Below are 111814 nucleotides of genomic sequence, written 5' to 3'. Positions count from 1 at the left end.
CGGTCGTCTTCGCGTAGGGCGCGCGACGGAGGCCCCGCCCGCCCTCCGGGCGGACGGCGCCCCTTCCGGCACGCGCCCCGGCGCGGACCGGTCCGTCACAGCCGGCTCAGCGACACCGCCGCTCCCAGGACGTCGCGGATCGCCTCGCGGTCGCCGTCCTGGCCGACCGCCGCCTCCTCGGGGGAGACGCGTCCCGCCACGAGCCGGCAGAACTCGACGCCGTCCATCGCGACCTGCGCCACCGCCAGCTCCGGGTCGCCGAGCGCGGCCGGGGAGTCGAGGGCGATGTACCAGTGGCCGCCGCCCGCGCCCTCGATCTCCAGGTGGAGGGAACGGCCGGGGGAGCCCGCCGTGACCAGGCTCCGGGCGGGCGAGGCGAGACCGGTGCGGCGGCGGTCGGCCAGGGCCGCCGGAAGCTGCCGCGCCGCCAGGTCGACCATCCCGTGCAGGTGGGCGCCGCAGGGCGGGTCGTACGGGTACGCCACCGCGTGCGCGATGTCGTCCGCGTGCAGCCAGCACGCGAAGGCCCGCTCCAGGAGCGAGTCCCGCAGCGGCAGCGCGAAGTCCTTGTAGGTGACCGTCAGGTCGGCCACCTCGCGCCCGGCGAACGAGGCCGCGCGGATCAGGGCGTGGCTCTGGTCCCGCCAGGGCTCGCGCAGCGCACGGCCCGGCGGCCGCTCCAGAGCCGACCAGAACGCCTCCGTCCGCTCGGTCGGCGACAGTTCGGGCGTGCCGGCGCCCAGCGGGTCGTCGAGTCCGAGGGCGGTGGACACCAGGCCGTCCACCGCGAGGAGGTGGCCGATCACCCCGGCGACGGTGGACTTCCGCCGGGCCGGCCGGTCCTCCTCGTACCACGCGAGCCGCACCGGCGCGTGCCACTCGGAGTCGCCGATGTCCCGCAGCAGCGCGTCGAGCCGGGCGGTCTCCGCGTCGTACGGCGTGACCCAGCCGGGGATCGGGACGCGGGCGGGGCGGCGCCCCAGGCAGCTCTCCAGGACCCGCGAGCGCAGCAGCGGGTCCAGGTCCAGGTCGCGGTCCTCGTGGAGCAGGGCCACGGCGTCGCGGAGCCGCAGCGCCTCGTCGGCGCACGGGGCGCAGTCGGTGAGGTGGTCCTCGACGGCCCTGGTCTCCCCGGCGGAGCACGCCGAGAGCGCCCAGGCCCCGAGCAGGGACTTGAGCACTCCGTGGGTGAGGACCGGCGCCTCCGGCACTTCCCGGCCCGTCGCCGTCTCCCTCTCCGTCGTCGCCCCCGTTGTCTTCGGCTTCGTCTTCGGCTTCGGCTTGGTCTTCGGCTTCGTCTTCGTCATCAGGTCCGTCGCCGGGGCCGCGGGGCCGGCCGCCGGCCGGTGCGGTGTCCGGGGGACGCGCGCGGCGCCCTCCGCCCCGCTCACGGCATCCGTCCGCAGTCGGGCGGGGAGGTCCCTCCGAACGGCCGGGTGTGCGCCGTGGAGAGGAGCTGGAGGCCGAGCCTGAGGCGCCGGCGGGCCTCGTCCTCGGTGACCCCGAGGTCGGCGGCGGTCTGCCGGTAGTCCCGCCGCCGGAAGTAGGCGAGTTCGAGCGCCTCCCGCAGCGGCGTGGGCATCGACGTCACGATGTAGTCGGCGCGGGCCGCCACCGACACCCGCCGCACCTTCCGCTCCAGCTCCTCGGCGGTGCCGGCCCCGGTCTCGGCGTACGCCGTCGCCTCCGTCCGCCGCAGCCGGTGCACGGCCCGCCGCTGGGTCAGCCCGGCCACCCACGAGCGCATGCTCCCCTGCCGGGGGTCGTAGGCGTCGGGGTGCTCCCAGATGTGGCAGAAGACCTCGCGGGTGACCAGGTCGGCCGCGTCGTCGTCGTCGAGGACCCGGTGGGCGAGGCTGTGCACCAGCGAGGCGAACCGGTCGTACAGCTCCCCGAGGGCGGCGGCCTCGCCGCACGCCAGCCGCTGCTGCATCCTGCGGTCCCAGCGCGGTGGTGTGTCCTTCGCCATGCGCTCCTCCGCCCCCTGCCGGCCTCCCGGTTCCCTTCCAAAGTAATGCGCCGTGCAGAGAACGCACTCCTGTTTGCCGCAAGTGCGCCCTTGACGCGGGCGTGGATGGTAAGGAAGGCGGCGCCCGTCGCGGGACGTCCTCCGTCCCGGGTCCGGCGCGCGGAGCCCCGGACGCGTCCCGTCGGACGGTGACGGAGCGTCGATGCCGTCCGGTTTCCTCCGACCCGGCCGTCACGGCCCGGAGTCGGACACCTGCTCCGGTACGCTCCGTGGGATGCGAGCGCGCGCCGAACCGGATCGTCCCGGCGCCGCCCCCGGGGCGGCTTCGGAACCGGGGCCGTGCGCCGTTCGCGCCCCCCGGGAGCGCCCCGTGCGCTCCTGTTCGACTCCCCGCGGAGTGCGTCGCACAGTATGGACCACGCGTACTCCTTCGCGCTGGAATATGCCCGAAGCGGTTGTTGCGGTGACTGTACGTCAACCATGCTGTGCCGTAAGGGAATCACGTTCCGTAAGGACGTCGATGGCTGTGAGGCGCGAGGCGATGTGTCCGCCGGTTCGGATGGTGTGAACGGTGCAGGTGCTTCAGGTTCAGTTGCAGGTCGGGCCCGACCCGGCGGAGGTGGGGCGGGCCCGGAGGTGGGCCAGGTCGCGGCTCGCCGGTTCGGGCGTGAAGGAGGACGAGCCGCTGGCGGAGGCGCTGGTGCTGATCATCTCGGAGCTCGTGACCAACGCCGTGGTGCACACGGGCTGTCCGGCCGTGCTGCGGATGCTGTTCGCGGCGGAGGGCCGGGTGCGGGTCGAGGTGGCCGACGCGAGCGACCGTCCGCCGCGGCCCCGCCGCGCGGAGGGCGACGACACCAACGGGCGCGGTCTCGAATTGGTGGACGGCCTCGCGGACCGGTGGGGCTGGCAGGCCGAGGGCACCGGCAAGAGCATCTGGTGCGAGGTGGACCGGGCCCCGGTCCCGCCCGTGCCCGTGGTGACGCCGGCGGCCTCGGTGGCGCCCGGCCGGGTGCCCTGTTGACGGTTCATGACGTTTTGCCCACCCTGGGGTGAGTGATCCGTGGCGAGGGGAGTCGAGGGCCGCGCGCCCTCGGCGAGTACGGATCGCGTCCGGGCGGCGGCGGCCGTGCCGTGCTCGGGGCGCGCACGAGCGCGCCGCCGCCCGGACGCCCACCCTTCCGGGGCGGCCCCGGGTCCGCGTCCGCGTCCGGGGCGCGGAACGACCCCACCGGGCCCGACCGTTCACGCGGATCGTCCCGTCTCCGCGCCCGTGGCGCGGAACGTGCGCCGGTAGGACGACGGGGGCACCCCGATCGCGCTCATCAGGTGCGTCCGCAGTGACTGCGCCGTGCCGAAGCCCGCGTCCCGCGCGACCCGTTCGACCGGCAGGTCGGTGGACTCCAGGAGGTGTCGGGCCCGTTCGATCCGCTGCCGGGTGAGCCACTGTCCGGGGCTGATGCCCGCCTCCTCGCGGAAGCGGCGGGTGAACGTCCGTACGCTCATCGCCTCGCGCCCGGCCAGGTCCCGCAGCCGGATCGGCTCGTGGAGATGGGCGAGCGCCCACGCCCTGGCCGCCGTCGTGCCGTGCGTCCCGGCCTCCGGCAGGGGCCGCGCGATGTACTGGGCCTGGCCACCGTCCCGGTGCGGCGGCACGACGGTCCTGCGGGCCACGTCGTTGGCGACGGCCGCTCCGTGGTCGCGGCGCACGATGTGCAGGCACAGGTCGATCCCGGCGGCCACGCCCGCCGAGGTGAGGATGTCGCCGTCGTCGACGAAGAGCACGTTCGCGTCCACCCGCACCTTCGGGAAGAGGCGCTGGAAGTGCTCGGCGGAGGCCCAGTGGGTGGTGGCCGGGCGCCCGTCGAGGAAACCCGCGGCGGCGAGCACGTACCCGCCGGTGCAGATGGAGACGAGCCGGGTGCCGGGCCGGATGTGCGCCAGGACGGTGGCCAGTTCGGGCGGCAGCCTGCCCTCCTCGTGGACCGGCCCCAACTCGTACGAGGCGGGGACGACGACCGTGTCGGCGGTGGCGAGGGCCTCCGGACCGTGCTCCACGTGGAGGGAGAAGTCGGCATCGGTACGGACCGGGCCGGCGGTCGGGGCGCAGGTCACGACCTCGTACAGGGGCCGCCCGTCCGGGGCCAGGGCGCGGCCGAAGATCCGGTGGGGAATGCCCAGTTCGAAGGGGAGGAGGCCGGGCAGGGCGAGGACGGCGACGCGGTGCGGCGACGGCTGCGGCACGGGTGGTGCTCCCTCCGGAAGCGATGGTGGTGCGGGCGGAAAGTGAGGGTGGGGCCGGATGAAGAGCGGTGGCGGTGCGAGCGGAAACCGACGGTGGTCCGGACGAAAAGCAGTGGTGGTCCAGACCTGTTGCTGGTAGCTGTTCTTGTTCGTGACGGACCTTACGCGCAAGCGCGCGATCCCCGAACGGACTCCCGCACCGGCCGGGCCCCCGCCCCTCTGGAACCGCGACTTCCGGCTCTTCTCCGTCGCCCGGGGCGTCGCCGTCTTCGGCGAGGGCATGGTTCCGGTCGCCTATGCCGCCGGGCTCCTCGGCGCCGGACACCCCGGCTCCGCCGTCGGCTACGCGCTGGGCGCCTGGACGGCCGCGTTCGCGCTCTTCGTGCTCTTCGGCGGCGTCCTCGCCGACCGGTTCACCGCCCGGCGCATGATGATCCTCGCGGACCTGCTGCGGCTGCCCGGCGCCGCCGTCCTCGCCGTCTCCTTCGCGCTCGGAAGTCCACCCCTGTGGGTGGTGTACGCCCTCTCCGTCGTCAGTGGCGTCGGCGCCGCCCTCTTCCAGCCGGGCGTCGCCTCCACGATCCCGCGCATCGCCCCCGACGTGCAGCGCGCCAACGCCGTCCTGCGGGTCGTCGAGGCCCTGACGGTCATGGCCGGTCCGGCCGTCGCGGGCCTGCTCGTCGCCTTCCGGGGCGCGGGCGCCGCCTTCGCCGTCAACGGTGCGACCTTCGCCGTCAGCGCCCTCTGCCTCGCCCTGACACGGATCGCGCCCCTCCCCTCCGACTCGGTCCGGCGCGCCTCCCTCGGCACCGAACTGGTCGGCGGGTGGCGCGAGTTCCGGTCCCGAAGCTGGCTGTGGGGCGTCATCTCCATCTGGACGGTGTACGGGCTGACCGTCGCCGGGCCCATGGTGCCGCTCACCGCGAGCCTGGTCACCGGGGAGCACGGCTCGGCCGCGTACGGCGTGCTGATGGCCGTCAACGGCGCCGGGAGCGCGGCCGGCGGCCTGCTCGCGCTGCGGCTGCGCCCGCGACGGCCGCTGGCGTCGGGCGCGGTCGCCCTGCTCGGCCTGCCGGTGAACCTGGTCCTCCTCGGCCTGGGCGCGCCCGTGGCGCTGCTCGGCGCGGGCCAGTTCGCCGGCGGGGCCGCCTTCGCCTTCTGGCTGGTGATGTGGTCCACCGCCGTCCAGACGCACGTCCCGCAGGAGGCGCTGAACCGCATGCACGCCTACGACGTGGCCGGATCGCTCCTGATGATGGGCGTCGGCCGCGCCCTGTCCGGGCCGGTCGCGGCGGCCCTCGGCACCGAGCACGTCCTGCTCGCCGGGGCGGGCGTCGCGGTCCTCGTGGTGGCGGCCCTCCTCGCCGTCCGCCCGATCAGGACGCTGCCGCGGGTGTGACGCGCGGGGGGAGCGGTCGCCCGCCCGTCCGGTGCGTCCCCGCCCGCTCGGCGCGCCTCCATCCGCCCGACGCGCTCGTCCGGCGTACCCCCGGCACCCCCGTGGCCCGATTCCTTGCAAACCTGTCGTCCGGGCCAGTGGTGGCGGCCGGCGGCGGCCCGGGATGCTCGACCGCATGGCCCAGACAACCCAGACCCCCACCCGCACGCCCGGCGACGGACCGGTCCGCACCCCTCGTGTCCACCGCGCCTGGTCCGTCGCGGCGGTCACCTTCGTCACGATCACCGGAGCCGCGGCCTTCGCCTCCCTGCCGGGCCTGCTGATCGAGCCGCTGCACGGCGAATTCGACTGGTCGCGCGGCACGATCGGCCTCGCGGTCTCGGTGAACCTCGCCCTCTACGGGCTGACGGCCCCGTTCGCCGCCGCCCTCATGGACCGCTTCGGCATCCGCCGGGTCGTCGCGGCGGCCCTGGCGGTCATCGCCGCCGGTTCGCTCCTCACGGTCGGCATGACCGCCCCCTGGCAGCTCGTCCTCTACTGGGGCGTCCTCGTCGGCCTCGGCAGCGGCTCCATGGCCCTCGCCTTCGCCGCGACCGTCACCCACCGCTGGTTCACCGCCCGCCGGGGCCTGGTGACCGGCATCCTCACCGCCGCCGGGGCGTCGGGCCAGCTCGTCTTCCTGCCGCTGCTCTCCTGGCTGGTCGAGCACCACGGCTGGCGGCCCGCCGCCGTGACCACGGGGCTCGCCGCGCTCGCCGTCGTCCCGCTCGTCCTGCTGCTGCTCCGCGACCACCCGGCGGACGTCGGCCTCGCCCCGTACGGCGGGGAGTACGCGGACAAGCCCGCCCCCGTCACGGGCGCCGCCCGCCGGACCGTCGCCGTCCTCCTCAAGGCGGCCCGCACCGGCCCCTTCTGGCTCCTCGCCGGGTCCTTCGCGATCTGCGGCGCCTCCACGAACGGCCTCGTCAAGACGCACTTCGTGCCCGCCGCCCACGACCACGGCATGCCGGTGACGGCGGCGGCCGGACTGCTCGCCGTCATCGGCGTCTTCGACGTCGCCGGCACGGTCGCCTCCGGCTGGTTCACCGACCGCTTCCCCGCCCGCAGGCTGCTCGCGGTCTACTACGCGCTGCGCGGAATCTCGCTCTTCTTCCTGCCGGTCCTGCTCGCGCCGTCCGTGCACCCGCCGATGCTGTTCTTCATCGTCTTCTACGGCCTGGACTGGGTGGCCACCGTCCCGCCCACGATCGCCCTGTGCCGCGAGCACTTCGGCGCGGATTCCGCGATCGTCTTCGGCTGGGTCCTCGCCTCCCACCAGGTCGGCGCGGCCGTCGTCGCCTTCACGGCCGGCCTGGCCCGCGACGCCTTCGGCACCTACGACGTCGTCTGGTACGCGTCGGGCGCCCTGTGCGCGGTGGCGGCCCTGATGGCCCTGGTCATCGGCGGGTCCCGGACGGAGACGGCGCTCCCGGCGGGAGCGTGATGTCCCCAGGCCGTGGCGGCGCTGCTCACCCGCCCGGCGCGGCAGGGCTGGTGCGGCTCGCTCCTGGTGTGGGGCGCGCTCGCCGTCGTGGGCGTCTTCACGGCGGGCGGGGTCTTCCTCCACGTCACGGGGTGACGGCCGGGTCCGTACGCCGGGGGCTCCCCGTCATTCCGGGAGTTACGGGAGGGCTCGGCCCGGGTCCCCCTCCAGCCAGGACGGGTCCGCGAGGAGGGTCTGCAGTTCGTCGACGAGCCGGGCCGTGTGGAACCCGTCGGCGGCGGCGTGGTGCACCTGTACCGCCAGGGGGAGCAGGGTCCGGCCGTCCCGCTCGGTGTAGCGGCCGAGCGTGAAGATCGGTGCGAGGTGGTCCCAGCCGTTGCCGCCGATGTTGAGGTTGAACCCGGTGAAGGACGCCCAGGGCAGGCTCGACACGTCGAACGCGTTGGCCGGCGGCGCTCCTCGGGGGAAGAAGTCGGTGGCGCGGGCGTGCTCCGCGAGCAGGGGGGCGGCCACGTCGTGGAACGCGCCGAAGTCGGGGTCGTGGTCGGCCCACACGCACGCGAACGTCTCGCGTTCCGGGTTGAACACCGTGAAGGCGGGGTGGACGACGGGCCAGACGGCCGGTTCGCCCGACGCGGTGAGGCACATCCTGAACTCGTCGTGACGGTTGACGACCGTGGAGAGCGCCCAGACCTGCGCGACGTAGGACTTGCGCCGCGAGCGCCGCAGGGCCGCGGCGAACGCGGTCACGTCCAGCTCCACCGTCATCGAGTACGTGCACGGAACGAGCCGGCGGTAGTGCTCGAAGTGCTGTCGGCGCGGCCACGTGTCGAGGTCGATCGGGAGGGGAACGTCCATCCGGTCATCGTGTCAGCCGCCGGGCGGGAACCCAACCGGATTGCCGGGCCCGCCCCTTCGGACGGCAGTCCGCTCCGGACGGCAACCCGCCCCTTCGGACGGCGGCCCCCTCCGACCGGCGGCCCCCTCCGACCGGCGGTCACGGCACCGGGGGCCGGGGCGGGCGCCGCCGCGCGAGGCTTCAGGCGCGCCCGGCCCTCGCCGCCCGGCGCGCGATCGCCCGCGCGATCCTCTCCGCGTCGATCGCCAGCTCCCGGAGCATGCCGCTGATCGGGTTGGTGAACCCGGTGAAGTACAGGTCCGGCGCCTCGCGCGGGCAGCGGGCGCCGTGGACCACCGGCCGTCCCCGGTCGTCGAGCACGCCCAGGTGGCCGACGAGCGGTTCCAGGGCGCGGCGGTAGCCGGTCGCCGCGATCACCGCGTCCGGGGTGATCCGGGTGCCGTCCGCGAGGAGGACGTCGTCGCCCTCGAAGCCCTCGACGGCCGCGACGATCTCGACCTTCCCGGCCCGCACGGCGTCGACCAGACCCACGTCCTGCACCGGTATCGCCCCCTGCCGCTGGCGGGTGGCGAGACCGCTGTCCGGCCGGGGCAGCCCGTACGCCGTGAGGTCGGGCGCGGCGGCGCGGGCCATCACCGCCCCCAGCCGGTCCACCACGGCCACCGGCAGCCGCCGCACCAGGATGCCGGTGCGCTGGGCGGGCCAGCCGAGCGTCGTGCGGCGCACGATGTGCGGGACCGTCCGCACCGCGAGCCGCACCCGCGCCGCGCCGCCCCCGGCGAGGTCGGCGGCGATCTCGGCGCCCGTGTTCCCGGCGCCCACGACCAGGACGTCCTTCCCCTCGTACGGCCCCGGGTTCCGGTACGCGCGCGCGTGGCTCAGCTCGCCCCCGTACGTCTCCCGTCCGGGCCACTCCGGGAGGTACGGGGTGTGGTTGTACCCGGTGGCCACCACGACCGCGCTCCCGGTGAGCCGGCGCCCGCCGGTCGCGTGCAGGACCCAGTCCTTCCCGGACCGCTCGACGCGGAAGACCTCGACGCCCGTCACGACCTCCAGCTCGTGCTTCTCGGCGTACGTCTCCAGGTAGCGGACGACGTCGGCGCGGGCGACCCAGCGGCCGAACGAGCGGGGCACCTTCAGGCCGGGGAGCCCGGAGAGCCGCCGGGTGGTGTGCAGGCGCAGCCGGTCGTAGTGGGTGCGCCAGGAGGCGCCGACGGCGTCGGACCTCTCCAGGACGACGGCCCGCACGCCCCGTCCGCGCAGGGCGGCGGCGACCGCGAGGCCGCCGGGCCCGCCGCCGACGACGTACACCGGGGGGACGGGCGGGGCGGGGGGTTCGTGCGGGGTGGTGACCATGTAGGCCGAGCGTAATGACGTGTACACGTGGTGGGTCTCGGCCGGGAGGGGGTTCGGTTGCGAATCGGTCACGCGCCCGTCCCCTCCCGGGTGTTCAGAGCGCGCCGATGTTCCGCCAGAGCTGGCTGCTGCTGCCCGCGTTGCAGGTGGTGCCCATGACGAACGGCGCGGCCGTCAGGCACTCACCGGTGTTCACGTTCTTGAGGGTCCGCCCGGAGGAAGTCGTGGCGCCGATCTTCCACGACTGGAGGCTGGAGCCGTTGCAGGCGGCGGCGGTCGCGCCAGGGGTCCCGTTCGGCTGGAGGCAGTGGCCGGTCTTCTTGTTGACCAACCGGAAGGTGCCGTTGGCGCCGGGCGAGTAGGTCCAGGCGTACGAGATGGTGCCGCTGTTGGGCGCGGAACCACACGTGTAGGTGTTGGCGGAGATGGCGTACCCCGGGTTGGCCTCGGCCAGGCACTTCCCGTTGGAGGCGTTCTCCAGGGAGTACGTCCCCGAAGGCGCCGAACCGCCGCCGCCGGTCGCCGGGGGCGGTGCGGGCTTCTGGGTCGTCGGCTGCGGGGCGGGGCGGGTCGTCGTCCCGCCGCCGGAGGGCACGGTCGGGTTCGATCCCCCGCCGCCTCCGCCCCCCGCGCCGGAGCCGGAGCCGGAACCGGAGCCGGAGCCCGATCCGCCGGGCAGGGAGCCGGTGCCGGTGTCGGTGCCGCCGCCTCCCCCCGCGCCGCCGCCTCCGCCGCCCCCGGCGGGCGGGGGCACGGGCGGGAGCGGGGCGCCGGGGGAGGCGCCCGGCGGAGTCGAGGACGCCCCCGTGGACGGCGACTGCGACGCCGTGGGCGTCCCCGTGGAGGGCGTACCCGTCCCCGGCGAGGCCGTCCCGGGCACGGCGGCGGGCTGCGAGGCGACGACGGACGGCGACGCGGAGGTCTCCGGGGCCGCGCCGAGCCGCCCGATCTCGTACGGGCCGAGGGCCACGGTCAGGGTGGTGCCGGTCGCCACGACGACGGGCACGGCGAACGCGGCGATCCGGTTGCGCCGCTTCCGCCGCTCACCGGGCACGTTCCCGGCGGCGCCCACCGCGCCGGGGGAGAGGGTCACGGGCGCGTGCGGGCCCTGCGGAGTGAGCGAGGCCGTCGGCACGTCGGGGACGCCCGTGACGGCCGGGTCGGTCCGCTCCAGCTCCGCGAGCTGTTCGGCCGTGGGAGCGCCGGAGGCGAACTCCGCGCGCTCACCGATGCGTTCGGTGACGGCGGCGGGCCACGCGGCCCCTTCCGCCCCCTTCGCGGCGAGGGCGGTCAGCTCGTCGGCGGTCGGCCGGTCCGCCGGGTTCTTCGCGAGACATCTCCGTACGAGCTCCGCGAGCGCGGGGTCGTCCTGCGCGAGGCGTCCGACGTCGGGCTCGGAGTGCACGACCCGGTACAGCAGGCCGGGACCGGAGCCGTCGCCGAACGGCGGCCGACCGTTCGCCGCGTACAGCAGGAGGCTGCCGAGCCCGAACACGTCCGCCGCCCCCGTCAGCTCCCGGTCCGCGACGGCCTGTTCGGGGGCCATGTAGGCGGGCGTGCCGATGACCATGCCGGTCCTGGTCAGCCGGCTCTGGTCGGCGGCGCGGGCCACGCCGAAGTCGATGAGGGACAGGCCGTCCCCGGTCAGCATCACGTTGGACGGCTTGAGGTCCCGGTGCACCATGTCGGCGCCGTGCACCACCGCCAGCCCGGCCGCCGCGTCCCGCAGGAGCCGCCACAGGACCGCGCCGGTCAGCGGACCGCCGTTGAGCCGGATCGCCTCGTTGAGGGTGATCCCCGGGATGAACTCGGTGGCGAACCACGGCGGCTTCGACGTGCGGTCGCTCGCCAGGAGCTTGGTGTTGGCCCCGGCGGGCAGCCGGGCCAGGTTGTCCAGCTCGTGCCCGAAGTGGCTCAGGAAGTCCGCGTCCTCCGCGAGGATCGGCAGCACCCGCTTCACGGCGGCGAACTTCCCCGGCACGGCGCCGAGGTAGACCCGCCCCATGCCGCCGGACCCGAGCACGCCGAGCAGCCGGAACGCGCCGATCCGTCGCGGGTCCTCCGGCTCCAGCGGCGTCGCCCCGCTGCCGCTCAGACCGTCCGGGCTGGAATTGTTGTTCGACTCCCCCTGCATGGGCGTCAGCCTAACCGAGCTGTCGACCACCAGGGAGCCGCCAACTGTGTTTCGCTGCAACGCAGTTGAAGGAGCGATGAAAGAACGATGAAGTCCCTGGTGGGGGGCCGCCGGGACGGGGCCCGGCCCATCGGGCGGGCCCTAACCGGACCGGACCGGAAGCCCGCGCAACAAGGTGTCGAGGAACACCTCGAACGGCGGTTCTTCGGGCGCGTTCCCGGCCGCGCCCAGCCACCGGACCACCCCGAATCCGAACACCTGCCAGCTCAGCTCGGCGTCCCCCTCCTCCGCACCGGCCGCCCGGAACGCCGCGACGACCCGCTCCCGCAGCCGTGCGAACGACTCCGGGTGGTGACGGTGGGGGCGGGCGACGTGAGCGGCGTACCCGGGCACGGCCAGGAACTCGTCCCGCATCGCACACGCGAGCCGCGCGAGCCACTCCCGCCAGTCGCCGGCCCCCGGCTCGTCCCCGGGCAGTACCCGCTCGACCATGACCTCGCTGACCAGGTCCAGCACGCCGTCCCGGTCGGGCACCCACCGGTACAGCGACGAGTGCGACACCCCGAGACGGGACGCCAGCTCCCGCATGGTGAGCGTGTCCACGTCCCCTCGCAGCGCGGCCTCGACGATCAGCTCGCGACTGAGGCGCGCGGGCCGCCCGGGCCGGTTTCCGGTCGTGTTCCTCGGGTTCGTGGTCATCGGGGCAAGGCTATGCCGGACTTATTAGTGACCAGCGGTCACTAATACCTCTACACTCGCGCCCATGGACACAGGAGAGACGCGCGGGACCGGAGTGCACGAGATCGACGCGACCGGTCTGCCCATGCCCGAAGCCCAGGACCTGGTCCTGCGCGAACTGCGCGCCCTCACCGAACGGGCCGCCCCCTTCGCCGCCGTCCTCCTGATGCCCGCGCCGGAAGGACGCCCCGCCGGCGGCCCCGCCACCGACCGCGTCCGCGCGCTCAGGGAACTCCGCCCCGGCCTGACGGCCCACTGCCGGGGCCTCGCCTTCGTGGCACCGGCCGACATTCCGCGGGAACGGGCCAGGGCCGTCCACAGCGGCGAAGGACTCTGGGGCTGTCCGACGACGGCCACCCAGGACGCGGAGGCGGCACGCGCCTGGGCGCGGAGCCGGTGACCCGGACACCGGGCCTCCGGGCGCGTGGATCGCGGCCGGTTCAGGCGCCGAGCGCCGCCACGACGTGCGGGGCCGCCTCCGCCAGGGTCGGGAAGTGCCGGTGGGCGTCCGGGTGCGGGTCCGGGACGTTGACCGTCCAGACCGTCATTCCCGCGTCGAGCCCCGCCCGCACCCCCGAGGGCGCGTCCTCGATCACCAGGCACTCCGCCGGGTCCGCGCCCAGCCTCTCGGCGGCGGTGAGGTACGGGACGGGCGACGGCTTGCCCTCCGCCACCGAGGCCGCGTCCACGATCAGCCCCGGGAGCGGGAGCCCGGTCCGCCCGAACCGCCCCCGCACCCGGTGCTCGTAGTTCGACGTCACCAGGGCCCACCGGTCCGCCGGGAGCGCGGTCAGCAGCCCGGCGGCCCCGTCGAAGGCCGCGTACGTCCCCGTGCGCACGTCCTCGTCCTCCAGCGCGTGCAGGAGCGCGAGGCACGCGGCCGGGTCCTCGGCCGGCACGACCGCCGCGAACGTCTCCACGGGACGGGTGCGCAGCGCCACGGCGTACACCTCGTCCCCGTCGAGCCCGTACCGCGCGGCCCACGCGTGCCAGACGCGACGCTGGTTGGCGACGGCGTCCATGAGGGTGCCGTCGACGTCGAAGAGGACGAATTTCTTCCTGGTCACACGGTGGAGGCCACGTCCACGAACGCCGCCCAGGCGGCCGGGGCCACCGCGAGCTGGGGCCCGTGCGGGACCTTGGAGTCACGGACGTGGACGGTGGTGGGGTGGGCGGCTACCTCGACGCAGTTGCCCCCTTCGGGGCCGCTGTAGCTGGACTTGTGCCAGTCGTAGGCGACCTCGATGCAGTTTCCACCCTCGGAGCTGCTGTAGCTGCTTTTGAACCAGGCCAGTTCCGTGGTGCTCATCGTTCTCCCAGCAGTTTCTCGATCCAGTCCAGGGACTCGCGAGGTGTGAGTGCCTGCGCCCGGATGATCCCATAGCGCTCGGTATACGCGCGCACCTCTTCCGGGTCGGTGATCAGCCGGGAGTGCCCGTAGATCTCGGTGTACGCGACCTCCCGCCGCCCCTTCGCAGTGATCAGGGTGAAGGCGCCATCCAGGTAAGGGTGTTCGTCCTTGTCCTGCGGCATGATCTGGAGCTCGATCGTGCGCCGCCGGGCCACTTCGAGGATGCGCAACAGTTGCTCGCGGTGCACCTTCGGGCCGCCGAACGGACGGAGGAGGACGGCTGCCTCCAGGACGAAGCTGATCGTCGGCGCGGGCCACTGGTCGAGCAGCACCTGCCGTGAGATCCGGTCCGCCACCCGCTTCTCGATGGTCGCCTCGTCCAGCATGGGACGGCGGTGCTCGAACAGCGAGCGCGCGTACGCGGGCGTCTGGAGGACGCCCGGCACCGCCTGCACCTCGTAGTAGTGCAGCGCGACCGCCCTCGCCTCCTCGTGGGCGAAGTCCCGGAACCAGTCCGGATGCCGCACCCGTGCCCGCGCCAGCGCCTCCCGCACGTCGTCCGCCGCCGCCGCGAGGACCCCGCCCGCGTTCACCACCGGGTCCACCCGTACCAGGAAGTCCGGCTGCGGAGTCCGTACGCCCCGTTCGACCGACGAGACCAGGTCCTCGCTGCAGTGCACCAGCTCCGCCAGGTCCGCCTGGCTCAGGCCCGCGTTGCGCCGCAGGACCTTCAGGATCTTCCCCAGCGCCCGGAAGAGGTGCGCCGTACCGTCCACTTCGGAGGGCCGTTCCGGCCTCTCCTCCTCGTTCCCCGACATCCGTACCGCCTTCTTGGCGTGCCCGTACCGTTACGCAGCGTCGTCACGTCGCTGCTGGTCAGCGTAGGGTCGGGGCTCCACTCTCGGGGCATGAAGTCAGAAACCACCACCCCCACCGGTGAGTTCGTCCTCCGTCTGTCGGCCACCCGCCGGGGCGCGCGCCTGGCGCGTCTGCTGGGGGTGAACCAGCTCCACGACTGGGGCGTGACCGGCTCCGGGGCCGAGGCCGCCGAGCTGGTCCTCGCCGAACTCGCGAGCAACGCCGTCCGCCACGGCCGGGTGGCCGGGCGGGACTTCGAGGTGCGGATGCGGCCCGGCGGGGACCACGTGCGGATCGAGGTGTCCGACGCGCGCGGCGAGCACGGACCGTCACCGGTGCGGACGCCCGACGAGGGCGGCTACGGGCTGCTGCTCGTCGCCGCCCTCGCGAGCACGTGGGGCGTGAAGGAGCGGGAGGTCGGCAAGACGGTCTGGGCGACCGTCCCGCTGGCGTCCCGCCCCGTCAGGCGAAGCGGTCGAAGGTGAGCGGGGGGTTGTCGCGGAGGACCGAGATTCCCACGCGCGGCCGGAAGGGGGACTGCCAGGAACCCGTTCCCCGGTACAGGTACGCGGTGTCGTCGGGGCCGGTGGCGTACAGGTCGGCGCGGCCGTCGCCGTTCACGTCGCCGACGCCGATCAGCTCGCCGTAGCCGTTCCAGCCGCTGCCGAGCCGCATGCGCGGCGCGAAGGTCCCGTCGCCCTTGCCCAGGTACAGCCAGAGGACACCGGCGGTGTCACGGGCGACGAGGTCCCCGGCCGGGGCGCCCGCCACGTCGCCGACGGCGGTGATCTGGTTGTAGGCGCCCCAGCCTCCGCCGAGCTTCACGCGCGGGGCGAAGGGAGCGGTGTCCTTGCCGGTGCCCCGGTGGAGCCAGAGGGCGCCCGCCCTGTCGACGCCGAGGAGGTCGGAGCGGCCGTCCCCGGTGAGGTCGCTCCCGGCGGTGAGCGTGTGGTACGTGTTCCAGCCGCCGCCGATCCGGGTGCGGCCCGTGAGCGTGCCGTCGCCCCGGCCCTTGTACAGCCACAGGTCGCCGGCCCGGTCCCGGGCCACGAGGTCGCTCACGGCCGAGCCGCCGAGGTTGCCCGCCGACTCGATCCGGTCGTAGACCTGCCAGCCGCCGCCCAGGAGCGATCCCCGGAGCCGGTAGGTATCGTCGAACCACTGCGACGGGAACACCTCGTGCAGCCGCAGCCGGCCCGAGGAGTCGCGCGAGACGACGTCGGGCGAACCGTTGCCGTCGTAGTCGTGGAGCGCGGGCCCGCGGGTGAGCGTGAACGAACCGGAGGCGCGCAGGTTCGGCCCGATGCCGTTGCGCGGCGCGGCGTCGATCGCCCAGGTGTACGCCCCGCTCGGAGCGCCGGACGCCATGTCCGGATCGCCCTTCCACGCGACGTCGCCCTTCCAGTCGAAGTCGATCCGCGAGGCGCCGGGGTCCATCGGGTACAGGGTCTTCTTCTTCGTCGCGCCGGTCTTCGTGTGGCGCAGGGTGACCGTCAGCGCGACGTTGCTCCGGGACAGGGTCCACGACAGCGGGATGTGGCCGTCCGAGGCGCGGGGAGAGACCGTGGCGGGCACGGAGTGGCCGAGGAGGGTCACCTTCGTCGGTTCGCCGGTGCTCGCGACGAACACGGCGACCGGCGCCCCGTCCGCGCCCGGGGCGATCCGGTACAGGCCCTCGCCCTTCGTGACCGTCCCGCCGCGCACCAGCAGCGCCCCGTCCGGAGCGGGGGCGGAGGAGAGCTGGTGGTCCAGGAGCGTGCGGGTGGCGGTCGTCCGCAGGGAGCGGGCGGTCAGCGCGTACAGCGGGTCCGGGGAGTAGGCGCTGATCCCCTGGCGCTGCCCGTACGTCACCCAGTCGCCGACCAGACCCACCGCGACGTCGGAGGAGGTGCCGACCGGGAAGTACTGCGTACGGCCGCCGCCGCGCTCGGCCACGTGGACCGCCGGGCCGCCCCCGGGGCCGGTCCCCACCCAGGCCACGTGGGTGGCGGAGAGGGCGAGCGGAACGTCCTGGTCCGCGGCGGCGGCGATCTGCCGCTTCTCCGTGACGGACGCGGTGGCCAGGTCGATCAGGGCCCAGTTCCACACCGTCCTGCCGCCGCTGAGGGTCTGGAACCTGAGCAGGGCGTGGGAGGCCGTGCCGGCGACGGTGAACGCCTTGCCCGTGACGGCCGGGAGGCCCGTCACCGGACGCGTGACCGGGACGCCGCCGGACCGGTCGCGCAGGGAGATCTCCCCGCCGGTGCGGAGCAGGACGGTGGAGCCGGCGGCTCCCGCGAAGCTCGTGCCCGGGGTGAGGGGGACGGAGAGCGTCGTCTCTCCCGTGACCGTGTCCACGAGATCGACGTTGCGCGGGCCGTAGAGGGCGACCGCGTCGGAGGCGTACGACGGGAAGGACGCCAGCTCGGAGGGGAAGGCGGTCGTCGACCCGTCGGAGAACCGCGTCCAGACCTGGTCGATGCCCCGCCCGCTGCCGGTCCAGGACAGGAAGCCGGTCGTGCCGGCGCCGGTGACCGTTCCGCCGCTCGGGAAGGGCACGACCGCCGTCGTGCCGGCCGCTCCGGTGACGGCGGGGGGCGGGGCGGGCGCCGGTGCGGCCGTCGCCGGGGTGGCCGCACCGGCGCCGAGGGTGACCGCCAGGACGGTGGCGACCGCGGCGGAGACGCGGTGCCGGGTGGTGCGTACGGAGTGCAAGGGTCCCCCCGGGAAGGCTCGTGTGCCGCGCGAGATCCCGTGCGGCACATGAACAGACCTTCGACGGGGGCGGGTGGTTGTACGCGCTGCGGCGACGGGCCGCCGGACCTCCCCGGCGCCGCCGCCTACGCCCGCTCCACCACGCCCCGCACGTACGCCGCCTGTCCCGCGTGCTGGAGGCCGTCCGCGATCACCGAGACCAGCCGGACGCCGAGGGTGACCGGCGGGTCCCAGGCCGTGTCCACCACCCGGTCCAGGTCCGCGTCCCCCACCGCGCCGACCAGTCCGGCGGTCCGGTCGCGCACGGCGTCGTGGTAGCCGAGCAGCAGCTCGGCCGGGGCGCGGACCCGCCCCACCTCGGCGCTCGTCTGGCCGTACCCGGTCGCCCCGTCGGGGAACGGGAGGCCGAAGCGGTCCGCCCAGCCGCCGGCGGTCCACACCTGTTCCGTACCGAAGGCGTCCGCGAGGTGGTCGTCCTGGACGCGGGTGAGGTGCCAGACGAGCCAGGCGATCGGATTGGCGTCCGGATCGATCCGGACGGCCAGCTCGTCCTCCGTGAGGCCCTCCACGGCCCCGTGGACGGCCTCGCTCACCCGGCCGAACGCGTCGGCCAGCAGATCGGCGGTCTTCATGGGTCTCCTTCCGGTGCCGCTTCCGCGACGGGGTCGGTGATCAGGAACGCCCCTCCCGCCAGCGTTCCACCTCCGCCTCCACGTCGAACGGCCCGAGGTGCAGCGGGGGGCCGGCCGGCGGGCGGAGCAGGGCCTCGGCGATCTTCGTGTTGATCTCGCCGAGGAGACGGCGGACCTGGCTCTCCGAGACGGCGGCGGCCACCGCCGCCTCCGCGTCCTCGGCCTCCTTGCGCAGGGCGAGGGAGGGCGGCAGCACGGACGCGCCCTCGCGGTGCATCTTGCCCTTGATCCACCACAGCTCGTCGTACGGGGCCGAGTCGTCCGGAAGGGGCTTCCCGAAGCCGGGCAGGCTCCGGAACTCGCCCCGTTCCGCGGCCTCGCGGATCTGCTTGTCCACGAACGACTCGAAGCCCACTCCGGGCGGCTTGCGTTCGGTCATGTGTCCAGACTACGTATCCGGCCCGTCCGGGGTGTGGCCGTCGCGGTCTACTGCGCCGCGCGGTCTTCCGGCACCCTGGGGTCCGCCCGACGCGCGCCACCCCCCGCCCCTCGTCACCGCCTCGCACCGGAGGACGCATGCGTGCACGGATCACCCCCCTCGGCACCCTCCTCGCGCTCGTCGCGGGCCTGCTCACCGCGCTCGTGACCACGACCCCCGCCCAGGCCGCGCCGCTCTTCAAGGCGCCCTTCGCCTGTGGCCAGAAATGGACCTACAGCCACCACTCGGCCGAGGTCCGCCAGGCGCTCGACTTCGTCCGTTCGGACGGCGGCGCCACCGCCGGGGCCCCGGTCCTCGCCTCGGCGTCCGGCACCGCCTACCGCTACTCCCAGCCGTCCGGCGCCGGGAACTACATCGTGATCGACCACGGCGGCGGCTGGAAGACGTACTACTTCCACCTCAACGCCTACTCGGTCGCCCACGGCGCCGCCGTCTCCCAGGGCCGGCAGATCGGCACCACCGGCTCCACCGGCAACAGCTCCGGCGCCCACATCCACTACGAACAGCTCTACAACGGCGTCGGCCAGAACATCGTGATCAACGGCGTCTCCCTCGCGCCCTACCCCGGGTCCTACGGCTCCAAGCACCTGACCAGCGACAACGGCTGCTCGGGCGGGAGCGGGAAGTACTGGGTCGACACCTTCGCCAACGCCACCGGCTACGCCCAGGCCAACACGAACGACGCCCAGGGCGTGCTGAACGCCGGCACGAACTACGTCTACTGCAAGGTCTGGGGCCAGGAGGTCCGCGACGCCTCCGGCAACTACAACCACTGGTGGCTGCGGACCGACCTCGACACCGTGTACGCCGGGAAGAACGGCCGGGGCGCGTACGTCTCCGCGTACTACCTGTCCCGCTGGGGCAACGACGAGGCCCGCGACAACAACGGAACCGTCGTCCCCACCTGCTGACCACCCTGCCGGGGCCGGTCGGCGGCCCCCGGAAAGGGCAGGAGCCCCGCTCGTGCCGCGAGGCACGGAGCGGGGCTCCTTGGGTACTGCTCTAGTCGTTGGTGATCGACCACCCGGGCACTTAGGCCGGGGTGACGTTCTCCGCCTGCGGGCCCTTCGGGCCCTGCGTGACGTCGAAGGTCACGGTCTGGTTCTCCTCGAGCGAACGGAAGCCGTTCGCGTTGATCGCGGAGTAGTGGACGAAGACATCCGGGCCGCCGCCGTCCTGGGCGATGAAGCCGAAGCCCTTTTCAGCGTTGAACCACTTGACGGTTCCGGTAGCCATAAGCCCTCCTTGGGCCAAAGGGTTGCCCTGCTCCAGAACCTGCAAAGAAGTCTGAAAACTACAAAAGCCTGCGGGTCACATGCTCCGCAGGCTCTGTACTGCAAGGGAAACCAAACTGCAACTTGCGACGAGCCTAGCACGCGGACCACGCGAGAGGGTAGAGGTGAAGATCACTTCACCCACGTGTTTGAACCTCCTCCGGCCGCTGACGCGCGTGCCCCGGCGGCGCCCGCCGCGCGGGGCGGGTCTAGCCTCGCGATGTGGACAAAACAACCGGAGACCACCAGCGCAGCAGGCCCCGCGTGGGGCACATCCAGTTCCTGAACTGCCTCCCCCTCTACTGGGGCCTGGCCAGGACGGGGACGCTCCTGGACCTGGAGCTCACCAAGGACACCCCCGAGAAGCTCAGCGAACAGCTCGTCCGGGGCGACCTCGACATCGGCCCCATCACCCTCGTCGAGTACCTCCGCAACGCGGACGGCCTGGTCGCCCTCCCGGACATCGCCGTCGGCTGCGACGGCCCGGTCATGTCCTGCGTGATCGTGTCGCAGCGGCCCCTCGAACAGCTCGACGGCGCGCGCGTGGCCCTCGGCTCCACCTCCCGCACCTCCGTGCGCCTCGCCCAGCTCCTCCTCGCCGAGCGGTACGGGGTGGAGCCCGACTACTACACCTGCCCGCCGGACCTCGGCCTGATGATGCGGGAGGCCGAGGCCGCCGTCCTCATCGGCGACGCGGCCCTGCGGGCCTCGCTGCACGACGCGCCCCGGCTCGGCCTCCAGGTCCACGACCTGGGCCTCCTGTGGAAGGAGTGGACGGGCCTCCCGTTCGTCTTCGCCGTGTGGGCGGCGCGCGAGGACTACCTGGCGCGCGAACCGGAGACCGTCCACGAGGTCCACCAGGCGTTCCTGGCCTCGCGCGACCTCTCCCTCGAAGAGGTCACCAAGGTCGCCGAGCAGGCGGCCCGCTGGGAGGACTTCGACGCGGCGCTCCTGGAGAAGTACTTCCGCACCCTCGACTTCCGCTTCGGCCCCGACCAGCTCGCGGGCGTCCGCGAGTTCGCCCGCCGGACCGGCCCCACGACCGGCTTCCCGGCGGACGTCACCGTCGAACTGCTGCCGCCCGCCGCACGCCCGGCTCCCTGACCGGGTCGGCCACGGGCCCCTGGAGCCGCCGGCTGACCCACTCCAGGGACCCGGCGCCCAGGCCCGCCAGGTAGCTCCGGGCGTTGTGTCCGCCGCCCGGGATGACCTGGAGGCGGCTCTTCACCGGCCCCCCGGTGTGCGCCCGGACGAACCGGCGCACCGACGGGCCGATCACGGACTCCCGCGAACCGAGCTGGAACGCCAGGTACACGTCGTTCCCCGGCGTGTCCGGGCGGCGGGCCAGGGCCGCGGCGAGCCGCCCGGGGTCGTTCGCCCGCCGCTCGGCCTCGTGCCCCCGCCACAGCGGCGAGTCCGGTACGACATCGGGCCCGGAGGCGATGGCGGCCTTGAACCGGTCCGGGTGCTGGAGGACGGACTTCAGCCCGACGAAGCCCCCGGACGAGAACCCCATGAACGCCCAGCCGTCCCGCGAGGCGAACGTCCGGAAGTTCGCGCGGACGAAATCCGGTATGTCCTCGGTGAGCCAGGTGCCCATTCTCGGGCGGCCCGGAATGTCACTGCCGTCGTAGTAGTGGCGGGCGTCCGGGTTGAGGACGGGCATCGCCACGATGAACGGCAGGCTCTTCCCCTCGCGGGACCACCGGGAGATGGCCGACTGGAGCCCCATGGCCGGGGAGCGCCAGTAGTTCACCGGATACCCATGCCCGCCCGGCAGGGCCACGAGGACCGGGAAGCCGCTGCGGGCGTACCTCGGTTCGAAGTACTGCGGCGGTGCCCACACCCACACCTTGCCCGTGAACCCCGACTTCCGGCCGATGAGCGTGGTGACGCCGATCCTGGTGCCGTCGTCCACCGTCCCCGCGACCGCGAACAGCGCCCTCGGCCCGGTCGGATAGACCGTCACGGGCCGCCCGGGCACCCTCGCGGCGGTCGCCGGGCCGGACGCGGGCCCGCCGAAGAAGAGGGACGCCTCCCCGTCGGTCTCGCGGCCGCCGGCGAGGGCGAGCACCACGGCGAGCAGGAGGACGAGCACGGCGGCGACGGGGCGGGACCTCCGGGGCGGACGTGTCACGGCGCGACTCCGGTTCCTTCGGGACGGCGGGAGAGAGGGGGAGACGGGGGAGACGGGGGCGGTGGGGGCGGTGGGACGGGGGGCGGTGCGGAGGAAGGGAATGGTGAGGGCGATAGGGACGGTAGGGGCAGGAAGGCCCCGACGGGGGCGAATCGGCCCGTTCCGAGCCGAAAGAGGGGGTCGTGTCCGGCGCGACCACCCGTCCGCCGCACCGCCGCCCGGCCGCCCGTACCTCCCCGCCCCACCCTGCGGAAGCCGCCGGAACCCCTGGCGTACGCTGGTTCGGTCCGTCAAATCCTCCGAAAGGGACGCGTCCGGTGACCGAGAAGGCCGAACTCCAGTCCGTTCTCGACCGCGCAGCCGAAGGCGGCCGGATCACCCCCGAGGAGGCGCTCGACCTCTACCGCTCGGCGCCCCTGCACGCCCTCGGCGCCGCCGCCGACGCCGTGCGCCGCCGCCGGTACGCGGGGACCGAGCACATCGCGACGTACATCATCGAGCGGAACATCAACTACACGAACGTCTGCGTGACGGCGTGCAGGTTCTGCGCCTTCTACGCCGCGCCGAAGGACACGAAGAAGGGCTGGACCCGGGACCTCGACGACATCCTGCGCCGCTGCGCGGAGACCGTGGAGCTGGGCGGCACCCAGATCATGTTCCAGGGCGGCCACCACCCGGACTACGGCGTCGAGTACTACGAGGAGCACTTCGCCGCCATCAAGGCCGCGTTCCCGCAGCTCGTCATCCACTCCCTCGGCGCCTCCGAGATCGAGCACATGGCCCGCATCTCCGGCGTCCCCGTGGAGGAGGCGATCAGCCGCATCCACGCCGCCGGCCTCGACTCCTTCGCCGGCGCCGGCGCCGAGCTGCTGCCCGAGCGCCCCCGCAAGGCCATCGCCCCGCTCAAGGAGTCCGGCGAGCGCTGGCTGGAGATCATGGAGATCGCCCACGGCCTCGGCGTGGAGTCCACCTCCACCATGCTCATGGGCACCGGCGAGACCAACGCCGAGCGGATCGAGCACCTGCGGATGATCCGCGACACGCAGGACCGGACGGGCGGCTTCCGGGCCTTCATCCCGTACACGTACCAGCCCGAGAACAACCACCTCAAAGGCCGTACGCAGGCCACGCTCTTCGAGTACCTGCGGATGATCGCGATCGCCCGGATCTTCCTCGACAACGTCGCCCACATCCAGGGCTCCTGGCTGACCACCGGCAAGGAGGTCGGCCAGCTCTCCCTGCACTACGGCGCCGACGACCTCGGCTCGATCATGCTGGAGGAGAACGTCGTCTCCTCCGCCGGGGCGAAGCACCGCTCCAACCGCCTGGAGATCATCGACCTGATCCGCAAGGCGGGCCGCGTCCCGGCGCAGCGCTCCACCACGTACGAGCACCTCGTCGTCCACGACGACCCGGCGAACGACCCGGTCGACGAGCGCGTCGCCTCCCACATCTCGTCCGTCGCGATCGAGGGCGGCACGGCCCACCCGGAGCTGAAGCTCCTCGACGCCCGCTGACGCGCGTGCTGACGATCCACGTCGCCGAGGCGTCGCCCGAGACCGCCGTGCTGGTCGACGGCGGTCTGATCGCCGCCGTCGGCCCGTACGAGGACCTGGTCGCCGTACGCCCCGACGCACGGGTGCGGGAGTGGCCCGGCATCCTCACCCCCGGGCTCCTCAACCCCTTCGCGCCCGAACTCCTGGAGGGCGTGTACCACCCGGATCCCCGGGAGGCCGAGGGGTTCGGCACCGAACCGATCCCGGGGGAGCGGGCGCAGCGGATCTTCCGGGCCGACCCCTCCCGGCGCGGCGCCTCCGCCCGCCGGGGCGTGCAGCGGCTCCTCGCCCACGGGACGGTCGCCGTCGCGGGCGAACTGCGGAGCCGGGCCGCCGCGGACGCCGTGCGCCGGGCCGGACTCGCCGTCGGCCGCCGCCCGGAGCGGCTTCCCGGCCCCCCGTCCTTCTCCCCGCAGCCGCTGGTGCTGCTGCCCGCCCCGGTGCCGGGCGGCCCCGCCCGCTTCGCCGTCTTCGACGTCCCCGACCGGGCGGCCCTGGTCCGCCTCGGCGCCTCGACCTGCGTCGCCACCGTCCTCGGCGGCCGGCTGGTCCACCGGTCCCACTGAACGCGTCCCGGCGGACCGTCCGGGCGCGCCCCGCCGGCCGGTCCCATGCCTGTCCCGCCGACCGGTCCCGTGCGTGCCCTGCCGGCCGGTCCCGTGCGTGCCCTGCCGGTCGGGGCGGGAGGCGCCCTGAGACAATGGGGCCGCCCGCCCGTCTCCGATTCTGCGAGGCCGAACGCCCGTGACCCGCGCCACCCTGGACAAGCAGCCGCACGAAGTCGCCACCATGTTCGACGGCGTGGCGGCCAACTACGACCTCACCAACGACGTGCTCTCCCTCGGCCAGGACCGGCGCTGGCGCAAGGAGGTCGCCAAGGCGGTCGACGCCCGCCCGGCGCAGAAGGTCCTCGACCTCGCCGCGGGCACGGCCACCTCCTCGCAGCCCTTCGCCCGCGCGGGGGCGTACGTCGTGCCCTGCGACTTCTCGCTCGGGATGCTGCGGGTCGGCAAGCAGCGCCACCCGTGGATGCCGTTCACGGCGGGCGACGGCACGCGACTGCCCTTCCGCGACGACGTGTTCGACGCCGTCACCATCTCCTTCGGGCTGCGCAACATCCAGGACACCGAGCAGGCGCTCCGCGAGCTGTACCGGGTGACGAAGCCGGGCGGCCGGGTCGTCATCTGCGAGTTCTCGCACCCCACCTGGGCGCCGTTCCGCACGGTGTACGAGGAGTACCTGATGCGCGCGCTGCCGCCGGTGGCCCGCGCGGTCTCCTCCAACCCCGACGCGTACGTGTACCTCGCCGAGTCCATCCGGTCCTGGCCGGACCAGCCCACCCTGGCGGGCATGCTCGCCGGGGCGGGCTGGTCGAAGGTGGCCTACCGGAACCTGACGGGCGGCATCGTCGCCCTGCACCGCGGCTTCAAGGCCGCCTGACGACCCGGACCCCTTACCGCGCGTACAGCCCGTAGCCGCCCACGCCCGTGTACACCGCGTCCGCGACGCTCCGGTGCACGAGCGTGCCGTTCACGCGGTCCGTCGGCGGGGTGTGGAGCTCTCCGCCCGTCTGCAGGGTGGTGGAGCCGCCGCCGTCCAGGTTCAGCGCGTCGATGATGCCGAGCTCGGGGGAGGCGAGCAGGGCGGCGAAGCTCCGCAGGTAGTCGCCGTCCTCGTTGGCCCGCCCGGTGAGGGTGACGAGCACCGGGCGGCCCCGCACGTTGGTGCCGAGGGCGGTGCGCGAATCGGTGCAGATCAGGGTGGTGCCGTCGGCCCCCTTCTCGGTACCGCTGCACGAGTCGGGCAGTTCGGCCGGGACCTCCCCGGAGCGCAGCAGCGGGTGGAAGGAGCTCACGACGTCGACCGAGTCGTCCAGCGGGATGTCCCGGTCCATGGTGACGTCGTGGAGCTTCTGCCCGATCGTCACCGTGTCGTCGCGGACGAGCCGCTCACGGAGCCACCGGGCGCCGTCGCCGACGCCCTGGAGGACGTGCCCGCCCGCGGGCACGGACGTCCCGCCGCGGCCCTCGTGGGCGTCCGTCACCACGCCGTGCGCGTCGACGACGACCTCGAAGCCGGGGTCGGCGGTGGCGGCGACGGCCGGGTCCGTGCCGGGCTTCGGGACGGGAACTCCGTAGTCGTCGGTGAAGACGACGATCTCGTCGGGGTCGGTGAAGACCGGGGGACTCGCGCCGACCTGGACGTCCTCGGCGTCGCGCGCGCAGTGTGGGGCGCGGCCCGGGGTCCGGTTGACGTCGTCGATCCGGACGCTCTCGCCGGAGGACGCGGTCAGCTTCAGGTCGGCGCGGAGCTTGGTGATGTACGGGAGGCCGTACTGGATCACCGCGCCGGAGCTGCCCTTGCCGCCGCTCCAGCAGCCGGAGCTGTGCAGGACGCCGTCGGTGGCGGAGACACCGGTGTGTGCGACGGTCTTCCTGGCGCCCGCTCCGGCGGGTTCGAGCTGGAACAGGCCGCCGTTGACGCCCGCGTGGGGGTGGCGGGTGGGGACGGGGGTGACCTGGGCGAGCTGCTCGGGGAGCGTCTCGGCGGTGGAGTCGTTCGTGCCGACGGTGGCCTCCAGGGTGAGCGCCCCGGCGGTGGGGTCGATCTCGACGATCTGGAGGACGCGGGCCTCGGCGCGGTTGTCGGGGGTGGTCTCGGTCCAGGTGGTGCGGGTGACGCCGGGGGCGACCGGGACGGGGGTCCCCTGGGTCCAGCGGGCGGTGAGCGGGCTCGGGGCCGGTTCGCCGGCGCCGGAGGCGGTGGACACGGGGGAGGTGAGGACGAGGGCGGCGCCGAGCGCGACGGCGGCGGCGGCCCGGCGGCGGCGGTCGGCGGTCATGCGCAGGCCGCCGTTCCGTCGACGAGCTCGTGCGAGCGGAAGGTACCGGCGAACGGCGCCGGGACGGTGGTGCTGTCGCCGCGCAGGACGACGTACGCGCCGAACCTCTTCTGGCTCGCGGGGTCGGGCCAGCTCCCGGTGTACGTCGGTTCGGGGTAGAAGCAGACGTGCTTCCGCGTGCGGTTCCAGACGGACCGGGGCGCGGCCTCGGGGCCGTAGCTGCTGCCGTAGTTCCGGGTGGCGGGGTCGGTCGCGGGGAGGTGGACGGTCATCGGGCCTCGGCCGTTCTGCTCGGTGAAGGTGCAGACCCGGTTGTCGGGGCAGCGCTCGTAGCCGGTGAAGCAGAGCGCGCGGGACGGGACCAGCTTGTGGGCGCGGACGGCACCGGCCGCGTACGCGTCCTTGTTGCCGGGCTTGACGGTCTCCAGGCGGCCGCCGTACCGGGGGCCGCCGTAGACGCAGGCCCACAGGGCGGTGTTGTTCTTCGCCGAGAGGGTCCTGCCGTCCCAGGCCGCGTCGTAGCTCTCGGCGGCCTGCCGGTCGGTGAAGTCCTTCCGCTCGCCGGTCCCGCCGGCCCCGGAGTAGAGGCAGAGGGTGGCGGGCGGGCAGTCGTCGAAGGGGGCGGGGTCGGCGTTCGCGGGCAGCACGAGGAACACCGAGCAGAGGAGGGCGAGGGCGGCCGTGATCAGCGCGCCCCGCCGTGGGTCGATACGGAGGTCGGTCACGGATGATCATCGTGCCATCACCCTGGGCACGGGGGAACGGGTGTTCGCCCCCGAAAGACGTCGGAAGGCGTCGGCGGGCGACCCTCCGGTCCCGGCGCGACCGGCCCCCATAGACTGCGACACGTCCTCATCGCCCCACCACCGGGAGACCCGCCGTGACCGAGCAGCCCCTCTCCGAGCACAGCGCCGATGTGATCGTCGTCGGGGCGGGCCCGGCCGGTTCCACCACGGCGTACTACCTGGCCAAGGCCGGACTCGACGTCCTCCTCCTGGAGAAGACCGCCTTCCCGCGCGAGAAGGTCTGCGGCGACGGCCTCACCCCCCGCGCCACCAAGCAGCTCGTCGCCATGGGCATCGACATCTCCGAAGAGGCCGGCTGGCTGCGGAACCGGGGCCTGCGGATCATCGGCGGCGGCGTCCGCCTGGAGCTGGACTGGCCGGACCTCGCCTCGTACCCGGACTACGGACTGGTCCGCAAGCGCGACGACTTCGACGAGCAGCTCGCCCGCCAGGCGCAGAAGGCCGGGGCCCGGCTGTACGAGCGCTGCAACGTCGGCGCCCCGATCCTCGACGACCGCACGGGCCGGATCACCGGCGTCCACGCCAAGCTGGGCGAGGAGAAGCGCGAGGTCACCTTCCACGCCCCGCTGGTCGTCGCCGCCGACGGCAACTCCACCCGCATCTCCCTCGGCATGGGCCTGCACCGGCGCGAGGACCGGCCGATGGGCGTCGCCGTCCGCACGTACTTCACGTCCCCCCGGCACGACGACGACTACCTGGAGTCCTGGCTGGAGCTGTGGGACCGGCGCGGCCCGCAGGACCGCCTCCTGCCCGGCTACGGCTGGATCTTCCCCATGGGCGACGGCACGTCCAACGTGGGCCTCGGCATCCTCAACTCCTCGAAGGCGTTCCGCGAGCTGGACTGGCGCGAGGTCCTCAAGGCGTGGTGCGCCTCCATGCCGGAGGACTGGGGCTACACCCCCGAGAACATGACGCAGCCGATCCGGGGCGCCGCCCTGCCGATGGCCTTCAACCGGCAGCCCCACTACACCAAGGGGCTGCTGCTCGTCGGTGACGCGGGCGGCCTGGTCAACCCGTTCAACGGCGAGGGCATCGCGTACGCCATGGAGTCGGGCCGGATCGCGGCGGACGTCATCGTCCAGGCCCACGCCCGCGCGACCCCGGCCCAGCGCGAACTGGCCCTGCGGAACTACCCGCAGGTCCTCAAGGACACCTACGGCGGCTACTACACGCTGGGCCGCGCCTTCGTGAAGCTCATCGGCAACCCGAAGGTCATGAAGATCGCGACCCAGCGCGGCCTCACCCACCCGCTCCTGATGAAGTTCACCCTGAAGATGCTGGCCAACCTCACCGACCCGACGGGCGGCGACGCGATGGACCGCATCATCAACGGACTGTCGAAGGTGGCGCCCCGCGCCTGACCCGGGCCCGGCACGCCGGAGGGCCGTCACTCCCCCGAGGAGTGACGGCCCTTCGCCGTGGAACGGGAACGCTCAGAGGATGCGCACGGCGCCCGACGGCGGGTCCCAGTCGAGCGAGCGCTCGACCACGCCGGTGGACGAGTTCTGCGCGCCGACGTACTTGCCGCCGCCCACGTAGATGGCGACGTGGTACGAGCCGCTGCGGCTTCCCCAGTACAGGATGTCGCCCGGCTGGAGGTTGCCCAGGGAGACGGAGGTGCCCATGCTCGACTGCTCGTACGAGATGCGCGGCAGGTCGATGTCGGCCTGGCGGTAGGCGGCCTGGACGAGGCCGGAGCAGTCCCACGAGTTGGGGCCCGTGCCGCCGGTGACGTAGGAGTCGCCGACCTGCGCGCGGGCGAAGGCCACGATCGCGGCGGCGGAGCCGCTGGGGGCCTGGGAGCGCTCCTCGCCGGTGGAGGCGCCGGAGCCGCCGTCGGAGGACGAGCCGCCGGAGGACGACGAGCCGCCGTCGTCGGACGCGGTCGTGGCGACGGTGGCGAGCTGGGTGCGCGCACGGCTGCGGGAGGCGCGCTCGGCGGCCTCCTCGGCGGCCCTGCGCTCCTGCTCGGCCTTGAGGCGGGCCTTCTCGGCGCGCTCGGCCGCGGCCTTGCGGTCCGCCTCGGCCTTGGCCTTCGTGGCCTCCTTGGAGGCGTTCAGGACGGCCGCGTTCTCCAGGCTCCGGAGGTTCTGGTCGAGCGCTTCCTGCTGGGACGCCTCGGCGGAGGCGGCGACCGCGCTCGCGAGGCCGGTGCCGGTGCCGAGCGAGCCCAGGGTGGGCATCTCGATGGTCTCGGTCACCGGATCGGCACTCGCCGGCCCGGCGGCACCGGCCACCGCGATGGTGCCGAGGACGCCACCGGCGACTCCGGCCCGGAGCGCGAGCTTCGAGGCGCTGCGGCGGGGCTTCCGGTGGCTGGGTATGTGAGCGGAGTGGGACATGGGAACAACCGCTATCAGGGCATCAGGGTTCCCTTCAAGAAACGTGGATTGCGCCACAGTTACGTTCGGAACCTGTGAATCCGCTTCCCGAGCAGCCTTATTGACGCCGTAACGGGCAAATCGGGCGCCGGTCATCCGGGGCTTGATCAAGGGTTTTCAATGAAAAGCCCGAATTGCCCGACGCCTACCACCTCTTGACGCCGTTGGCCAAGCCCTCTTCTTTCGGGGCGTCAGGCCGGTGACGCACGTCACACCGGAGTTCGTGAAAACGCGCACGCGTCCACCTCCGTCCGCGCGACCCCCCGACCGGGCGACGGGCGCCCCCTTTATCACCCCCGGACGATCTTTCGCCAATTTGCCTGTACGTGCCATCGCTTGATAGTGCGAAACCCCCTCCGATCAGCGATTTCCGGTGCGGTTGTCACATCTGGTGATCGCCTGGGCGCTTCGCGCGACAAGATCACCCCTCATCCGGCTTCATGATCGTTCGTCAGGTGGTGGAGATCACAAACTCACTGCCGTACCCCGTGTCGCAGATCACAGAGGGGCAGGCATAAGATGCGGGGCAGCCGGGCTTGTGAACTGCCTCACATGGGGGTGATCTTTCACGGTCCGGTGGTGCGGTCCAACGGTCAAGGACGACTGGAAGGAGCGAGGAGCGTGAATGCGTACGCGCCCGTCCTCGTGCTCGGCGCCCTGGGTGCGGGGTTTGCGATCTTCTCCGTGGTCATGGCCACGCTTATCGGCCCAAAGCGGTACAACAGGGCGAAACTTGAGGCGTACGAGTGCGGCATCGAGCCGACACCCACGCCCGCCGGGGGCGGCCGCTTCCCGATCAAGTACTACCTGACGGCGATGCTCTTCATCGTCTTCGACATCGAGATCGTCTTCCTCTACCCCTGGGCCGTCACCTTCGACGCCCTGGGGCTTTTCGGGCTCGTGGAGATGCTGCTCTTCGTGCTCACCGTCTTCGTCGCCTACGCCTACGTGTGGCGGCGCGGCGGCCTGGAATGGGACTGAGGGGCTGAGGGGCACCTATGGGACTCGAAGAGAAACTCCCGAGCGGCTTTCTGCTGACGACGGTCGAACAGGCCGCGGGCTGGGTGCGCAAGGCGTCCGTCTTCCCCGCGACCTTCGGCCTCGCCTGCTGCGCCATCGAGATGATGACCACCGGAGCCGGCCGGTACGACCTGGCCCGCTTCGGCATGGAGGTCTTCCGCGGCTCGCCGCGCCAGGCCGACCTGATGATCGTGGCCGGCCGGGTCAGCCAGAAGATGGCCCCCGTCCTGCGGCAGGTCTACGACCAGATGCCCAACCCCAAGTGGGTCATCTCCATGGGCGTCTGCGCCTCCTCGGGCGGCATGTTCAACAACTACGCGATCGTGCAGGGCGTCGACCACATCGTCCCCGTCGACATCTACCTGCCCGGCTGCCCGCCGCGCCCGGAGATGCTGCTCGACGCGATCCTCAAGCTCCACCAGAAGATCCAGGGCTCCAAGCTCGGCGTGAACGCCGAGGAGGCGGCGCGCGAGGCGGAGGAGGCGGCGCTCAGGGCGCGGCCGACCATCGAACTGAAGGGCCTGCTGAGGTGACCGGCGCACGCGCGGCCGCCGGGCCGCAGACCGCGAAGAATCCCGCGTCCGCGCGCCGCGCGGGCGGAGAAGGGAACGGGGCAGCACAGTGAGCGACGAGACACCCAACCCCGACAAGGAGCTGAGCGCGCAGAACCTGCCGGGCCAGCGCGGGGACCACGGCGAGGAGGTCCGCGTCCAGCGCGGCATGTTCGGCGCGCAGAGCGGTGCCGACACCTCCGGCTACGGCGGCCTCGTCCGCTCTGTACGGCTCCCCGGCCCGGCCGCCCGCCCCTACGGCGGCTGGTTCGACGAGGTCGCCGACGAGCTGGAGGGCGCCCTGGAGGAGCAGGGGCTCCTCCCGGAGAACGCCATCGGGAAGACGGTCGTCGACCGCGGCGAACTCACCTTCCACATCGAGCGCGAGCACCTCGTCCGCGTGGCCCGCACCCTGCGCGACGACCCGGCGCTCCGCTTCGAGCTCTGCACCGGCGTCTCCGGCGTCCACTACCCGCACGACAAGGGCCGCGAGCTGCACGCCGTCTACCACCTGCGCTCCCTGACCCACGGCCGGCTGATCCGGCTGGAGGTCACGGCCCCGGACGCCGACCCGCACGTCCCGTCCCTCGTCGCCGTCTACCCGACGAACGACTGGCACGAGCGCGAGGCGTACGACTTCTTCGGCATCGTCTTCGACGGCCACCCCGCCCTCACCCGGATCATGATGCCGGACGACTGGCAGGGCCACCCGCAGCGCAAGGACTACCCCCTCGGCGGCATCCCCGTCGAGTACAAGGGCGCCCAGATCCCGGCTCCGGACCAGCGGAGGTCGTACTCGTGAACACCCCCAACGCCTCCGCGCGGGAGACGACGGAAGGCACCGTCTACACGGTGACCGGCGGCGACTGGGACGAGGTCGCCCGCTCCGCCGCGCGGGCCGACGACGAGCGGATCGTCGTCAACATGGGACCCCAGCACCCGTCCACCCACGGCGTGCTCCGCCTCATCCTGGAGATCGACGGCGAGACCGTCACCGAGGCCCGCTGCGGCATCGGCTACCTCCACACCGGCATCGAGAAGAACCTCGAATACCGGACCTGGACGCAGGGCACCACCTTCGTCACGCGCATGGACTACCTGACCTCGTTCTTCAACGAGACCGCGTACTGCCTCGGCGTGGAGAAGCTGCTCGGCGTCACCGATCAGATCCCGGACCGCGCGAACGTCGTCCGCGTCCTGCTGATGGAGCTGAACCGGCTCTCCTCGCACCTGGTCTGCATCGCCACCGGCGGCATGGAGCTCGGCGCCACCACGATCATGATCTACGGCTTCCGGGACCGCGAGATGATCCTGGACCTGTACGAGCTGATCACCGGCCTGCGCATGAACCACGCCTTCATCCGCCCCGGCGGCCTCGCCCAGGACCTCCCGCCCGGCGCCGTCGACGCCGTGCGCGAGTTCGTGAAGACCATGAAGAAGAACCTGCCGGAGTACGACAAGCTCGCCACCGGCAACCCCATCTTCAAGGCCCGCATGCAGGACGTCGGCCACCTCGACCTCGCCGGCTGCATGGCCCTCGGCGCCACCGGACCGATCCTGCGCTCCGCGGGCCTCCCGCACGACCTGCGCAGGACCGACCCGTACTGCGGCTACGAGACCTACGACTTCGAGGTCCCGACCGCCGAGAGCTGCGACTCCTACGGACGCTTCCTGGTCCGCCTGGAGGAGATGCGGCAGTCCCTGCGGATCGTCGAGCAGTGCCTCGACCGCCTGGAGCCGGGCCCGGTCATGGTCGCCGACAAGAAGATCGCCTGGCCCGCGCAGCTCGCGCTCGGCGCCGACGGCCTCGGCAACTCCCTCGACCACATCAAGAAGATCATGGGCACCTCCATGGAGGCCCTCATCCACCACTTCAAGCTGGTCACCGAGGGCTTCCGGGTCCCGCCCGGCCAGGCGTACGCGGCCGTCGAGTCCCCCAAGGGCGAACTCGGCGCGCACGTCGTCTCCGACGGCGGCACCCGCCCCTACCGGGTCCACTTCCGCGACCCGTCCTTCACCAACCTCCAGGCCATGGCCGCGATGTGCGAGGGCGGCCAGGTCGCCGACGTCATCGTGGCCGTCGCCTCCATCGACCCCGTGATGGGAGGCGTCGACCGATGACCGAGCAGATCAGCCTGGGCATGCCCCAGCTCCCCGCCCCCGGCTACCCGGCGGACGTCCGCGCCCGCCTGGAGGAGGACGCGCGGGCGATCGTCGCCCGCTACCCGGACTCCCGCTCCGCGCTCCTGCCGATGCTGCACCTCGTGCAGGCGGAGGAGGGCCACGTCACCCGCACCGGCATGGCCTTCTGCGCCGACGTCCTCGGCCTCACCACCGCCGAGGTCACCGCCGTCGCCACCTTCTACACCATGTACCGCCGCAAGCCCTCCGGCGACTACCAGGTCGGCGTCTGCACCAACACGCTCTGCGCGGTCATGGGCGGCGACGCGATCTTCGAGGAGCTCCAGGAGCACCTCGGCGTCGGCAACGGCGGGACCACCGAGGACGGCAAGGTCACCCTCGAACACATCGAGTGCAACGCGGCCTGCGACTTCGCGCCCGTCGTGATGGTCAACTGGGAGTTCTTCGACAACCAGACCCCCGAGTCCGCCAAGAAGATGGTGGACGACCTGCGGGCCGGACGGACCGTCGAACCCACCCGCGGCGCCCCGCTCTGCACCTTCAGGGAGACCGCCCGCATCCTCGCCGGCTTCCCCGACGAGCGCCCCGGCGCCGTCGAGGCCACCGGCGGCGCGGGCCCCGCCTCCCTCGTCGGCCTGCGGCTCGCCAAGGGCGAGCAGCCGCACCACCGCGTCGTCCACCCGCGCGGCGAGACCACCGGACCGGGCGAGGACCCCGGACGCGGCGACACCTCCGGACAGGAGGGGAAGTGATGACCTTGGCAACCGAGATCAACAACAACAGCAGTCCCGAGAAGCTCCTCGCCCCCGTCCTCTCGGCCTTCTGGGACGAACCCCGCTCCTGGACCCTGGAGACCTACGAACGGCACGAGGGCTACCAGGGACTCCGGCGGGCCCTCGCGATGAGCCCCGACGACCTCATCGCGTACGTCAAGGACTCCGGCCTCCGCGGCCGCGGCGGCGCCGGCTTCCCCACCGGCATGAAGTGGCAGTTCATCCCGCAGGGCGACGGCAAGCCGCACTACCTCGTCGTCAACGCCGACGAGTCCGAGCCCGGCACCTGCAAGGACATCCCGCTCCTCTTCGCCAACCCGCACTCCCTCATCGAGGGCATCGTGATCGCCTGCTACGCGATCCGCTCGAACCACGCCTTCATCTACCTGCGCGGCGAGGTCGTCCCCGTCCTGCGCCGCCTCCACGAGGCCGTCCGCGAGGCGTACGCCGCCGGCTACCTCGGCACCGACGTCCTCGGCAGCGGGCTCGACCTCGAACTCACCGTGCACGCCGGCGCCGGCGCGTACATCTGCGGCGAGGAGACCGCCCTGCTCGACTCGCTCGAAGGACGGCGCGGCCAGCCCCGGCTGCGGCCCCCCTTCCCCGCGGTCGCCGGTCTGTACGCCTGCCCCACCGTGGTGAACAACGTCGAGTCCATCGCGTCCGTTCCCGCGATCCTCCACCGGGGCAAGGAGTGGTTCACCTCCCTGGGCACCGAGAAGTCCCCGGGCTTCACGCTGTACTCGCTCTCCGGGCACGTCGCCTCGCCCGGCCAGTACGAGGCCCCCCTCGGCGTCACCCTGCGCCAGCTCCTCGACATGGGCGGCGGGATGCGCCCCGGCCACCGCCTCAAGTTCTGGACGCCCGGCGGCTCCTCCACCCCCATGTTCACCGACGAACACCTCGACGTGCCCCTCGACTACGAGGGCGTCGGCGCCGCCGGTTCCATGCTCGGCACCAAGGCGCTCCAGTGCTTCGACGAGACCACCTGCGTGGTCCGCGCCGTCACCCGCTGGACCGAGTTCTACGCCCACGAGTCCTGCGGCAAGTGCACCCCCTGCCGCGAGGGCACGTACTGGCTCGTCCAGCTGCTCCGTGCCATCGAGAACGGGACCGGCACCCTTACCGACCTCGACAAGCTCAACGACATCGCCGACAACATCAACGGCAAGTCGTTCTGCGCCCTCGGCGACGGCGCCGCCTCACCGATCTTCTCCTCCCTGAAGTACTTCCGCGAGGAGTACGAGCAGCACATCACGGGCCGGGGCTGCCCCTTCGACCCCGCCAGGTCGACCGCCTGGGCGGACAACCACAAGGAGGTGACCGCATGACCGTCATCGCGTCCACCCCCAGTGGCGGCGGCAGCGCGCCGGTACCGCCCGAGGACCTCGTGACGCTGACCATCGACGGCGCCGAGATCTCCGTCCCGAAGGGGACGCTGGTCATCCGCGCCGCCGAACAGCTCGGCATCGAGATCCCGCGCTTCTGCGACCACCCGCTCCTCGACCCCGCCGGCGCCTGCCGCCAGTGCATCGTCGAGGTCGAGGGCCAGCGCAAGCCCATGGCCTCCTGCACCATCACCTGCACCGACGGCATGGTGGTGAGGTCCCAGCTCACCTCGCCCGTCGCCGAGAAGGCCCAGCACGGCGTGATGGAGCTGCTGCTCATCAACCACCCGCTGGACTGCCCCGTCTGCGACAAGGGCGGTGAGTGCCCCCTGCAGAACCAGGCCATGTCCCACGGACAGGCCGAGTCCCGCTTCGAGGGCGTCAAGCGGACCTACGAGAAGCCGGTCGCGATCTCCACCCAGGTGCTGCTCGACCGCGAGCGGTGCGTGCTGTGCGCCCGCTGCACCCGCTTCTCCAACCAGGTCGCGGGCGACCCGATGATCGAGCTGATCGAGCGCGGCGCGCTCCAGCAGGTCGGCACCGGCGAGGGCGACCCCTTCGAGTCGTACTTCTCCGGCAACACCATCCAGATCTGCCCGGTCGGCGCCCTCACCTCCGCTGCCTACCGCTTCCGCTCCCGCCCCTTCGACCTCGTCTCCACCCCGTCCGTGTGCGAGCACTGCGCGGGCGGCTGCGCCACCCGCACCGACCACCGGCGCGGCAAGGTCATGCGGCGGCTCGCCGCCGAGGACCCGGAGGTCAACGAGGAGTGGATCTGCGACAAGGGCCGCTTCGGCTTCCGGTACGCCCAGCAGCGCGACCGGCTCACCACCCCGCTCGTCCGCGACCGCGCGACCGGTGAACTGAAGGCCGCCTCCTGGCCCGAGGCCCTGGAGGCCGCCGCCCGCGGTCTCGTCCGCGGCCGGACCGGCGTCCTGACCGGCGGCCGGCTGACCGTCGAGGACTCCTACGCGTACGCCAAGTTCGCCCGGGTCGCCCTCGGCACCAACGACGTCGACTTCCGGGCCCGGGTCCACTCCGGCGAGGAGGCCGACTTCCTGGCCTCCGCCGTCGCCGGACGCGGACGCGACCTGGACGGGACGGGCGTCACGTACACCTCGCTCGAAGCCGCCCCGGCCGTCCTCCTCGTCGGCCTGGAGGCCGAGGAGGAGGCCCCCGGCGTCTTCCTGCGGCTCCGCAAGGCGTGGCGCAAGCGCGGACAGAGGACCTACGCCGTCGCCGCCTTCGCCACCCGGGGCCTGGAGAAGGCGGGCGGCACCCTGCTGCCCGCCGCCCCCGGCACCGAGACCGAGTGGCTCGACGCGCTCAGCTCCCGGGTCGGCCTGGAGGGCGACGGACTCGCCGCCGCCGAGGCCCTGCGCGAGGAGGGCGCCGTCATCGCCGTCGGCGAGCGCCTGGCGGGCGTGCCCGGCGCGCTCACCGCCGCCCTGCGCGCCGCGGCCGCCACCGGCGCCCGGCTCGTGTGGGTCCCGCGCCGCGCCGGCGAGCGCGGCGCCGTCGAGGCGGGCGCGCTCCCGGGGCTCCTCCCCGGCGGCCGGCCCGCGACCCACCCCCGCGCGCGCGAGGAGGTCGCCGCCGTCTGGGGCGTCCGCGAACTCCCCGTCCGCCCCGGCCGCGACACCGGCCGGATCCTGGAGGCCGCCGCCACCGGCGAACTCGCCGCCCTGCTCGTCGCGGGCGTCGAGGTCACCGACCTGCCGGACCCGGCACGCGCCCGCGAGGCCCTGGACGCGGCCTTCGTGGTCTCCCTGGAGCTGCGGCCCGGCGAGGTCACCGACCGCGCCGACGTCGTCCTGCCGGTCGCCGCCGTCGCCGAGAAGACCGGCACCTTCCTCAACTGGGAGGGCAGGGCCAGGATGTTCGAGGCCGCGCTCAAGCCGGAGCAGATGACCCGGCAGCCCGCCCCGGCCGACACCCGCGTCCTGCACATGCTGGCCGACGCCCTCGACGCGCACCTGGGCCTGCCCGACGTGCAGGCCGTACGGCGGGAGCTGGACCGGCTCGGCGGCCGGTTCGACGAGCGGACCACCGGGCCCGCCGAGCCCGGCCGGCCCGCCCCCCGGCCCGGCGAGGGCGAGGCCGTCCTCGCCGGACACCGGCTCCTCCTCGACCTCGGACGGCTCCAGGAGGGCGACACCGCCCTGGCCGGCACCCGCCACGCGGCGGTCGCCCGGCTCTCCGCCGCCACCGCCGCCGCCACCGGCGTCAAGGACGGCGACCTCCTGGAGGTCAGGGGCCCCGCCGGCTCCGTCGCCCTCCCGCTCCGGGTCACCGAGATGCCCGACCGCGTGGTCTGGCTCCCGCTGAACTCGACCGGGCACGGCGTCCTCTCCGACACCGGCGCCCGTCCGGGCGACCCGGTCCGCATCGGTCCGGCGGCCCCCCGCCCCGCCGGCGTCACGGAGGTGCAGGCATGAGCGTGCCGCTCGCCGCTGAAGACCTGTCCATGTTCGGCACGGACCCCTGGTGGCTCGTCGCGGTCAAGGCCGTCTTCTGCTTCGCCTTCCTGATGGTGACCGTGCTCTTCTCCATCGTGTGGGAGCGCAAGGTCGTCGCCTGGATGCAGCTGCGCGTCGGACCCAACCGGCACGGCCCCTGGGGCCTCCTCCAGTCCCTCGCGGACGGCATCAAGCTGATGCTGAAGGAGGACGTGATCGTCCGCCGCGCCGACAAGGTCGTCTACGTCCTGGCCCCGGTCGTCGCCGCGATCCCCGCCTTCATGGCCATCGCCGTGATCCCCTTCGGCCCGGCGGGCAACGAGGTCTCGATCTTCGGCCACCGCACGGCGATGCAGCTCACCGACCTGCCGATCGCGATGCTGTACGTCCTCGCGGTCGCCTCGATCGGCATCTACGGCATCGTCCTCGCCGGCTGGTCCTCCGGCTCCACGTACCCGCTCCTGGGCGGCCTGCGCTCCTGCGCGCAGATGATCTCGTACGAGATCGCCATGGGCGCGGCCTTCGCCTCCGTCTTCCTCTACTCCGGGTCGATGTCGACCTCGGCGATCGTCGAGGCGCAGGCGGACCGCTGGTTCGTGATCCTGCTGCCGGTCTCGTTCATCATCTACGTCGTCACGATGGTCGGCGAGACCAACCGCGCGCCCTTCGACATGCCGGAGTCCGAGGGCGACCTCGTCGGCGGCTTCAACACCGAGTACTCGTCCATCAAGTTCGCGATGTTCATGCTCGCCGAGTACGTGAACATGGTGACGGTCTCGGCCGTGACGACCACCCTCTTCCTGGGCGGCTGGCGGGCCCCGTACCCCCTCTCCGCCTTCTGGGAGGGCGCGAACCACGGCTGGTGGCCGATGCTCTGGTTCGTGATCAAGGTGCAGCTGCTGCTGTTCTTCTTCATCTGGCTGCGCGGCACCCTGCCCCGCGTCCGCTACGACCAGCTCATGAAGCTCGGCTGGAAGGTCCTGATCCCGGTCTCCGTGGTCTGGCTGATGCTGGTCGCCACCGTCCGGGCGCTGCGCAACGAGAACATCGCGTTCACCCACATCGTCCTGTACGTGGCCGGGGCCGTGCTCGCCCTGCTCCTCCTCTCCTTCGTGGTGGACCTCTTCCGCGACCGGAAGGCGGGGACGGCGGCGCCCGCGCCCGAGGACACGCGCCCCTTCGACCCGATGGCCGGAGGCTTCCCCGTGCCGCCCAAGCCCGGACAGTCCCTGCCGCCCGCGCCCCGGCGCCGGTCGCGGCACCAGCGGGACCTCGTCGCCAGCGGCGCCCCCGACACCGCTACTGCGAACGACGGAAAGGAGACGGACGGTGTCTGACTTCCAGAATCCGGTGGCCGGTTTCGGCGTGACCTTCAAGGCCATGTTCAAGAAGCGGCTGACCGAGCAGTACCCGGAGCAGCAGAAGACGACCGCGCCCCGCTTCCACGGCCGGCACCAGCTCAACCGTCACCCCGACGGCCTGGAGAAGTGCGTCGGCTGCGAACTGTGCGCCTGGGCCTGTCCCGCCGACGCCATCTACGTGGAGGGCGCGGACAACACGGACGAGGAGCGCTACTCGCCCGGCGAGCGCTACGGCCGCGTCTACCAGATCAACTACGCCCGCTGCATCCTGTGCGGCCTGTGCATCGAGGCGTGCCCCACCCGCGCGCTGACGATGACCAACGAGTTCGAACTCGCCGACTCCTCCCGCGCGAACCTGATCTACACCAAGGAACAGCTCCTCGCGGGCCTGGAGGAGACCATGGTCGACACCCCGCACGCGATTTTCCCCGGCATGACCGAACAGGACTACTACCGGGGCCTCGTCACCGAGGCGGCGCCCGGGACCGTCCGCCAGGCCGCCGTCTCCCAGGGGGAGAAGGACGACCACGAGGAGGTGGACGCGTGAGCACCACCCTCGCGGCGTACGCGACCTCCACGGGCGAGGCCGTGCAGTTCTGGGTCCTCGGCACCGTCGCCGTCGCCGGCGCCCTCTGCACGATCCTCCTGCGCAGGGCCGTCCACTCCGCGCTCTGCCTCGCCGGTACGATGATCGTCCTCGCGGTCTTCTACCTGGCCAACGGCGCGTACTTCCTCGGCGTCGTCCAGATCGTCGTCTACACCGGCGCGATCATGATGCTCTTCCTCTTCGTCGTCATGCTCGTCGGCGTCACGGCCGCGGACTCGCTGAACGAGACCCTGAAGGGGCAGCGCTGGTGGGCCGCCGCCTGCGGCCTCGGCTTCGGCATCCTGCTCGCCGCCGGCATCGGCAACGCCTCGCTCACCGAGTTCACCGGACTCGGCGCCGCCAACGGCGCGCGCGGCGGGAACGTCGAGGGCCTCGCCGCCCTGATCTTCACCAAGTACGTCTTCGCCTTCGAGATCACCGGCGCGCTCCTCATCACCGCCGCCGTCGGCGCGATGGTGCTCACCCACCGGGAGCGCACCGAGCGCGCCCGCACCCAGCGCGAGCTGGCCGAGCAGCGCGTACGCGAGGGCACGCAGGTGCCGCCGCTGCCCGCGCCCGGCGTCTACGCCCGGCACAACGCCGTGGACGTCGCTGGCCTGCTGCCCGACGGCAGCCCGGCGGAGCTGACCGTCATGGGGACCCTGCGCAAGCGGGGCCAGATCCGGGACGTGTCCGCCGAGGCCATGGCCGACCTCAAGGCCCTGGAGCAGCGCTCCGAGGAGCGGCTCGGCCGGAACCGGGACGAAGAGGAGGCCACCCGGTGAACCCCGTCAACTACCTGTACCTCGCCGCCCTGCTGTTCACCATCGGCGCCGCGGGGGTCCTGATCCGGCGCAACGCGATCGTCGTCTTCATGTGCGTCGAGCTGATGCTCAACGCCTGCAACCTCGCGTTCGTCACCTTCTCCCGCATGCACGGCAACCTGGACGGCCAGATCATCGCCTTCTTCACGATGGTCGTCGCCGCCGCGGAGGTCGTCGTCGGGCTCGCGATCATCGTGTCCGTCTTCCGTGCCCGCCACTCGGCCTCGGTCGACGACGCAAGCCTGATGAAGCTGTGAGGGGCTGACCGTGGAAAATCTCATCGCTCTGCTCGTCGGGGCACCCCTGCTCGGCGCGGCCGTCCTGCTCTGCGGCGGCCGGCGCCTCGACCGGACCGGCCACTGGATCGGCACCCTGTTCGCGGCCGTCTCCTTCGGCATCGGACTGACGCTCTTCGCCGACATGCTCGGCAAGGGCGCCGAGGACCGGGCCCTGCACCAGCGGCTCTTCACCTGGATCCCCGTCGAGGGATTCCAGGCGGACATGGCCTTCCGGCTCGACCAGCTCTCCATGACGTTCGTCCTGCTGATCAGCGGGGTCGGCACCCTCATCCACGTGTACTCCATCGGGTACATGGAGCACGACGAGCGCCGCCGCCGCTTCTTCGGCTACCTGAACCTGTTCGTCGCGGCGATGCTCCTGCTCGTCCTCGCCGACAACTACCTGCTCCTGTACTTCGGCTGGGAGGGCGTCGGCCTCGCCTCGTACCTCCTGATCGGGTTCTGGCAGCACAAGCCCAGCGCGGCCACCGCCGCCAAGAAGGCGTTCCTGGTCAACCGGGTCGGCGACATCGGCCTCTCAATCGCCATCATGCTCATGTTCACCACCTTCGGGACCTTCGCCTTCGGGCCGGTCCTGGAGGCGACCGGGCAGGCGTCGCAGGGCACGCTGACCGCGATCGGCCTGATGCTGCTCCTCGCGGCCTGCGGCAAGTCGGCCCAGGTGCCGCTGCAGTCCTGGCTCGGGGACGCGATGGAGGGCCCGACCCCGGTCTCCGCCCTCATCCACGCGGCCACGATGGTGACCGCCGGCGTCTACCTGATCGTCCGCTCCGCCGACATCTTCAACGCGGCGCCGGACGCGCAGCTCGTCGTCACGATCGTCGGCGCCGTCACGCTCCTCTTCGGTGCGATCGTCGGTTGCGCCAAGGACGACATCAAGAAGGCCCTCGCCGGGTCCACGATGTCGCAGATCGGCTACATGATCCTGGCGGCCGGCCTCGGCCCGATCGGCTACGTCTTCGCGATCATGCACCTGGTGACGCACGGCTTCTTCAAGGCCGGGCTCTTCCTCGGCGCCGGTTCGGTCATGCACGGCATGAACGACGAGGTCGACATGCGGAAGTACGGCGGCCTGCGCACGTACATGCCGGTCACCTTCGTCACCTTCGGCCTCGGCTACCTCGCGATCATCGGCTTCCCCGGCCTGTCCGGCTTCTTCTCCAAGGACAAGATCATCGAGGCGGCCTTCGCGAAGGGCGGCACCGAGGGCTGGATCCTCGGCGCGGTCACCCTGCTCGGCGCGGCCGTCACCGCGTACTACATGACCCGCGTGATGCTGATGACCTTCTTCGGCGAGAAGCGCTGGCAGCCCGCGCCCGACCCGGACCGCACGCCCGACGCCGAACCGGCCGCCGGGCACGCCGCGGGCCGCATGCCGCACCCGCACGAGTCGCCGAAGTCCATGCTGATCCCGATGGTGCTGCTCGCCGTCGGATCGGTCGCCGGAGGCGCGGTCTTCGAGTTCGCCGGGTTCGTCGAGTGGCTGGAGCCGGTCACCGGCTACGCCCACGGCCACCCGCCGATCAGCGCCGGGGCCGTCACCGCCGCCACCGTCGCCGTCATGGTGGTCGGCGTCGGGCTCGCCTACCTCCAGTACGGGCGCCGGCCGGTCCCGGTGGTCGCCCCGCGCGGCTCGCTCCTCACCCGGGCCGCCCGCCGCGACCTGCTCCAGGACGACGTCAACCACGCCGTGTTCGTCACGGGCGGCACCCACCTCACCCGCTCGCTCGTCTACCTCGACCACTCCCTGGTGGACGGCGCGGTCAACGGCACCGCGGCGGCCTTCGGCGGCCTCTCCGGCCGGCTGCGCAAGCTCCAGAACGGCTACGCCCGCTCGTACGCGGTCTCCATGTTCGGAGGTACGGCGGTGCTGATCGCCGCGACCCTGCTGATGAGGGCGGTGTAACTGTCATGTCCTTCCCGCTCCTTACGGTGACGGCAGCGGTGCCGGCGGTCGGTGCGATCCTGACCGCCGCCGTGCCCGCCGCCCGCCGCACCGCCGCCAAGTGGCTGGCGCTGCTCGTCTCGCTCGCCACGCTCGTCCTCGCCGGGATCGTCTTCGCCCGCTTCGAGCCCGGCGGCGAGCGGTACCAGCTCACCGAGTCGTACGCCTGGATCAAGGACTTCGGCGTCCGCTACGAGCTGGGCGTGGACGGCATCGGGGTGGCGCTGATCGCGCTCACCGCCCTGCTGATCCCGTTCGTGATCCTGGCGGGCTGGCACGACGCCGACCCCCTGGAGACGTCCTCGAAGCGCTGGCGGCCGACCCAGGGCTTCTTCGCCCTGATCCTCATGGTCGAGGCGATGGTGATCCTCTCCTTCGAGGCCACCGACGTCTTCCTCTTCTACATCCTGTTCGAAGCCATGCTCATCCCGATGTACTTCCTCATCGGCGGCTTCGGCGACCGGGCCCACGCGGGCTCCGACGAGAACGCGGCGGCCCAGCGCTCCTACGCGGCCGTCAAGTTCCTCCTCTACAACCTGGCCGGCGGCCTGGTCATGCTGGCCGCCGTCATCGGCCTGTACGTGGTCGCGGGGAACTTCTCGCTCACCGAGATCGCCGGGGCGCGGGCCAACGGCTCCCTGGAGATGGCGACCAGCACCGAACGGTGGCTGTTCCTCGGCTTCTTCCTCGCCTTCGCGGTGAAGGCGCCGCTGTGGCCGCTGCACACCTGGCTGCCGAACGCGATGGGCGAGGCGACCGCCCCGGTCGCCGTCCTCATCACCGCCGTGGTCGACAAGGTCGGCACCTTCGCGATGCTCCGCTTCTGCCTCGGGCTCTTCCCCGAGGCGTCGAAGTGGGCCACGCCCGTGATCGTCGTCCTCGCCCTGATCAGCATCGTCTACGGGGCGCTGGTCGCCGTCGGCCAGCGGGACATCAAGCGCCTGATCGCCTACGCGTCGATCTCGCACTTCGGCTTCATCGTCCTGGGCGTCTTCGCGATGACCAGCCAGGGCCAGTCCGGCGCCACGCTCTACATGGTCAACCACGGCCTCTCGACCGCGGCCCTGCTGCTCGTCGCCGGCTTCCTGATCTCCCGGCGCGGCTCGCGGCTCGTCGCGGACTACGGCGGAGTGCAGAAGGTCGCCCCCGTGCTCGCCGGCACCTTCCTGATCGGCGGGCTCGCGACCCTCTCCCTGCCCGGACTCGCGCCGTTCGTCAGCGAGTTCCTGGTCCTGGTCGGCACCTTCGCCCGCTACCCGGTGGCCGGCGTCGTCGCCACCACCGGCATCGTCCTGGCCGCGCTCTACACCCTCGTCCTGTACCAGCGGACGATGACCGGGCCGGTGAAGGAGGAGGTGCGGAGGATGCCGGACCTGCGGCCGCGCGAGCTGGCCGTCGCCGTCCCGCTGATCGCCGCCCTGATCTTCCTCGGGGTCTTCCCGAAGCCGCTGACGGACGTCGTCAACCCGGCGGTCCGGCACACCATGTCCGACGTCCAGCAGAAGGACCCCGCACCCGAAGTGGAGGCGGCCAAGTGAGCACTTCCGCCGTCGCAACCCCCGTCCCCACCCTGTGGGCGACCGCCGCCGGGCCGCTGGAGAAGATCCCGGCGCCCCACATCGAGTACGCCCAGCTCGCGCCCGTGCTCATCGTGGTCGGCGCCGCGCTCCTCGGCGTCCTCGTCGAGGCGTTCGTCCCCCGCAGGGGCCGCTATCCGGTCCAGGTCCTCCTGACCGTCCTCGCGCTCGCCGCCTCCTTCGCCGCCGTCGTCGTCCTGGCGGCCGGCGGGTACGGCACCACCAAGGCCCGCATCGCGGCCATGGGCGCCGTCGCGGTCGACGGACCGGCCCTCTTCCTCCAGGGGACCATCCTCCTCGCCTCGGTCGTGGCGGTCTTCACCTTCGCCGAGCGCAGGCTCGACCCGGCCGACCACGGCCACCGGGTGGACTCCTTCGCCGCCGAGGCCGCCGCCGTCCCCGGCAGCGACCACGAGAAGGCGGCCGTCAGGGCCGGTTTCACCACCACCGAGGTCTTCCCGCTGGCGCTCTTCGCCATCGCCGGCATGCTGGTCTTCCCGGCCGCCAACGACCTCCTGACGCTCTTCGTCGCCCTGGAGGTCTTCTCCCTCCCGCTCTACCTGCTCTGCGCCGTCGCCCGCCGCAAGCGGCTGATGTCGCAGGAGGCCGCCCTCAAGTACTTCCTGCTCGGCGCCTTCTCCTCGGCCTTCCTGCTCTTCGGGATCGCCCTGCTCTACGGCTACGCGGGCACCGTCTCGTACGCCGGCATCGCGAACGTCGTCGACGGCACGGTCGCCTCGGTGAACCCGGCGCTCGCCGGCACCATGGGGAACGACGCGCTGCTCCTCATCGGCTTCGCCATGGTCCTGACGGGTCTGCTCTTCAAGGTCGGCGCCGTCCCGTTCCACATGTGGACCCCGGACGTCTACCAGGGCGCCCCGACCCCGGTCACCGGCTTCATGGCCGCCGCGACCAAGGTCGCCGCCTTCGGCGCGCTGCTCCGCCTGCTGTACGTGGTGCTGCCCGGCCTCACCTGGGACTGGCGGCCGGTCATGTGGGGCGTCGCGATCGTCACCATGCTGGGCGGCGCGGTCATCGCCATCACCCAGACCGACATCAAGCGGCTCCTGGCGTACTCCTCCGTCGCGCACGCCGGGTTCCTGCTCGCCGGCGTCATCGCCGCCACCCCGAGCGGCATCTCGTCCGTCCTCTTCTACCTGGCGGCGTACTCCTTCGTGACGATCGGCGCCTTCGCCGTCGTCACCCTGGTCCGGGACGCGGGCGGCGAGGCCACCCACCTCTCCAAGTGGGCCGGTCTGGGCCGCCGTTCGCCGCTGGTCGCGGCGGTCTTCGCGGTCTTCCTGCTCGCCTTCGCCGGCATCCCGCTGACCTCCGGCTTCTCCGGCAAGTTCGCGGTCTTCAAGGCGGCGGCGGAGGGCGGCGCGGGCGCCCTCGTGGTGGTCGGCGTGATCTCCTCGGCGATCGCGGCCTTCTTCTACATCCGGGTCATCGTGCTGATGTTCTTCAGCGAGCCGAAGGCGGACGGCCCCACGGTCGCCGTGCCCTCGGCCCTGACGTCGCTCGCCATCACGGCGGGCGTGGCCGTCACCCTGGTGCTCGGCCTCGCGCCGCAGTACTTCCTGGACCTGGCGAACCGGGCGAGCGTGTTCGTCCGGTAGGCGCCCGCGCACGCACGAGGGGCCCGGCTCGCACGAGGAGCCGGGCCCCTCGGCGCACTTCACCCCCGCCGGGCGCCGTGACATCGTGGACCTCGCACCGAATGGTCTGTACCAGTCGTGGAGGGATGGTTCCATGCGCGGCACCACGGTCTTACCCGGAGCGCCCTGCGCCGCCCCGAGGAACGGCGACCCGCCCGTGCACCGGCTCGAACTGCGGCTCCCCGACCGGGTGCCCTTCGCCGCCGGGGGGTTCGACGCGATGGGGCCGATGTCGCGGGCCGCGTACCCGCACCGGCACACCTTCTACGAGATCGTCCACGTCGTCGAGGGGTCCGGGGTCCACGTGCTCGACCTGGAGCGGTACGAGGTGCGGCCGCCCCAGCTCGGGGTGATCCTGCCCGGACAGGTGCACCACTGGGAGGGCGTGCGCGGGCTCGAAGGGTCGCTCGTGCTCTTCACGCCCGAGTTCCTGGTCGGCGGGCCCGGCGGCGAGGAACTGCTGCGGCGGCTGGGGGAGCGGCCCTGGGCGGACCTCGACGCCGCCACGCACGAGCGCACGGGCCGGCTGATGGCGGAGCTGGCCGAGGAGTACCGGCACGGGGCCGACGGATTCGCCGGGGTGCTGCGGTCCCTGCTCCACGTCCTCCTGGTGCGGGCCGCCCGGCTGCCCGGCGGCGGGGACCCGCCACCGCCGCCGGGCCCGGCCGGGGAGTTCCTGCGGCTGGCCCGTACCGCCGGGGCCGCCGGGCTCTCCGTACGGGAGTGTGCCGACCGGATCGGGGTGACGCCCGGACACCTCACCGAGGTGGTGCGGGCGGCCACCGGCCGCACCCCCGCCGCGCTGCTCCGCCAGGAGCGGGCGCGGGAGGCGCAGCGGCTGCTCGTGTCCACCGGGCTCTCCGTGCGCCAGGTGGCCGCGCGCGTCGGGTTCGACGACGCCGCCTACTTCTGCCGGTTCTTCCGGAGGGAGGTCGGGTGCAGCCCCGGGCGCTTCCGAAAAGACCACGACCGCCGTGTTCCGTCCATCGAACCCGGTGCCGCGGGCCCCTAGGTTCGTTGCCGATCCCGCCCCCCATCCGAGGAGCCAGGCACATGGACCACGAGAACAGCACCGGGCACGTCAGCCGCAAGACCGTCCTGCGCGCCGCGCTCGCGGCCGGCATGGCGGCCCCCGCCGTGCTCATGGGCGTCCCCGCGCTCGCCCGCACCCTGACGGACGGCGGGGAGGCGCCCGCGCTCACCCCCACGTGCGACGACGGCGACGACCCCACGCCGGCGCAGATGGAGGGCCCGTACTTCAAGCCCAACTCCCCGCTGCGGGCCAGCCTCCTGGAGTCCAACACCCCCGGCGTCCGGCTCACCGTCAGCGGGTACGTCTTCGGGCTCGCCTGCCGGCCGATATCCGGCGTCCTGCTCGACTTCTGGCAGGCCGACACCAACGGCGCCTACGACAACACCGGGTTCCGCTTCCGCGGCCACCAGTTCACCGGCGCCGACGGCTCCTTCAAGCTCACCACGATCGTGCCCGGCCTCTACCCGGGCCGCACCCGCCACATCCACGTCAAGGCGCAGGCCCCCGGCCGCCCGGTGCTCACCACGCAGCTGTACTTCCCGAACGAGCCCCGCAACAACACCGACAGCCTCTTCGACCCCCGGCTGCTCATGACCGTGCGGGACGCGGGCGGGGCGCGCGAGGCCGCCTTCGACTTCGTCCTGAACGTGGCGCAGGACCCGGGCCCCACGCCGACGCCCACCCCGACGTCCACCGCGACCACCCAGCCGCCGGGGGGCAGCTGGGCGGTCGGCACCGCCTACAAGGCCGGGGACGCCGTCACCTACGCCGGGTCGGGCTACGTGTGCCTCCAGGCCCACACGGCCCAGCCCGGCTGGCAGCCGCCCAACGTCCCCGCCCTCTGGCGGGCCGCCTGACGGTCAGGCGGTGACGGCGGGGGCGATCCGGCCCCGGACCTCGCCCAGGGCGACCCGGGCGCCGTCCGGGCCGGGCGCCCACGCCGTGAGGACGACCTCGTCGCCGTCCTCCAGGAAGGTCCGCTTCCCACCGGGCAGGTCGAGCGCGTCCCGCCCGTTCCAGGTCAGCTCCAGGAGCGAACCGCGCTGGTTCACCTCCGGCCCGGAGACCGTCCCGGAGCCGTACAGGTCGCCCGTGCGCAGGGAGGCGCCGTTCACCGTCATGTGGGCGAGCTGCTGGGCCGCCGTCCAGTACATCGTCGAGAACGGCGGCTCGGCCACCACCTCGCCGTTGATCTCGACGGAGATCCGCAGGTCGAAGCCGCCCGGCTCCTCCTCGTCCGCGTCGTCCAGGTACGGCAGGAGGGGGAGGTCCCGCGCGGGCGGGGCGGTCCGGGCCGCGTCCAGGGACTCCAGGGGCGTCACCCACGCCGAGACCGAGGTCTGGAACGACTTGCCGAGGAACGGGCCCAGCGGCACGTACTCCCACGCCTGCACGTCCCGCGCCGACCAGTCGTTGAGCAGCGTCACGCCGAAGACGTGCTCCCGGAAGCCGCTCAGCGGCACCGGCCGGCCGAGCTCCGACGGCGTGCCGACCAGGAAGCCGACCTCCGCCTCGATGTCCAGCTTCACCGAGGGCCCGAAGACCGGGGCCGGGTCGGTGGGCGCCCTGCGCTGCCCGCAGGGGCGCACGACGTCGGTGCCGGAGACCACGACCGTGCCCGCGCGCCCGTGGTAACCGATCGGCAGGTGCTTCCAGTTGGGGGTGAGCGCGTCGCCGTCCGGGCGGAAGATCCGGCCCACGTTCGTCGCGTGGTGCTCGCTCGCGTAGAAGTCGACGTAGTCCGCGACCTCGTACGGCAGGTGCAGCGTCACCGCGTCCAGCGGGTGCAGCAGCGGTTCGACGGCCGCCCGGTGCGCGGGCTCCGTCACCCAGGCCGTGAGCGCCCGGCGGACCTCGCTCCAGACGCTCCGCCCGGCGGCGAGCAGCGGGTTGAGGCCCGGCCGCGCGAGCAGCGACGCGTGCGGGGAGCCGAGCGCGTGCGCCGCGGCCCCCGCGTCCAGCACGTACCCGCCGATCCGGACGCCGAGCCGGCGCCGGCCGGGCTCCTCGGCGGTGGAGAAGACGCCGTACGGGAGGTTGTGCGGACCGAAGGGATCGCCCTCGGCCAGGTCGAGCGGGCTGTGCTCGGACATCGGTGCTTGCCTCGCTTTCCACGGGTGTGGAGGACACGTTACGGGGCGGGCCGCCGGGCGCGGATGACATGGATCACAGCGAAAGCGCGACCTCCGTGAGCAACTGCCCGCCTTTGCTCGGTTTGTGGCCGGGACGGGCCCCGCACCGGTTCCGAGCTGCGCGAACAGGGAGTCCAGGGTGCGGTGCGAAGATCTACGATCGCCACGGCGACGTGCCGCGTGAAGCGACCGCGGGCACACGCGTCCGCTCGTCCCCGGCCCCCTGACCAGGAAAAGGTCCACCCCATGAAGTTCCGCCGCATCCTCGCGACCGCCGTGGTCGCCGCCGCCACCGCGCCGGTCGTGTTCCTGTCCACCGCGCCCGCCTTCGCCGACACCCCGCCGGTCCCCGGGCAGACGCGGGCGGCGTCCACGCACGAGGAGCTGAAGGCCGCCGTCGCCGAGGCGCGGGAAAAGGTCGACGCCCTGGTGGCGCGGCGCGCGGCTCTCCTGAAGGACATCGAGGAGAACAACATCGACCCGGCGCTGAAGACCGAGCTGGCCGAGGCGAGGAAGGCCGCCGCCCTCGCCAAGGCGGCCCGGGAGGAGGCCGACCGGAAGCTGGCCGAGGCCGAGAAGGCCCTGGAGCTGCTTCCCGGGACCGCCACCGACGAGGAGAAGGCGCTCGCCGGGAAGAACGTCGCCGACGCGCGGAAGGCGGCCGGAACCGCCGCCGAGGCCGAGGCCGCCGCCGGTCTCCGGCTCGACGGGGCCGGCACCGCCTGGGACGACGCGAGGGTCGCCCTCGCGCGGAGCTACAGCATCCTCACGGAGGACCTGAAGAAGGCGGAGAAGGAGGCCGCCGACGCGCAGCGGGCCCTCGACGCGTTCGAGGCCGCCGCGGGCGGGGGCGGCGGGACGGCCACGACGCCGCCGGCCACGACGCCGCCGTCGGCCCCGTCGGCCACGCCGCCGCCGTCGTCGGCCCCGTCGGCCACGGTGTCCGCCACCGCCTCCGCCACCGCCTCCGCCACCGGCGTCCCCCGCACCGCTCCGCAGGGCGGTGCGTCCTCCGCCCCCGCGACCGGCGCCCTCGCCGCCACCGGGTCGGACGACGCCCTGCCGCGGCTCGGTCTCCTCGCCGCCGGGACCGTCGCCCTGGGGGCGGGCGCCCTGGTCGTCGTCCGTCGCCGCAGGGCGGGTACCCGGGCGTAGGCGCGCACGGCGGCGGAGCCGGGTCCCCCGTGCGGGCGCCCGGTCCGCCGTGCGGGAAGCCGGGGAACCGGCTCGCCGGCCGCCCGCCGCACGCCACCGGGGAGGGCGCTCACCGGCCGGACCGATCCCGACACCCGTTCGGGACGAAGCGCTCGCCGGTGGACGTATCCTCCGACACCGAACATACCGGGGTGACGGGAAGGCGCCCATGGTGATCGAAAGGTGACCGGATACGCTGGCTTGAGCGAATCCGGCGACACATCGACAATCCGTGTGATCGTTCCGGGCGCTCGTCACCCACCGTGTGAGCGCCGGCAGGCGTCAGCAGACAGGAGACTCCCTCGTGACCGTCGTCGGGCCGTTCGGTCTTAGCGTGCGGGACCAGGCTCTTGAAGCCGATGTCCAGACCGGTCTGGCGGCCGTGGAGGCGGGCCTCCTGGACGCCACCAAGAGCGATGTCCCCTTCATCACGGAGGCCGCGCAGCACCTCGTCCTGGCCGGGGGGAAGCGTTTCCGCCCGCTCCTCGTGATGCTCGCCGCCCAGTTCGGCGACCCGTACGCGCCGGGCGTCGTGCCCTCCGCCGTGGTCGTGGAGCTGACCCACCTCGCCACGCTCTACCACGACGACGTCATGGACGAGGCCGACGTCCGGCGCGGCGTCCCCAGCGCCAACAGCCGCTGGGACAACTCGATCGCCGTCCTCACCGGGGACTTCCTCTTCGCCCGCGCCTCCCACACGCTCGCGGACCTCGGCCCGGAGGCGGTGCGCATCCAGTCCCAGGCGTTCGAGCGCCTGGTGACCGGCCAGATCCTGGAGACCGCCGGACCGGCCGACGGCCGCGACCCCGTCGACCACTACCTCGACGTCCTCGGCGGCAAGACCGGCTCCCTCGTCGCCGTCGCCTGCCGCTTCGGCGCGATGATGGCCGGCGCCGACGAGAAGGTGGTCGAGACCCTCACCCAGTACGGGGAGCGGCTCGGCGTGGCCTTCCAGCTCGCCGACGACGTGCTCGACATCGCCTCCGACTCCCACGAGTCCGGCAAGACCCCCGGCACCGACCTGCGCGAGGGCATCCCCACCCTGCCCGTCCTGCGCCTGCGCGCGGCCGCCGCCGCCCACGGGCGCCCCGAGGACGTCGAGCTGGTCGCGCTCGTGGACGGCGACCTCACCGACGACGCCCGGCACGCCGAGGCCCTGCGCCGGCTGCGCGCCCACCCGGCCCTGGAGCAGGCCCGCCGGGACACCGTGCGGTACGCGGAGGAGGCGCGCGCGATGCTGGCGCCGCTGCCGGACGGGTACGCGAAGTCGGCGCTCGCGGAGCTGTGCGACGCGGTGGTGCACCGGGCGGGCTAGGCCGCGTCCGGAAAATTCCGCTCGGGCCGATCCGGAAGGGACGGCCCGGTGCGCGTTCCGAAGGCCCCGTCCGGCCACCGCCTTTGCGGAAGGAGACGTTCCGCCCGGGGCGGTCTCAGGGGCGGGTCATCCCGAAGGGGTACGCGAGGTTGATCCCGGGGGCTGACGCCTCCGGGGCCCCCGTTCTGGTCAGATGATGACATCGGCCGATCGGGCCGTTCGAGACCACCTCAGGGCTCACGGAGGTAGCGGAAACCATGGCAGCGAACGAAGTCCCCAGCGAGACCCGCGGCGGGATCCGGCGCCGGGCGGGCCGGTACGCCGTCCCGGTCGCGGTGGCCGGCGTGGCGGCGGCGACCATCGGTCTGGTCCCGGCCCTCGCGGCGTCCGGCGACCCGGACCTGCCGGAGATCACGGCCCGGCAGCTCATCGAGAAGATCGCCGCCTCGGACACCCGGGCCCTGTCCGGCACCTTCAGGATCTCCACCGACCTGGGCCTGCCGGCCCTCGGCGGCCTGGTGCCCGGCCTCGCGGGTCCGGGCGGCGGCGGGGCCTCCACGGCCGACCCCTCGGCGAAGCTCACCGAGCTGGCGACGGGCACCCACACGCTGCGCGTGGCGGCGGACGGCCCCGAGCGCCAGCGCCTCACCCTGCTCGACGGCTCCGACGAGTACAGCCTGATCCACAACGGCGACGACGTCTGGGCCCACGACGGCAAGTCGAACGAGGTCTTCCACGAGAAGGGCGCGGCCGGCGGTCCGGAGGAGCGCGAGGAGCCGCCCGTGACGCCCAAGGAGCTGGCGGACCGGATCCTGGAGGCGGCGGACGGCACCACGTCGGTCACGGTCGACGGCACGGCCAGGGTCGCGGGCCGGGACGCGTACCAGCTGGTGATCCGGCCCGAGCAGCGCGGTTCGACCGTCGGGTCGGTGCGGATCGCGGTGGACGCGGCGAACGGCACTCCGCTGAAGTTCACCCTCGCGTCGGCCGAGGGCGGGAAGCCGGTCGTGGACGCGGGCTTCACCAAGATCGACTTCTCCCGGCCCGCGGCCTCGGTCTTCGCCTTCGAGGCGCCGAAGGGCGCGAAGGTGACGGAGGGCGCGGCGGACAGGGCGGACGGGCACCCCGGGCTCCCCGGGAAGAACGCGCCCGAGGACCTCGGGAAGGGCTTCGCCGAGGGCTTCGGCAAGGGTCTCCCCGGGCTGGGCGGGGGCGCGGCCGGGAAGGGCCCGGAGGTCATCGGCGAGGGCTGGACGACCATCCTGAAGCTCGACACCGGGGCCCCGGCGCCGAAGGCCGGCGAGGCGCCGAAGGAGCTCCAGGGACTCCTGGACTCCTTCGGCGACAAGGTCACCGGGACGTTCGGCTCGGGCACCCTCTTCAGGACGAAGCTGGTGAACGCGCTCCTCACCGACGACGGCAGGGTCTACGCCGGCGCGGTGACCAAGGACGCGCTGGTGGAGGCGGCGAACGCCGGCAGGTGACGGACGGTTGGGACCCCGGGCGGGCCGGGGGCGATGGTCACCGGCCCGCCCGGGCGTTTCTCCGCCTTCCCGGACGCGGTTACGGGAAGGTCAGCTTGAAGCCGTTGATGTAGCCGGTGTCGGCGGCGGCCTTGTCCTGGACGCGGAGCTTCCAGACGCCGTTGGCGACCTCGGTGGAGGCGTCGACGGTGTAGGTCTGGACGATGTTGTCGGCGCTGCCGCCGGAGCGGTTGCTGAGGCTGTAGACCGAGCCGTCGGGGGCGATGAGGTCCACGATCAGGTCGCCGCGGTAGGTGTGGACGATGTCCACGCCGACGGCGAGGTTGCTGGGGGCGTTGCCGGTGACGCCGGTGACGGTCACCGAGGAGGTCACCGCGGCGCCGTTGTCCGGGACGGCGACGTCGGCGGTGTTCTCGAAGACCTTGCCGGTGGGCGGCGTGGTGCTGCCGGCGGACAGCGTCCACACCGCGTGCGCGACGGCGTCGCTGTTGCGGTCGAGGGCGGTGTCGTTGATGTTCGCGGTGGTGTCGCAGGAGGAGTGGTAGCAGCGGTCGAACGCCTGGCCGGAGGTGCCGCCCCACTTCTGGGCCTGGGCCGCCGTCTTGACGTAGTCGGCGCCGCTGAAGAGGCCGCCGACCGGAACGCCGACGTTCTTGAACGGGGCGTGGTCGGAGCGGCCGTCGCCCTCGGTCTCGATCTCGGTCGGGACGCCGAGGCCCGCGAAGTAGCTCTTGAAGGTCTGCTCGATCGTCGGGTCGTCGTCGTAGACGAAGTACCCCGGGTTGGGCGAGCCGATCATGTCGAAGTTCAGGTAGCCCTTGAGCTTCGCGCGCTCGGTCGTCGGCAGGTTGTTGACGTAGTACTTCGACCCGACGAGGCCCAGCTCCTCGGCGCCCCACCAGGCGAACCGCAGGTGCTTGGAGGGCTGGTAGCCGGTGCGGGACACGGTGAGCGCCGTCTCCAGGACGGCGGCGGAACCGGAGCCGTTGTCGTTGATGCCGGCGCCGGCGGCGACCGAGTCGAGGTGCGAGCCGGCCATGAGGACCTGGTTCGGGTCGCCGCCCGGCCAGTCGGCGATCAGGTTGTAGCCGGTGGCGCCGCCGGAGGTGAAGGTCTGGAGGGTGGTGGTGTAGCCGGCGGCGTCCAGCTTCGCCTTCACGAAGTCGATGGACGCCTTGTAACCGGCCCGCCCGTGGGCGCGGTTGCCGCCGTTGGAGGTGGCTATCGACTGGAGGCTCGTCAAGTGCTGCTTGACGTTGGCGAGCGATATGTCGGGCGCGGCGGTGACACCCGCGGCTCCGGCCGGGGCGGCGGAGGCGCTGGTCCCGGCGAGGCCGCCGAGGGCGAGCGTCGCGAGGGCGGCGGCCGCGGTGACGCGTCTGGGCACGGAGAGGTTCATGTGGGGGCTCCGGATTCCGAACGGGGATGGGACGGAACGTGCGAGACGCCTCGGGCTGGGAGCCACGAGGCGTTGGAGCTGTGCGCGTGCAGGAGCTGTGTTCAGTTGTTCGGTAGTTCTTTTGTGCGTGCTGAATATTCAGTGACGGGTTGACTTCGCGTCAAGAGCAGAAACCGGTCAGGGCCGTTCGCTCAGCGGACGACCCCGGCCGGGGCGGGGGCGAGGACGGGGACGCCCCCGCCCCCGCGTGGCTCAGCGCGTCGGCGCGCCGGTCTCCGGGAAGCCGTAGCCGGTCCAGTTCTCGACGACCCGACGGCGCACGTCCTCGGGGTAGGAGTTCCGGAACGACGCGGTGACGCCCCGCGTCACGCCCTCGAACTGCTCGGGCAGCAGACAGCTGACGACGGACTTCCCTCCCCGGCCGGCCCGCACCTCGTCCTCGGTGAGGTACGGGACCATGGGGATGCCCGGCGCCTCCGGACAGACGTGGTGACCGGTGACGGGATGGTGGCGGGTGGCCATCGCCCACACCACCTGGTCGATGTCGGTGACGTCGATGTCGTCGGCCACCAGGATCACCTTGGGGACCAGCCACCCGGTGTGGGAGCCGAAGAGCACCTCCGCCACGGTGTCGGCCGGCTCCTTCTCGGTCGTACGGAGCCCGGCGCCCTCGGAGGGGTACCCCTTCGCGCGCCCCGGCGCCCTCCGGGTCCTCCGCCGGTACGACGCGGAGGGCCGGATCGCCGGAGGCCGCCTCCTGGAACTCCCGGACGACCCGGCGGAGGGCTTCGACCGGGCCCTCACGGAGGCGTTCGCGGACCCGGCCGTGGCCCTGGTCCACGTCCGGGCGGTTGAGTACGGCTGCTTCCACTTCGAGGTCCGCCGCCCCTGACGGGGACGCGGAAGAGCCCCGCCGCGCTCCCGTGACCGGGGACGCGGCGGGGCTCCCGCACCCTGCCCGGCGTCAGTTGCCGCCGAGCTTCCCGTCCTTGACGCCGTTCACGAAGGCGGTGAAGGCGGTGGCGGGGAGGCTCAGGGTAGGGCCGGCGGGGTTCTTGGAGTCGCGGACGGGGACGGTACCGTGCGCGGGGACGAGGTTGACGGCGACCTCGACGCAGTTGCCGCCGTTGGAGCTGTAGGAGGAGGTGAACCAGCGGGGGGACTCGGTCGTCACGGGGTGCCCTTTCGTGCCTCATCGATCATGGCCACGGAATACGCCTGCGACAGCGATTCGGCCTGCAGTTGATGGTAGGCGGTGAGCAGGGGCAGGACGGCGGTGCTCTCGCGCTCCACGTGCCCCTGGGCGTGCGACTCGGCGTACGCCACCATGGACCGGTCCGCCAGGGTGAGCAGGTTGACCGGGAGGTTGAACGGCCGGCGCTCCCCCATGCTGAAGGGGGCCACCTGGAGCACGCCGTTCGGCTGCTCGGCGAACTCGGCCAGCCGCCTCAACTGGGCCTCCATCACGGCGTGTCCGCCGACCGGGCGGCGGATGCAGCTCTCGTCCAGGACCACGAGCATCATGGGCGGACGCTCGCGCGCCAGCGCGGCCTGCCGCCCCGCCAGGAACGCGACGCGCTCGGCCGCCTGGTCGGCCGTGATGGAGCCGCGCCGCACGTCGCCGTCGGCCAGGGCCTGCGCGTACTCCGGGGTCTGCAGCAGGCCGGGGATGATCCCGATTTCGAACAGCCGGATCTCCACCGCCCGGCTCTCGTACCCGACGTACTCCGGGAAGCCCTCCAGGAGCACGCCGTGCCGCATCTCGCGCCACTCGCGCTCGAACGACTGGCTGGTCCCGGCGAGGCCGAAGAGCTTGTCGGCCCTCCGGGAGAACGGCAGGGTCGCCGGCTTGCGGCCCGTCTCCACGGCCGAGATGTGCTGGCTGGAGCATTCCATCGGGCCGGCCAGGTCCTCCTGGATCCAGCCGCGCTCCTCCCGGAGCTTGCGCAGGCGCGCTCCGTAGGCTGCCTGCGGGCTGGACTCCGGCCGTAGTTCCTTACGGTTGACCACGAATCGTCCTTCGGGTGCGGCAAGTTGAAGGAGGGCCACTCTAGGATACTCCGCGCACCCTCGGTAGCGGTTCCGCTACATACGGGAGTCCCCGCGTGCGGAGGGGCACGCCCGGCGGCACCCTCCGGCGGCGGGTCCCGACGGGCGTCCTCCGGGGCGCGGGCCCGCGCTCACGGGCCCGTGAGCAGTTCCAGCAGGCGCGTCACCGCCGCGTCGGCGTCGGGGCGGTGGACGGCGTGGACGGCGGTGTCGAGGTAGCCGGCGTTCCCCCGGAGCGGGACGAACCGTACGCCGGTGACGGCGAGGTGCCGCAGCCCCTCGGGCAGGAGGCTCACGCACAGCCCCGCCGCGACGTAGCTGAACAGGCCGCTGAGGTCGTCGGCGGTCGCCGTGCCCCGGGGGGTGAACCCCTCCTGGTGGCAGGCGAACCGGACCTGCTCGGCGAGGACGGGCAGCGCGGCCGGGTCGGGCAGGACGAAGTCCTCGTCCCGCAGTTCCGCGAGGCCGATCTCCTCCGCGCCGGCGGTCCGGTGGCCGCACGGGACCGCCGCGCCGATCCGCTCGGTGGCGACGACCCTGTCGACCAGGTCGTCGGAGAGCCGCGCCGGGTCGCGCAGGAAGCCGAGGTCCAGCGCCCCGCTGCGCACCCGGTCGGCGACCTCGGCCGACGAACCGTGTCGGAGCTGCACCCGGAGGCCGGGCAGCCCCTCCGCCACCCGGCGCAGCATCGTGGGCAGGTAGAGGTGGCTGAGGAGGCTGACGTAGCCGACCCGGACCTCCCCCTCCAGGCCGCCGGCGACCCGCCGGGCCCGCGCGACCGCGGCGGACTGCAGGTCGAGCAGCCGCCGCGCGTCGGCCGCGAACGCCTGGCCGGCCGCGGTCGGCCGCACCCCGCCCGGCCCCCGGTCCAGCAGGCGCGCGCCCACCGCGCGTTCCAGTCGCTGGATCGCCTGGCTGAGCGGGGGCTGGCTCATGCCGAGCCGTTCGGCGGCCCGGCCGAAGTGGCCCTCCTGGACCACGACCAGGAACTGTTCCAGCGGGCGGCGGGACAGATTGATATCACCAGGGATATGAGGCACTACACCACCATATATTGGACAGACCTGGGTGCCGGGGTGTCGACTGGAATCCGACGCCCGGACCGGCCGGCCCGGACGCGGCACCCGTCCGGCTCCGTTCGGCTCCGTTCATTCCGTTCGTCCTGTTCATTCCGTTCGGCCCCGTTCGGTCCAGCCGGGTTGTCTCCTTCCGGGGGGCCGCTTCCCATGGGAAGAGGAGCGGCCCCGGGCCGCCTCCGACCGGTCGCTCTCGGTCCGTTCCCGCTTTCTCCGTCTCTCTCTGTGGGGTGATCTCCGTGGCGGTCGTGACGATCGTCGGTGCCGGCGTCATCGGCATCTCCTGGGCCCGTCTGTTCGGCGCGGCCGGCTGGGAGGTGCGCGTCAGTGACCCCCGGCCAGACCTGCGCGAACTGGTGGACCGCGAACTGGCGGGCACGCCGGTCGTGGCGACCGGCGACCTGGCCGAGGCGGTCGCCGGAACGGACTTCGTACAGGAGTCCGGACCGGAGCGCGTCGAGATCAAGGAGCAGATGTTCGCCGCGCTGGCGGCGCACACGGGCGAGGACGTGGTGCTGGCCTCGTCCTCCTCGTCCCTGCTGCCGTCGGTGATCGCCCGGGGGAACCCGGCGGCGGACCGGATCGTGATCGGCCATCCCTTCAACCCGCCGGAGCTGATGCCGCTGGTGGAGGTGGTGCCGGGACCGGAGACCTCCGGCCGCGCGGTGGACCGGGCGATCGAGGTCTACCGGGGGCTGGGGAAGCTGCCGGTCCGGCTGAAGAAGGAGATCCCGGGCTTCGTCGGCAACCGGCTCCAGAAGGTCTTCAACGACCAGTGCGCCTACCTGGTGCAGCAGGGCGTGATCGACGTGAAGGACCTCGACGACCTGGTCCGGGCCTCGCTCGGCCTGCGCTACGCCACGATCGGCCCCTTCGAGAGCGGTGTGCTCGGCGGGGGACCGGGAGGCATGCGGCACCTGGCCTCCCACGTCGGCTCGCAGATGACCTTCGAGCCCGGCGAGGCGGACCCGGCCCGGATGGGCGAGGTACTCGACGCGGTCGAGGAGGCGTACGGCACCGGCGAGGAGGCGTACGAGCGCCTCGCCCGGCTGCGCGACGGACGGACCCGCGCCGTCCTCGCACCGCTGGGCTGGCCGGAACCCGCCTCCGCGGACGGCGACCGGCGGTGACCACGGGCCGCCGGGCCGGCCCGGCGGCCCGACCGCCACGACTCCACGGCCCGGCGGCCCGACCACCACGTCCCCGCGGCCCGGCGGCCCGACCATCAACGTCCCCACGGCCCGGCGGGCCCGACCACCACGTCCCCACGACCCGGCGGCCCGACCACCACGACCCCACAGCCCGGCCGGCCCGACAGCCCGACCAACCCGACCGGCCCGGAACGCGGGACCGGCGGGCCGAGAAGAAGATTCCGAGAAGAGAAACCGTCATGCCGAAGCCGACAGAACTGCTCGCGCTCCAGATCATCCCCGGGAAGGTGCTGCGGGTGAGCCTCCCGGACGGCCGGGTGCGCACCCTGACCGACCAGGCGGGCGACGCCCCGGACGGGATCGTCGTGGAGTCCGGCGCCGTCTACTGGACCACCATGGGCGTCCCGACGAGCGACCCCGACACGCCGGGCGAGGCCGGGCACGACTTCTCCCGCCCCAACGGCGGCCTCCACGCCCTGGACCTGGACGGCGGCTCTCCGCGCGAGGTGCTCCCGCAGGGGGCGCTGACCACCGGCAAGCAGCTGACCGGTGACGGTGCCGGGACGCTGTACTGGGGCGACCGGGAGGGCCACCGGGTCAGCCGGGTCCGCACGGACGGCAGCGGCCTGACCGACCTCGTGGTGAACCCCGCCGGGGACGGCATCATGGCCGAGTGCGTCGGCGTGGCGGTCGATCCCGCCCGGGGGCACCTGTACTGGACGCAGAAGGGACCGGCCAAGGGCGGCCGGGGCCGCATCCTCCGCGCCGGCCTGGAGATCCCGGCGGGCGAGACCGCCGCGAACCGCTCCGACGTCGAGGTGCTCTGGAGCGACCTGCCCGAACCGATCGACCTGCACCTCGACGGCGGCTGGCTGTACTGGACCGACCGGGGCGCGCCGCCTGCCGGCAACACGCTCAACCGCGCGCCCGTCCCCGAGGCGGGCGCGGCGGGGCGGGCGCCCGAGATCCTCGCCGACGGGTTCGCGGAGGCGATCGGCCTCGCCGTCGACGGCGAGGAGGGCATCGCGTACGTGTCCGACCTGGGCGGCCACATCCGCGCCGTCCCCCTGCCGGGCGGTCCCGCCGACGGACAGGAGCCCCGCGAGGTCGCGGCCCTGGGAGTCCCGCTGACCGGACTGTGCTTGGTGCCCCGGGACCCGTCCGGGCGCCCCGAGTAGACCCTTCACCGCGCGCCGGAACGTGACGGAACCCGGGAGCATGTCCAGCTCCCGGGCTCCAGCTTGCCACCCATGTGCGCACACCGGCGGCGTTCGAGAACCGCGGGTCATCTTGAGATCGACGTGTTCTGCCTTTGAACTACAGCGCCACGGGAGAGGCGCCGGGGGGACTTGAACCCCCATCCGTGGATGTTCGCCCACGCTCGGTCGGTCCGGTGTTCGGCGGCGAATACTGAGACTGGAGCGAGAATCTGAGTTTCACGGGGCCGCCTCTGCCAGGCTTGGGCCACCCCCGCACATGGTGCGGGGGGAGGGATTCGAACCCCCGACCGACACCCCTTGATCAGCTTCGACATCAGTTTCAGCCTGCGCTCATCGCGCACCCTCCGCTCGCGACGGAGGGCGTATGTGGGGCTACCGGAAGAGGTAGCCGAACACCGCGTCGCCGACCCGCTGGTCGGTGACCTCGGTGCCGTTCGCCTCCTCGCGGGCGAACTTGACGGCCTGCTGGAGCTTCTCGACGCGGTCGAGGAGCTCGTTGACCCGCCGGGCGGGCAGCGCGCCGGAGAACTTCACCGTGGTCCAGTAACCGACCGGGACGTCCTCGTAGTACACCTCGACCTGCGCCGGGTGCTTCTCCGTGGCCTCGGCCTTCACGTGGTTGCGCGGGACCTTCTTCGTGCGGATGGTCCGCACCGGGTCCGTCTTCCACGAGTCCGTCGAGGGGTCCAGGCTCCACGACTCGGAGGCGTCGAGCACCGGCAGCTTGCGCACGAAGGCGTGCAGGTCGGCGAGTTGCTTCTCCAGGAACAGCAGGTACGTGACGGGCACCTGGGGCAGCAGCACCGTACCGTCGACCACCACGTCCGCGACCGCGCACCGGTTCGCCCAGTCCTTCGTCGCGGTCACGTCGAAGAGCCGCGTCAGCGTCCCGGCCGTCGTCCGCAGGGCGTCCTCGGCCTTGATCTGCACCCGCGTGGACTCGGGCGGCAGCTGCTCGCCCTCCTCGTCCTTGGGCTGGTAGGTCCGGGAGATGCCGGCCAGCAGGGCGGGCTTCTGCACGTCCTGGTGGGCCTGGGCGAGCTCCTGGAGAGCCTTGGACTTGACGCCCTTTTCGACGGCGATGATCTGATTCAGCTTGGGCACACGGCGAACCTAACAACCCCGCGCCGTACGCACATCCGATTAAACGAACGTCCTTTTCCCGCCGGCCACCGGACTAGAAGAAGGTGTACGTGGTGAGGCCGAACAGGTTGGCGAGCGCCACCAGACCGAGGGCCGTGCCGCCGGCCAGCAGGGGAAGGGCGAGGACCAGCAGGACGACCAGCCCGGCGGCGAACTGGGCGGCGTTGCGGCGCCGCAGCTGGTTGACGTCCGGGTTCCGCGGGTCGTAGACGATCTCCTCCTCGTCGCGGCCCCCGTTCGAGCCCCGGTACACGCCCGGTGCCCCCTCCGCGTCGGTGAACAGGTAGACGTACAGCGCGTCGGGGTCCCCCCGGTCGACGGACCCGGAGTTCTCCCGGCGCCCGTCCACCGTGATCCCCCGCACGGCCAGGACCCAGCCCTCGCGGACGGGCTTACCCCCCAGGGCGGCCAGGGCGACTCCGCCGCCGACCGTCATCGGGACGAACAGCCAGCAGAAGGCCCCCGCCCAGTCCTCCGTGACCAGCAGCGCCGCCATCACCAGGAAGAACGCGGCGGCGACGGCCACGCCCGGCCGGACGGCGGGAAGACCCGGACGGTCCAGGGGCTCGGTGACGACCAGGGCGGAGCCGGAGACGTGCAGCTCGGCCCCGTCGCGCACCGGCAGCGCCCCGCGCAGGACGGCGGCGAAGCGCCGCACCGCGCCGGGCCCGAGGGAGGTCAGCGCGTGGGTCCGCGCGGCCTCGGGCTCCTGCCCGGTCAGCACGACGGCGAGCGTGCGCCCACCGGGGCCGCGCACCTCCACGCGCTCGATCGCCGCCACCGGTATCCGCCGGAGTTCGCGTCTCGACCCGAGCAGCAGCTCTCCCGAGCGCAGCCGGGCGCGCCGTCCGAGGAAGCCGTGGAGCACGAGCGGGGAAGTGGTCGCCGAGGTCATCGCCCCACTGTAGGGACGGCCCGTCCGCCGCGTGGGCGCGGCCCGGAAAACCCCTCGCCGGACCGGTTCGGCCCGGCCCGGCGAGGACGTGCGCAGCCGCTGACCTCGCGGCGGAAAGGCGCGCGGTACCGGCTCCGCGAGGAAGCCTCCACTCCGGCCCGCAGGGTCTCCGGGGCCGGGTCCGGGGCGGACGCAACGAGCACCGGGCGACGAAACCGAGGGGGCGCCCATGCGCTGTATCGGCTGCGGGGAGCCGGTGCGGGGAGCCGGTGCGGGGAGTACGACGATGCCCCGCCCTGCTCCCATGTCGGGTGGCAGGGCGGGGCATCCGGTGTGACCGGCGCGGGTCGGCACTACGCTGCCTTCAACACCTCCACGGCGTGGATGCGTTCGCGAAGATCACGGACTACAGGGGAGTTCCGGGGCATGCCCAGGGTCCGCAGCTTGTCGAAGTGCTCATCTCCCCGGGCCGTCGACAGGACTTCGTAGTCATCGAGGAACCGCCCCCATGTCGTGCAGGCTTCCTCCACGTGGCCGTACTCGTACTGTCTCTGTGCGAGTACGGCGTGCGCGTGCAACCGTCCCTGCCGTTCGGAAGGGGACATGACCCGGAGGGAAGACCGGAGGGACTTGATCGAAGCTGCCAGGTCCCGCGACTCGTAGTGCACGTGTGACACGTGGAACAGAAACGCGGCCCGGTCGTACCCGCCGACGGCATCGCGCCGGGAGTCCGCCCGGGAGAGGGCTGTTTCCGCTTCCTTCAGCCGTGCGACCGCACCTTGGCGGTCACCGACCATGGCGGAGGCATGGGCTTGCTGACCCCGCAGAAACGCAACGAGCCGTGGGCCTGCCTGGGGCGCCGCTTCGGCAGCCGAGTCGGCGTACTCCAAAGCCTTGCGCCCGTGGCGGAGATGGGAGGCTTGCAGACTCATTCCGCGAAGGGTTCGGCAGTACGTGAGCTGGTCGCCGGACTCCCGAGCCAAGTCGAGCGCGTGCAGGTAGTAGGTCTGTCCCAAGCCGTGCGCCCGCTCGTACATGGCCATCCACCCAGTCAAGTAGGTGAGATCCGACGCGGCGGAAAGCATGTCGCGGTGAACGCCGGCAGAGGCGTCGGCGCGCAGGTAGCCCGCGACCGTGTTCACGAGGAATGCGGCGGCCATCGGCCGCGCATGACCCCCGCCCAGGTCATCGAGGATGTCTGCGATCTTGTCCGTCATGCGGCGGACGGTCTCGACTTCGCCCCGCCCGATACGTCCGGTCGGCCGGGTGAGGCGGTCTCGGTCATCCGCATGCGCTTGAGACACGAGAGCGGAAAAGGCTGGAACTGTGAGGGCGGCGGAGTACAGCCCCGCAGCTAAGAGCTTGCGGCGGGATGGGTTCATGTCTTCCTTCCCGAGATCGATCAGGGACTCCACGGTGTCGCGCCGGGAAGCGCTCAGGTCGCCCGACGGACGCTGCAACCCTGCTTCGGCGTAGGTCACGGGGCGCCCCAGTCGTCGTTCCAGGACAGCAAGGATTACGCCTCTGACCTGTGACTTTGGCTGAACCCCTTGCTTCCACTGGGATACGGAGGGCTGACGGTAGTTCAGGGAAAGCCCGGCCTCTGCGCCAAGACGGTTCACAGCATGCGCGAACTTCGTCTCTGAGTATCCGGCCTGTTCAAGGAGGGTGCAGAGACCCTGATTACGCCGTGCTTCGGAAGCTGCGGGCATACCGACCCCTAGCGCTTATGAGTCTTATGTTTTGGCCTCCCCGCAACGGTACCGGCCTATGCGTCTCGCGCGGTTGGCTCAGCATGCACGAACGAACTGCACGGTCGGGAACAAGTCCGTTCCCGGGGAGGTGAAGCATGGATTCCGGCAAGTGGGTCCCCACCGCCAGACGTTACGCGGTGGACATCAGCGGCAACACGCCCCGACTTGGCAGGGTGACGCGTTGCCAGGACGGACGTGTGTTCTTGCGCCCTCCAGGGGGCGGGGCCGAGTGGGCCGCTCCGCCCGAGAAGGTTCGTCGCCTCACCGAAGCCGAATGGGCGAGTATCCGTGTCGTCACCACGCCCGTGCCGGGAGCGCAGGCGTGAGCCGAGTACTGGCGCTGGTCAACTGGACCTTACGGGCCGACCGGGACGACGACGCCCCGCCGGTCACGTACCGGTTCCGGTGCCTGACGCTCAACGACGACGACACCGAGTGCGGCGCCGAGGGCGAGCCGGTCACAGACCCGGGAGCGGCGCAGGACTGGACGTTCGCGCACCTGCGTGAACACCCCGAGCACACCGGTTACGCCGGAGTCGTCGAGCTGCCCTACGTGATGTGGCGTGAGGGGCGAGCGTGACCGGGGAAGCGCCAGCCTTGCCCATCGGCTGATTTCCGCGCGGAGGGTCTGGGATACGGCACAGGTCGGGAAGCCCCATGGTCGCTCGGACTCTTCCGGAAGCCCTCTCCGGGGCCGGCACGCTCGCCGTGGGCACCGCCGGTCACGCTCGGGGGAAACGGTCCGTTCCCGATGCTCCCACCGGATTGCGCGTGCGGGCGACGGTCCCGGAGGAGCGGCATGGGAGCGGGTCCGGGTCGATGAGCCCTTGTCCACGGTCGTACCCGATGCGGATCGTGCTTACGGACTGTGCGTACGGCTCGTCGGACGTCACCGTTCGGGAGGCCGAGGGGTTGTAACCACCGCAAGCGCGCGACCGGCGCGCTCCCCGGCTCAGAGAAAGGCGTGTTCATGAAACGAGTTGTCGCCCGGCTGTGGCGGCTCATCCGGGGCCCCCTGCAATGGCGCGTCCTGTGGCTCGCCCACGCGAAGTTCATGGTGGGTGTCACGGGCGTAGTCCGTAACGACCGGGGGCAAGTCCTCCTGCTCAAGCACCGGATGTGGCCTCCGGAGCGGCCGTGGGGGTTGCCCACGGGCTATGCGATCAAGGGCGAGGAGTTCCCGCTGACCATCGTCCGGGAGGTCAGGGAAGAGACCGGACTCGACGTCAAGCCCGGCCGCCTGGTGTGCGTGAAGAGCGGCTACAAGCTCCGCGTGGAGGTCGCCTACGAAGCGCTCCACGTCGGGGGTGACCTGGCCATCGACGGTTTCGAAATTCTGGAGGCACAGTGGTTCGACCCGAATTCACTGCCGCCGGGAACGCAGGACTCCCACCGGCAGCTCATCAAGGGGGAAATCCCCTCGTAGCCACGCTGGCGCCCAACGAAAGCGTGGTCGGCGCGCGGGCCCTCGACGTGCTGGCCGCACTCCGTGCGGATGTGTCCCCCCTCACGGAGGGCCACCCGGACCACACCTTCCGTACGGCGTCCGACCGTCTGGCCCACTGGCGGGCGTCGGGCATCGACACGTCCCCGTTCCACAGTGGTTTCTGCGCCGCGTGGAACCGCTACGCCGAACTCGGACTCTCGCAGATGCTCCCCCTTCACCGGGTGGTGGTGGGGGCGGAGTCCGTACGGACCGGTGCGTTCGGCGGGTTCCACCATCCCGCCCAGGGGTATCGCCACATACAGATGTTCGCGGTGGTGACCATGTACGGGCCGCTGGAACGCGATGTCCCCGAACGGCCGGAACTCGCTCTGCTCGATCTGTTATGGGCGTACGCCCATGACTGCCTGCACTACGGCTCGCGGCGTCGGTACGTGGACATCGGGGGCGAGCCGGTCCGCACTCAGTACGGCATCAACTTCCGCCGTGTCTCGGGGCGGAGCTATTCCGCCACCGACCCGACAGATGTCCGGTACACGCGCAATCTCGGAGTGATCATGGAGGGAGCGTGCGACCGAGAAGCCCGCCGCATCACCCGAGAAGTCGCTGCCCGCGTCGGCATCCACGAACCCGAGGACCCCGCCGGGCGGCTCGCCTTCCGGGACGTCACGGGAACGCTCACGAACGATGACGTGTCGGCTCCGCCCGATGAGCGCGCCGACGAGCCCACTCGATACGCCGGAGCGCTCCGCCGCTACGAATCCGGGGTAAATCGGCGGTACGCGTTGTTCCTGGACGAGTTCGCCCCGGGGGAGGGAGATGCGTTGCACAACCTCTTGGTGCGCGCGGTGATCAGTGGAGACACGCCGGCTCTCTCGGGGTGGCTCGACTCGCGGCACGGCCCCGGGACGTTCGCCGGCGCCTTCCTCGCGGACACCTACTTCACTCCGCCCGCCGGCTGACTGTCGGCAGCCGGTACCGCCCCGTCCGTACGTTGCCCCCGTGGCGTGCGGGCGGGGCCCCTTGTCTCTACCGAACCGGGGACCGGCCCATGTTCCGGTCCACTGCCGTGTGCCGTGTGCCGTGTGCCGTGTGCCGTGTGCCGTGTGCCGTGTGCCGTGTGCCGTCTGTCGCCCGTCGAAACCGTCCGTGCCGTGGTGGACGGGCAGCCCCCGCCCCCTACTGGACGCAGAACTCGTTCCCCTCCGGGTCCGCCAGGACCACCCACGACCCCGACGGCTCGTCCACCTCCCGCAGGACCGTCGCGCCGAGGCCGCGCAGGCGGGCGACCTCCTCGTCGCGGGTGCCCTCCTCCGTGTGGAGGTCCAGGTGGAGGCGGTTCTTGGTGGTCTTCGGCTCCGGGACGCGCTGGAAGAGGATGCGGCGGCCCCGGCCCGTGTCGGTGGCCTCGTCGTAGGGGTCGTCCGGGTGGCGCACGGCGGCGAGGTCGCGCCAGCCGAGGCGTTCGCGCTCCGTGCCCCCGTGGACGGTGGCCGTGGCCTCCAGGGGGGCGGCGCCCAGGTCGAGGAGGCGGCGGACGAGGCCGCTGTGGTCCTCCTCCCGGTAGCGGAGGGCGCCCGCCCAGAAGGTGGCCTGGGCGTGCGGGTCGACGGCGTCGAGAACGAGCTTCCAGTGCAGTGCGTTCATGTAACCAGTTATAGTGGTTACATGCCTCGGACCGCTACCGGAACGACCCTCTCGCACCACGACGGGCAGACCTTCCGCTTCGACGCGGGCGCCCTCTGCCTCGAACTGCTCCTCACCGGCGGTCCCGGCCCGGTCGCCTCCCGGTACGAAGTCCTCGACCGCGCCGAGGGCCTGCTCGCCTGGGTGCGGACCTGCCGGCTGGCCCCCGGCCCGGACCTGACCGTCACCGGCGCGGAGCTGGCGGCGGTACGGGAGACGAGGGACGCCCTCTGGGGCCTCGCCCTCGCGCGGGCCGAGGGGAGGCCGTACGCCCCCCGGGAACTGGCGGTGGTCAACGCCGCCGCCACCGGCGCGCCCCTCGCCTCCCTGATCTCCGCCGACGGCACGCGCGCGTGGGCTCCCGGCGCCACCGGGGCCGGGCTCCTGGCGACGCTCGCCCGCGACGCGGTGGACCTCCTGACCGGGCCGTACGCCGACCGGATCCGGGTCTGCGGCGCCGCCGACTGCTCCCTGCTCTTCGTCGACACCTCGCGTCCCGGGCGCCGCCGCTGGTGCTCGATGGACCGGTGCGGCAACCGCCACAAGGTGCGGGCCCACCGGTCCCGCACCCCTTCGGAAGGAGAAGCGTGATGCCCGTGGGACTGACGCGGGACGCCGGCTGGGAGATCGGCGTCTCGAAGACCCTGCCCCTGCCCGTGACGGCCGTCTGGGACTTCCTGGTCTCTCCCGGGGGCCTGGCCCTGTGGCTCGGGCCGGGCGCCTCGCTGCCCCCGGCGGGCGACCCCGCCCTCCGGAGCCTCCGGCCCCGCGACCGGGTCCGCCTCTCGTACGGCGGGACCGTCCTCCAGGTCACCGTCTCCCCGGCGGGCGACGGCCGGACCGTCCTCCGCTTCCACCAGGAACACCTGGCCGACGCGGAGGAACGCGAGCGCCGCCGCGCCCACTGGAAGGCCGTGACGGCGGAGATCGCACGGACCCTCGCTCCCTAGGGGGCGGGGACCCGCAGGTGGTCCAGCAGCCCCTCCGGCTCCGGGTACGGCTCCTCGCGGGGGAGCAGCGCGCGGGCCCCGTCGAGGTCACCGGCCCGGACCAGCGCGTGGACGCGGTGGGCGAGCGGGGTCACGTCGGTGACGGACACCGTCCACTCGTCCGCGTACCGCCGGACCGCCTCGCCCGACAGACCGAGCTGGAGCGAGCGGTACGGGAGCGGACGGAGGCGCAGGTCCCGCTCCGGGTCCCACTGGACCCGGGCCGGGGCGCCCCGCAGCTCCCGCCGCCATGCGTCCCGGTCGGGATGGAGGCCGCGTTCGTAGTGGGAGAGGCAGGCGTTCCGCAGGGCCCACTCGAAGCCCTCGCGGGTGATCTCCACGGCGAGGACCGTCTCCTGGCCCTCCTTCGTGCCCCAGCCCGAGCGGTACATCATCCACAGGAACGACGGCTTGATCCACGTCATGCGGTCCCGCTTCCAGAGGGCCGGAAACCGTCCCTCCCGCGCCGTCGGCAGCCCGATCGCGGGCGGGTACGCCTGGTGGACGGTGACGGTACGGGCGGTGTGGACCGCGCGCACGCGGTACCTCGGCTCTTCCGGTTCTTCCATGCGCCTCAGGGTGGGCGAAGTCCCCGGGCGGAGCCATCGATTATTCCGGCCGGAGCCGTTCCGCCGTTCCGCCGTTCCGCCGTTCCGCCGTTCCGCCGTTCCGCCGTTCCGCCGTCACGCCCGGCGCGTCGGGGCCGCGGGTGCCTCGGCCCCCGACGGAACCCCGGCCTCCGGCGCCCCGGCCGCCTGGACCGCCGCCGCCCCGGCCGCCGCTCTGCTGCGGCGGCCCGTGCGCAGCGCGTCCCAGGTGAGGATCGTCAGGGCCAGCCAGACGAGGGAGAAGCCCGCCCACCGCTCCGGGGGCATCGCCTCGTGGAAGTAGAGGACGCCCAGGAGGAACTGGAAGGTCGGCGCGAGGTACTGGAGGAGCCCGAGCGTCGACAGCGGTACGCGGATCGCCGCCGCGCCGAAGCAGACCAGCGGGACCGCCGTGACCAGACCGGTGGCGGCGAGCAGCGCGGTGTGACCGGCGCCGTGCGCGCCGAAGGCCAGGGTGCCCCGGGTCCCGAGCCAGACCAGGTAGGCGAGGGCGGGCAGGAACTGGACGGCGGTCTCGGCGGCCAGCGACTCCAGGCCGCCGAGGTTGACCTTCTTCTTCACCAGGCCGTAGAGCGCGAAGGAGAAGGCGAGGACGAGCGAGATCCAGGGCGGCTGCCCGTATCCGATCGCGAGGACGAGCACGGCGGCGAAACCGATCCCGACCGCCGCCCACTGCGCCGGGCGCAGCCGTTCCTGGAGGACGAGGACGCCGAGGGCGATGGTGACGAGCGGGTTGATGAAGTAGCCGAGGGACGCCTCGACGACGTGGCCGCTGTTGACGGACCAGATGTACAGGCCCCAGTTCACCGTGATGACGGCGGCGGCGACGGTGATCAGGCCGAGCTTGCGCGGGCTGCGCGCCAGCTCCCGTATCCAGCCCCAGCGGCGCAGCGCGAGGAGGGCGAGGGCGACGAAGACCAGGGACCACGCCATGCGGTGGGCGAGGATCTCGATCGCCCCGGCGGGCTTGAGGAGCGGCCAGAAGAGCGGGACCAGGCCCCACATGCCGTAGGCGCCGATCCCGTAGAGCAGTCCCGCTCGTCCCTCGTCGTCCTTCTTCACCGGACCTCCCGCCCCGTACCGTGCCGCCCTGCCGGCCGCTCTGCCGACGGTAGCTCCGCACGGGGCGGGTTGTCATGCCCGTACCGCTATACGGTCATGACGGCCGGTGCGCCTCGCGGACGGCGGCCGGCGCCCCGGGCCGGTCCTCCCGGTCCCGGCGCCCCGGGCCCCGCGGGCGGACGTCAGCCGACGACCGTCCAGGTGTCGTTCCCGGTGAGGAGCCGTCCCAGGTCGCCCCTGCCGTGCCGCTCCACGGCCGCGTCGAGCTGCTCGGCCATCAGGGCGTCGTAGACCGGCCGCTCCACCGACCGGAACACCCCGACGGGGGTGTGGTGGAGGGTGTCGGGGTCCGCGAGTCGGGAGAGCGCGAAGGCGGTGGTGGGGGAGGCGGCGCGGGCGTCGTGGACGAGGACGCGCGCCTCGTTCTCCGGGGTGACCGTGACCACGTGGAGGTCGCCGGTGTCGGGGTCCCGCACGACGCCCTTCTCGTTCTCCGCGCCGAAGCGGATCGGCTGCCCGTGTTCGAGCCGGATCACCGCCTCCCGCGCCCGGTCCTTGTCCTTCAGGACCTCGAAGGCGCCGTCGTTGAAGATGTTGCAGTTCTGGTAGATCTCCACGAGCGCGGTGCCGTCGTGCTCGGCGGCCTGCCGCAGCACCTCGGTCAGGTGCTTGCGGTCGGAGTCGACCGTACGGGCCACGAAGGAGGCTTCCGCGCCCAGCGCGAGCGAGACGGGGTTGAAGGGCGCGTCGAGCGAGCCCATCGGCGTCGACTTGGTGACCTTGCCGACCTCGGAGGTGGGGGAGTACTGGCCCTTGGTCAGCCCGTAGATCCGGTTGTTGAAGAGCAGGATCTTGAGGTTCACGTTGCGGCGCAGGGCGTGGATCAGGTGGTTGCCGCCGATGGAGAGCGCGTCGCCGTCGCCGGTCACGACCCAGACGGACAGGTCGCGGCGCGAGGTGGCCAGACCGGTGGCGATGGCCGGGGCGCGACCGTGGATGGAGTGCATCCCGTAGGTGTTCAGGTAGTACGGGAAGCGGGAGGAGCAGCCGATGCCGGAGACGAAGACGATGTTCTCCTTCGCCAGGCCCAGCTCCGGCAGGAAGCCCTGCACGGCGGCGAGGACGGCGTAGTCGCCGCAGCCGGGGCACCAGCGGACCTCCTGGTCCGACTTGAAGTCCTTCATGGACTGCGGGGCCCCGGCCTTTGGCACCAGGCTCAGGAGCGAGTCACTGCGCGGCTCAGCCATCGATGGCCTCCTTGAGGACGGCGGCGAGCCGTTCGGCCTTGAACGGCATGCCGTTGACCTGGGTGTGACTGCGGGCGTCGACCAGGTACTTCGCCCGGATCAGGGTCGCGAGCTGACCGAGGTTCATCTCCGGGACCACGACCTTCTCGTACCGCTCCAGCACCTCCCCGAGGTTCTTCGGGAAGGGGTTGAGGTGGCGCAGGTGGGCCTGGGCGACGGGCAGCCCGGCGGCCCTGAGGCGGCGGACGGCCGCCGTGATCGGCCCGTAGGTGGAACCCCAGCCCACGACCAGGGTGGACGCGCCGTCCGGGTCGTCCACCTCCAGGTCCGGGACCTCGATGCCGTCGATCTTGGCCTGGCGGACGCGGACCATGAAGTCGTGGTTGGCGGGGTCGTACGAGATGTCGCCGGTGCCGTCCTGCTTCTCGATGCCGCCGATGCGGTGCTCCAGGCCGGGGGTGCCGGGCACGGCCCACGGGCGGGCGAGGGTCTCCGGGTCACGCTTGTACGGCCGGAAGACCCCGGTGCCGTCCTCCAGGGCGTGGTTGGGGCCGGTGGCGAAGGGGGTCCTCAGGTCGGGCAGCTCGGCCGTGTCCGGGACGCGCCAGGGCTCGGAGCCGTTGGCCAGGTAGCCGTCGGAGAGCAGGAAGACCGGGGTCCGGTACGCGAGCGCGATCCGGGCCGCCTCCAGGGCCGCGTCGAAGCAGTCGGCGGGCGTCCTCGGCGCGACCACCGGGACCGGCGCCTCGCCGTTGCGGCCGTACATCGCCTGGAGGAGGTCGGCCTGCTCGGTCTTGGTCGGCAGGCCGGTCGACGGGCCGCCGCGCTGGATGTCCACCACCAGCAGCGGCAGTTCGAGGGAGACGGCCAGGCCGATCGTCTCCGACTTCAGCGCCACGCCGGGGCCGGAGGTGGTCGTCACGGCGAGGGAGCCGCCGAAGGCCGCGCCGAGGGCGGCGCCGATCCCGGCGATCTCGTCCTCGGCCTGGAAGGTCCGCACGCCGAAGTTCTTGTGCCGGCTCAGCTCGTGCAGGATGTCCGAGGCCGGGGTGATCGGGTACGAGCCGAGGTAGAGCGGCAGGTCCGCCCGGTCGGCGGCGGCGATCAGCCCGTACGACAGCGCCAGGTTCCCGGAGATGTTGCGGTACGTGCCGGCCGGGAACGCCTGCGCGGCCGGGGCGACCTCGTAGGAGACGGCGAAGTCCTCGGTCGTCTCGCCGAAGTTCCAGCCGGCCCGGAAGGCGGCCACGTTGGCCTCGGCGATCTGCGGCTTCCCGGCGAACTTCCGGCGCAGGAACGCCTCGGTGCCCTCGGTCGGCCGGTGGTACATCCACGACAGCAGCCCGAGCGCGAACATGTTCTTCGACCGCTCGGCCTCCTTCCTGGGCAGGCCGAACTCCTTCAGGGCCTCCAGGGTCAGCGTGGTCAGCGGCACCGGGTGGACCCGGTAGCCGTCCAGCGAGCCGTCCTCCAGGGGCGAGACCGCGTAGCCGACCTTGGCCATGGCGCGCTTGGCGAACTCGTCGGTGTTGACGATGATCTCGCCGCCGCGCGGCACGTCCCCGATGTTCGCCCTCAGCGCGGCGGGGTTCATCGCGACCAGCACGTCCGGCGCGTCGCCCGGGGTCAGGATGTCGTGGTCCGCGAAGTGGAGCTGGAAGGACGACACGCCCGGCAGCGTCCCGGCGGGGGCCCGGATCTCGGCCGGGAAGTTCGGCAGCGTGGAGAGGTCGTTCCCGAAGGACGCCGTCTCCGAGGTGAAGCGGTCGCCCGTGAGCTGCATGCCGTCGCCCGAGTCGCCCGCGAAGCGGATGACCACCCGGTCGAGCCGGCGGACTTCCTTCCCGGTGCCGTGCGGGGACGTCGCCGGGGCACCGCGCTGCTCCCCGAGCAGGGCCTCACCGGCCTCGCTGCTGACCTGGCTGGTCACTGAACTGGACCTCCCTCGTCGCAGGGGGGCTCTCCGCCGGAGGCGGGGAGCGGCTCGGGGAGCGGCCGGCCGATCACCGTCCGTCCCGTCGCCCACCCTACGACGGGAAGGGGGAACCGCCCGGGACTTCTCGCATCGCGGACCCGGTTTCGGGACGCCCTTTTGCCCGGTGACGTCCCGTTGTGCCGTCACCGGGCGCATTTGGAAGATCGCGTTCCGTTTCACTCCCGGGGGTGCGCGGCGGGCGCCCGGGGCCGCGCGCCGGTCCTTCAGGACCTCAAGACCTCAAGACCTCAAGACCTCAAGACCTCAGGTACGTCAGCACCGCCAGCACCCGCCGGTGGTCGCCCTCGCTCGGCGAGAGCCCCAGCTTCAGGAAGATGTTGCTGATGTGCTTCTCCACCGCGCCGTCGCTCACCACCAGCGCCTTCGCGATCGCCGAGTTCGTCCGCCCCTCCGCCATCAGGCCCAGGACCTCCCGCTCGCGCGGGGTCAGGTTCGCCAGGACGTCCTGCCGGCGGCTCCGGCCGAGCAGCTGCTGCACGACCTCCGGGTCCAGGGCCGTACCGCCCCCGGCGACCCGGACGACCGCGTCCACGAACTCGCGGACCTCCGCCACCCGGTCCTTCAGGAGGTACCCCACGCCCCGGCTGGAACCGGCGAGCAGCTCGGTGGCGTACTGCTCCTCCACGTACTGCGAGAGGACCAGCACCCCGAGCCCGGGGTGCTCCCCGCGCAGCCGCACCGCCGCCCGCACGCCCTCGTCCGTGTGCGTCGGCGGCATCCGCACGTCCGCCACCACCACGTCCGGCAGCGCGCCCGCGGCGGCCAGCTCCGCCACCGTCTCCACCAGGGCCTCGCCGTCACCCACCTTGGCGACGACCTCGTGCCCCAGGTCGGTCAGGAGCCGGGTCAGCCCCTCCCTCAGCAGCACCGAGTCCTCGGCGATGACCACGCGTACCCGCCCCGCCACGTCCCGCTCTCCCACGCCCCACAGCCCTTACGTTCCGGTCCTCGGATGAGGCCCCCAGCATCCCATCCGGGGCCCGCCGTCACGCACGTGTCCGCCAGGGCAGTTCGACGGTCGCCGTGGTCGGCCCGCCCGCCGGGGAGTCCACCACCAGGACGCCGTCCACCGCCCCGATCCGCTCGGAGAGCGCCTCCAGACTCCGCCCGGCCGCCCGCTCCGCCCCGCCGGTCCCGTCGTCCCGGACCTGGAGCATCAGCCGGTCGTCCGCGCGCCACACGTCCACCCGGGCGCTCCGGGCCCGCGCGTGGTCGGTGACGTTCCGCAGGAGCTCCGAGACCGTGAAGTACGCGAGGCCCTCGATGGCCGCGGCCGGCCGTTGCGGCAGGTCCACGTCCACCGACACCGGGACCGCGCAGCGCGCGGCCACCGCCGAGAGCGCCGCGTCCAGGCCCCGGTCGGTGAGGACGGCCGGGTGGATGCCCCGGGCCAGGTCCCGCAGCTCCCGGAGGGCGAGCTTCACCTCGCCGTGCGCCTCCTCGACCAGGACCGCCGCCGCCCCCGGGTCCTCCGCCAGCCTCTCCTTCGCGCGCCCCAGGTCCGTGGCGAGCGCCGAGAGCCGGGCCTGCGCGCCGTCGTGCAGGGCGCGCTCGATGCGCCGCAGGTCGGCGGCGGCGGTGTCCACCAGGACGCCCCGGTCCGACTCCAGCTCCGTCACGCGCGAGGCCGGCCGGGACGGGCCGAGCAGCCCGGAGACCAGGAACCGGTCCACGGCGACGAACCCGCGCAGCACCCACGGCCCCGCCAGCACGACCGCCAGGCCGACCAGGCAGGTCGCCGTGACCTCGAAGGGAGAGTCGAGGAAGAAGTCGTGCGTCCCGTCGCCGTACAGCTGGAGGCCCTCCTGTCCGGTGTACGCGGGGAACACCCACCGCCACAGCGGATAGGTGAGGAAGGCCCAGCCCCACGCCCAGAGCGCCGTCGTCACCGAGAAGGTGAACACCGCCCAGGGCAGGTGCACGACCGCGTACAGCAGGTGCCGCCAGGACGCCCCGCTCTTCAGCACGGCCCCCATCCACGAGAACGCCCCGCCGGTCCGGCCGCGCACCGGCTCCGGCGCCGCCACGTCGAGGCCGAGCAGCGCCCGCGCCCGCGCCCGCTCCACGACCCCGAAACCCCGGCACAGGGCGAGCGCCCCGGCCAGGACCGGCACCCCGAGGAAGGTGATCAGCAGACCGGCGCCGGCCGAGACGAGGGAGACGGAGAGCGAGAACCAGCAGACGCTCAGGGGCAGCCCGATCAGCACGTACCCGAGGGCGCGCCAGGTGCGGCCCTCGAACGGCGCGCGGATCGCGGCGGGGAGACGGGGAGAGGCCATGACGGACGTCCTTCTCTGCTGGTGGGCGGGGAGCGTGTGTTCCAGGGTTCCGTCCCGGCGGGCGCCGGACCATGAGGGGAGTCGGCGTCTGCGGACGGGGGTTTTCCCCACCCCGGGCGGCCGGCGGGTCCCGTCCGGCCGGTCAGCGGGCCGACGGCCGCCCCCGCCACGGCAGTTCCGCCGTGACCGTCGTCGGGCCGCCCTCGGGGGAGTCCACGACGAGGACGCCGTCGACCGCGCCGAGCCGTTCCGCGAGCCCGGCGAGCCCCGTACCGCCGTCGAGGCGCGCCCCGCCGGCCCCGTCGTCCCGGACCTGGAGCATCAGCCGGTCCCCCGCCCGCCACACCTCCACGGAGGCCGACCGGGCGCGGGAGTGCTTGGAGACGTTCTGGAGCAGCTCCGAGACCGTGAAGTACGCGATGCCCTCGATCGCCTCCGCCGGACGTTCCCGGAGGTCGGCGTGGACCGTCACCGGCACCGTGCAGCGCGCGGAGACGGAGGACAGGGCGGGGCCGAGCCCCCGGTCGGTGAGCACGGCCGGGTGGATGCCCCGGGCCAGGTCCCGCAGCTCCTGGAGGGCGAGCTTCACCTCGCCGTGGGCCTCGTCGACCATCGCGGCGGCGGCCTCCGGGTCGTCGTGCAGCTTCTCCTTGGCCAGGCCGAGCCCCATCGCGAGGGCCACGAGCCGGGCCTGCGCGCCGTCGTGCAGGTCGCGCTCGATGCGCCGCAGGTCGGCGGCGGCGGTGTCCACGACCACGCCCCGGTCCGACTCCAGCTCCGCGATCCGCCGCTCCAGCTCGTCGGAGGGCGCGAGCAGCCCCCGGACCATGCCCCGGTCGGCGTTGGCCAGCCAGCGGGACACGAAGGGCAGGACCGGCCAGAGGACGACCAGCGAGACCAGCGTGACCGTGAACGTCAGGATGCCCCAGGGCAGCCGGATCAGCCCGTACAGCTGGGTCCGCCAGGCCACCGGGTCCTTCAGGGCGGTCCACAGCCAGGGCAGGAAGCCGTCGTGCCGGGGCAGCGGGGACGGCTCGGGCACCGCGACGCCGAGCAGCGCCCGGCCCCGGGCCCGCTCCGACCGGCCGAGCAGCCGGGCGCCGCCGAGCCCGAGGGCGAGCAGCGGCAGGCCGACCACGGTGACCGAGAGGCCCACGCCGAGCAGGACGCTCACCATCGCGTACACGAAGCCCACCAGCGTCGTGAGGAGGTTGGAGAGGAGGAAGACGATCTCCTTCCAGGTCTCCTTCCCGTAGGCGGGACGCGGGCGCGCCGGGGAGGCGGCGGGCGTGACGGCGGGATCGTGATCGGTGGTCATGGACCTCAGGGTGCCGGGTCGGGGGCGCGCGGCACCATGGGGGAGGTGGGCCGGTGGGAGGGGGGATATCCCCACCGGGGCGCTCCGGGGACGCGGCCGGGGCGCCGCCGGAACACGGCCGGGGCGCCGCCGGAGCGCGGCCGGCCCGCCGCCGGGACTCCGCCGCCGCCCCGGCGGAGAGGGTGCCCGCACCTGCTTACGACCCCTTTGACAGGGCCTAGACTCGCGTGCGTACAGATGCGTACAGAACAGAAGTGACCCATGGGGCACCCGGACCGAGGGGCGGACGTGCGGGAACCGACCGTTGTCGCGGCCGACGCGGCGGACTACTTCCAGACGTACTCCGCCGTCGGCCTGCTCGCCGTCGTCGGCGTGCTCTTCGTCGCCGTGGCGTTCGGCGCCGGACGGCTGCTGCGGCCCGTCGTGCCGACGCCCGAGAAGCTCCTCACGTACGAGTGCGGCGTCGATCCCGTGGGGGAGGGCTGGGCGCACACCCAGGTCCGCTACTACGTGTACGCCTTCCTCTACGTGATCTTCGCCGTCGACTCGATCTTCCTCTTCCCCTGGGCGACGGTCTTCGCCGCGCCCGGCTACGGCGCCACGACCCTGGCCGAGATGTTCGTCTTCCTCGGCTTCCTGGCCGTGGGGCTGCTCTACGCGTACAAGAAGGGCGTCCTGGCATGGACGTAACACCCGGAACCGGCCCCGTGCCCCTCCCCGCCCCGAAGCTGGGCACGCTCGCCCGGCTGGCCCCCGAGCCGATGAAGGTGGTCCTCAACTGGGGCCGCCGCTACAGCCTGTGGGTCTTCAACTTCGGCCTCGCCTGCTGCGCGATCGAGTTCATCGCCGCGTCGATGGCCCGGCACGACTTCATCCGGCTCGGCGTGATCCCCTTCGCGCCCGGCCCGCGCCAGGCCGACCTGATGATCGTCTCGGGCACGGTGACGGACAAGATGGCACCGGCCGTGAAGCGCCTGTACGAGCAGATGCCCGAGCCGAAGTACGTCATCTCCTTCGGTGCCTGCTCCAACTGCGGCGGCCCGTACTGGGACTCGTACGCGGTGACGAAGGGCGTCGACCAGATCATCCCGGTGGACGTGTACGTACCGGGCTGCCCGCCCCGGCCCGAGGCGCTGCTCCAGGGCATCCTCAAGCTCCAGGAGAAGATCGCCCGGGAGAACCTGGCGGAGCGGTACGCGACGGCGGCACCGCCGCAGGCGTCGGTGGCCGAGCTGACGAGCCCCCTGACTCCCCCGCCGGGAGGCACGGCATGAGCACGCACGCGTACGACTCCCTCCCGGACTCCGTGACCGAGGTCTTCGGCGCGGAGGCGACGGCGGAACGGGCGTACGACCTGCTGACGGTCGACGTCCCGCCGTCCTCCTGGACCGAGGTCCTGACCACGGCCCGGGACACGCTGGGCTGCACCTACTTCGACTGGCTGAGCGCGGTGGACGAGCCGGGCACGGGCTTCCGGGTCTGCGCGCACGTGGTGGCCCTCGGCGGGGGCCGCCCGCGCCGCCTCCTCGTCCGCACGACGGTCCCGCACTCCGCGCCCGTCCTCCCCACGGCGGTGGAGGTGTACGCGGGCGCGGGCTGGCACGAGCGCGAGACCCACGAGATGTTCGGCGTGGACTTCACGGGCCACCCGAACCTGGTCCCGCTGCTCCTCCCCGAGAACTTCGAGGGCCACCCGCTGCGCAAGGACTTCGTCCTCGCGGCCCGGGTCGCCAAGGCGTGGCCGGGCGCGAAGGAGCCGGGCGAGTCCCACGACGGCGGCCCCAAGCGCCGCCAGATGCTTCCCCCGGGCGTCCCGGACCCCAACGAGTGGGGCCCCCTCAAGGGCCGGCTCCCCCCGGCTCCGGCCCGCGCCGAACGCCCGGCGCGCCGCACCCGCACGGCGTCGGAGGGCACGGCGTCCCAGGACCCGGCGGCGGCCCCGGTGCGCCGTTCCCGTTCGGTGTCGGAGGGCTCGGCGAGCCAGGCGGCGGCTCCGGTGCGCCCTTCCCGCCCGGCGGCCGACGGATCGGCGAGCCGGGCCGCGGGGACACCGGACGCTTCGGCGGGTCCCGCGCCCGAGACGGCCCGCCCGCCGCGTCGCAACCGCTCCGCGTCGGAGGGTTCGGCCAGTCAGGCGGCGGGGACGCCGGACGCGCCGGTGCCCCCGGACACCGCCGCCGCGCCCCCGGCGGCCCGCCCGCCGCGTCGCAACCGTTCCGCGTCGGAGGGGTCCGCGAGTCAGGCGTCCCCGGAGCCGACGCGTGCGGAACCGACGCCTCCGGAACCGACGCGTACGGAACCGGCGCCTCCGGAACCGACGCGTACGGAACCGGCGCCCCCGGAACCGACGCGTGCGGAACCTGCGTCCTCGCGGCCGGTCCCTCCGGCTTCCCGGCGCCCCCGCAGCGCGGACGCCCCCTGGCACCACGCCCGTCCGGCCTTCGACGAGGAACCCGCCCCCGAGGCCGGGGCCGGTACGGCTCCTGGGGCCGGTACCGGCACCGCGCCCGGTACCGGCACCGCGCCCGAGGCCGGCACCGCTCCGGAAGCCGACACGGCCCCCGAGCCCGACGCCCCGGGGCCGGACGTCCCCACCCCCGACGCCCCCGCCCCCGGCGCTTCGGGGCCCGACGCCCCGGGACCGGACACCCCCGCCCCCGATGCTCCCCGCCCCGAAGAAGAACCACCGACCGACCCCACCCACCCCGCCGGAGGCGATCCCGCGTGAACGACGTACTCGACGTCGCCCTCCGGCTGCTCGTCGTCTTCGCCGTCTTCCTCGTGCTGCCCCTCGTCGTCGGACAGGCCGAGCACAAGGTCATGGCCCACATGCAGGGCCGCCTCGGCCCCATGTACGCCGGCGGTTTCCACGGCTGGGCCCAGCTCGTCGCCGACGGCGTGAAGTTCGCGCAGAAGGAGGACGTGGTCCCCAAGGACGCCGACCGGCGGATCTTCCAGCTCGCGCCGGCCGTCGCCCTCCTCCCGTACCTCCTCGTCCTCGTCGCGATCCCGGTCGGTCCGGGCGAGGGGGCCGTCGGCCTGGTCGTCGACGCCGGCGTCTTCTTCGTGCTCGCCGTCATGGGCGTCGGCGTCCTCGGCAGCCTCATGGCCGGCTGGGCGTCCGCGAACAAGTTCTCGCTGCTCGGCGGTCTGCGGACGGCCGCCCAGCTCCTCGCGTACGAGCTGCCGATGCTGCTCGCCGCCGCCTCCGTCGCGATGGCCGCCGGCACCGTCTCCCTCCCCGGCATCCTGAACGCCTTCGCGTGGTGGTGGGTGCCCTGGCAGATCACCGGCGCGCTCGTCTTCTTCGTGGCCGGCCTCGCGGAGCTCCAGCGGCCGCCGTTCGACATGCCGGTCGCGGACTCGGAGATCATCTTCGGCGCGTACACCGAGTACACCGGCCTCCGTTTCGCGCTCTTCCTGCTCGCGGAGTACGCGGGCATCGTCGTCCTCTGCGGCCTCACCACCGTCCTCTTCCTCGGCGGCTGGCACGGCCCCCTCGGCGCCGACGGCCTCGGCTGGGTCTGGACCCTCCTGAAGACCGCCGTCCTCGCCTTCGTCGTCATCTGGCTCCGGGTCAGCTACCCGCGCCTGCGCGAGGACCAGCTCCAGAAGCTCGCCTGGACGGCGCTCGTCCCGCTCGCCCTCGCGCAGATCGCGCTCACCGGCATCGTGAAGGTGGCGATCCAGTAACCATGCCCCCTCTTCTCCCGCCCTCCCGGCCCGGCATTCCCGGTTCCGGCCTCGCCAAGGGCCTCGCCGTCACCCTCCGCACGATGACGCGGAAGACCGTCACCGCGCAGTACCCGGACGCGCAGCCCGAACTCCCGCCCCGCACCCGGGGCGTCATCGGCCTGTTCGAGGAGAACTGCACGGTCTGCATGCTCTGCGCGCGCGAGTGCCCCGACTGGTGCATCTACATCGACTCCCACAAGGAGACCGTGCCGCCCGCCGCCCCCGGCGGCCGCGAGCGCAGCCGGAACGTCCTCGACCGGTTCGCCATCGACTTCGCCCTCTGCATGTACTGCGGCATCTGCATCGAGGTGTGCCCCTTCGACGCGCTGTTCTGGTCGCCCGAGTTCGAGTACGCGGAGACCGACATCCACGAGCTGACGCACGAGCGCGACAAGCTCCGCGCGTGGATGTGGACGGTCCCGGAACCGCCCGCGCTCGACCCGCGCGCGGAGGAACCGAAGGAGATCGCCGCCGCGCGCAAGGCGGCGGAGAAGGCGGCGGCAGCGGCCGCCGAGGGGGAGCAGCGGTGATCCTGACAGCAGCGCGGGCGGCCCAGCAGGCCGCCCAGGGGAACGGCTTCCTCTCGCCCACCGGCGTCGAGATCGCCTTCCTCCTCGTCGGCCTCGTCACCCTCGGGGCCGCCGTCGTCACCGTCACCACCCGCCGGCTGGTGCACGCCGCCCTCTGGCTGGTCGTGGCCCTCGGCGGGCTCGCCGTCGAGTACCTGCTCCTGACCGCCGAGTTCATCGCCTGGGTCCAGGTCCTGATCTACGTCGGTTCCGTCGTCGTCCTCCTCCTCTTCGGCCTCATGCTCACCAAGGCCCCCATCGGCCGCTCCCCGGACACCGACTCCGGCAACCGGCCGGTCGCCCTCGCCGTCGCCGCGACCGCCGCGGCCGCGCTCGTCTGGGTCGTCGTGGACGCCTTCCGCACGACCTGGATCGACCTGGACGGCGCCGTCCAGGGCTCCACCGAGGTCACCGGCTCGGTCCTCTTCCGGCACTGGGTCCTGCCCTTCGAGGCGCTGTCGGTGCTGCTGCTCGCCGCGCTGGTCGGCGCGATCGTCCTCTCCCGCAAGAAGGACACCGGGAAGACCGCGACGAAGGACGGAGCCGCGCGCTGATGCACCTCGCCCACCCCGCCGTCCTCGCCGCCCTCCTCTTCTGCACCGGCCTCTACGGCGTCCTCGCCCGCCGCAACGCGATCCTGGTCCTGATGTCCGTCGAGCTGATGCTCAACGCCGTCAACCTCAACCTGGTCGCCTTCGACGTCTGGCTCCGCGACGCCCTCCACGCCGGCCAGGCCCTCACCCTCTTCACCATCGCCGTCGCCGCCGCGGAGATCGGCATCGGCCTCGCGATCGTCCTGATGGTCCACCGCGCCCGCGGCACCGCGGACGTCGACCGCCTCCGCGACACGGCGGAGCACGCGGACCAGGACCAGGACACGGCCCCGCACGCGGGCCCGCACGACGAGAAGGCCGAGGCCGCCGCGTGACCACCACCACCCTCGCCGTCCTCGTCCCCCTCCTGCCCTTCCTCGGCTCCGCCGCCGGACTCCTCCTCGGCCGCGCCGCGCCCGGCTTCGTCCGCCCGCTCGCCGTCCTCCCGACCCTCGCCGCCGCCGTCCTGGCCGTCCTGGTGGCGGTCCGCCAGGGCGGCGGGAGGGCGATCGACGCCGCCACCCCGCTCACCCCCACCGGCTCGGTCCCGATCGACCTGGCCCTGCACGTCGACGGCTTCGCCGCCCTCGTCGCCGTCCTCGTCGGCGTGGTCGCGACCTGCGTGCAGGTCTACTCGACCGGCTACCTCCGCGAGGACCCCCGCTACCCCTCGTACGCCGCGCTCGTCTCCCTCTTCACCGCCGCGATGCTCCTCGTCGTCTACTCCGGCGACCTGATGGTGCTCCTGGTCGGCTGGGAGGTCATGGGCATCTGCTCGTACTTCCTCGTCGGCCACTACTGGGAGACCCCCGAGGCCCGGTCCGCCTCCCTCAAGGCGTTCCTCGTCACCAAACTCGGCGACGTCCCCTTCCTCATCGGGCTCTTCGCGCTCGCCACCGACGCCGGCACCTTCCGGATCACCGGCGTCCTCGGCGCCGTCGCGACCGGCGGCCTCGACCACCCCACCGTGATCGCGCTGCTGCTGCTCGCCGGCGTCGCGGGCAAGTCCGCCCAGTTCCCGCTGCACACCTGGCTCCCGGACGCCATGGCCGGCCCCACCCCCGTCTCCGCGCTCATCCACGCCGCGACGATGGTCGCCGCCGGCATCTACTTCACGGCCCGGCTGCTGCCCGTCTTCGCCGCCTCCGCCGCCGCGATGACCGTCCTCGCCGTGATGGCCGCGATCACCATGGTCGGCTCGGCGCTCGCCGCGCTCGCCCAGGACGACATCAAGCGGGTCCTCGCCTACTCGACGATCGGCCAGCTCGGCTACATGGCGGGCGCCCTCGCCGTCGGCGACCGGGGGGCCGCCGTCTTCCACCTCCTCTCGCACGCCGCCTTCAAGGCGCTCCTCTTCCTCGCCGCCGGCGTGGTCATCCACGCCGCCGGCACGAACTCGCTCACCGCCATGTCCCGCGTGAGCGGCCTCGCCCGGCGGGTCCCGGACGCGTACTGGACGATGACCGTCGCCCTCCTCGCGCTCGCCGCGATCCCGCCCTTCGCCGGCTTCTTCTCCAAGGAGGCCGTCCTGGTGGCCGCCGAGCACACCGCGCTCGGCGACCGGACCGCCGCTCCCGCCGGGGCCGGCTGGACCGTCCTCGTCGCGGGCCTCCTGACCGCCCTGCTCACCGCCGCCTACGCGCTCCGCCTCTGGCTGCGGACCTTCCGGGGCCGGGGCGCCCCGGCCCCCCGGCACGCCCGTCAGCCGATCGCCATGACGAGCGTCCTGTGGGTCCTCGCGATCCCCTCCCTCGGCTTCGGCCTGGCCGTCCGGTACCTCCCCGACTGGTTCGACGGGCACGGGCTGACCCCGACCCCCGCCACCGCCGTCCTCGGCACCGGCCTCGCCGTCGCCGGAGCCGCCGTCACCTACGCGGTCTGGCGCACGCTCGCCGTCCGGGCCCCCGCCGTCCCCGCCCCGCACGTCGCCCACCCGGACGCCGACGCGGGCCTGGTCGAGGCCGAGGCGCTGCACCTGCCGCACCCCGCCGAGGACCCGGCCGACCCCGGCCGCGCCCTCCTCGGGCCGCTGTACCGGCCGGCCGCCGACGGCTTCCACCTGGACGCCGTCCACCGGGCCGCCTTCGTCCGTCCCGTCCTCGCCGCCGCCTCCCTGGTCCGCTTCCTGGACCGCGAGGTCGTCGAGACGTACGTCCGGGGCGCCGCGGGCTCCGCCAGGGGCCTGGGGTGGCTCGTCCGCCGCGCCCAGACCGGCAACGTCCAGACCTACCTGAGCGCCCTGCTCGCCGGCTCCGTCGTCCTGGCGATCGTCGCCGTCGCCCTCGCCAACGCCGCCGCCGGAGCGTGAGCCGTGATCGACATCAGTGAATCCGTGATGCAGTTCCTCCTCCTGCTGGTCGTCGCCGGCCCGCTGGCCGGCGCCGCCGCCGCCCTCCTCCCCGCCCCGCCCGGACTGCGCGGGAAGTCACCCGACCAGGCCGTCCTGCGCCACGGCGTCACCGTCACCGGCGTGATCCTGCTCGCCGCGGTCGTCCTCGCGGCCGGCTTCGACCACGACCACCCGTCGACGATGCAGGCCACGACGGACATCAGCTGGATCAAGGCGCTGGGCGTGCGCGTCCACCTCGGTGTCGACGGCATCTCGCTGCCCCTCCTGCTCCTGACCGCGCTCCTGAGCTTCCTCTGCGCCCTGTACAGCTACTTCAGGATGCCGGACGGGCCCTCCCCCCGGGCCTTCGTCGCCCTGCTCCTCGTCCTGGAGTCCGGCACCCTCGCCACCTTCGCCGTCCTCGACCTCGTCCTCTTCTTCCTGGCCTTCGAGACGGTCCTCGTCCCGATGTACTTCCTCATCGCCCGCTGGGGCGGCGGGGGCAGGCGCGCCGCCGCCACGAAGTTCGTCCTCTACACGCTCCTCGGCTCCGTCGTCATGCTGCTCGGACTCCTCCTCGTCGGCGTGAAGGCGGGCACGTTCGACATGGTGGCGCTCGCCACGGACAACAACCGTGGACTGAGCACGTCCGTGCAGGTCACCGCCGTTCTCGCGATCGGGATCGGGCTCGCGGTGAAGACCCCGATGTGGCCCCTGCACAGCTGGCTCCCGGACGCCCACACCGCCGCCCCGACCGTCGGCTCCGTCCTCCTCGCCGGCGTCCTGCTCAAGATGGGCACCTACGGCTTCGTCCGGATCGTCCTGCCGATCGCCCCCGAGGGCATGCGGACCTTCGCCCCGTACCTCGCCGCCTTCGCCGTCGCCGGGATCATCTACGGATCGCTCGCCTGCCTCGCCCTCGCGAGGCCCGGCAACAAGGGCGACCTCAAGCGCCTCATCGCGTACTCCTCCGTCGGCCACATGGGCTTCGTGCTCCTCGGCATCGCCACCATGACCCCCACCGGCGTCAACGGCGCCCTCTTCGCCAACATCGCCCACGGCCTCGTCACCGGACTGCTCTTCTTCCTGGCCGGCGCGATCAAGGACCGGTACGGCACCGCCGACCTCGACACCCTCGCCGGCGCCACCGGGGCCGCCCTCTACGGCCGCGCCCCGCGCCTCGGCGCCCTCCTCGCGTTCGCCGCCGTCGCCTCCCTCGGCCTGCCCGGCCTCGCCGGCTTCTGGGGCGAGATGCTCGCCCTCTTCGGCTCCTTCGACCCGGCCCCGGGCCTCAGCCGCCCCGCCTTCCTCACCTTCACGGCGATCGGCGCCCTCGGCACCCTGCTCACCGCCGCCTACCTCCTGATCGTCGTCCGCCGCGTCTGCATGGGCGGTCCTCGCCCCGCCGGGGAGACGGCGATCGCCGACGTCCAGGGGTACGAGTTCGCCGCCTGGACCCCGCTCGTCGCCCTCACCGTCCTCGCCGGACTCTGGCCCGCCGTCCTCCTCGGCCTCACCGACCCGGCCGTCCAGAAGCTCCTCGCCGGAGGCACCCAGTGACGTCGCCGCTCGTCCAGTCCGTCGACTGGCTCACGATCGCGCCCCCGACCCTCACCGCCGCGGTCGCGCTCGCCGTCCTCGTCGCCGACCTCTTCGTCCCCGAGGAGCGCAAGCGGTTCCTGGGCGCGGCCGCGACCGCCGGCCTCGCCGCCGCCCTCGCCCTCCTCCTGCCGCTGCGGTCCGGCGACCGCTCCACCTTCTGCCTCACCCCCGACACGCGGGTCGAGGCGTGCAGCTACACCGCCGACCACTTCACCCTCGTCGTCCAGCTCCTCGTCCTCGGCGGCGCGCTCCTCACCGCGCTGCTCTCCCTGGACGCGACCCGCGAGGGGCTCCCGGCCGGCGAGTACTGGTTCCTGCTGCTCTCCTCGGCCGCCGGCGCGGCCCTGCTGCCCGCCTCCCGGGACCTCGCCACCCTCGTCGTCGCGCTGGAGGTGGCCTCCCTGCCCGCCTTCGCGCTCGTCGGCCTCAAGCGCGGCGACCGCATGTCCGGCGAGGCCGCCCTCAAGTTCTTCCTCTCCTCCGTCACCGCGACCGCCGTCACCCTGCTCGGCGCGAGCTTCGTGTACGCGGCGACCGGCACCCTCCACCTCACGGAGATCGCCCACCGCCTCGGTGACGTCCCCGGGCAGCTCCAGACCCTCGCCGAGGCGGGCGTCGCCCTCACCCTCGTCGGCTTCGCCTTCAAGACGGCCGCCGTGCCCTTCCACTTCTGGGTCCCCGACACCTACGTCGGCGCCCCGCTGCCCGTCGCCGCCTACCTCTCCGTGGTCGGCAAGGCCGTCGGCTTCACCGGGCTGATCCTGGTGACGGTCGTCGCCTTCCCGTCGTACGCGGACGTGTGGGGCCCGGCGCTCGCCGTCCTCGCCGCGCTCACCATGACCGCCGGGAACGTCGCGGCCCTCCGCCAGGCCACCACGCGCGCGTGGAGCGCGGTCCGGCTCCTCGCCTGGTCCTCCGTCGCCCAGGCCGGCTACCTCCTGGTGCCGATCGCCGCCGCCGCGTACTCCGGCGACGACCAGATCGGCGCCACCGTCGCGTACGCCCTGATGTACGCCGTCGTGAACCTCGGCGCCTTCGCGGTCGTCGTGCTCGTCGCGCGCGGGCGCCCCCGGAACCGGATCGAGGACTACCGGGGCCTGTACGCCACGCGCCCCGCGGCGGCCCTCGCGCTCGGGTTCTTCCTCCTGAACCTGGCCGGTCTGCCCCCGGGCGTCATCGGCCTCTTCGCCAAGGTGACCGTCTTCTCGTCGGCCGTCGACGCGGGTCTGGGCTGGCTGGCCGTGGTCATGGCGCTCAACGTCGTGATCGCGCTGTACTACTACCTGCGCTGGACGGCCCTGCTCTTCCGGACCCCGGAAGAAGAGCCGGCGGGCTCGGCCGCGGTGCCGGCGACGGGCCGGGAGACGGCCGCCCCCCACCGGGTCCCCGCGCCGCTCACCGCGGCCATCGCGCTGACCGCCGTCGCCGGGGCCGTCCTGTCGGGCTATCCGCAGTTCGCGCTCCGCTTCGCGGCGAACAGCCTCTTCTAGACCCCACGACACGGCATCCAGAGTCACCGAGGAGCAGAACCCCGTGCTGAACGGATTCAAGGACTTCATACTTCGCGGGAACGTCATCTCGATGGCCATCGGTCTGGCCGTCGGAACGGCGTTCACCTCCGTCGTCACGGGGTTCAGCAAGGCGTTCATCACCCCGCTCATCGGCCTCGCCACCGGCACCGTCGGCAACTTCAACGACGCGACGTTCAGCATCGGCAGGACCGTCTTCCCCTACGGCCTGGCCATCTCCGTGACCATCGCCTTCGTCATCACAGCGGCGGTGCTCTACTTCCTGATCGTCGTCCCGATGACGAAGATCCAGCACAGGTTCGCCAAGGAGAAGGCCGCCGACCCCAAGTCGGAGAAGCGGGACTGCCCCCACTGCTACAGCGAGATCCCGGCCATCGCCTCCCGCTGCGCCCACTGCACCGGCGAGGTCGAGCCCGCCGCCGGCATCCTGGAGAAGATCGAGGTCCCGGCGCCCCGCTGATCACCCGAACGGCCCACGGCCGGCCCCGGCGCGGCCGGGGAACCCGGGCCCCCCGCCTGGCGTTGACCAGTACGGGAGGGTCCACTGGACGTGGGGGTCCCTCCCGGACGAAATCCGGGGGAGGACCACCGCGAAGAGAAGGGTTCCCCTGCCGCACCACCTGGAGGGCGTACCGTGCACCGCCGGCACAACGGGCTGAGGACCGCCGTACTCCTCGGAGGGCTCTCGGCCCTCATCATCGTCATCGGCAGCTTCTTCGGCCGTACGGGGCTGCTCGTCGCGCTCGTCGTGGCGCTCGGCACCAACGCGTACGCGTACTGGAACAGCGACAAGCTGGCGCTGCGGGCCATGCGCGCCCGCCCGGTCAGCGAGTTCGAGGCGCCCGCGCTCTACCGGATGGTGCGCGAGCTCTCCACGCAGGCGCGCCGGCCCATGCCCCGGCTCTACATCTCGCCGACCCGGGCGCCCAACGCCTTCGCGACCGGCCGCAACCCGCGCAACGCCGCCGTGTGCTGCACCGAGGGCATCCTCGCCCTGCTGGACGAGCGGGAGCTGCGCGGAGTCATCGGCCACGAGCTGAGCCACGTCTACAACCGGGACATCCTCATCTCCTCGGTCGCGGGCGCGCTCGCCTCCGTGATCATGTTCCTGGTCAACTTCGCCTGGCTGATCCCGGTCGGCCGCTCCAACGACGACGAGGGCCCCGGACTGCTCGGCATGCTGCTGATCATGATCCTCGGCCCGATCGCCGCCTCGGTCATCCAGCTCGCCGTCTCCCGCTCCCGCGAGTACGAGGCCGACGCCTCCGGCGCCCAGCTCACCGGCGACCCGCTCGCCCTGGCGGGCGCCCTGCGGAAGCTGGAGGCGGGCACCAAGCAGCTCCCGCTGCCGCCCGAGCCCCGGATCGAGACCGCGAGCCACATGATGATCGCGAACCCGTTCCGCCCCGGCCAGGGCCTCTCCCGGATGTTCTCCACCCACCCGCCGATGGCCGAGCGCATCGCCCGGCTCGAAGAGATGGCAGGCCGACGCCCGTGAAAACGATCCTGAACGTCATATGGCTGGTCCTGTGCGGCTTCTGGATGTTCCTCGGCTACCTGCTCGCGGGCGTCCTGCTCTGCGTCACGGTCATCGGCATCCCCTTCGGGCTCGCCGCCTTCCGCATCGGGGCCTACGCCCTGTGGCCCTTCGGCAAGACGGTCGTCGACCGCCGCGACGCGGGCGCCCCCTCCTGCGTGGGCAACGTCCTGTGGCTGGTCCTCGCCGGCTGGTGGCTGGCGCTCGGCCACATCACCACCGGCATCGTCCTCTGCCTCACGATCATCGGCATTCCGCTCGGCATCGCGAACTTCAAGCTGATCCCGGTCTCGCTGCTGCCCCTGGGCAAGGAGATCGTCTCCACGGACCACGCCACGGGCGTCCGCGTCCCGCAGGGCTACTGAGGGGCCGCCGCCGGCCCCCACCGGCCGGCGTGCCCCCGGCCGGTACCCATCCCGCGCGACCGCGCCCCGGGGCCTACGTCCGGTCGAAGGTCCAGACGAGCGCCACCTGCCCGTCTTCCGGAACGCCCCCGGCGCGGCCGTACGTCGCCCGTGCCGCCGCGTTGTCCTCGTCCGTGACCACCCACATGCCGTAGCAGCCGCGTTCGCGCGCCAGGTCCGCGAGCGCCGACGTCAGGGCCCGGCCGACGCCGTTCCCGCGGAACGGCTCGTCCACGCCCAGCTCGTACAGGAACATCTCGGTGCCCTTGTCCGGGTGCGTCATCTCGACGCCGGTGACCATCCCGGCCGGGACGCCGTCCACGGAGGCGATCAGGAGGTGGTGGCGCCCGTCCGCGAGGAACCGCTCGGTCGCCTCCGGCCGGGGACGCGAATCGAACAAGTGGCCGGCGTTCTGGACGTCCTCGGCCCGGGTGACACGGCGGATCTCCATGCGGGAATCCTGACAGGTCCCGGTGCGGAGGACACCGGATTTCTTCCCGCCGGAACCCCCGCCCCCGGGGCCGTGCCCCGCGCCCACTCCGAGATCCGCGCGACCGCCGCACCACGGATTTCCCGCCCGGCCACCGCCGGGCCGTCAGCGGGGCGGACGCCGCCCGGCGCCGTACCGGAGCCCGGTCTCCCGCAGGGTGATGTTGAGCCGCCCCCTCAGCCCGAGGGCGGGCTCGGCCGTCCCCGGGAACACCCGGGGCACCCCGTGGTGCGCCCACCGCGACGGACCGCCGAAGACGAACAGGTCCCCGGAGGCCAGCTCGACGTCCCGGTACGGGCGCCCCCGGTTCTCCTCGTTCCCGAAGCGGAACACGCACCGGTCCCCGAGGCTCAGCGACACCACCGGCGCCCCGGAGCGCTCCTCCCGGTCCTGGTGCATCCCCATGTGCGCCCCGGGCGCGTAGAAGTTCACCAGGGCGGTGTCCGGCGCGAAGCCGCCGTGCTCCCCGCAGGCGTCGGCGACGGCCTCCCGCCCGAGCGCGACCAGCCAGTCCGGCAGCGGTTCCCCGACGGCGTCGAGATACCGGTACGGCACCCACCGCCGGCCCAGGCACAGCGACCGCACCGACATGACGCCCCCGCCCGGCAGCACGGTGTGCCGGTAGGGCACCGGCCCGCGCCCCCACGCCCGGCAGGCGTCCACCAGCTCCCGCTGCCGCGAGAACGGCAGCCACCCGGGCACGTGCACGGCACCGGGCGCCACCTCGGTCCGCTCGCGCGGAAACAGCCCCTCGCTCACACGAGGACCCCCTCCAGGCCCAGCAGCCGCTCCTTGCGGTCGAGCCCGGCCGCGTACCCGCGCAGTGCCCCGTCGGCCCCGATCACCCGGTGACAGGGCCGCACCACGAGCAGCGGGTTGCGCCCGATCGCGGTGCCCACGGCCCGCACCCCGGCGCCGGGGGACCCGACCCGCCGGGCGATCTCCCCGTACGAGACGGTCGTCCCGTACGGGATCTCCTCCAGGGCCGCCCAGACGCGCCGCTGGAACTCCGTACCGCTCGCGGCGTACGGCAGGTCGAACCGGTCCCGTTCACCGGCGAAGTACTCGCGCAGCTGCCCGGCGGCCTCCTCGAAGGCGCCGGGCGCGCGCGTCCAGCCGTCCCCGACCACGACGGCGCCCTTCTGCCCCGGCAGGGACAGCGAGCGCACCACGGTACGGCCCCCGGGGACGAGCTGCCCGACGAGCAGCATCTCGCCCAGGGGGCCGTCGACGTACGCGTACACGGTCATGACTGGTTCCTCTCCCCGTACGGGTCTTCCACGACCCAGTGTGCGGGGCCGCCGGCGGGAGGGCTGGCGGGATTCGGACACGGCCCTCGACGTCTAGCGGTAGTTCACGAACTGGATCGCGAAGTCGAAGTCCTTGCCCTTGAGGAGCGCCTGCACGGCCTGGAGGTCGTCCCGGCTCTTGGAGCTGACCCGCAGCTCGTCGCCCTGCACCTGGGCCTTGACGCCCTTGGGGCCCTCGTCCCGGATGGTCTTCGCGACCTTCTTGGCGTTCTCCTGCGAGATGCCCTCGGTGACCGACGCGAAGAGCTTGTACTCCTTGCCGGACAGCTGCGGCTCGCCCTCGACGTCCAGCGACTTGAGCGAGATCCCGCGCTTGATCAGCTTGGACTGGAAGATGTCGAGGATCGCCAGGACGCGCTCCTCGCCGTTCGCCTGCATGAGGATCTTCTCGCCCGACCAGGAGATCGAGGCGTTGGTTCCCTTGAAGTCGTAGCGCTGCGAGATCTCCTTGACGGCCTGGTTGAGGGCGTTGTCGACCTCCTGCCGCTCGACCTTGGAGACGATGTCGAAACTGGAGTCGGCCATGACTCGTGGCTCCTTGCTCGGATGCTGTGGGGTACAGCGCAAAGCCTAGGGGGTGAGTCACGGCCCGAACCGCTGATCAACCCGGTGGCGGACCACCCCCGGGGATCGGGTATTGTTTACGTCGTTGCCAGGGAGAAACGCCGGAAGGCGGGTCCGACGGGCGACGATCCCATGGCGGTGTGCCCGAGTGGCCAATGGGAGCGGACTGTAAATCCGTCGGCTTAGCCTACCCAGGTTCGAATCCTGGCGCCGCCACGCGATGTTGAAGGTCCCCGGTGTTCGCACCGGGGACCTTCTTCGTTCTTCCTTCTCCGGTCCTGCGGCTCCCGCCGGGGTCAGTTCCCGGCCACCGTCCGCACCGCGACCGCGGCCGGGACCGTCCCCGTGACCAGTTCCAGGGTGAGGCCGGCGGTCGCCGGGGTCTCCAGGAGTTCCGCGAGGACCGCGGCCACGTCGTCCCGGGGGACCTGCCCCCGGCCGGTGCGGGCCTCCAGGCGGACCAGGCCCGTGCCCGCGTCGTCCGTGAGGGCGCCGGGGCGCAGGATCGTCCAGTCCAGGGCCGTACGGGAGCGGATCTCGTCGTCCGCCGCGCCCTTGGCCCGCAGGTACGCGTCGAAGACCCCGTCCCCCGGGTGGGACGCGTCCGCGCCCATCGAGGAGACGACGACGTACCGCCGCACCCCCGCCAGCTCCGCCGCGTCCGCGAAGAGCACCGCGGCGCCCCGGTCCACCGTCTCCTTGCGGTCCGCGCCGCTCCCCGCGCCCGCGCCCGCGGCGAAGACGGCCGCGTCGGCGCCCCGCAGGACGTCCGCGACCTCCTCGGCCGACGCCGACTCCAGGTCCAGGACGACGGGCTCGGCACCCGCCTCCCGCAGGTCGTCCGCCTGTTCCGGCCGGCGGACGATCCCCACCGGTTCGTGTCCGCCCGCCGAGAGCAGCCTCTCCAGGCGCAGGGCGATCTGTCCGTGTCCTCCAGCGATGACGATGCGCATACTCACGACCGTACGACGGGACCGGCCGGAGGGCTTCCCGGTCCGGGCGGCCGCCCGGGGCGCGCCTGCCGCGGCAGGCCGGGCGCCGCCGCCGAGTCGCAGTACTCCCGCACCGCGCTCGTCCGCGCCACCACCCGTCCCCGGTGCACCACGATCCGGCTGTACGCGAGGGACAGCACGCCCGCGAGACGCGTGCCCCGCACCGCCAGCAGCTCCGCCGGGAAGCCCGCCTCCACCCGTACCTCCGGCAGCCCGAGCACCGCCCGCGCCCCCGCGCCCACCGCCCCGTACGCCTCCCCCGGGGAGAAGCCGCCCAGGGAGGCGAGGAGGTACGCCGCCTCCAGCGGGTCCCCGCGCCCCACCGGGTTGGCCGCGTCCCGCAGCGCCCCGCTCCCGGCCGCGAGCCGCACCCCGGCCGACCGCAGCAGCCGCGCCGGCGCCCCGCCCCGCGCCCCCGCCCCCGCGCAGCCGCCCTGCGGCAGGCACACCACCGCCACCCCGGCCGCCGCCAGCCGGTCCGCCGCCCGGCCCGCCACGTCGGGAGGGAGCCGCCCGAGCCCCGCGCACGGCCCGACCGTCACCCCGGACCGCAGCCCCCCGGCCATCGCCGCGAACCGGGCGAGCCACGCCGGATCGTCCCCGTCGGTGTGCAGGTCCACCGGTACGCCGTGCTCCGCCGCCACCTCCAGGACCGCCTCCGCGTACCCCGCCGGGTCCGGATCGAGGTCCGGACGGCCGCCGACCGCGTCCGCGCCCGTCCGCACCGCGTCCCGCAGCAGCGCGCGTCCGTCCGCGCCCGCCACCCCGGTGAGCGGACCGGGCACGGCGACGGCGGCCAGCTCGCAGAGCCCGCGCAGCGAACGCCGGGCCCCGAGCACCCCTTCCAGGGGGCCGAGCCCGCGGGCACCCCCGATCCCCACGTGCGCGCGGAGCGCGGTCGCGCCGTGCCCGAGCTGGAGCAGCGCGGCCTCCGTGGCCCGGCGCCGCACCTCGTCGGAGGCGTACGAGAGGGGGCCGGGGGAGTCGGCGGAGAGCGCGGTGTCGGCGTGGGCGTGGGGCTCCGCCGGGGCGGGCAGCAGCAGATAGCCGCTGAGGTCGACCCGGGCGCCCGGGCCGGCGGGGGCGAGGCTGCCGGCGGTGCCGACCGCCTCGATCCGCCCGCCGGCGAGCCGTACGTCCACGGTCCGCCCGTCCGTGAGGCGCGCGTGCGAGAGCAGGAGCGGGACCGGGCCGCCGGCGGCTCCGGGCCCCTCCCCGGGCGGCGGGGACTGCTTGCTGTCGGCCGGCATCGGGCTCCTCGGCGCTCCTCGGCATCAAGATCACGCGGCGTGGGCCGAGCCTAGGGGCGCCCGGAACGGCCTTCGCGGAGAAGCGCGACGGACGTCCCGATGAGGGCACGTGTGGCGTACGGGACGCCTGGTGGGGGCACCCGGGCGGGCCCGGGGAAACGGATTTGGGGGATGGGCCGGGGAGCGTGTAATGTCTTCCTCGCTCGCCCCAATAGCTCAGTCGGTAGAGCGTCTCCATGGTAAGGAGAAGGTCTACGGTTCGATTCCGTATTGGGGCTCTGGTGAGAAGGACCCGTCTTCGGACGGGCTCCGGATCATCAAAGCGGTGTAGCTCAGTCGGTAGAGCAAGCGGCTCATAATCGCTGTGTCACCGGTTCAAGTCCGGTCACCGCTACACACGGTAGCCGATTGTGGGGTCGGTCCTTCGATCGGCTACCCTTTTATGCGTTCACCCGTCCCACCGTCCGTCCAAGGAGCACTCACGTGGCTGCCACCGACGTCCGCCCGAAGATCACGCTGGCCTGCGTGGAGTGCAAGGAGCGGAACTACATCACCAAGAAGAACCGGCGTAACAACCCGGACCGTCTTGAGATGAAGAAGCACTGCCCCCGCTGCAACTCGCACACCGCGCACCGCGAGACGCGCTGATTCAGGCTCGTACACGAGGCCGTCCCCACCAGGGGGCGGCCTCGTGTCGTTTGTCCACCGTGGTTTCATCGGCACCAGTTCCAGAGATCCAGCAGGAGGTAGCGAGTCCATGGCGCTCGACCAGTCCTTCGTGGGCCGGACCTATCCGCCCACCCCGCCCTACGAGGTCGGCCGCGAGAAGATCCGCGAGTTCGCCGAGGCGATCGGGGACGCCAACCCCGCCTACACCGACCGGGAGGCGGCGAAGGCGCTGGGCCACCCCGACGTGATCGCCCCGCCCACCTTCGTGTTCGCCATCACGTTCAAGGCGGCCGGACAGGTCGTCGAGGACCCGCAGCTCGGCCTCGACTACAGCCGGGTCGTGCACGGTGACCAGAAGTTCGCGTACACCCGCCCCGTACGGGCCGGGGACCGGCTCTCGGTCACCTCGACCATCGAGGGGATCAAGTCCCTCGCCGGCAACGACGTCCTGGACATCCGCGGCGAGGTCCACGACGAGACCGGCGAGCACGTCGTGACCGCCTGGACCAAGCTCGTCTCCCGCGCGCCCGAGGGGGTCTGACCATGACCGCGAAGATCGCCTACGACGAGGTCGAGGTCGGCACCGAACTGCCCGCGCAGACCTTCCCCGTGACCCGCGCCACCCTCGTCCGGTACGCCGGGGCCTCCGGGGACTTCAACCCCATCCACTGGAACGAGAAGTTCGCGGTCGGGGTCGGCCTCCCCGACGTCATCGCCCACGGCATGTTCACCATGGCCGAGGCGATCCGCGTCGTCACCGACTGGGCCGGCGACCCCGCCGCCGTCGTGGAGTACGGCGTCCGCTTCACCAAGCCCGTCGTCGTCCCCAACGACGACACCGGCGCCCTGATCGAGGTCGCCGCCAAGGTCGCCGCCAAGCTGGACGACGGCCTGGTGCGGGTGGACCTCACCGCGACCAGTGCCGGCCAGAAGGTGCTGGGGATGAGCCGGGCCGTGGTGCGGCTCGCCTGAGACGTTCCATCCGCGGATGAAATCTTTCATCCGCGGATGGAACGTACGCTTGGCCCCGTGCAGCTCCTCAACGACGCCCCCCTCGCCCCCCTCACCACCTTCCGTCTCGGCGGCCCCGCCACCCGTCTCGTCACCGCCACCACCGACGACGAGGTGGTCGCGGCCGTCCGTGAGGCCGACGACGCCGGGACGCCGCTGCTGATCATCGGCGGCGGCTCCAACCTGGTCATCGGGGACAAGGGCTTCGACGGCACCGCGCTCCGGATCGCCACCACCGGCTTCTCCCTCGACGGGACCCGTCTGGAGCTGGCCGCCGGAGAGGTCTGGACGGACGCCGTCGCGCGGACCGTCGAGGCCGGGCTCGCCGGGATCGAGTGCCTGGCCGGCATCCCCGGCTCGGCCGGTGCCACCCCGATCCAGAACGTCGGCGCGTACGGGCAGGACGTCTCCGCCACCGTCACCGAGGTCGTCGCGTACGACAGGACCGCGCGCGAGACGGTCACGCTCACCAACGCCGAGTGCGCCTTCTCGTACCGGCACAGCCTCTTCAAGGAGCACCCCGAGCGGTACGTCGTGCTGTGGGTCCGCTTCGGCCTGGAGGACGCCGGCGGGCTCTCCGCGCCGGTCAAGTACGCCGAGACCGCCCGCGCCCTCGGCGTCGGGGTCGGCGACCGCGTCCCGGCCGACCGGGCCCGCGAGACCGTCCTGAAGCTGCGCGCGGGCAAGGGCATGGTCCTGGACCCGGAGGACCACGACACCTGGTCGGCCGGCTCCTTCTTCACCAACCCGGTCCTCACGGCGGACGCGTACGAGGCGTTCCTCGCGCGCGTGGCCGAGCGGCTCGGCGCGGACGTCGCCCCGCCGGCCTTCCCCGCCGGCGACGGCTTCAAGACCTCGGCGGCCTGGCTGATCGACAGGGCGGGGTTCACCAAGGGGTACGGCTCAGGGCCCGCCCGGATCTCCACCAAGCACACCCTCGCCCTCACCAACCGGGGCGGGGCGACCACCGAGGACCTGCTGGCCCTCGCCCGCGAGGTCGTCGCGGGCGTGCGCGAGGCGTTCGGGATCACCCTCGTCAACGAACCGGTGACGGTGGGCGTCACCCTCTGACGCGGGGGCCGACACGACGCCCGCTCTTCCCCGGGCGGACCTCCCCGGCCGCGCCGGGCTCCCGCGACGACTCCGCCCGCGCCCCCCTCGCCCCGCCGAGGGGGGTCAGCCGCCGATCCAGTCGTCGATCCCCGCCAGCAGCTTCGCCCGGACGCCCTCCGGCGCCGCCGAGGCCCGCACCGACTGCCGGGCCAGCTCCGCCAGCTCCGCGTCCGTGAACCCGTGGTGCCGGCGGGCGATCTCGTACTGGGCCGCGAGCCGCGACCCGAAGAGGAGCGGGTCGTCGGCGCCGAGCGCCATCGGCACGCCCGCCTCGAACAGGGTCCGCAGGGGGACGTCCTCGTGCCTCTCGTACACCCCGAGGGCCACGTTCGACGCCGGGCAGACCTCACAGGTCACCCCGCGCTCCGCGAGCCTCCGCAGCAGTCGCGGGTCCTCCGCCGCCCGCACCCCGTGGCCGATCCGCGCCGCCCGCAGGTCGTCCAGGCAGTCCCGCACCGACGCCGGTCCCGCCAGCTCGCCGCCGTGCGGGGCGGCGAGGAGGCCGCCGTCCCGGGCGATCGCGAACGCCCGGTCGAAGTCCCGGGCCAGGCCGCGCCGTTCGTCGTTGGAGAGCCCGAAGCCCACCACGCCCCGGTCCGCGAACCGCACCGCGAGCCGGGCCAGGGTGCGGGCGTCCAGGGGGTGCTTCATCCGGTTCGCGGCCACCAGGACCCGCATCCCCAGGCCGGTGTCGCGGGACGCCGACTCGACCGCGTCCAGGATGACCTCGAGCGCCGGGATGAGCCCGCCGAGGTGCGGCGCGTACGAGGTGGGGTCGACCTGGATCTCCAGCCACCCCGAACCGTCCCTGACGTCCTCCTCGGCCGCCTCGCGGACCAGCCGCCGGATGTCCTCGGGGGAGCGCAGGCAGGAGCGGGCGATGTCGTAGAGCCGCTGGAAGCGGAACCAGCCGCGCTCGTCGGTCGCCCGCAGTTCGGGGGGCGTGCCGCCGCTCAGCGCCTCGGGGAGGTGCACGCCGTACTTGTCGGCCAGCTCGATCAGCGTCGTGGGCCGCATCGAACCGGTGAAGTGCAGGTGCAGGTGGGCCTTGGGCAACAGGGTGAGGTCGCGGGAGTCGTTCGGGGAGTTCGGGGGGTGTCCCTCGGAAAAGGCCAGCATCGATCGATCCTGCCGTACGCGAATGACCGGGAACACCCGCTTTCCCCGATCGTGGCCCGTCCGAACGCAGAAACGGGCCCCGGTTCCGAAGAACCGGGGCCCGGGCAATCACCGAATTCGAGGATTGTTCTTCTACTCCGTCGCCTCCGCGAGCAGCTTCTGGATCCGGGACACGCCCTCCGCCAGGTCCTCGTCACCGAGCGCGTACGAGAGGCGCAGGTAGCCCGGGGTGCCGAACGCCTCGCCCGGCACGACCGCGACCTCGGCCTCGTCCAGGATCAGGGCGGCCAGCTCGACCGAGGTCCGCGGGCGCTTGCCGCGGATCTCCTTGCCGAGGAGCGCCTTCACCGACGGGTACGCGTAGAACGCGCCCTCGGGGGTCGGGCAGTACACGCCCTCGATCTCGTTGAGCATCCGCACGATGGTCCGGCGGCGCCGGTCGAAGGCGGTGCGCATCTCCGCGACCGCGTCCAGGTTCCCGGAGACGGCGGCGAGGGCCGCGATCTGCGCGACGTTGCTCACATTGGAGGTGGCGTGCGACTGCAGGTTCGTGGCGGCCTTCACGACGTCCTTCGGGCCCACGATCCACCCGACGCGCCACCCCGTCATCGCGTACGTCTTCGCCACGCCGTTGACCACGACGCACTTGTCGCGCAGCTCGGGCACGATCGCCGGCAGCGAGGTGAACTTCGCGTCGCCGTAGACCAGGTGCTCGTAGATCTCGTCCGTCAGGACCCACAGGCCGTGCTCGACGGCCCAGCGGCCGATCGCCTCGGCGTCCGCCTCGCTGTAGACCGCGCCGGTCGGGTTGGACGGCGACACGAAGAGGACGACCTTGGTCTTCTCCGTGCGGGCCGCCTCCAGCTGCTCCACCGAGACCCGGTAGCCGGTCGTCTCGTCGGCCACGACCTCCACCGGGACGCCGCCCGCGAGCCGGATCGACTCGGGGTACGTCGTCCAGTACGGAGCCGGGACGATGACCTCGTCGCCCGGGTCGAGGATCGCGGCGAACGCCTCGTAGATCGCCTGCTTGCCGCCGTTGGTCACCAGGACCTGGGAGGCGTCGACCTCGTAGCCGGAGTCGCGCAGCGTCTTGGCGGCGATGGCGGCCTTCAGCTCGGGCAGGCCGCCGGCCGGGGTGTAGCGGTGGTACTTCGGGTTCTTGCACGCCTCGACGGCCGCCTCGACGATGTAGTCCGGGGTCGGGAAGTCGGGCTCGCCCGCGCCGAAACCGATCACCGGACGGCCGGCGGCCTTGAGGGCCTTGGCCTTGGCGTCGACGGCGAGGGTGGCGGACTCGGAGATCGCACCGATCCGGGCGGAGACCCGACGCTCGGTGGGAGGGGTAGCAGCGCTCATGCGGCCCATCGTCCCAGACCGCTTCGGGGCCGGACACACAGGTTTCACGGACCGGACAGGAACGGTCATTCCCGGTCGTACGCGCGTTCCCGAGCGGGCCGACGCGCCTTCCGGGCGCTTTCTGTTCGACGTAGGGGCCCATCACCACGTATGCTCACTGCTCGTTGGCCCGCGCCGAACCACGTCGCACGATGCGGTAGGTTGGTGGGTACCGACAAAGGGTCGTAGCTCAATTGGTAGAGCACCGGTCTCCAAAACCGGCGGTTGGGGGTTCAAGTCCCTCCGGCCCTGCTACACACACCGCCAGGTGTTGTGCGCATGTACGTACTTCATTGCACCGCCGTGCGGCTCCACCCGGGCGCGGCACGGCCGACCCGGAATCAGGTGAGAGATCGTGACGGACGCCGTAGGCTCCATCGACATGCCTGATGCCGACGACGAGGCCGCAGAGTCGAAGAAGAAGTCCCGTAAGGGCGGAAAGCGCGGCAAGAAGGGTCCTCTGGGCCGTCTCGCGCTTTTCTACCGCCAGATCATCGCGGAGCTCCGCAAGGTCGTCTGGCCCACGCGCAGCCAGCTGTCGACGTACACCACTGTGGTGATCCTCTTCGTCGTCATCATGATCGGCCTCGTCACCGTGATTGACTATGGCTTCCAGGAAGCAGTCAAGTACGTCTTCGGCTGACTTTTTGTTCCACCCCATCTGTATCGCAGGAAGAAGCAGCCACCGTGTCTGACGCGAACCTGAACGACGCCTTCGAGTCCGAGTCCGTCGAGGACGAGCTGGACATCGTCGAGGCCGCCGACGAGGACCAGGCCGACGCTGCTGACGACATCGCGGGCGAGGCCGCCGAGGAGACCGCTCCCGAGGCCGAGGACGACGAGTCCGGCGACGACGAGGGCGACGAGACGAGCACCGCCGCGGCCGACGGGTCCGGCGACGACGCCGAGTCCGACGGGGCCGAGGACGCCGAAGCCCCGCAGGCCGTCGAGACCGACGAGGACGCCGAGGCCGAGGTCGAGGTCGAGGAAGCCGCGGAGGAGGCCGAGCCGGTCGACCCCGTCGCCGCGCTCCGCGAGGAGCTGCGCACCCTTCCCGGCGAGTGGTACGTCATCCACACCTACGCGGGTTACGAGAAGCGCGTGAAGGCCAACCTGGAGCAGCGCGCCGTCTCGCTCAACGTCGAGGACTTCATCTACCAGGCCGAGGTCCCCGAGGAAGAGATCGTCCAGATCAAGGGCGGCGAGCGGAAGAACGTCAAGCAGAACAAGCTCCCGGGTTACGTGCTCGTCCGCATGGACCTGACGAACGAGTCCTGGGGCGTCGTCCGCAACACCCCCGGCGTCACCGGCTTCGTGGGCAACGCCTACGACCCGTACCCGCTGACCCTGGACGAGATCGTCAAGATGCTCGCCCCGGAGGCCGAGGAGAAGGCCGCCCGCGAGGCCGCCGAGGCCGAGGGCAAGCCGGCTCCGGCCCGCAAGCTGGAGGTCCAGGTCCTGGACTTCGAGGTCGGCGACTCGGTCACCGTCACCGACGGCCCCTTCGCGACCCTCCAGGCCACGATCAACGAGATCAACGCCGACTCGAAGAAGGTCAAGGGCCTCGTCGAGATCTTCGGTCGCGAGACCCCGGTCGAGCTCAGCTTCGACCAGATCCAGAAGAACTGATCCCACGGTTTTCCGTCCAGGTCAGAGCGGCTCTCGCTGGGGGTATCCCCGCTCGCGGGGGACGCTCTGACCTGCTCGGTTTTTAGCCGCGCTTCTATACCCGTTATCGTTGTGCGGTATGCCTCCATCCGGATGACCGGACGGCGGGCTGAACACTCTCACTAGGACCCGGAGAGAGCAATGCCTCCCAAGAAGAAGAAGGTCACGGGGCTTATCAAGCTCCAGATCAACGCCGGCGCGGCCAACCCGGCCCCGCCGGTCGGCCCCGCGCTGGGTCAGCACGGCGTCAACATCATGGAGTTCTGCAAGGCCTACAACGCCGCGACCGAGTCGCAGCGTGGCATGGTCGTGCCGGTGGAGATCACGGTCTACGAGGACCGTTCCTTCACCTTCATCACCAAGACTCCGCCGGCCGCGAAGCTGATCCTCAAGGCCGCTGGTGTGGACAAGGGATCCGGCGAGCCGCACAAGACCAAGGTCGCCAAGCTCACGGCCGCCCAGGTCCGCGAGATCGCCTCGGTCAAGCTGCCCGACCTGAACGCCAACGACCTGGACGCCGCGTCGAAGATCATCGCCGGCACCGCCCGTTCCATGGGCATCACGGTCGAGGGCTGATCACCCCCCTCGTGACCAGTGGGAGGGCCGAGCGCTGGCCCCCACCACGACTCCACACCTGCCACGCGGCCGAGCCGTGTGGCGCAACTCCACAGGAGAAGAAGTGAAGCGCAGCAAGGCTCTCCGCGGCGCGGACGCCAAGGTCGACCGCGAGCGGAACTACGCTCCCCTCGAGGCCGTCCGTCTCGCCAAGGACACCGCCACCACGAAGTTCGACGGCACCGTCGAGGTCGCCTTCCGCCTGGGTGTCGACCCGCGCAAGGCCGACCAGATGGTCCGTGGCACCGTGAACCTTCCGCACGGCACCGGCAAGACCGCCCGGGTCCTGGTCTTCGCGACCGGTGACCGTGCCGAGGCCGCGATCGCCGCGGGCGCCGACATCGTCGGCTCCGACGAGCTCATCGACGAGATCTCCAAGGGCAACCGCCTGAACGAGTTCGACGCCGTGGTGGCCACCCCGGACCTCATGGGCAAGGTCGGCCGCCTCGGCCGCGTCCTCGGCCCGCGTGGTCTCATGCCGAACCCCAAGGTCGGCACCGTCACCCCCGATGTCGCCAAGGCCGTCAACGACATCAAGGGCGGCAAGATCGAGTTCCGCGTCGACAAGCACTCGAACCTGCACTTCATCATCGGCAAGGTCTCCTTCGACGAGACGAAGCTGGTCGAGAACTACGCTGCGGCCCTGGAGGAGATCCTCCGTCTGAAGCCGTCCGCCGCCAAGGGCCGCTACATCAAGAAGGCGACCCTGACGACGACGATGGGCCCCGGCATCCCGCTGGACTCCAACCGCACCCGCAACCTCCTCGTCGAGGAGGACCCGGCCGCGGTCTGAACCCCCCGGGTTCACTGAGTGGTCACCGGCCCCCGCCCCTCCTCGGAGGGGCGGGGGCCGGTTCTTTGTTACGTTCGGGGCCGCAGGCCCCCGGTCAAGAGGGGGAACGAGAAGTGGGGGGACGCATGAACGGGTCCGTACGGAAGCGCGCGATCGCCGTCCTGGCGGTCCTGGCCGTCGCGACGGGCGTCGCGGGGTGCGAGGACGGCGGCGGTACGAAGAAGGCGGCCGGCTCCGCGTCCGCGACGGCGACGCCGGGCACGCAGAGCCGCGAGGAGGCGGCGAAGGCCGTACGGGCCGCCTCCGAGAAGACCGCGGGGGCCGGAGGCGCCAGGGTCGAGATGCGCCTCTCGGTGAGCGGCGGCCGGGCGCCCGGCAGCAGCACGTTCACCGGCGTCCGGAGCTGGAAGCCCGCGACCGCGGACCTGAAGGTCACCGACTCGACCTACCTGGCCGACGTGCCCGGCGCCCCCGCCGAGACGCGCGTGCTCGCGGTCGGCGGGGTGACCTACGTGGACGTGGGCGCCGCGCAGACCGCGCAGACGGGCGGCAAGCGCTGGATGAAGGTCGATCCCGCGGAGGTGGGCGCGGAGGACGGCCTCGCGACCCAGCTGACCGCCGGACTGAACGGCGTGAACCAGGACCCGGCCGGAGAGCTCGGCCTCCTCGCCGCCTCCCCGACGCTGAAGCACCTCGGCCCCGCCAAGGGCTCCGCCGTCGCGGCACAGGTGTACGAGGGGGAGCTCCCGGGAGGCAGAGAGATGGAGGTCTGGATCGGCACGGACGGCCGGCCCGTGCGGACGAGCGTCCGGACCGAGGCCGACGGGGCGCTGACGAAGCTCACCACGACCTACACCGGCTACGGCGCCCGGACCGGCGTCCGGGCCCCGGCCGCCGGCGACACGTTCGGCTTCGCGGAGCTCCTGAAGAAGATCGGCGGGAGCCGCAGTCAGGGCTGATTTGCCCCTGGCCGACCCGGTCGCGTACTCTTCCACAGAAGCCAAAGACCGCTGGTCGTCGCTGTGCCGTCAAGGCGCGGTGGCCGAAGGATTCGCTGAGACGCGAACGACCCGCGCAGGTGATTGTGGAAGAGTTCCCGGGTCCTCGTGACGCGGTCGAGCTGAGCCCCGAGCGCCTGCGCCGGGGCGTTTTGTTTTGTCAGCCCCTTCTGAGCGGTCCTCATCACCCGGAAGGAGGCCGACGCTCTATGGCAAGGCCCGACAAGGCTGCCGCGGTGGCCGAGCTTGAGGACCAGTTCCGCAGCTCGAACGCCGCCGTGCTGACCGAGTACCGGGGTCTCACCGTGTCGCAGCTCAAGACGCTGCGTCGTTCGCTCGGTGAGAACGCCCAGTACGCCGTGGTGAAGAACACGCTGACCAAGATTGCGGCCAACCAGGCCGGGATCACCGCGCTGGACGAGCACTTCGCTGGTCCGACCGCGGTCGCCTTCATCACCGGTGACCCGGTGGAGTCGGCGAAGAGCCTGCGTGACTTCGCCAAGGAGAACCCGAATCTCATCATCAAGGGCGGTGTCCTTGATGGCAAGGCGCTCTCCGCCGATGAGATCAAGAAGCTCGCGGACCTCGAGTCCCGCGAGGTTCTGCTCAGCAAGCTGGCCGGCGCGTTCAAGGGCAAGCAGTCCCAGGCTGCCTCGCTCTTCCAGGCGCTGCCGTCGAAGTTCGTCCGCACCGCGGAGGCGCTTCGCGTCAAGCTCGCCGAGCAGGGCGGTGCCGAGTAATTCGGCTCGCGCATTGATCCGCGCCGCCTAGCGCGCGGGTCGCAGCGGGCCGTTACGCCCGCCTCTACACACATCCGGCACCTGCCGAATTAGTTGGAAGGATCGCCCATCATGGCGAAGCTCTCTCAGGACGACCTCCTCGCCCAGTTCGAGGAGATGACCCTCATCGAGCTCTCCGAGTTCGTGAAGGCCTTCGAGGAGAAGTTCGACGTCACCGCCGCCGCGGCCGTCGCCGTCGCCGGTCCCGCCGCTGCCGGTGCCCCGGCCGAGGCCGAGGCCGAGCAGGACGAGTTCGACGTCATCCTCGAGGGTGCCGGCGACAAGAAGATCCAGGTCATCAAGGTCGTGCGCGAGCTCACCTCCCTGGGCCTCAAGGAGGCCAAGGACCTCGTCGACGGCACCCCGAAGCCGGTCCTCGAGAAGGTCGCGAAGGAGGCCGCTGACAAGGCCGCCGAGGCCCTCAAGGCCGCCGGTGCCTCCGTCACGGTCAAGTAAGACCGTTTCGAGTCGCTGAAGCAGACTCACGCTCCCGTGTAACGCGGGAGCACCGAAGGGCGATCATCCACATGGGTGGTCGCCTTTCGGCGTTCCCGGCGACGGGCGCGGCGGGGGTCCTGGGGGCCGCCGGAAGCGGAGTATGGTGATCTTCGCCGTGCGCCTCGCGGAGCGGGAGCCCTTGACGAACCGCACGCAGCGCGCAATTCTCAGGACGCGTCGTCACAACGATCCGTATCCGAGGCATGGATCGACGGCGGAACGGGCAGTATCGAGGTGCGCCACACGGCGCGAGGTGCAGCGGAGTTGAGTGCAACGAGGGTCGCGAAGATCTCGCCCTGGACATCAGTGAGCCAAGTGGCTACACTGACCCTTTGCGCTGCCTGTTAGCTGCCCCCTGCCCGTCACCAGGGGCATACCTTCGCATCCGCTTCACCGTCCGACCCCGTCTGACCTGGCCTTTCGGTCACATCAGGAAACGTCTGCCGTGAAGCACTGCTGGGGACCGGTACGCGCGTAGTGAGTCCGAGCCCTCGGAAGGACCCCCTCTTGGCCGCCTCGCGCAACGCCTCGACCAATACGAACAACGGCGCAAGCACCGCCCCGCTGCGCATCTCCTTTGCAAAGATCAAGGAGCCCCTCGAGGTTCCGAACCTCCTCGCGCTGCAGACCGAGAGTTTTGACTGGCTGCTCGGCAACGCCGCCTGGAAGGCTCGCGTCGAGGCTGCCCTTGAGTCGGGACAGGACGTCCCCACGAAGTCCGGCCTGGAGGAGATCTTCGAGGAGATCTCCCCGATCGAGGACTTCTCCGGGTCGATGTCGCTGACCTTCCGCGACCACCGCTTCGAGCCGCCGAAGAACTCGATCGACGAGTGCAAGGACCGTGACTTCACGTACGGCGCCCCGCTCTTCGTCACCGCCGAGTTCACCAACAACGAGACCGGCGAGATCAAGTCCCAGACGGTCTTCATGGGCGACTTCCCGCTCATGACCAACAAGGGCACCTTCGTCATCAACGGCACCGAGCGTGTCGTGGTGTCGCAGCTGGTCCGCTCGCCCGGCGTCTACTTCGACTCCTCGATCGACAAGACGTCCGACAAGGACATCTTCTCCGCCAAGATCATCCCCTCCCGGGGTGCCTGGCTGGAGATGGAGATCGACAAGCGCGACCTGGTCGGTGTCCGCATCGACCGCAAGCGCAAGCAGTCCGTCACCGTCCTCCTGAAGGCCCTCGGCTGGACCACCGAGCAGATCCTCCAGGAGTTCGGCGAGTACGAGTCCATGCGCGCCACCCTGGAGAAGGACCACACCCAGGGCCAGGACGACGCGCTGCTCGACATCTACCGCAAGCTGCGCCCGGGCGAGCCGCCGACCCGCGAGGCCGCCCAGACGCTGCTCGAGAACCTCTACTTCAACCCGAAGCGCTACGACCTCGCGAAGGTCGGCCGCTACAAGGTGAACAAGAAGCTCGGCGCGGACGAGCCGCTGGACGCCGGCGTCCTCACCACGGACGACATCATCGCCACGATCAAGTACCTCGTGAAGCTCCACGCGGGCGAGACCGAGACGATCGGTGAGAACGGCAACGAGATCGTCGTCGAGACCGACGACATCGACCACTTCGGCAACCGTCGTCTGCGCAACGTCGGCGAGCTCATCCAGAACCAGGTCCGCACGGGTCTGGCCCGGATGGAGCGCGTCGTCCGCGAGCGCATGACCACGCAGGACGTCGAGGCGATCACGCCGCAGACCCTGATCAACATCCGGCCGGTCGTCGCCTCCATCAAGGAGTTCTTCGGCACCAGCCAGCTGTCGCAGTTCATGGACCAGAACAACCCGCTGTCGGGTCTGACGCACAAGCGTCGTCTCTCGGCGCTGGGTCCCGGTGGTCTGTCCCGCGAGCGGGCCGGCTTCGAGGTCCGAGACGTGCACCCGTCCCACTACGGACGCATGTGCCCGATCGAGACCCCCGAAGGCCCGAACATCGGTCTGATCGGTTCGCTCGCCTCGTACGGCCGCGTCAACGCGTTCGGCTTCATCGAGACGCCGTACCGCAAGGTCGTCGACGGCCAGGTCACCGACGAGGTCGACTACGTCACCGCCGACGAGGAGGACCGCTTCGTCATCGCGCAGGCCAACGCCGCGCTCGACGACGACCTGCGCTTCTCCGAGAACCGCGTCCTGGTCCGCAAGCGCGGCGGCGAGGTCGACTACGTCGAGCCGTCGGACGTGGACTACATGGACGTCTCGCCGCGCCAGATGGTGTCGGTCGCGACCGCCATGATCCCCTTCCTGGAGCACGACGACGCCAACCGCGCCCTCATGGGCGCGAACATGATGCGTCAGGCGGTGCCGCTGATTAAGTCGGAGGCCCCGCTCGTCGGCACCGGCATGGAGTACCGCTGCGCCACCGACGCCGGCGACGTGCTCAAGGCCGAGAAGGACGGTGTCGTCCAGGAGCTGTCGGCCGACTACATCACGGTCGCCAACGACGACGGCACGTACATCACGTACCGCCTGCACAAGTTCTCCCGGTCCAACCAGGGCACCTCGGTGAACCAGAAGGTCGTCGTGGACGAGGGCGACCGCGTCGTCGAGGGCCAGGTCCTCGCCGACGGCCCCGCCACCGAAGACGGCGAGATGGCGCTCGGCAAGAACCTGCTCGTGGCGTTCATGCCGTGGGAGGGCCACAACTACGAGGACGCGATCATCCTGTCGCAGCGCCTCGTGCAGGACGACGTCCTCTCCTCGATCCACATCGAGGAGCACGAGGTCGACGCCCGTGACACCAAGCTGGGCCCCGAGGAGATCACCCGGGACATCCCGAACGTCTCCGAGGAGGTCCTCGCCGACCTCGACGAGCGCGGCATCATCCGCATCGGTGCCGAGGTCGTCGCCGGCGACATCCTGGTCGGCAAGGTCACGCCCAAGGGCGAGACCGAGCTGACCCCGGAGGAGCGCCTGCTCCGCGCGATCTTCGGCGAGAAGGCCCGCGAGGTCCGTGACACCTCCCTGAAGGTGCCGCACGGCGAGATCGGCAAGATCATCGGCGTGCGCGTCTTCGACCGCGAGGAGGGCGACGAGCTTCCCCCGGGCGTGAACCAGCTGGTCCGCGTCTACGTCGCCCAGAAGCGCAAGATCACCGACGGTGACAAGCTCGCCGGCCGTCACGGCAACAAGGGCGTCATCTCGAAGATCCTGCCGATCGAGGACATGCCGTTCCTGGAGGACGGCACCCCGGTCGACATCATCCTCAACCCGCTGGGCGTCCCGTCCCGAATGAACCCGGGACAGGTCCTGGAGATCCACCTCGGCTGGCTCGCCAGCCGCGGCTGGGACGTCTCCGGGCTCGCGGACGAGTGGGCGCAGCGCCTCCAGGCGATCGGCGCCGACAAGGTCGCCCCCGGCACCAACGTCGCGACCCCCGTCTTCGACGGCGCGCGCGAGGACGAGCTGGCCGGCCTGCTCCAGCACACCATCCCGAACCGCGACGGCGAGCGCATGGTGCTCCCGACCGGCAAGGCGAGGCTGTTCGACGGCCGCTCCGGCGAGCCGTTCCCGGACCCGATCTCCGTCGGGTACATGTACATCCTCAAGCTCCACCACCTGGTCGACGACAAGCTCCACGCGCGTTCGACCGGCCCGTACTCGATGATCACCCAGCAGCCGCTGGGTGGTAAGGCCCAGTTCGGTGGCCAGCGCTTCGGTGAGATGGAGGTGTGGGCGCTGGAGGCTTATGGCGCCGCGTACGCCCTCCAGGAGCTGCTGACGATCAAGTCCGACGACGTGACCGGCCGCGTGAAGGTCTACGAGGCCATCGTCAAGGGCGAGAACATCCCTGAGCCCGGCATCCCCGAGTCCTTCAAGGTGCTCATCAAGGAGATGCAGTCCCTGTGCCTCAACGTGGAGGTGCTGTCCTCGGACGGCATGTCCATCGAGATGCGCGACACCGACGAGGACGTCTTCCGCGCAGCGGAGGAGCTCGGCATCGACCTGTCCCGGCGCGAGCCGAGCAGCGTCGAAGAGGTCTGACGGGAGTTTCGGCGGGCCTTGAGCGATCAAGGCCCGCCGGCCCCAGGACCCCCGTATCAGACCCCAAGCCTTACAACCCTGAGAGGGATTGACGCATAGTGCTCGACGTCAACTTCTTCGACGAGCTCCGGATCGGTCTGGCCACCGCTGACGACATCCGTCAGTGGAGCCACGGCGAGGTCAAGAAGCCGGAGACCATCAACTACCGCACGCTCAAGCCCGAGAAGGACGGACTCTTCTGCGAGAAGATCTTCGGTCCGACCCGGGACTGGGAGTGCTACTGCGGCAAGTACAAGCGCGTCCGCTTCAAGGGCATCATCTGTGAGCGGTGTGGCGTCGAGGTCACCCGCGCCAAGGTGCGCCGCGAGCGGATGGGCCACATCGAGCTGGCCGCTCCCGTCACCCACATCTGGTACTTCAAGGGCGTCCCGTCGCGCCTCGGGTACCTGCTCGACCTCGCCCCGAAGGACCTGGAGAAGGTCATCTACTTCGCGGCGTACATGATCACGTACGTCGACGACGAGCGCCGTACGCGTGACCTGCCCTCCCTGGAGGCGCACGTCTCCGTCGAGCGCCAGCAGATCGAGAACCGTCGCGACTCCGACCTGGAGGCCCGCGCCAAGAAGCTCGAGAACGACCTCGCCGAGCTGGAGGCCGAGGGCGCCAAGGCCGACGTGCGCCGCAAGGTGCGCGAGGGTGCCGAGCGCGAGATGAAGCAGCTGCGCGACCGCGCGCAGCGCGAGATCGACCGTCTGGACGAGGTCTGGTCCCGCTTCAAGAACCTCAAGGTCCAGGACCTGGAGGGCGACGAGCTCCTCTACCGCGAGCTGCGTGACCGCTTCGGCACGTACTTCGACGGCTCGATGGGCGCCGCGGCGCTGCAGAAGCGCCTGGAGTCCTTCGACCTGGAGGAGGAGGCCGAGCGCCTCCGCGAGATCATCCGCACCGGCAAGGGCCAGAAGAAGACCCGCGCGCTCAAGCGCCTCAAGGTCGTCTCCGCGTTCCTGCAGACCGCGAACAGCCCCAAGGGCATGGTTCTCGACTGCGTGCCGGTCATCCCGCCGGACCTGCGTCCGATGGTGCAGCTGGACGGTGGCCGCTTCGCGACCTCCGACCTGAACGACCTGTACCGCCGCGTGATCAACCGCAACAACCGCCTGAAGCGGCTTCTCGACCTCGGCGCGCCCGAGATCATCGTGAACAACGAGAAGCGCATGCTCCAGGAGGCCGTGGACGCCCTCTTCGACAACGGTCGTCGCGGTCGCCCGGTCACCGGTCCCGGCAACCGCCCGCTGAAGTCCCTCAGCGACATGCTGAAGGGCAAGCAGGGCCGTTTCCGTCAGAACCTGCTCGGCAAGCGAGTCGACTACTCGGCGCGTTCCGTCATCGTCGTCGGCCCGCAGCTCAAGCTGCACCAGTGCGGTCTGCCGAAGGCCATGGCCCTGGAGCTCTTCAAGCCGTTCGTGATGAAGCGCCTGGTGGACCTGAACCACGCGCAGAACATCAAGTCGGCCAAGCGGATGGTCGAGCGCGGCCGCACGGTCGTGTACGACGTCCTCGAAGAGGTCATCGCGGAGCACCCGGTCCTCCTGAACCGTGCGCCCACGCTGCACCGCCTCGGCATCCAGGCGTTCGAGCCGCAGCTGGTCGAGGGCAAGGCCATCCAGATCCACCCGCTCGTCTGCACCGCGTTCAACGCGGACTTCGACGGTGACCAGATGGCCGTCCACCTGCCGCTCTCCGCGGAGGCGCAGGCCGAGGCCCGCATCCTGATGCTGTCCTCGAACAACATCCTCAAGCCGGCCGACGGCCGCCCGGTCACGATGCCGACCCAGGACATGGTCCTCGGTCTGTTCTTCCTGACCACCGACGGCGAGCTGCGCGACACCAAGGGCGAGGGCCGCGCGTTCGGCTCCACGGCCGAGGCGATCATGGCGTTCGACGCCGGCGAGCTGGCGCTGCAGTCGCCGGTGGACATCCGCTTCCCGGTGGGCACCATCCCGCCGCGCGGCTGGACCCCGCCGGCCCGCGAGGAGGGCGAGCCCGAGTGGCAGCAGGGGGACTCGTTCCGCCTGCGCACCACCCTGGGCCGCGCGCTCTTCAACGAGCTGCTGCCCGAGGACTATCCGTTCGTCGACTACTCGGTGGGCAAGAAGCAGCTCTCCGAGATCGTCAACGACCTGGCGGAGCGCTACCCCAAGGTCATCGTGGCGGCGACGCTCGACAACCTGAAGGCGGCGGGCTTCTACTGGGCGACCCGTTCCGGTGTCACCGTGGCCATCTCCGACGTCGTCGTCCCCGAGGCGAAGAAGGAGATCGTCCGCGACTACGAGGCGCGCGACGAGAAGGTCCAGCGGCAGTACGAGCGCGGTCTGATCACCAAGGACGAGCGCACGCAGGAGCTCATCGCGATCTGGACGGAGGCCACCAACAAGGTCGCCGACGCGATGAACGCGAACTTCCCCAAGACGAACCCCATCTTCATGATGGTTGACTCGGGTGCCCGAGGAAACATGATGCAGATGCGGCAGATCGCCGGTATGCGTGGTCTGGTGTCGAACGCGAAGAACGAGACCATCCCGCGTCCGATCAAGGCGTCCTTCCGTGAGGGCCTCTCCGTCCTCGAGTACTTCATCTCGACGCACGGTGCCCGTAAGGGTCTCGCCGACACCGCCCTGCGTACCGCCGACTCGGGTTACCTGACCCGTCGTCTGGTGGACGTCTCGCAGGACGTGATCATCCGCGAGGAGGACTGCGGCACCGAGCGCGGTCTGAAGCTGCGGATCGCGGCGAAGGACGAGACGGGTGTCCTGCGCAAGACCGAGGACGTCGAGACCTCCGTGTACGCGCGGATGCTCGCCGAGGACGTCGTCGTGGACGGCAAGGTCATCGCGCCGGCCAACGTCGACCTGGGCGACGTGCTCATCGACGCCCTGGTCAACGCGGGCGTCGAGGAGGTCAAGACCCGTTCGGTCCTGACCTGTGAGTCCGCGGTCGGTACGTGTGCGTTCTGCTACGGCCGTTCGCTCGCCACCGGTAAGCTGGTCGACATCGGTGAGGCGGTCGGCATCATCGCCGCCCAGTCCATCGGTGAGCCCGGCACCCAGCTGACGATGCGTACCTTCCACACCGGTGGTGTGGCCGGTGACGACATCACCCAGGGTCTGCCCCGTGTCGTCGAGCTCTTCGAGGCCCGGCAGCCGAAGGGTGTCGCCCCGATCTCGGAGGCGGCCGGCCGCGTCCGCATCGAGGAGACCGAGAAGACCAAGAAGATCGTCGTCACCCCGGACGACGGCACCGACGAGACGGCGTTCCCGATCTCGAAGCGTGCCCGTCTGCTCGTGGGCGAGGGCGACCACGTCGAGGTGGGCCAGAAGCTCACCGTGGGTGCCACCAACCCGCACGACGTGCTCCGGATCCTCGGTCAGCGCGCGGTCCAGGTCCACCTGGTCGGCGAGGTCCAGAAGGTCTACAACTCGCAGGGCGTGTCGATCCACGACAAGCACATCGAGATCATCATCCGGCAGATGCTGCGCCGCGTGACGATCATCGAGTCCGGCGACGCGGAGCTCCTGCCGGGCGAGCTGGTCGAGCGGTCGAAGTTCGAGACCGAGAACCGTCGTGTGGTCACCGAGGGCGGTCACCCCGCCTCCGGCCGTCCGCAGCTGATGGGCATCACCAAGGCGTCGCTCGCGACGGAGTCCTGGCTGTCGGCCGCCTCCTTCCAGGAGACGACCCGAGTCCTGACGGACGCGGCGATCAACGCCAAGTCCGACAGCCTCATCGGCCTCAAGGAGAACGTCATCATCGGTAAGCTCATCCCGGCCGGTACGGGTCTGTCCCGCTACCGCAACATCCGGGTCGAGCCGACCGAGGAGGCCAAGGCCGCGATGTACTCGGCCGTCGGCTACGACGACATCGACTACTCGCCGTTCGGTTCGGGCTCCGGCCAGGCCGTTCCGCTGGAGGACTACGACTACGGTCCGTACA

Annotated in this window: 108 protein-coding genes, 4 tRNA genes and 1 pseudogene (2 of these 113 cut by a window edge); 70 read left to right on the top strand and 43 right to left on the bottom strand. The window is 72.3% G+C overall.

Annotated elements, in window-relative coordinates:
* Nucleotides 1-17, top strand: partial view of a formyltetrahydrofolate deformylase gene (gene purU / locus ACZ6AQ_RS04760; protein ID WP_388688333.1) — the end only. 835 nt of this gene lie to the left of the window's left edge; the window shows 17 of its 852 coding nt (coding positions 836-852); its start codon lies beyond the left edge, outside the window; the stop codon is at nt 15-17.
* A gap of 78 nt (nt 18-95) precedes the next feature.
* On the opposite strand, the gene ACZ6AQ_RS04755 is transcribed toward purU, so the two are convergent.
* Both ACZ6AQ_RS04755 and ACZ6AQ_RS04750 read right to left on the bottom strand, forming a co-directional pair.
* Nucleotides 96-1307 (bottom strand): zf-HC2 domain-containing protein, encoded by a 1212-nt coding sequence (locus ACZ6AQ_RS04755; protein ID WP_468757471.1) that lies wholly within the window; start codon nt 1305-1307, stop codon nt 96-98.
* Nucleotides 1308-1387: 80 nt separating this feature from the next.
* A complete protein-coding gene (locus ACZ6AQ_RS04750) occupies nt 1388-1969 on the bottom strand; it encodes a sigma-70 family RNA polymerase sigma factor (protein WP_468757469.1) in 582 nt (193 codons plus the stop codon).
* Between the two features lie 571 nt (nt 1970-2540).
* On the opposite strand from ACZ6AQ_RS04750, the gene ACZ6AQ_RS04745 reads away from it, so the two are divergent.
* Entirely contained in the window at nt 2541-2993 is a 453-nt protein-coding gene (locus ACZ6AQ_RS04745; RefSeq protein ID WP_388688325.1) for an ATP-binding protein, read from the top strand.
* A gap of 221 nt (nt 2994-3214) precedes the next feature.
* Here ACZ6AQ_RS04745 and ACZ6AQ_RS04740 read toward each other — a convergent pair whose 3' ends face one another.
* Nucleotides 3215-4213, bottom strand: a complete 999-nt coding sequence (locus tag ACZ6AQ_RS04740) for a GlxA family transcriptional regulator (RefSeq protein WP_468757467.1) — start codon at nt 4211-4213, stop codon at nt 3215-3217.
* Nucleotides 4214-4358: 145 nt separating this feature from the next.
* Between ACZ6AQ_RS04740 and ACZ6AQ_RS04735 the strand changes: the two genes are divergently transcribed.
* The 3 genes from ACZ6AQ_RS04735 to ACZ6AQ_RS04725 all read left to right on the top strand — a co-directional run bounded on the left by ACZ6AQ_RS04735 (nt 4359) and on the right by ACZ6AQ_RS04725 (nt 7230).
* Nucleotides 4359-5612, top strand: coding sequence for an MFS transporter (locus tag ACZ6AQ_RS04735; RefSeq protein WP_468757465.1), 1254 nt, complete (start codon nt 4359-4361; stop codon nt 5610-5612).
* A 175-nt stretch (nt 5613-5787) separates the two neighbouring features.
* Entirely contained in the window at nt 5788-7095 is a 1308-nt protein-coding gene (locus tag ACZ6AQ_RS04730; RefSeq protein WP_468757463.1) for an MFS transporter, read from the top strand.
* Between the two features lie 12 nt (nt 7096-7107).
* On the top strand, nt 7108-7230 hold the full coding sequence (locus ACZ6AQ_RS04725) for a hypothetical protein (RefSeq protein ID WP_468757461.1): 123 nt from the start codon (nt 7108-7110) through the stop codon (nt 7228-7230).
* 42 nt (nt 7231-7272) lie between these two features.
* On the opposite strand, the gene catA is transcribed toward ACZ6AQ_RS04725, so the two are convergent.
* The 4 genes from catA to ACZ6AQ_RS04705 all read right to left on the bottom strand — a co-directional run bounded on the left by catA (nt 7273) and on the right by ACZ6AQ_RS04705 (nt 12143).
* Entirely contained in the window at nt 7273-7953 is a 681-nt protein-coding gene (catA, locus tag ACZ6AQ_RS04720) for a type A chloramphenicol O-acetyltransferase (protein ID WP_468757459.1), read from the bottom strand.
* Nucleotides 7954-8134: 181 nt separating this feature from the next.
* On the bottom strand, nt 8135-9310 hold the full coding sequence (locus tag ACZ6AQ_RS04715; protein WP_468757845.1) for a flavin-containing monooxygenase: 1176 nt from the start codon (nt 9308-9310) through the stop codon (nt 8135-8137).
* Nucleotides 9311-9404: 94 nt separating this feature from the next.
* Nucleotides 9405-11444: a serine/threonine-protein kinase gene (locus ACZ6AQ_RS04710; RefSeq protein ID WP_468757458.1), complete on the bottom strand. Its 2040-nt coding sequence runs from the start codon at nt 11442-11444 to the stop codon at nt 9405-9407.
* A 141-nt stretch (nt 11445-11585) separates the two neighbouring features.
* Nucleotides 11586-12143 carry a TetR/AcrR family transcriptional regulator gene (locus tag ACZ6AQ_RS04705; protein WP_468757457.1) on the bottom strand — a complete coding sequence of 186 codons (558 nt, stop codon included), beginning with the start codon at nt 12141-12143 and terminating at the stop codon, nt 11586-11588.
* Between the two features lie 64 nt (nt 12144-12207).
* Here ACZ6AQ_RS04705 and ACZ6AQ_RS04700 point away from each other — a divergent pair, with 64 nt between their 5' ends.
* Nucleotides 12208-12582, top strand: a complete 375-nt coding sequence (locus tag ACZ6AQ_RS04700) for a hypothetical protein (protein WP_468757455.1) — start codon at nt 12208-12210, stop codon at nt 12580-12582.
* 40 nt (nt 12583-12622) lie between these two features.
* On the opposite strand, the gene ACZ6AQ_RS04695 is transcribed toward ACZ6AQ_RS04700, so the two are convergent.
* Genes ACZ6AQ_RS04695 through ACZ6AQ_RS04685 form a run of 3 tightly spaced genes read right to left on the bottom strand, consistent with a single transcriptional unit; the run spans nt 12623 to nt 14351 of the window.
* A complete protein-coding gene (locus ACZ6AQ_RS04695) occupies nt 12623-13249 on the bottom strand; it encodes an HAD family hydrolase (RefSeq protein ID WP_468757453.1) in 627 nt (208 codons plus the stop codon).
* Nucleotides 13246-13491 carry a DUF397 domain-containing protein gene (locus ACZ6AQ_RS04690; RefSeq protein WP_468757451.1) on the bottom strand — a complete coding sequence of 82 codons (246 nt, stop codon included), beginning with the start codon at nt 13489-13491 and terminating at the stop codon, nt 13246-13248. Before ACZ6AQ_RS04690 ends, ACZ6AQ_RS04695 begins: the two co-directional genes overlap by 4 nt.
* The gene (locus ACZ6AQ_RS04685; protein WP_468757449.1) at nt 13488-14351 is read right to left on the bottom strand and encodes a helix-turn-helix domain-containing protein; all 864 of its coding nucleotides are present in this window, start codon (nt 14349-14351) and stop codon (nt 13488-13490) included. The genes ACZ6AQ_RS04690 and ACZ6AQ_RS04685 overlap by 4 nt, the downstream gene beginning before the upstream one ends.
* A gap of 90 nt (nt 14352-14441) precedes the next feature.
* On the opposite strand from ACZ6AQ_RS04685, the gene ACZ6AQ_RS04680 reads away from it, so the two are divergent.
* On the top strand, nt 14442-14876 hold the full coding sequence (locus tag ACZ6AQ_RS04680; protein WP_468757447.1) for an ATP-binding protein: 435 nt from the start codon (nt 14442-14444) through the stop codon (nt 14874-14876).
* On the opposite strand, the gene ACZ6AQ_RS04675 is transcribed toward ACZ6AQ_RS04680, so the two are convergent.
* The 3 genes from ACZ6AQ_RS04675 to ACZ6AQ_RS04665 form a co-directional block, all read right to left on the bottom strand.
* A complete protein-coding gene (locus ACZ6AQ_RS04675) occupies nt 14854-17085 on the bottom strand; it encodes an FG-GAP repeat domain-containing protein (RefSeq protein WP_468757445.1) in 2232 nt (743 codons plus the stop codon). The two genes, ACZ6AQ_RS04680 and ACZ6AQ_RS04675, sit on opposite strands and share 23 nt — an antisense overlap.
* Nucleotides 17086-17210: 125 nt before the next feature.
* The gene (locus ACZ6AQ_RS04670) at nt 17211-17717 is read right to left on the bottom strand and encodes a mycothiol transferase (RefSeq protein ID WP_468757443.1); all 507 of its coding nucleotides are present in this window, start codon (nt 17715-17717) and stop codon (nt 17211-17213) included.
* A 40-nt stretch (nt 17718-17757) separates the two neighbouring features.
* Complete coding sequence (locus ACZ6AQ_RS04665; protein WP_468757441.1) at nt 17758-18156, bottom strand: DnaJ family domain-containing protein; 399 nt, start codon at nt 18154-18156, stop codon at nt 17758-17760.
* Nucleotides 18157-18293: 137 nt separating this feature from the next.
* Here ACZ6AQ_RS04665 and ACZ6AQ_RS04660 point away from each other — a divergent pair, with 137 nt between their 5' ends.
* Nucleotides 18294-19127: a M23 family metallopeptidase gene (locus ACZ6AQ_RS04660; RefSeq protein WP_468757439.1), complete on the top strand. Its 834-nt coding sequence runs from the start codon at nt 18294-18296 to the stop codon at nt 19125-19127.
* A gap of 121 nt (nt 19128-19248) precedes the next feature.
* Here ACZ6AQ_RS04660 and ACZ6AQ_RS04655 read toward each other — a convergent pair whose 3' ends face one another.
* Nucleotides 19249-19452, bottom strand: coding sequence for a cold-shock protein (locus ACZ6AQ_RS04655; RefSeq protein WP_388688281.1), 204 nt, complete (start codon nt 19450-19452; stop codon nt 19249-19251).
* Nucleotides 19453-19712: 260 nt separating this feature from the next.
* On the opposite strand from ACZ6AQ_RS04655, the gene ACZ6AQ_RS04650 reads away from it, so the two are divergent.
* Nucleotides 19713-20594, top strand: a complete 882-nt coding sequence (locus tag ACZ6AQ_RS04650; RefSeq protein ID WP_468757437.1) for a menaquinone biosynthetic enzyme MqnA/MqnD family protein — start codon at nt 19713-19715, stop codon at nt 20592-20594.
* Here ACZ6AQ_RS04650 and ACZ6AQ_RS04645 read toward each other — a convergent pair.
* A complete protein-coding gene (locus ACZ6AQ_RS04645; protein WP_468757435.1) occupies nt 20551-21627 on the bottom strand; it encodes an alpha/beta hydrolase in 1077 nt (358 codons plus the stop codon). The genes ACZ6AQ_RS04650 and ACZ6AQ_RS04645 overlap by 44 nt on opposite strands.
* Before the next feature lie 317 nt (nt 21628-21944).
* Here ACZ6AQ_RS04645 and mqnC point away from each other — a divergent pair, with 317 nt between their 5' ends.
* The 3 genes from mqnC (at nt 21945) to ACZ6AQ_RS04630 (ending at nt 24623) form a co-directional block, all read left to right on the top strand.
* Nucleotides 21945-23144 carry a cyclic dehypoxanthinyl futalosine synthase gene (gene mqnC, locus ACZ6AQ_RS04640; RefSeq protein ID WP_388688274.1) on the top strand — a complete coding sequence of 400 codons (1200 nt, stop codon included), beginning with the start codon at nt 21945-21947 and terminating at the stop codon, nt 23142-23144.
* Nucleotides 23145-23149: 5 nt separating this feature from the next.
* The gene (locus ACZ6AQ_RS04635; RefSeq protein WP_468757433.1) at nt 23150-23749 is read left to right on the top strand and encodes an imidazolonepropionase-like domain-containing protein; all 600 of its coding nucleotides are present in this window, start codon (nt 23150-23152) and stop codon (nt 23747-23749) included.
* A gap of 178 nt (nt 23750-23927) precedes the next feature.
* Nucleotides 23928-24623, top strand: coding sequence for a demethylmenaquinone methyltransferase (locus ACZ6AQ_RS04630; RefSeq protein ID WP_468757431.1), 696 nt, complete (start codon nt 23928-23930; stop codon nt 24621-24623).
* 13 nt (nt 24624-24636) lie between these two features.
* Here the strand turns inward: ACZ6AQ_RS04630 and ACZ6AQ_RS04625 are convergent, their stop codons facing one another.
* On the bottom strand, nt 24637-26025 hold the full coding sequence (locus ACZ6AQ_RS04625; protein WP_468757429.1) for a phosphodiester glycosidase family protein: 1389 nt from the start codon (nt 26023-26025) through the stop codon (nt 24637-24639).
* The gene (locus ACZ6AQ_RS04620; protein ID WP_468757427.1) at nt 26022-26750 is read right to left on the bottom strand and encodes a peptidase inhibitor family I36 protein; all 729 of its coding nucleotides are present in this window, start codon (nt 26748-26750) and stop codon (nt 26022-26024) included. The genes ACZ6AQ_RS04625 and ACZ6AQ_RS04620 overlap by 4 nt, the downstream gene beginning before the upstream one ends.
* A gap of 155 nt (nt 26751-26905) precedes the next feature.
* Between ACZ6AQ_RS04620 and ACZ6AQ_RS04615 the strand changes: the two genes are divergently transcribed.
* A complete protein-coding gene (locus ACZ6AQ_RS04615; protein ID WP_388688267.1) occupies nt 26906-28192 on the top strand; it encodes a geranylgeranyl reductase family protein in 1287 nt (428 codons plus the stop codon).
* Nucleotides 28193-28264: 72 nt separating this feature from the next.
* Here the strand turns inward: ACZ6AQ_RS04615 and ACZ6AQ_RS04610 are convergent, their stop codons facing one another.
* Nucleotides 28265-29173 carry a C40 family peptidase gene (locus ACZ6AQ_RS04610; RefSeq protein WP_468757425.1) on the bottom strand — a complete coding sequence of 303 codons (909 nt, stop codon included), beginning with the start codon at nt 29171-29173 and terminating at the stop codon, nt 28265-28267.
* A 660-nt stretch (nt 29174-29833) separates the two neighbouring features.
* Between ACZ6AQ_RS04610 and ACZ6AQ_RS04605 the strand changes: the two genes are divergently transcribed.
* From ACZ6AQ_RS04605 to ACZ6AQ_RS04530, 16 genes are all read left to right on the top strand, one after another.
* The gene (locus ACZ6AQ_RS04605) at nt 29834-30193 is read left to right on the top strand and encodes an NADH-quinone oxidoreductase subunit A (protein ID WP_019888619.1); all 360 of its coding nucleotides are present in this window, start codon (nt 29834-29836) and stop codon (nt 30191-30193) included.
* A 17-nt stretch (nt 30194-30210) separates the two neighbouring features.
* Nucleotides 30211-30765: a NuoB/complex I 20 kDa subunit family protein gene (locus tag ACZ6AQ_RS04600; RefSeq protein ID WP_388688260.1), complete on the top strand. Its 555-nt coding sequence runs from the start codon at nt 30211-30213 to the stop codon at nt 30763-30765.
* Between the two features lie 88 nt (nt 30766-30853).
* Nucleotides 30854-31585: an NADH-quinone oxidoreductase subunit C gene (locus ACZ6AQ_RS04595; protein ID WP_388688257.1), complete on the top strand. Its 732-nt coding sequence runs from the start codon at nt 30854-30856 to the stop codon at nt 31583-31585.
* Entirely contained in the window at nt 31582-32904 is a 1323-nt protein-coding gene (locus ACZ6AQ_RS04590) for an NADH-quinone oxidoreductase subunit D (protein WP_468757423.1), read from the top strand. The genes ACZ6AQ_RS04595 and ACZ6AQ_RS04590 overlap by 4 nt, the downstream gene beginning before the upstream one ends.
* Complete coding sequence (nuoE, locus tag ACZ6AQ_RS04585) at nt 32901-33677, top strand: NADH-quinone oxidoreductase subunit NuoE (RefSeq protein ID WP_468757421.1); 777 nt, start codon at nt 32901-32903, stop codon at nt 33675-33677. Before ACZ6AQ_RS04590 ends, nuoE begins: the two co-directional genes overlap by 4 nt.
* Nucleotides 33677-35029 carry an NADH-quinone oxidoreductase subunit NuoF gene (gene nuoF / locus ACZ6AQ_RS04580; RefSeq protein ID WP_468757419.1) on the top strand — a complete coding sequence of 451 codons (1353 nt, stop codon included), beginning with the start codon at nt 33677-33679 and terminating at the stop codon, nt 35027-35029. Before nuoE ends, nuoF begins: the two co-directional genes overlap by 1 nt.
* The gene (locus tag ACZ6AQ_RS04575; RefSeq protein ID WP_468757417.1) at nt 35026-37524 is read left to right on the top strand and encodes an NADH-quinone oxidoreductase subunit G; all 2499 of its coding nucleotides are present in this window, start codon (nt 35026-35028) and stop codon (nt 37522-37524) included. Before nuoF ends, ACZ6AQ_RS04575 begins: the two co-directional genes overlap by 4 nt.
* Nucleotides 37521-38882, top strand: a complete 1362-nt coding sequence (gene nuoH, locus ACZ6AQ_RS04570; protein ID WP_468757415.1) for an NADH-quinone oxidoreductase subunit NuoH — start codon at nt 37521-37523, stop codon at nt 38880-38882. Before ACZ6AQ_RS04575 ends, nuoH begins: the two co-directional genes overlap by 4 nt.
* The gene (nuoI, locus tag ACZ6AQ_RS04565; protein WP_388688244.1) at nt 38875-39453 is read left to right on the top strand and encodes an NADH-quinone oxidoreductase subunit NuoI; all 579 of its coding nucleotides are present in this window, start codon (nt 38875-38877) and stop codon (nt 39451-39453) included. The genes nuoH and nuoI overlap by 8 nt, the downstream gene beginning before the upstream one ends.
* Nucleotides 39450-40277 (top strand): NADH-quinone oxidoreductase subunit J, encoded by an 828-nt coding sequence (locus tag ACZ6AQ_RS04560; RefSeq protein WP_468757413.1) that lies wholly within the window; start codon nt 39450-39452, stop codon nt 40275-40277. Before nuoI ends, ACZ6AQ_RS04560 begins: the two co-directional genes overlap by 4 nt.
* Entirely contained in the window at nt 40274-40573 is a 300-nt protein-coding gene (gene nuoK / locus ACZ6AQ_RS04555; protein ID WP_017239464.1) for an NADH-quinone oxidoreductase subunit NuoK, read from the top strand. Before ACZ6AQ_RS04560 ends, nuoK (ACZ6AQ_RS04555) begins: the two co-directional genes overlap by 4 nt.
* Before the next feature lie 10 nt (nt 40574-40583).
* A complete protein-coding gene (gene nuoL, locus ACZ6AQ_RS04550; protein WP_468757411.1) occupies nt 40584-42521 on the top strand; it encodes an NADH-quinone oxidoreductase subunit L in 1938 nt (645 codons plus the stop codon).
* Between the two features lie 5 nt (nt 42522-42526).
* Nucleotides 42527-44098 (top strand): NADH-quinone oxidoreductase subunit M, encoded by a 1572-nt coding sequence (locus tag ACZ6AQ_RS04545; RefSeq protein WP_468757409.1) that lies wholly within the window; start codon nt 42527-42529, stop codon nt 44096-44098.
* Nucleotides 44095-45756, top strand: coding sequence for an NADH-quinone oxidoreductase subunit NuoN (nuoN, locus tag ACZ6AQ_RS04540; RefSeq protein ID WP_468757407.1), 1662 nt, complete (start codon nt 44095-44097; stop codon nt 45754-45756). The genes ACZ6AQ_RS04545 and nuoN overlap by 4 nt, the downstream gene beginning before the upstream one ends.
* A gap of 133 nt (nt 45757-45889) precedes the next feature.
* Nucleotides 45890-46807, top strand: a complete 918-nt coding sequence (locus tag ACZ6AQ_RS04535) for a helix-turn-helix domain-containing protein (protein ID WP_468757405.1) — start codon at nt 45890-45892, stop codon at nt 46805-46807.
* Between the two features lie 41 nt (nt 46808-46848).
* On the top strand, nt 46849-47685 hold the full coding sequence (locus ACZ6AQ_RS04530; RefSeq protein ID WP_468757403.1) for a dioxygenase family protein: 837 nt from the start codon (nt 46849-46851) through the stop codon (nt 47683-47685).
* A 3-nt stretch (nt 47686-47688) separates the two neighbouring features.
* Here the strand turns inward: ACZ6AQ_RS04530 and fahA are convergent, their stop codons facing one another.
* The gene (fahA, locus tag ACZ6AQ_RS04525; protein WP_468757401.1) at nt 47689-48921 is read right to left on the bottom strand and encodes a fumarylacetoacetase; all 1233 of its coding nucleotides are present in this window, start codon (nt 48919-48921) and stop codon (nt 47689-47691) included.
* Nucleotides 48922-49206: 285 nt separating this feature from the next.
* Here fahA and ACZ6AQ_RS04520 point away from each other — a divergent pair, with 285 nt between their 5' ends.
* From ACZ6AQ_RS04520 to ACZ6AQ_RS04510, 3 genes are all read left to right on the top strand, one after another.
* Entirely contained in the window at nt 49207-50115 is a 909-nt protein-coding gene (locus ACZ6AQ_RS04520; RefSeq protein WP_468757399.1) for a hypothetical protein, read from the top strand.
* A 343-nt stretch (nt 50116-50458) separates the two neighbouring features.
* Complete coding sequence (locus ACZ6AQ_RS04515; protein ID WP_468757397.1) at nt 50459-51469, top strand: polyprenyl synthetase family protein; 1011 nt, start codon at nt 50459-50461, stop codon at nt 51467-51469.
* Nucleotides 51470-51726: 257 nt separating this feature from the next.
* Nucleotides 51727-52953 (top strand): LolA family protein, encoded by a 1227-nt coding sequence (locus ACZ6AQ_RS04510; RefSeq protein WP_468757395.1) that lies wholly within the window; start codon nt 51727-51729, stop codon nt 52951-52953.
* A 79-nt stretch (nt 52954-53032) separates the two neighbouring features.
* On the opposite strand, the gene ACZ6AQ_RS04505 is transcribed toward ACZ6AQ_RS04510, so the two are convergent.
* Together ACZ6AQ_RS04505 and ACZ6AQ_RS04500 are read right to left on the bottom strand one after the other, a co-directional pair.
* Nucleotides 53033-54352 (bottom strand): M28 family metallopeptidase, encoded by a 1320-nt coding sequence (locus ACZ6AQ_RS04505; RefSeq protein WP_468757393.1) that lies wholly within the window; start codon nt 54350-54352, stop codon nt 53033-53035.
* Between the two features lie 252 nt (nt 54353-54604).
* Complete coding sequence (locus ACZ6AQ_RS04500; RefSeq protein ID WP_468757391.1) at nt 54605-54979, bottom strand: hypothetical protein; 375 nt, start codon at nt 54977-54979, stop codon at nt 54605-54607.
* A 46-nt stretch (nt 54980-55025) separates the two neighbouring features.
* On the opposite strand from ACZ6AQ_RS04500, the pseudogene ACZ6AQ_RS04495 reads away from it, so the two are divergent.
* Nucleotides 55026-55244, top strand: a pseudogene (locus tag ACZ6AQ_RS04495) (DUF1203 domain-containing protein); the annotation flags it as partial.
* A gap of 72 nt (nt 55245-55316) precedes the next feature.
* Here ACZ6AQ_RS04495 and ACZ6AQ_RS04490 read toward each other — a convergent pair.
* The 3 genes from ACZ6AQ_RS04490 to ACZ6AQ_RS04480 all read right to left on the bottom strand — a co-directional run bounded on the left by ACZ6AQ_RS04490 (nt 55317) and on the right by ACZ6AQ_RS04480 (nt 57441).
* Nucleotides 55317-55526: a DUF397 domain-containing protein gene (locus tag ACZ6AQ_RS04490; RefSeq protein ID WP_468757389.1), complete on the bottom strand. Its 210-nt coding sequence runs from the start codon at nt 55524-55526 to the stop codon at nt 55317-55319.
* Nucleotides 55523-56362, bottom strand: coding sequence for a helix-turn-helix domain-containing protein (locus tag ACZ6AQ_RS04485; protein WP_468757387.1), 840 nt, complete (start codon nt 56360-56362; stop codon nt 55523-55525). Before ACZ6AQ_RS04485 ends, ACZ6AQ_RS04490 begins: the two co-directional genes overlap by 4 nt.
* Nucleotides 56363-56532: 170 nt before the next feature.
* A complete protein-coding gene (locus ACZ6AQ_RS04480; protein WP_468757386.1) occupies nt 56533-57441 on the bottom strand; it encodes a LysR family transcriptional regulator in 909 nt (302 codons plus the stop codon).
* Nucleotides 57442-57716: 275 nt separating this feature from the next.
* Here ACZ6AQ_RS04480 and ACZ6AQ_RS04475 point away from each other — a divergent pair, with 275 nt between their 5' ends.
* A complete protein-coding gene (locus tag ACZ6AQ_RS04475; RefSeq protein ID WP_468757384.1) occupies nt 57717-58607 on the top strand; it encodes a 3-hydroxyacyl-CoA dehydrogenase NAD-binding domain-containing protein in 891 nt (296 codons plus the stop codon).
* Between the two features lie 260 nt (nt 58608-58867).
* The gene (locus ACZ6AQ_RS04470) at nt 58868-59806 is read left to right on the top strand and encodes a hypothetical protein (RefSeq protein ID WP_468757382.1); all 939 of its coding nucleotides are present in this window, start codon (nt 58868-58870) and stop codon (nt 59804-59806) included.
* Between the two features lie 414 nt (nt 59807-60220).
* Here the strand turns inward: ACZ6AQ_RS04470 and ACZ6AQ_RS04465 are convergent, their stop codons facing one another.
* From ACZ6AQ_RS04465 to ACZ6AQ_RS04455, 3 genes are all read right to left on the bottom strand, one after another.
* Complete coding sequence (locus tag ACZ6AQ_RS04465; protein ID WP_468757380.1) at nt 60221-60952, bottom strand: DUF7873 family protein; 732 nt, start codon at nt 60950-60952, stop codon at nt 60221-60223.
* 73 nt (nt 60953-61025) lie between these two features.
* Nucleotides 61026-61886, bottom strand: coding sequence for a hypothetical protein (locus tag ACZ6AQ_RS04460; protein WP_468757378.1), 861 nt, complete (start codon nt 61884-61886; stop codon nt 61026-61028).
* A 353-nt stretch (nt 61887-62239) separates the two neighbouring features.
* Nucleotides 62240-63598, bottom strand: coding sequence for a hypothetical protein (locus ACZ6AQ_RS04455; RefSeq protein WP_468757376.1), 1359 nt, complete (start codon nt 63596-63598; stop codon nt 62240-62242).
* 364 nt (nt 63599-63962) lie between these two features.
* On the opposite strand from ACZ6AQ_RS04455, the gene ACZ6AQ_RS04450 reads away from it, so the two are divergent.
* The 3 genes from ACZ6AQ_RS04450 to ACZ6AQ_RS04440 all read left to right on the top strand — a co-directional run bounded on the left by ACZ6AQ_RS04450 (nt 63963) and on the right by ACZ6AQ_RS04440 (nt 66046).
* Nucleotides 63963-64220, top strand: coding sequence for a DUF7848 domain-containing protein (locus ACZ6AQ_RS04450; RefSeq protein WP_388688180.1), 258 nt, complete (start codon nt 63963-63965; stop codon nt 64218-64220).
* A 390-nt stretch (nt 64221-64610) separates the two neighbouring features.
* Nucleotides 64611-65066, top strand: coding sequence for an NUDIX domain-containing protein (locus ACZ6AQ_RS04445; RefSeq protein WP_468757374.1), 456 nt, complete (start codon nt 64611-64613; stop codon nt 65064-65066).
* Between the two features lie 224 nt (nt 65067-65290).
* Nucleotides 65291-66046, top strand: a complete 756-nt coding sequence (locus ACZ6AQ_RS04440) for a hypothetical protein (RefSeq protein ID WP_468757372.1) — start codon at nt 65291-65293, stop codon at nt 66044-66046.
* A 217-nt stretch (nt 66047-66263) separates the two neighbouring features.
* Here ACZ6AQ_RS04440 and ACZ6AQ_RS04435 read toward each other — a convergent pair whose 3' ends face one another.
* A complete protein-coding gene (locus ACZ6AQ_RS04435) occupies nt 66264-66731 on the bottom strand; it encodes a VOC family protein (protein WP_468757370.1) in 468 nt (155 codons plus the stop codon).
* 21 nt (nt 66732-66752) lie between these two features.
* Between ACZ6AQ_RS04435 and ACZ6AQ_RS04430 the strand changes: the two genes are divergently transcribed.
* Nucleotides 66753-67361 (top strand): CGNR zinc finger domain-containing protein, encoded by a 609-nt coding sequence (locus ACZ6AQ_RS04430; RefSeq protein ID WP_468757368.1) that lies wholly within the window; start codon nt 66753-66755, stop codon nt 67359-67361.
* On the top strand, nt 67361-67720 hold the full coding sequence (locus ACZ6AQ_RS04425) for an SRPBCC domain-containing protein (protein ID WP_468757366.1): 360 nt from the start codon (nt 67361-67363) through the stop codon (nt 67718-67720). Before ACZ6AQ_RS04430 ends, ACZ6AQ_RS04425 begins: the two co-directional genes overlap by 1 nt.
* Here the strand turns inward: ACZ6AQ_RS04425 and ACZ6AQ_RS04420 are convergent.
* From ACZ6AQ_RS04420 to ACZ6AQ_RS04390, 7 genes are all read right to left on the bottom strand, one after another.
* Nucleotides 67717-68328 (bottom strand): DUF4291 domain-containing protein, encoded by a 612-nt coding sequence (locus ACZ6AQ_RS04420; RefSeq protein ID WP_468757364.1) that lies wholly within the window; start codon nt 68326-68328, stop codon nt 67717-67719. The two genes, ACZ6AQ_RS04425 and ACZ6AQ_RS04420, sit on opposite strands and share 4 nt — an antisense overlap.
* A gap of 114 nt (nt 68329-68442) precedes the next feature.
* Nucleotides 68443-69429: an EamA family transporter RarD gene (gene rarD / locus ACZ6AQ_RS04415; protein ID WP_468757362.1), complete on the bottom strand. Its 987-nt coding sequence runs from the start codon at nt 69427-69429 to the stop codon at nt 68443-68445.
* Nucleotides 69430-69611: 182 nt separating this feature from the next.
* Complete coding sequence (locus tag ACZ6AQ_RS04410; protein WP_468757360.1) at nt 69612-70676, bottom strand: 2-oxoacid:ferredoxin oxidoreductase subunit beta; 1065 nt, start codon at nt 70674-70676, stop codon at nt 69612-69614.
* Nucleotides 70669-72606, bottom strand: a complete 1938-nt coding sequence (locus ACZ6AQ_RS04405; RefSeq protein ID WP_468757358.1) for a 2-oxoacid:acceptor oxidoreductase subunit alpha — start codon at nt 72604-72606, stop codon at nt 70669-70671. The genes ACZ6AQ_RS04410 and ACZ6AQ_RS04405 overlap by 8 nt, the downstream gene beginning before the upstream one ends.
* A gap of 301 nt (nt 72607-72907) precedes the next feature.
* Nucleotides 72908-73579, bottom strand: coding sequence for a LuxR C-terminal-related transcriptional regulator (locus tag ACZ6AQ_RS04400; RefSeq protein ID WP_388688773.1), 672 nt, complete (start codon nt 73577-73579; stop codon nt 72908-72910).
* A 79-nt stretch (nt 73580-73658) separates the two neighbouring features.
* A complete protein-coding gene (locus ACZ6AQ_RS04395) occupies nt 73659-74951 on the bottom strand; it encodes a sensor histidine kinase (protein ID WP_468757356.1) in 1293 nt (430 codons plus the stop codon).
* A gap of 142 nt (nt 74952-75093) precedes the next feature.
* A complete protein-coding gene (locus ACZ6AQ_RS04390; RefSeq protein WP_468757354.1) occupies nt 75094-76269 on the bottom strand; it encodes a sensor histidine kinase in 1176 nt (391 codons plus the stop codon).
* Between the two features lie 261 nt (nt 76270-76530).
* Between ACZ6AQ_RS04390 and ACZ6AQ_RS04385 the strand changes: the two genes are divergently transcribed.
* From ACZ6AQ_RS04385 to ACZ6AQ_RS04325, 13 genes are all read left to right on the top strand, one after another.
* Nucleotides 76531-76959 carry an NADH-quinone oxidoreductase subunit A gene (locus ACZ6AQ_RS04385; RefSeq protein WP_388688140.1) on the top strand — a complete coding sequence of 143 codons (429 nt, stop codon included), beginning with the start codon at nt 76531-76533 and terminating at the stop codon, nt 76957-76959.
* The gene (locus tag ACZ6AQ_RS04380) at nt 76950-77543 is read left to right on the top strand and encodes an NADH-quinone oxidoreductase subunit B (RefSeq protein ID WP_388688137.1); all 594 of its coding nucleotides are present in this window, start codon (nt 76950-76952) and stop codon (nt 77541-77543) included. The genes ACZ6AQ_RS04385 and ACZ6AQ_RS04380 overlap by 10 nt, the downstream gene beginning before the upstream one ends.
* A complete protein-coding gene (locus tag ACZ6AQ_RS04375) occupies nt 77540-78997 on the top strand; it encodes an NADH-quinone oxidoreductase subunit C (RefSeq protein WP_468757353.1) in 1458 nt (485 codons plus the stop codon). The genes ACZ6AQ_RS04380 and ACZ6AQ_RS04375 overlap by 4 nt, the downstream gene beginning before the upstream one ends.
* On the top strand, nt 78994-79962 hold the full coding sequence (locus ACZ6AQ_RS04370; protein WP_468757351.1) for a complex I subunit 1/NuoH family protein: 969 nt from the start codon (nt 78994-78996) through the stop codon (nt 79960-79962). The genes ACZ6AQ_RS04375 and ACZ6AQ_RS04370 overlap by 4 nt, the downstream gene beginning before the upstream one ends.
* A gap of 2 nt (nt 79963-79964) precedes the next feature.
* Nucleotides 79965-80534 carry a NuoI/complex I 23 kDa subunit family protein gene (locus ACZ6AQ_RS04365; protein WP_388688128.1) on the top strand — a complete coding sequence of 190 codons (570 nt, stop codon included), beginning with the start codon at nt 79965-79967 and terminating at the stop codon, nt 80532-80534.
* On the top strand, nt 80531-81127 hold the full coding sequence (locus ACZ6AQ_RS04360) for an NADH-quinone oxidoreductase subunit J family protein (RefSeq protein WP_468757349.1): 597 nt from the start codon (nt 80531-80533) through the stop codon (nt 81125-81127). Before ACZ6AQ_RS04365 ends, ACZ6AQ_RS04360 begins: the two co-directional genes overlap by 4 nt.
* The gene (nuoK, locus tag ACZ6AQ_RS04355; protein WP_468757347.1) at nt 81127-81501 is read left to right on the top strand and encodes an NADH-quinone oxidoreductase subunit NuoK; all 375 of its coding nucleotides are present in this window, start codon (nt 81127-81129) and stop codon (nt 81499-81501) included. The genes ACZ6AQ_RS04360 and nuoK (ACZ6AQ_RS04355) overlap by 1 nt, the downstream gene beginning before the upstream one ends.
* A complete protein-coding gene (locus ACZ6AQ_RS04350) occupies nt 81498-83474 on the top strand; it encodes an NADH-quinone oxidoreductase subunit 5 family protein (protein WP_468757345.1) in 1977 nt (658 codons plus the stop codon). Before nuoK (ACZ6AQ_RS04355) ends, ACZ6AQ_RS04350 begins: the two co-directional genes overlap by 4 nt.
* Before the next feature lie 27 nt (nt 83475-83501).
* Entirely contained in the window at nt 83502-85055 is a 1554-nt protein-coding gene (locus ACZ6AQ_RS04345; RefSeq protein ID WP_468757844.1) for a complex I subunit 4 family protein, read from the top strand.
* Nucleotides 85052-86587, top strand: a complete 1536-nt coding sequence (locus ACZ6AQ_RS04340) for an NADH-quinone oxidoreductase subunit N (RefSeq protein WP_468757343.1) — start codon at nt 85052-85054, stop codon at nt 86585-86587. Before ACZ6AQ_RS04345 ends, ACZ6AQ_RS04340 begins: the two co-directional genes overlap by 4 nt.
* A 43-nt stretch (nt 86588-86630) precedes the next feature.
* Nucleotides 86631-87086, top strand: coding sequence for a large conductance mechanosensitive channel protein MscL (locus tag ACZ6AQ_RS04335; RefSeq protein WP_468757341.1), 456 nt, complete (start codon nt 86631-86633; stop codon nt 87084-87086).
* Nucleotides 87087-87260: 174 nt separating this feature from the next.
* Nucleotides 87261-88124, top strand: a complete 864-nt coding sequence (gene htpX, locus ACZ6AQ_RS04330; protein ID WP_468757340.1) for a zinc metalloprotease HtpX — start codon at nt 87261-87263, stop codon at nt 88122-88124.
* Nucleotides 88121-88528 carry a YccF domain-containing protein gene (locus ACZ6AQ_RS04325; RefSeq protein WP_468757338.1) on the top strand — a complete coding sequence of 136 codons (408 nt, stop codon included), beginning with the start codon at nt 88121-88123 and terminating at the stop codon, nt 88526-88528. Before htpX ends, ACZ6AQ_RS04325 begins: the two co-directional genes overlap by 4 nt.
* Before the next feature lie 73 nt (nt 88529-88601).
* Here the strand turns inward: ACZ6AQ_RS04325 and ACZ6AQ_RS04320 are convergent, their stop codons facing one another.
* From ACZ6AQ_RS04320 to ACZ6AQ_RS04305, 4 genes are all read right to left on the bottom strand, one after another.
* A complete protein-coding gene (locus tag ACZ6AQ_RS04320; RefSeq protein ID WP_468757336.1) occupies nt 88602-89018 on the bottom strand; it encodes a GNAT family N-acetyltransferase in 417 nt (138 codons plus the stop codon).
* A gap of 144 nt (nt 89019-89162) precedes the next feature.
* Nucleotides 89163-89816 (bottom strand): alpha-ketoglutarate-dependent dioxygenase AlkB family protein, encoded by a 654-nt coding sequence (locus ACZ6AQ_RS04315; protein WP_468757334.1) that lies wholly within the window; start codon nt 89814-89816, stop codon nt 89163-89165.
* A complete protein-coding gene (locus ACZ6AQ_RS04310) occupies nt 89813-90307 on the bottom strand; it encodes a methylated-DNA--[protein]-cysteine S-methyltransferase (RefSeq protein WP_468757332.1) in 495 nt (164 codons plus the stop codon). The genes ACZ6AQ_RS04315 and ACZ6AQ_RS04310 overlap by 4 nt, the downstream gene beginning before the upstream one ends.
* A gap of 93 nt (nt 90308-90400) precedes the next feature.
* Nucleotides 90401-90892: a YajQ family cyclic di-GMP-binding protein gene (locus ACZ6AQ_RS04305; RefSeq protein WP_388688099.1), complete on the bottom strand. Its 492-nt coding sequence runs from the start codon at nt 90890-90892 to the stop codon at nt 90401-90403.
* A gap of 173 nt (nt 90893-91065) precedes the next feature.
* Here ACZ6AQ_RS04305 and ACZ6AQ_RS04300 point away from each other — a divergent pair.
* Nucleotides 91066-91147: transfer RNA gene (locus tag ACZ6AQ_RS04300), tRNA-Tyr, on the top strand.
* 80 nt (nt 91148-91227) lie between these two features.
* Here the strand turns inward: ACZ6AQ_RS04300 and ACZ6AQ_RS04295 are convergent.
* The gene (locus tag ACZ6AQ_RS04295; RefSeq protein ID WP_468757331.1) at nt 91228-91884 is read right to left on the bottom strand and encodes an SDR family oxidoreductase; all 657 of its coding nucleotides are present in this window, start codon (nt 91882-91884) and stop codon (nt 91228-91230) included.
* Between the two features lie 2 nt (nt 91885-91886).
* On the bottom strand, nt 91887-93173 hold the full coding sequence (locus ACZ6AQ_RS04290; protein ID WP_468757329.1) for an amidohydrolase family protein: 1287 nt from the start codon (nt 93171-93173) through the stop codon (nt 91887-91889).
* Between the two features lie 205 nt (nt 93174-93378).
* On the opposite strand from ACZ6AQ_RS04290, the gene ACZ6AQ_RS04285 reads away from it, so the two are divergent.
* The 6 genes from ACZ6AQ_RS04285 (at nt 93379) to ACZ6AQ_RS04260 (ending at nt 95924) form a co-directional block, all read left to right on the top strand.
* Nucleotides 93379-93451 (top strand) — tRNA-Thr (locus ACZ6AQ_RS04285).
* A gap of 43 nt (nt 93452-93494) precedes the next feature.
* Nucleotides 93495-93567, top strand: a tRNA-Met gene (locus ACZ6AQ_RS04280).
* Between the two features lie 89 nt (nt 93568-93656).
* Nucleotides 93657-93821, top strand: coding sequence for a 50S ribosomal protein L33 (gene rpmG, locus ACZ6AQ_RS04275; protein ID WP_003956487.1), 165 nt, complete (start codon nt 93657-93659; stop codon nt 93819-93821).
* Between the two features lie 109 nt (nt 93822-93930).
* Nucleotides 93931-94383 (top strand): FAS1-like dehydratase domain-containing protein, encoded by a 453-nt coding sequence (locus tag ACZ6AQ_RS04270; protein ID WP_468757327.1) that lies wholly within the window; start codon nt 93931-93933, stop codon nt 94381-94383.
* A 2-nt stretch (nt 94384-94385) separates the two neighbouring features.
* The gene (locus ACZ6AQ_RS04265; protein WP_121831429.1) at nt 94386-94814 is read left to right on the top strand and encodes a MaoC family dehydratase; all 429 of its coding nucleotides are present in this window, start codon (nt 94386-94388) and stop codon (nt 94812-94814) included.
* A gap of 57 nt (nt 94815-94871) precedes the next feature.
* Nucleotides 94872-95924 (top strand): UDP-N-acetylmuramate dehydrogenase, encoded by a 1053-nt coding sequence (locus ACZ6AQ_RS04260; protein WP_468757842.1) that lies wholly within the window; start codon nt 94872-94874, stop codon nt 95922-95924.
* A 105-nt stretch (nt 95925-96029) separates the two neighbouring features.
* Here the strand turns inward: ACZ6AQ_RS04260 and ACZ6AQ_RS04255 are convergent, their stop codons facing one another.
* A complete protein-coding gene (locus tag ACZ6AQ_RS04255) occupies nt 96030-97085 on the bottom strand; it encodes an adenosine deaminase (RefSeq protein WP_388688075.1) in 1056 nt (351 codons plus the stop codon).
* 132 nt (nt 97086-97217) lie between these two features.
* Nucleotides 97218-98444, bottom strand: a complete 1227-nt coding sequence (locus ACZ6AQ_RS04250) for a pyridoxal phosphate-dependent aminotransferase (protein ID WP_468757325.1) — start codon at nt 98442-98444, stop codon at nt 97218-97220.
* Between the two features lie 218 nt (nt 98445-98662).
* Here ACZ6AQ_RS04250 and ACZ6AQ_RS04245 point away from each other — a divergent pair.
* The 10 genes from ACZ6AQ_RS04245 to ACZ6AQ_RS04200 form a co-directional block, all read left to right on the top strand.
* Nucleotides 98663-98735, top strand: a tRNA-Trp gene (locus ACZ6AQ_RS04245).
* Nucleotides 98736-98838: 103 nt separating this feature from the next.
* Complete coding sequence (secE, locus tag ACZ6AQ_RS04240) at nt 98839-99126, top strand: preprotein translocase subunit SecE (protein WP_388688070.1); 288 nt, start codon at nt 98839-98841, stop codon at nt 99124-99126.
* A gap of 44 nt (nt 99127-99170) precedes the next feature.
* Nucleotides 99171-100112, top strand: coding sequence for a transcription termination/antitermination protein NusG (gene nusG / locus ACZ6AQ_RS04235; protein WP_468757324.1), 942 nt, complete (start codon nt 99171-99173; stop codon nt 100110-100112).
* A gap of 180 nt (nt 100113-100292) precedes the next feature.
* Nucleotides 100293-100727 (top strand): 50S ribosomal protein L11, encoded by a 435-nt coding sequence (gene rplK / locus ACZ6AQ_RS04230; RefSeq protein ID WP_030208950.1) that lies wholly within the window; start codon nt 100293-100295, stop codon nt 100725-100727.
* 103 nt (nt 100728-100830) lie between these two features.
* Nucleotides 100831-101559 carry a 50S ribosomal protein L1 gene (gene rplA / locus ACZ6AQ_RS04225; RefSeq protein ID WP_015035537.1) on the top strand — a complete coding sequence of 243 codons (729 nt, stop codon included), beginning with the start codon at nt 100831-100833 and terminating at the stop codon, nt 101557-101559.
* 125 nt (nt 101560-101684) lie between these two features.
* Nucleotides 101685-102518, top strand: a complete 834-nt coding sequence (locus ACZ6AQ_RS04220) for an SCO4651 family lipoprotein (protein WP_468757322.1) — start codon at nt 101685-101687, stop codon at nt 102516-102518.
* Between the two features lie 248 nt (nt 102519-102766).
* Nucleotides 102767-103297: a 50S ribosomal protein L10 gene (gene rplJ, locus ACZ6AQ_RS04215; RefSeq protein WP_388688057.1), complete on the top strand. Its 531-nt coding sequence runs from the start codon at nt 102767-102769 to the stop codon at nt 103295-103297.
* A gap of 111 nt (nt 103298-103408) precedes the next feature.
* On the top strand, nt 103409-103792 hold the full coding sequence (gene rplL / locus ACZ6AQ_RS04210; RefSeq protein ID WP_388688054.1) for a 50S ribosomal protein L7/L12: 384 nt from the start codon (nt 103409-103411) through the stop codon (nt 103790-103792).
* 549 nt (nt 103793-104341) lie between these two features.
* On the top strand, nt 104342-107824 hold the full coding sequence (rpoB, locus tag ACZ6AQ_RS04205) for a DNA-directed RNA polymerase subunit beta (protein WP_388688051.1): 3483 nt from the start codon (nt 104342-104344) through the stop codon (nt 107822-107824).
* Nucleotides 107825-107922: 98 nt separating this feature from the next.
* Nucleotides 107923-111814, top strand: the 5' portion of a protein-coding gene (locus tag ACZ6AQ_RS04200; protein ID WP_388688048.1) for a DNA-directed RNA polymerase subunit beta'. Its footprint extends 8 nt past the window's final position; only the first 3892 of its 3900 coding nucleotides appear in the window; the start codon lies at nt 107923-107925; its stop codon lies beyond the right edge, outside the window.

It is taken from the genome of Streptomyces sp. NPDC041191 (genome assembly GCF_055591945.1).
This window is presented reverse-complemented; position numbering and strand designations above follow the sequence as displayed.

Bases quoted from the DNA above. Each gene is read 5' to 3' on its own strand.
- ACZ6AQ_RS04755 (WP_468757471.1), bottom strand. From the start codon at position 1,307: ATGACGAAGACGAAGCCGAAGACCAAGCCGAAGCCGAAGACGAAGCCG.
- ACZ6AQ_RS04750 (WP_468757469.1), bottom strand. From the start codon at position 1,969: ATGGCGAAGGACACACCACCGCGCTGGGACCGCAGGATGCAGCAGCGG.
- ACZ6AQ_RS04730 (WP_468757463.1), top strand. From the start codon at position 5,788: ATGGCCCAGACAACCCAGACCCCCACCCGCACGCCCGGCGACGGACCG.
- catA (WP_468757459.1), bottom strand. From the start codon at position 7,953: ATGGACGTTCCCCTCCCGATCGACCTCGACACGTGGCCGCGCCGACAG.
- ACZ6AQ_RS04715 (WP_468757845.1), bottom strand. From the start codon at position 9,310: ATGGTCACCACCCCGCACGAACCCCCCGCCCCGCCCGTCCCCCCGGTG.
- ACZ6AQ_RS04710 (WP_468757458.1), bottom strand. From the start codon at position 11,444: ATGCAGGGGGAGTCGAACAACAATTCCAGCCCGGACGGTCTGAGCGGC.
- ACZ6AQ_RS04705 (WP_468757457.1), bottom strand. From the start codon at position 12,143: ATGACCACGAACCCGAGGAACACGACCGGAAACCGGCCCGGGCGGCCC.
- ACZ6AQ_RS04700 (WP_468757455.1), top strand. From the start codon at position 12,208: ATGGACACAGGAGAGACGCGCGGGACCGGAGTGCACGAGATCGACGCG.
- ACZ6AQ_RS04690 (WP_468757451.1), bottom strand. From the start codon at position 13,491: ATGAGCACCACGGAACTGGCCTGGTTCAAAAGCAGCTACAGCAGCTCC.
- ACZ6AQ_RS04685 (WP_468757449.1), bottom strand. From the start codon at position 14,351: ATGTCGGGGAACGAGGAGGAGAGGCCGGAACGGCCCTCCGAAGTGGAC.
- ACZ6AQ_RS04680 (WP_468757447.1), top strand. From the start codon at position 14,442: ATGAAGTCAGAAACCACCACCCCCACCGGTGAGTTCGTCCTCCGTCTG.
- ACZ6AQ_RS04670 (WP_468757443.1), bottom strand. From the start codon at position 17,717: ATGAAGACCGCCGATCTGCTGGCCGACGCGTTCGGCCGGGTGAGCGAG.
- ACZ6AQ_RS04665 (WP_468757441.1), bottom strand. From the start codon at position 18,156: ATGACCGAACGCAAGCCGCCCGGAGTGGGCTTCGAGTCGTTCGTGGAC.
- ACZ6AQ_RS04660 (WP_468757439.1), top strand. From the start codon at position 18,294: ATGCGTGCACGGATCACCCCCCTCGGCACCCTCCTCGCGCTCGTCGCG.
- ACZ6AQ_RS04655 (WP_388688281.1), bottom strand. From the start codon at position 19,452: ATGGCTACCGGAACCGTCAAGTGGTTCAACGCTGAAAAGGGCTTCGGC.
- ACZ6AQ_RS04625 (WP_468757429.1), bottom strand. From the start codon at position 26,025: ATGACCGCCGACCGCCGCCGCCGGGCCGCCGCCGCCGTCGCGCTCGGC.
- ACZ6AQ_RS04610 (WP_468757425.1), bottom strand. From the start codon at position 29,173: ATGTCCCACTCCGCTCACATACCCAGCCACCGGAAGCCCCGCCGCAGC.
- ACZ6AQ_RS04600 (WP_388688260.1), top strand. From the start codon at position 30,211: ATGGGACTCGAAGAGAAACTCCCGAGCGGCTTTCTGCTGACGACGGTC.
- nuoE (WP_468757421.1), top strand. From the start codon at position 32,901: ATGACCGAGCAGATCAGCCTGGGCATGCCCCAGCTCCCCGCCCCCGGC.
- nuoF (WP_468757419.1), top strand. From the start codon at position 33,677: ATGACCTTGGCAACCGAGATCAACAACAACAGCAGTCCCGAGAAGCTC.
- ACZ6AQ_RS04575 (WP_468757417.1), top strand. From the start codon at position 35,026: ATGACCGTCATCGCGTCCACCCCCAGTGGCGGCGGCAGCGCGCCGGTA.
- nuoH (WP_468757415.1), top strand. From the start codon at position 37,521: ATGAGCGTGCCGCTCGCCGCTGAAGACCTGTCCATGTTCGGCACGGAC.
- ACZ6AQ_RS04545 (WP_468757409.1), top strand. From the start codon at position 42,527: ATGTCCTTCCCGCTCCTTACGGTGACGGCAGCGGTGCCGGCGGTCGGT.
- ACZ6AQ_RS04535 (WP_468757405.1), top strand. From the start codon at position 45,890: ATGCGCGGCACCACGGTCTTACCCGGAGCGCCCTGCGCCGCCCCGAGG.
- ACZ6AQ_RS04530 (WP_468757403.1), top strand. From the start codon at position 46,849: ATGGACCACGAGAACAGCACCGGGCACGTCAGCCGCAAGACCGTCCTG.
- fahA (WP_468757401.1), bottom strand. From the start codon at position 48,921: ATGTCCGAGCACAGCCCGCTCGACCTGGCCGAGGGCGATCCCTTCGGT.
- ACZ6AQ_RS04520 (WP_468757399.1), top strand. From the start codon at position 49,207: ATGAAGTTCCGCCGCATCCTCGCGACCGCCGTGGTCGCCGCCGCCACC.
- ACZ6AQ_RS04510 (WP_468757395.1), top strand. From the start codon at position 51,727: ATGGCAGCGAACGAAGTCCCCAGCGAGACCCGCGGCGGGATCCGGCGC.
- ACZ6AQ_RS04505 (WP_468757393.1), bottom strand. From the start codon at position 54,352: ATGAACCTCTCCGTGCCCAGACGCGTCACCGCGGCCGCCGCCCTCGCG.
- ACZ6AQ_RS04470 (WP_468757382.1), top strand. From the start codon at position 58,868: ATGCCGAAGCCGACAGAACTGCTCGCGCTCCAGATCATCCCCGGGAAG.
- ACZ6AQ_RS04460 (WP_468757378.1), bottom strand. From the start codon at position 61,886: ATGACCTCGGCGACCACTTCCCCGCTCGTGCTCCACGGCTTCCTCGGA.
- ACZ6AQ_RS04455 (WP_468757376.1), bottom strand. From the start codon at position 63,598: ATGCCCGCAGCTTCCGAAGCACGGCGTAATCAGGGTCTCTGCACCCTC.
- ACZ6AQ_RS04445 (WP_468757374.1), top strand. From the start codon at position 64,611: ATGAAACGAGTTGTCGCCCGGCTGTGGCGGCTCATCCGGGGCCCCCTG.
- ACZ6AQ_RS04440 (WP_468757372.1), top strand. From the start codon at position 65,291: ATGCTCCCCCTTCACCGGGTGGTGGTGGGGGCGGAGTCCGTACGGACC.
- ACZ6AQ_RS04435 (WP_468757370.1), bottom strand. From the start codon at position 66,731: ATGAACGCACTGCACTGGAAGCTCGTTCTCGACGCCGTCGACCCGCAC.
- ACZ6AQ_RS04430 (WP_468757368.1), top strand. From the start codon at position 66,753: ATGCCTCGGACCGCTACCGGAACGACCCTCTCGCACCACGACGGGCAG.
- ACZ6AQ_RS04425 (WP_468757366.1), top strand. From the start codon at position 67,361: ATGCCCGTGGGACTGACGCGGGACGCCGGCTGGGAGATCGGCGTCTCG.
- ACZ6AQ_RS04420 (WP_468757364.1), bottom strand. From the start codon at position 68,328: ATGGAAGAACCGGAAGAGCCGAGGTACCGCGTGCGCGCGGTCCACACC.
- ACZ6AQ_RS04410 (WP_468757360.1), bottom strand. From the start codon at position 70,676: ATGGCTGAGCCGCGCAGTGACTCGCTCCTGAGCCTGGTGCCAAAGGCC.
- ACZ6AQ_RS04395 (WP_468757356.1), bottom strand. From the start codon at position 74,951: ATGGCCTCTCCCCGTCTCCCCGCCGCGATCCGCGCGCCGTTCGAGGGC.
- ACZ6AQ_RS04390 (WP_468757354.1), bottom strand. From the start codon at position 76,269: ATGACCACCGATCACGATCCCGCCGTCACGCCCGCCGCCTCCCCGGCG.
- ACZ6AQ_RS04385 (WP_388688140.1), top strand. From the start codon at position 76,531: ATGGGGCACCCGGACCGAGGGGCGGACGTGCGGGAACCGACCGTTGTC.
- ACZ6AQ_RS04380 (WP_388688137.1), top strand. From the start codon at position 76,950: ATGGACGTAACACCCGGAACCGGCCCCGTGCCCCTCCCCGCCCCGAAG.
- ACZ6AQ_RS04375 (WP_468757353.1), top strand. From the start codon at position 77,540: ATGAGCACGCACGCGTACGACTCCCTCCCGGACTCCGTGACCGAGGTC.
- ACZ6AQ_RS04365 (WP_388688128.1), top strand. From the start codon at position 79,965: ATGCCCCCTCTTCTCCCGCCCTCCCGGCCCGGCATTCCCGGTTCCGGC.
- nuoK (WP_468757347.1), top strand. From the start codon at position 81,127: ATGCACCTCGCCCACCCCGCCGTCCTCGCCGCCCTCCTCTTCTGCACC.
- ACZ6AQ_RS04345 (WP_468757844.1), top strand. From the start codon at position 83,502: ATGCAGTTCCTCCTCCTGCTGGTCGTCGCCGGCCCGCTGGCCGGCGCC.
- ACZ6AQ_RS04320 (WP_468757336.1), bottom strand. From the start codon at position 89,018: ATGGAGATCCGCCGTGTCACCCGGGCCGAGGACGTCCAGAACGCCGGC.
- ACZ6AQ_RS04310 (WP_468757332.1), bottom strand. From the start codon at position 90,307: ATGACCGTGTACGCGTACGTCGACGGCCCCCTGGGCGAGATGCTGCTC.
- ACZ6AQ_RS04305 (WP_388688099.1), bottom strand. From the start codon at position 90,892: ATGGCCGACTCCAGTTTCGACATCGTCTCCAAGGTCGAGCGGCAGGAG.
- ACZ6AQ_RS04295 (WP_468757331.1), bottom strand. From the start codon at position 91,884: ATGCGCATCGTCATCGCTGGAGGACACGGACAGATCGCCCTGCGCCTG.
- ACZ6AQ_RS04290 (WP_468757329.1), bottom strand. From the start codon at position 93,173: ATGCCGGCCGACAGCAAGCAGTCCCCGCCGCCCGGGGAGGGGCCCGGA.
- ACZ6AQ_RS04270 (WP_468757327.1), top strand. From the start codon at position 93,931: ATGGCGCTCGACCAGTCCTTCGTGGGCCGGACCTATCCGCCCACCCCG.
- ACZ6AQ_RS04265 (WP_121831429.1), top strand. From the start codon at position 94,386: ATGACCGCGAAGATCGCCTACGACGAGGTCGAGGTCGGCACCGAACTG.
- ACZ6AQ_RS04255 (WP_388688075.1), bottom strand. From the start codon at position 97,085: ATGCTGGCCTTTTCCGAGGGACACCCCCCGAACTCCCCGAACGACTCC.
- ACZ6AQ_RS04250 (WP_468757325.1), bottom strand. From the start codon at position 98,444: ATGAGCGCTGCTACCCCTCCCACCGAGCGTCGGGTCTCCGCCCGGATC.
- rplK (WP_030208950.1), top strand. From the start codon at position 100,293: ATGCCTCCCAAGAAGAAGAAGGTCACGGGGCTTATCAAGCTCCAGATC.
- ACZ6AQ_RS04220 (WP_468757322.1), top strand. From the start codon at position 101,685: ATGAACGGGTCCGTACGGAAGCGCGCGATCGCCGTCCTGGCGGTCCTG.
- rplJ (WP_388688057.1), top strand. From the start codon at position 102,767: ATGGCAAGGCCCGACAAGGCTGCCGCGGTGGCCGAGCTTGAGGACCAG.
- rplL (WP_388688054.1), top strand. From the start codon at position 103,409: ATGGCGAAGCTCTCTCAGGACGACCTCCTCGCCCAGTTCGAGGAGATG.